The 111,133-nt window shown below is 66.1% G+C and carries 115 protein-coding genes and 1 other RNA gene (2 of these 116 cut by a window edge); 76 read left to right on the plus strand and 40 right to left on the minus strand.

What is annotated here, in order from left to right; translation table 11 throughout:
* Both EMQ25_RS01090 and EMQ25_RS01095 read right to left on the minus strand, forming a co-directional pair.
* On the minus strand, window positions 1–730 hold the 5' portion of the coding sequence (locus EMQ25_RS01090) for a polysaccharide deacetylase family protein (RefSeq protein ID WP_127186709.1). The gene continues 47 nt to the left of window position 1, outside the view; 730 of the gene's 777 nt are visible here — the first part of the coding sequence; the start codon lies at window positions 728–730; its stop codon lies off the left edge, out of view.
* Window positions 723–2,060 (minus strand): O-antigen ligase family protein, encoded by a 1,338-nt coding sequence (locus EMQ25_RS01095; protein WP_127186710.1) that lies wholly within the window; start codon window positions 2,058–2,060, stop codon window positions 723–725. The genes EMQ25_RS01090 and EMQ25_RS01095 overlap by 8 nt, the downstream gene beginning before the upstream one ends.
* A gap of 187 nt (window positions 2,061–2,247) precedes the next feature.
* Here EMQ25_RS01095 and EMQ25_RS01100 point away from each other — a divergent pair, with 187 nt between their 5' ends.
* Both EMQ25_RS01100 and EMQ25_RS01105 read left to right on the plus strand, forming a co-directional pair.
* The gene (locus tag EMQ25_RS01100) at window positions 2,248–3,534 is read left to right on the plus strand and encodes a lipopolysaccharide biosynthesis protein (RefSeq protein WP_244606424.1); all 1,287 of its coding nucleotides are present in this window, start codon (window positions 2,248–2,250) and stop codon (window positions 3,532–3,534) included.
* Window positions 3,531–4,685: a GNAT family N-acetyltransferase gene (locus EMQ25_RS01105; RefSeq protein ID WP_127186711.1), complete on the plus strand. Its 1,155-nt coding sequence runs from the start codon at window positions 3,531–3,533 to the stop codon at window positions 4,683–4,685. Before EMQ25_RS01100 ends, EMQ25_RS01105 begins: the two co-directional genes overlap by 4 nt.
* Here the strand turns inward: EMQ25_RS01105 and EMQ25_RS01110 are convergent.
* The 6 genes from EMQ25_RS01110 to EMQ25_RS01135 form a co-directional block, all read right to left on the minus strand.
* Window positions 4,675–5,385, minus strand: coding sequence for a GNAT family N-acetyltransferase (locus tag EMQ25_RS01110; RefSeq protein ID WP_127186712.1), 711 nt, complete (start codon window positions 5,383–5,385; stop codon window positions 4,675–4,677). The genes EMQ25_RS01105 and EMQ25_RS01110 overlap by 11 nt on opposite strands.
* A gap of 83 nt (window positions 5,386–5,468) precedes the next feature.
* Window positions 5,469–6,437: a glycosyltransferase family 2 protein gene (locus EMQ25_RS01115; RefSeq protein WP_127186713.1), complete on the minus strand. Its 969-nt coding sequence runs from the start codon at window positions 6,435–6,437 to the stop codon at window positions 5,469–5,471.
* Between the two features lie 9 nt (window positions 6,438–6,446).
* Window positions 6,447–7,388, minus strand: coding sequence for a glycosyltransferase (locus EMQ25_RS01120; RefSeq protein WP_127186714.1), 942 nt, complete (start codon window positions 7,386–7,388; stop codon window positions 6,447–6,449).
* Window positions 7,378–8,892, minus strand: a complete 1,515-nt coding sequence (locus tag EMQ25_RS01125) for an exopolysaccharide biosynthesis polyprenyl glycosylphosphotransferase (RefSeq protein WP_158625904.1) — start codon at window positions 8,890–8,892, stop codon at window positions 7,378–7,380. The genes EMQ25_RS01120 and EMQ25_RS01125 overlap by 11 nt, the downstream gene beginning before the upstream one ends.
* Entirely contained in the window at window positions 8,879–9,382 is a 504-nt protein-coding gene (locus tag EMQ25_RS01130) for a hypothetical protein (protein WP_127186716.1), read from the minus strand. Before EMQ25_RS01130 ends, EMQ25_RS01125 begins: the two co-directional genes overlap by 14 nt.
* Window positions 9,379–9,837 (minus strand): glycosyltransferase family protein, encoded by a 459-nt coding sequence (locus EMQ25_RS01135; RefSeq protein ID WP_158625905.1) that lies wholly within the window; start codon window positions 9,835–9,837, stop codon window positions 9,379–9,381. The genes EMQ25_RS01130 and EMQ25_RS01135 overlap by 4 nt, the downstream gene beginning before the upstream one ends.
* 514 nt (window positions 9,838–10,351) lie before the next feature.
* On the opposite strand from EMQ25_RS01135, the gene EMQ25_RS01140 reads away from it, so the two are divergent.
* From EMQ25_RS01140 to EMQ25_RS01175, 8 genes are all read left to right on the plus strand, one after another.
* The gene (locus EMQ25_RS01140; protein ID WP_127186718.1) at window positions 10,352–11,950 is read left to right on the plus strand and encodes a peptide chain release factor 3; all 1,599 of its coding nucleotides are present in this window, start codon (window positions 10,352–10,354) and stop codon (window positions 11,948–11,950) included.
* 146 nt (window positions 11,951–12,096) lie between these two features.
* Window positions 12,097–15,003, plus strand: a complete 2,907-nt coding sequence (locus tag EMQ25_RS01145) for an insulinase family protein (RefSeq protein WP_127186719.1) — start codon at window positions 12,097–12,099, stop codon at window positions 15,001–15,003.
* A gap of 59 nt (window positions 15,004–15,062) precedes the next feature.
* The gene (locus EMQ25_RS01150; protein WP_127186720.1) at window positions 15,063–15,365 is read left to right on the plus strand and encodes a putative quinol monooxygenase; all 303 of its coding nucleotides are present in this window, start codon (window positions 15,063–15,065) and stop codon (window positions 15,363–15,365) included.
* A 46-nt stretch (window positions 15,366–15,411) separates the two neighbouring features.
* On the plus strand, window positions 15,412–16,413 hold the full coding sequence (locus tag EMQ25_RS01155) for a ligase-associated DNA damage response exonuclease (RefSeq protein WP_127186721.1): 1,002 nt from the start codon (window positions 15,412–15,414) through the stop codon (window positions 16,411–16,413).
* Window positions 16,410–17,987 (plus strand): cisplatin damage response ATP-dependent DNA ligase, encoded by a 1,578-nt coding sequence (locus EMQ25_RS01160; RefSeq protein WP_127186722.1) that lies wholly within the window; start codon window positions 16,410–16,412, stop codon window positions 17,985–17,987. The genes EMQ25_RS01155 and EMQ25_RS01160 overlap by 4 nt, the downstream gene beginning before the upstream one ends.
* Window positions 17,988–18,021: 34 nt before the next feature.
* Window positions 18,022–18,300: a UvrB/UvrC motif-containing protein gene (locus tag EMQ25_RS01165; protein ID WP_127186723.1), complete on the plus strand. Its 279-nt coding sequence runs from the start codon at window positions 18,022–18,024 to the stop codon at window positions 18,298–18,300.
* Window positions 18,301–18,533: 233 nt separating this feature from the next.
* Entirely contained in the window at window positions 18,534–18,659 is a 126-nt protein-coding gene (gene ykgO, locus EMQ25_RS01170) for a type B 50S ribosomal protein L36 (protein WP_127186724.1), read from the plus strand.
* A 151-nt stretch (window positions 18,660–18,810) separates the two neighbouring features.
* Window positions 18,811–19,251 carry an SRPBCC family protein gene (locus tag EMQ25_RS01175; RefSeq protein ID WP_127186725.1) on the plus strand — a complete coding sequence of 147 codons (441 nt, stop codon included), beginning with the start codon at window positions 18,811–18,813 and terminating at the stop codon, window positions 19,249–19,251.
* Between the two features lie 3 nt (window positions 19,252–19,254).
* Here the strand turns inward: EMQ25_RS01175 and pyk are convergent, their stop codons facing one another.
* Both pyk and EMQ25_RS01185 read right to left on the minus strand, forming a co-directional pair.
* On the minus strand, window positions 19,255–20,691 hold the full coding sequence (pyk, locus tag EMQ25_RS01180) for a pyruvate kinase (protein WP_127186726.1): 1,437 nt from the start codon (window positions 20,689–20,691) through the stop codon (window positions 19,255–19,257).
* The gene (locus EMQ25_RS01185; RefSeq protein WP_127186727.1) at window positions 20,688–21,233 is read right to left on the minus strand and encodes a DUF1036 domain-containing protein; all 546 of its coding nucleotides are present in this window, start codon (window positions 21,231–21,233) and stop codon (window positions 20,688–20,690) included. The genes pyk and EMQ25_RS01185 overlap by 4 nt, the downstream gene beginning before the upstream one ends.
* Window positions 21,234–21,402: 169 nt before the next feature.
* On the opposite strand from EMQ25_RS01185, the gene EMQ25_RS01190 reads away from it, so the two are divergent.
* Window positions 21,403–21,669, plus strand: coding sequence for a DUF2312 domain-containing protein (locus EMQ25_RS01190; protein WP_127186728.1), 267 nt, complete (start codon window positions 21,403–21,405; stop codon window positions 21,667–21,669).
* 207 nt (window positions 21,670–21,876) lie between these two features.
* Window positions 21,877–22,170 (plus strand): GIY-YIG nuclease family protein, encoded by a 294-nt coding sequence (locus EMQ25_RS01195; protein ID WP_127186729.1) that lies wholly within the window; start codon window positions 21,877–21,879, stop codon window positions 22,168–22,170.
* A gap of 397 nt (window positions 22,171–22,567) precedes the next feature.
* Here EMQ25_RS01195 and dxs read toward each other — a convergent pair whose 3' ends face one another.
* From dxs to EMQ25_RS01215, 4 genes are all read right to left on the minus strand, one after another.
* The gene (gene dxs, locus EMQ25_RS01200; protein WP_127186730.1) at window positions 22,568–24,505 is read right to left on the minus strand and encodes a 1-deoxy-D-xylulose-5-phosphate synthase; all 1,938 of its coding nucleotides are present in this window, start codon (window positions 24,503–24,505) and stop codon (window positions 22,568–22,570) included.
* Between the two features lie 76 nt (window positions 24,506–24,581).
* Complete coding sequence (locus EMQ25_RS18300) at window positions 24,582–26,369, minus strand: peptidoglycan L,D-endopeptidase MepK (protein ID WP_127186731.1); 1,788 nt, start codon at window positions 26,367–26,369, stop codon at window positions 24,582–24,584.
* A 315-nt stretch (window positions 26,370–26,684) separates the two neighbouring features.
* Window positions 26,685–28,322, minus strand: coding sequence for a L,D-transpeptidase family protein (locus EMQ25_RS01210; protein WP_158625906.1), 1,638 nt, complete (start codon window positions 28,320–28,322; stop codon window positions 26,685–26,687).
* A gap of 160 nt (window positions 28,323–28,482) precedes the next feature.
* Window positions 28,483–29,940, minus strand: coding sequence for a sigma-54-dependent transcriptional regulator (locus EMQ25_RS01215; protein WP_127186733.1), 1,458 nt, complete (start codon window positions 29,938–29,940; stop codon window positions 28,483–28,485).
* Window positions 29,941–30,116: 176 nt separating this feature from the next.
* On the opposite strand from EMQ25_RS01215, the gene EMQ25_RS01220 reads away from it, so the two are divergent.
* The 11 genes from EMQ25_RS01220 to EMQ25_RS01270 all read left to right on the plus strand — a co-directional run bounded on the left by EMQ25_RS01220 (window position 30,117) and on the right by EMQ25_RS01270 (window position 38,860).
* Complete coding sequence (locus tag EMQ25_RS01220; protein ID WP_127186734.1) at window positions 30,117–31,949, plus strand: M3 family oligoendopeptidase; 1,833 nt, start codon at window positions 30,117–30,119, stop codon at window positions 31,947–31,949.
* Window positions 31,950–31,975: 26 nt separating this feature from the next.
* Window positions 31,976–32,146, plus strand: coding sequence for an aa3-type cytochrome c oxidase subunit IV (locus EMQ25_RS01225; protein ID WP_244606425.1), 171 nt, complete (start codon window positions 31,976–31,978; stop codon window positions 32,144–32,146).
* A gap of 73 nt (window positions 32,147–32,219) precedes the next feature.
* Window positions 32,220–33,761, plus strand: a complete 1,542-nt coding sequence (locus EMQ25_RS01230) for a Re/Si-specific NAD(P)(+) transhydrogenase subunit alpha (RefSeq protein WP_425290220.1) — start codon at window positions 32,220–32,222, stop codon at window positions 33,759–33,761.
* Window positions 33,761–34,123, plus strand: a complete 363-nt coding sequence (locus EMQ25_RS01235; RefSeq protein WP_127186736.1) for a proton-translocating transhydrogenase family protein — start codon at window positions 33,761–33,763, stop codon at window positions 34,121–34,123. Before EMQ25_RS01230 ends, EMQ25_RS01235 begins: the two co-directional genes overlap by 1 nt.
* 3 nt (window positions 34,124–34,126) lie before the next feature.
* Window positions 34,127–34,414, plus strand: a complete 288-nt coding sequence (locus EMQ25_RS01240) for a hypothetical protein (RefSeq protein ID WP_127186737.1) — start codon at window positions 34,127–34,129, stop codon at window positions 34,412–34,414.
* On the plus strand, window positions 34,411–34,773 hold the full coding sequence (locus EMQ25_RS01245; protein WP_127186738.1) for a colicin immunity domain-containing protein: 363 nt from the start codon (window positions 34,411–34,413) through the stop codon (window positions 34,771–34,773). The genes EMQ25_RS01240 and EMQ25_RS01245 overlap by 4 nt, the downstream gene beginning before the upstream one ends.
* A 4-nt stretch (window positions 34,774–34,777) precedes the next feature.
* On the plus strand, window positions 34,778–36,181 hold the full coding sequence (locus EMQ25_RS01250) for an NAD(P)(+) transhydrogenase (Re/Si-specific) subunit beta (protein ID WP_127187300.1): 1,404 nt from the start codon (window positions 34,778–34,780) through the stop codon (window positions 36,179–36,181).
* A 163-nt stretch (window positions 36,182–36,344) separates the two neighbouring features.
* Window positions 36,345–36,896 (plus strand): tryptophan-rich sensory protein, encoded by a 552-nt coding sequence (locus EMQ25_RS01255; RefSeq protein ID WP_158625907.1) that lies wholly within the window; start codon window positions 36,345–36,347, stop codon window positions 36,894–36,896.
* A gap of 79 nt (window positions 36,897–36,975) precedes the next feature.
* Window positions 36,976–37,632, plus strand: coding sequence for a DsbA family oxidoreductase (locus EMQ25_RS01260; protein WP_158625908.1), 657 nt, complete (start codon window positions 36,976–36,978; stop codon window positions 37,630–37,632).
* 75 nt (window positions 37,633–37,707) lie between these two features.
* Complete coding sequence (locus EMQ25_RS01265) at window positions 37,708–38,520, plus strand: alpha/beta hydrolase (RefSeq protein WP_127186741.1); 813 nt, start codon at window positions 37,708–37,710, stop codon at window positions 38,518–38,520.
* A 1-nt stretch (window position 38,521) separates the two neighbouring features.
* Window positions 38,522–38,860 carry a hypothetical protein gene (locus EMQ25_RS01270; protein ID WP_127186742.1) on the plus strand — a complete coding sequence of 113 codons (339 nt, stop codon included), beginning with the start codon at window positions 38,522–38,524 and terminating at the stop codon, window positions 38,858–38,860.
* 10 nt (window positions 38,861–38,870) lie between these two features.
* Here EMQ25_RS01270 and EMQ25_RS01275 read toward each other — a convergent pair whose 3' ends face one another.
* The 5 genes from EMQ25_RS01275 to EMQ25_RS01295 all read right to left on the minus strand — a co-directional run bounded on the left by EMQ25_RS01275 (window position 38,871) and on the right by EMQ25_RS01295 (window position 41,730).
* Window positions 38,871–39,344: a DUF992 domain-containing protein gene (locus tag EMQ25_RS01275; RefSeq protein WP_127186743.1), complete on the minus strand. Its 474-nt coding sequence runs from the start codon at window positions 39,342–39,344 to the stop codon at window positions 38,871–38,873.
* Between the two features lie 130 nt (window positions 39,345–39,474).
* A complete protein-coding gene (gene rpsU / locus EMQ25_RS01280; RefSeq protein ID WP_127186744.1) occupies window positions 39,475–39,705 on the minus strand; it encodes a 30S ribosomal protein S21 in 231 nt (76 codons plus the stop codon).
* A 152-nt stretch (window positions 39,706–39,857) separates the two neighbouring features.
* Window positions 39,858–40,955 (minus strand): 5-(carboxyamino)imidazole ribonucleotide synthase, encoded by a 1,098-nt coding sequence (locus tag EMQ25_RS01285; protein ID WP_127186745.1) that lies wholly within the window; start codon window positions 40,953–40,955, stop codon window positions 39,858–39,860.
* Window positions 40,948–41,442 (minus strand): 5-(carboxyamino)imidazole ribonucleotide mutase, encoded by a 495-nt coding sequence (purE, locus tag EMQ25_RS01290; RefSeq protein ID WP_127186746.1) that lies wholly within the window; start codon window positions 41,440–41,442, stop codon window positions 40,948–40,950. Before purE ends, EMQ25_RS01285 begins: the two co-directional genes overlap by 8 nt.
* Window positions 41,443–41,514: 72 nt before the next feature.
* Entirely contained in the window at window positions 41,515–41,730 is a 216-nt protein-coding gene (locus EMQ25_RS01295; RefSeq protein ID WP_127186747.1) for a YdcH family protein, read from the minus strand.
* A 163-nt stretch (window positions 41,731–41,893) separates the two neighbouring features.
* Here EMQ25_RS01295 and EMQ25_RS01300 point away from each other — a divergent pair, with 163 nt between their 5' ends.
* The gene (locus EMQ25_RS01300) at window positions 41,894–42,064 is read left to right on the plus strand and encodes a YdcH family protein (protein WP_127186748.1); all 171 of its coding nucleotides are present in this window, start codon (window positions 41,894–41,896) and stop codon (window positions 42,062–42,064) included.
* A gap of 66 nt (window positions 42,065–42,130) precedes the next feature.
* Here the strand turns inward: EMQ25_RS01300 and EMQ25_RS01305 are convergent, their stop codons facing one another.
* Window positions 42,131–42,889, minus strand: a complete 759-nt coding sequence (locus EMQ25_RS01305) for a sulfite exporter TauE/SafE family protein (protein ID WP_127186749.1) — start codon at window positions 42,887–42,889, stop codon at window positions 42,131–42,133.
* Window positions 42,890–43,021: 132 nt separating this feature from the next.
* Here EMQ25_RS01305 and map point away from each other — a divergent pair, with 132 nt between their 5' ends.
* The gene (gene map, locus EMQ25_RS01310) at window positions 43,022–43,771 is read left to right on the plus strand and encodes a type I methionyl aminopeptidase (protein WP_127186750.1); all 750 of its coding nucleotides are present in this window, start codon (window positions 43,022–43,024) and stop codon (window positions 43,769–43,771) included.
* 32 nt (window positions 43,772–43,803) lie between these two features.
* Here map and EMQ25_RS01315 read toward each other — a convergent pair whose 3' ends face one another.
* Both EMQ25_RS01315 and EMQ25_RS01320 read right to left on the minus strand, forming a co-directional pair.
* Window positions 43,804–44,517 (minus strand): DUF1013 domain-containing protein, encoded by a 714-nt coding sequence (locus tag EMQ25_RS01315; RefSeq protein ID WP_127186751.1) that lies wholly within the window; start codon window positions 44,515–44,517, stop codon window positions 43,804–43,806.
* Window positions 44,518–44,660: 143 nt separating this feature from the next.
* Complete coding sequence (locus EMQ25_RS01320; protein WP_244606426.1) at window positions 44,661–45,701, minus strand: NAD(P)H-quinone oxidoreductase; 1,041 nt, start codon at window positions 45,699–45,701, stop codon at window positions 44,661–44,663.
* 74 nt (window positions 45,702–45,775) lie between these two features.
* On the opposite strand from EMQ25_RS01320, the gene EMQ25_RS01325 reads away from it, so the two are divergent.
* Window positions 45,776–45,961: a DUF1192 domain-containing protein gene (locus EMQ25_RS01325; RefSeq protein ID WP_127186752.1), complete on the plus strand. Its 186-nt coding sequence runs from the start codon at window positions 45,776–45,778 to the stop codon at window positions 45,959–45,961.
* A 304-nt stretch (window positions 45,962–46,265) separates the two neighbouring features.
* Window positions 46,266–46,793: a protease adaptor protein RcdA gene (gene rcdA, locus EMQ25_RS01330; protein WP_244606427.1), complete on the plus strand. Its 528-nt coding sequence runs from the start codon at window positions 46,266–46,268 to the stop codon at window positions 46,791–46,793.
* Between the two features lie 63 nt (window positions 46,794–46,856).
* Here the strand turns inward: rcdA and rpmE are convergent, their stop codons facing one another.
* On the minus strand, window positions 46,857–47,081 hold the full coding sequence (rpmE, locus tag EMQ25_RS01335) for a 50S ribosomal protein L31 (RefSeq protein WP_127186753.1): 225 nt from the start codon (window positions 47,079–47,081) through the stop codon (window positions 46,857–46,859).
* A 170-nt stretch (window positions 47,082–47,251) separates the two neighbouring features.
* Between rpmE and EMQ25_RS01340 the strand changes: the two genes are divergently transcribed.
* Entirely contained in the window at window positions 47,252–49,096 is a 1,845-nt protein-coding gene (locus EMQ25_RS01340) for an ABC transporter ATP-binding protein (protein ID WP_244606428.1), read from the plus strand.
* Between the two features lie 21 nt (window positions 49,097–49,117).
* Here EMQ25_RS01340 and EMQ25_RS01345 read toward each other — a convergent pair whose 3' ends face one another.
* The 11 genes from EMQ25_RS01345 to tkt all read right to left on the minus strand — a co-directional run bounded on the left by EMQ25_RS01345 (window position 49,118) and on the right by tkt (window position 60,714).
* A complete protein-coding gene (locus EMQ25_RS01345) occupies window positions 49,118–50,143 on the minus strand; it encodes a peptidoglycan -binding protein (protein WP_127186754.1) in 1,026 nt (341 codons plus the stop codon).
* 22 nt (window positions 50,144–50,165) lie between these two features.
* Entirely contained in the window at window positions 50,166–51,167 is a 1,002-nt protein-coding gene (locus EMQ25_RS01350; protein WP_127186755.1) for a flagellar motor protein MotA, read from the minus strand.
* A gap of 105 nt (window positions 51,168–51,272) precedes the next feature.
* Window positions 51,273–52,067, minus strand: coding sequence for an inositol monophosphatase family protein (locus tag EMQ25_RS01355; protein ID WP_127186756.1), 795 nt, complete (start codon window positions 52,065–52,067; stop codon window positions 51,273–51,275).
* A 5-nt stretch (window positions 52,068–52,072) separates the two neighbouring features.
* Window positions 52,073–52,639 carry an elongation factor P gene (gene efp, locus EMQ25_RS01360; protein ID WP_127186757.1) on the minus strand — a complete coding sequence of 189 codons (567 nt, stop codon included), beginning with the start codon at window positions 52,637–52,639 and terminating at the stop codon, window positions 52,073–52,075.
* Between the two features lie 113 nt (window positions 52,640–52,752).
* A complete protein-coding gene (locus tag EMQ25_RS01365) occupies window positions 52,753–54,000 on the minus strand; it encodes a tetratricopeptide repeat protein (RefSeq protein WP_127186758.1) in 1,248 nt (415 codons plus the stop codon).
* Complete coding sequence (locus tag EMQ25_RS01370; protein ID WP_127186759.1) at window positions 54,000–54,602, minus strand: thiamine phosphate synthase; 603 nt, start codon at window positions 54,600–54,602, stop codon at window positions 54,000–54,002. Before EMQ25_RS01370 ends, EMQ25_RS01365 begins: the two co-directional genes overlap by 1 nt.
* Before the next feature lie 136 nt (window positions 54,603–54,738).
* Window positions 54,739–55,764: a class I fructose-bisphosphate aldolase gene (locus EMQ25_RS01375; RefSeq protein ID WP_127186760.1), complete on the minus strand. Its 1,026-nt coding sequence runs from the start codon at window positions 55,762–55,764 to the stop codon at window positions 54,739–54,741.
* A gap of 98 nt (window positions 55,765–55,862) precedes the next feature.
* Window positions 55,863–57,071 (minus strand): phosphoglycerate kinase, encoded by a 1,209-nt coding sequence (locus EMQ25_RS01380; protein ID WP_127186761.1) that lies wholly within the window; start codon window positions 57,069–57,071, stop codon window positions 55,863–55,865.
* 51 nt (window positions 57,072–57,122) lie between these two features.
* Window positions 57,123–57,671 carry a putative glycolipid-binding domain-containing protein gene (locus tag EMQ25_RS01385; RefSeq protein ID WP_127186762.1) on the minus strand — a complete coding sequence of 183 codons (549 nt, stop codon included), beginning with the start codon at window positions 57,669–57,671 and terminating at the stop codon, window positions 57,123–57,125.
* Window positions 57,672–57,676: 5 nt separating this feature from the next.
* Window positions 57,677–58,684, minus strand: a complete 1,008-nt coding sequence (gene gap / locus EMQ25_RS01390; protein WP_127186763.1) for a type I glyceraldehyde-3-phosphate dehydrogenase — start codon at window positions 58,682–58,684, stop codon at window positions 57,677–57,679.
* Window positions 58,685–58,734: 50 nt separating this feature from the next.
* Window positions 58,735–60,714, minus strand: coding sequence for a transketolase (tkt, locus tag EMQ25_RS01395; protein WP_127186764.1), 1,980 nt, complete (start codon window positions 60,712–60,714; stop codon window positions 58,735–58,737).
* A 221-nt stretch (window positions 60,715–60,935) separates the two neighbouring features.
* Here tkt and EMQ25_RS01400 point away from each other — a divergent pair, with 221 nt between their 5' ends.
* The 8 genes from EMQ25_RS01400 (at window position 60,936) to EMQ25_RS01435 (ending at window position 64,680) form a co-directional block, all read left to right on the plus strand.
* On the plus strand, window positions 60,936–61,217 hold the full coding sequence (locus EMQ25_RS01400) for a DUF4164 family protein (protein ID WP_127186765.1): 282 nt from the start codon (window positions 60,936–60,938) through the stop codon (window positions 61,215–61,217).
* Window positions 61,218–61,235: 18 nt separating this feature from the next.
* Window positions 61,236–61,625, plus strand: coding sequence for a cell division protein ZapA (locus EMQ25_RS01405; protein WP_244606472.1), 390 nt, complete (start codon window positions 61,236–61,238; stop codon window positions 61,623–61,625).
* Between the two features lie 51 nt (window positions 61,626–61,676).
* On the plus strand, window positions 61,677–61,937 hold the full coding sequence (locus EMQ25_RS01410) for a type II toxin-antitoxin system ParD family antitoxin (RefSeq protein WP_127186767.1): 261 nt from the start codon (window positions 61,677–61,679) through the stop codon (window positions 61,935–61,937).
* The gene (locus EMQ25_RS01415) at window positions 61,927–62,214 is read left to right on the plus strand and encodes a type II toxin-antitoxin system RelE/ParE family toxin (RefSeq protein ID WP_127186768.1); all 288 of its coding nucleotides are present in this window, start codon (window positions 61,927–61,929) and stop codon (window positions 62,212–62,214) included. Before EMQ25_RS01410 ends, EMQ25_RS01415 begins: the two co-directional genes overlap by 11 nt.
* A 40-nt stretch (window positions 62,215–62,254) precedes the next feature.
* Window positions 62,255–62,413: non-coding RNA, 6S RNA (gene ssrS, locus EMQ25_RS01420), on the plus strand.
* A gap of 24 nt (window positions 62,414–62,437) precedes the next feature.
* Complete coding sequence (locus tag EMQ25_RS01425) at window positions 62,438–63,049, plus strand: 5-formyltetrahydrofolate cyclo-ligase (protein ID WP_204569801.1); 612 nt, start codon at window positions 62,438–62,440, stop codon at window positions 63,047–63,049.
* Window positions 63,046–63,861, plus strand: coding sequence for a TIGR00282 family metallophosphoesterase (locus tag EMQ25_RS01430; protein WP_127186770.1), 816 nt, complete (start codon window positions 63,046–63,048; stop codon window positions 63,859–63,861). Before EMQ25_RS01425 ends, EMQ25_RS01430 begins: the two co-directional genes overlap by 4 nt.
* A 72-nt stretch (window positions 63,862–63,933) precedes the next feature.
* Window positions 63,934–64,680, plus strand: a complete 747-nt coding sequence (locus EMQ25_RS01435; RefSeq protein ID WP_127186771.1) for a YebC/PmpR family DNA-binding transcriptional regulator — start codon at window positions 63,934–63,936, stop codon at window positions 64,678–64,680.
* A gap of 9 nt (window positions 64,681–64,689) precedes the next feature.
* On the opposite strand, the gene EMQ25_RS01440 is transcribed toward EMQ25_RS01435, so the two are convergent.
* Window positions 64,690–65,475 (minus strand): GGDEF domain-containing protein, encoded by a 786-nt coding sequence (locus EMQ25_RS01440; RefSeq protein WP_127186772.1) that lies wholly within the window; start codon window positions 65,473–65,475, stop codon window positions 64,690–64,692.
* A gap of 149 nt (window positions 65,476–65,624) precedes the next feature.
* On the opposite strand from EMQ25_RS01440, the gene ruvC reads away from it, so the two are divergent.
* The 16 genes from ruvC to EMQ25_RS01520 all read left to right on the plus strand — a co-directional run bounded on the left by ruvC (window position 65,625) and on the right by EMQ25_RS01520 (window position 81,046).
* Window positions 65,625–66,128: a crossover junction endodeoxyribonuclease RuvC gene (gene ruvC, locus EMQ25_RS01445; RefSeq protein ID WP_127186773.1), complete on the plus strand. Its 504-nt coding sequence runs from the start codon at window positions 65,625–65,627 to the stop codon at window positions 66,126–66,128.
* Entirely contained in the window at window positions 66,125–66,742 is a 618-nt protein-coding gene (ruvA, locus tag EMQ25_RS01450) for a Holliday junction branch migration protein RuvA (protein ID WP_127186774.1), read from the plus strand. Before ruvC ends, ruvA begins: the two co-directional genes overlap by 4 nt.
* Before the next feature lie 22 nt (window positions 66,743–66,764).
* Complete coding sequence (gene ruvB / locus EMQ25_RS01455) at window positions 66,765–67,811, plus strand: Holliday junction branch migration DNA helicase RuvB (RefSeq protein WP_127186775.1); 1,047 nt, start codon at window positions 66,765–66,767, stop codon at window positions 67,809–67,811.
* Window positions 67,808–68,203 (plus strand): tol-pal system-associated acyl-CoA thioesterase, encoded by a 396-nt coding sequence (gene ybgC / locus EMQ25_RS01460; RefSeq protein WP_127186776.1) that lies wholly within the window; start codon window positions 67,808–67,810, stop codon window positions 68,201–68,203. The genes ruvB and ybgC overlap by 4 nt, the downstream gene beginning before the upstream one ends.
* 196 nt (window positions 68,204–68,399) lie before the next feature.
* Window positions 68,400–69,104, plus strand: coding sequence for a protein TolQ (tolQ, locus tag EMQ25_RS01465; protein WP_127187304.1), 705 nt, complete (start codon window positions 68,400–68,402; stop codon window positions 69,102–69,104).
* On the plus strand, window positions 69,104–69,553 hold the full coding sequence (gene tolR / locus EMQ25_RS01470) for a protein TolR (protein ID WP_127186777.1): 450 nt from the start codon (window positions 69,104–69,106) through the stop codon (window positions 69,551–69,553). Before tolQ ends, tolR begins: the two co-directional genes overlap by 1 nt.
* Window positions 69,554–69,560: 7 nt before the next feature.
* Window positions 69,561–70,682: a hypothetical protein gene (locus tag EMQ25_RS01475; RefSeq protein ID WP_127186778.1), complete on the plus strand. Its 1,122-nt coding sequence runs from the start codon at window positions 69,561–69,563 to the stop codon at window positions 70,680–70,682.
* A gap of 21 nt (window positions 70,683–70,703) precedes the next feature.
* On the plus strand, window positions 70,704–72,014 hold the full coding sequence (gene tolB, locus EMQ25_RS01480) for a Tol-Pal system beta propeller repeat protein TolB (protein WP_127186779.1): 1,311 nt from the start codon (window positions 70,704–70,706) through the stop codon (window positions 72,012–72,014).
* Window positions 72,015–72,240: 226 nt separating this feature from the next.
* Window positions 72,241–72,726: a peptidoglycan-associated lipoprotein Pal gene (gene pal / locus EMQ25_RS01485; RefSeq protein WP_127186780.1), complete on the plus strand. Its 486-nt coding sequence runs from the start codon at window positions 72,241–72,243 to the stop codon at window positions 72,724–72,726.
* Window positions 72,727–72,917: 191 nt separating this feature from the next.
* Window positions 72,918–73,946 (plus strand): tol-pal system protein YbgF, encoded by a 1,029-nt coding sequence (gene ybgF, locus EMQ25_RS01490; protein WP_127186781.1) that lies wholly within the window; start codon window positions 72,918–72,920, stop codon window positions 73,944–73,946.
* On the plus strand, window positions 73,934–74,935 hold the full coding sequence (gene tilS / locus EMQ25_RS01495) for a tRNA lysidine(34) synthetase TilS (RefSeq protein WP_127186782.1): 1,002 nt from the start codon (window positions 73,934–73,936) through the stop codon (window positions 74,933–74,935). Before ybgF ends, tilS begins: the two co-directional genes overlap by 13 nt.
* Before the next feature lie 106 nt (window positions 74,936–75,041).
* Entirely contained in the window at window positions 75,042–76,973 is a 1,932-nt protein-coding gene (gene ftsH, locus EMQ25_RS01500) for an ATP-dependent zinc metalloprotease FtsH (RefSeq protein ID WP_127186783.1), read from the plus strand.
* 120 nt (window positions 76,974–77,093) lie between these two features.
* Window positions 77,094–78,437, plus strand: coding sequence for a phosphoglucosamine mutase (gene glmM / locus EMQ25_RS01505; RefSeq protein ID WP_127186784.1), 1,344 nt, complete (start codon window positions 77,094–77,096; stop codon window positions 78,435–78,437).
* A gap of 173 nt (window positions 78,438–78,610) precedes the next feature.
* A complete protein-coding gene (locus EMQ25_RS01510; RefSeq protein ID WP_127186785.1) occupies window positions 78,611–79,342 on the plus strand; it encodes a hypothetical protein in 732 nt (243 codons plus the stop codon).
* A gap of 115 nt (window positions 79,343–79,457) precedes the next feature.
* Window positions 79,458–80,471 carry an XdhC family protein gene (locus EMQ25_RS01515; RefSeq protein ID WP_158625909.1) on the plus strand — a complete coding sequence of 338 codons (1,014 nt, stop codon included), beginning with the start codon at window positions 79,458–79,460 and terminating at the stop codon, window positions 80,469–80,471.
* Entirely contained in the window at window positions 80,468–81,046 is a 579-nt protein-coding gene (locus EMQ25_RS01520) for a nucleotidyltransferase family protein (protein ID WP_127186787.1), read from the plus strand. Before EMQ25_RS01515 ends, EMQ25_RS01520 begins: the two co-directional genes overlap by 4 nt.
* A gap of 2 nt (window positions 81,047–81,048) precedes the next feature.
* On the opposite strand, the gene EMQ25_RS01525 is transcribed toward EMQ25_RS01520, so the two are convergent.
* Window positions 81,049–82,422 (minus strand): aminotransferase-like domain-containing protein, encoded by a 1,374-nt coding sequence (locus EMQ25_RS01525; protein ID WP_127186788.1) that lies wholly within the window; start codon window positions 82,420–82,422, stop codon window positions 81,049–81,051.
* A 280-nt stretch (window positions 82,423–82,702) separates the two neighbouring features.
* On the opposite strand from EMQ25_RS01525, the gene EMQ25_RS01530 reads away from it, so the two are divergent.
* From EMQ25_RS01530 to EMQ25_RS01610, 17 genes are all read left to right on the plus strand, one after another.
* Entirely contained in the window at window positions 82,703–83,023 is a 321-nt protein-coding gene (locus tag EMQ25_RS01530; RefSeq protein ID WP_127186789.1) for an NIPSNAP family protein, read from the plus strand.
* A gap of 35 nt (window positions 83,024–83,058) precedes the next feature.
* Window positions 83,059–83,952: an FAD binding domain-containing protein gene (locus tag EMQ25_RS01535; protein ID WP_158625910.1), complete on the plus strand. Its 894-nt coding sequence runs from the start codon at window positions 83,059–83,061 to the stop codon at window positions 83,950–83,952.
* Complete coding sequence (locus EMQ25_RS01540; RefSeq protein ID WP_127186791.1) at window positions 83,942–84,457, plus strand: (2Fe-2S)-binding protein; 516 nt, start codon at window positions 83,942–83,944, stop codon at window positions 84,455–84,457. Before EMQ25_RS01535 ends, EMQ25_RS01540 begins: the two co-directional genes overlap by 11 nt.
* Window positions 84,454–86,859 (plus strand): xanthine dehydrogenase family protein molybdopterin-binding subunit, encoded by a 2,406-nt coding sequence (locus EMQ25_RS01545; protein ID WP_127186792.1) that lies wholly within the window; start codon window positions 84,454–84,456, stop codon window positions 86,857–86,859. Before EMQ25_RS01540 ends, EMQ25_RS01545 begins: the two co-directional genes overlap by 4 nt.
* Before the next feature lie 5 nt (window positions 86,860–86,864).
* A complete protein-coding gene (locus EMQ25_RS01550) occupies window positions 86,865–87,842 on the plus strand; it encodes an amidohydrolase family protein (protein ID WP_127186793.1) in 978 nt (325 codons plus the stop codon).
* Between the two features lie 20 nt (window positions 87,843–87,862).
* Complete coding sequence (locus EMQ25_RS01555) at window positions 87,863–88,333, plus strand: SRPBCC family protein (RefSeq protein WP_127186794.1); 471 nt, start codon at window positions 87,863–87,865, stop codon at window positions 88,331–88,333.
* Entirely contained in the window at window positions 88,333–89,139 is an 807-nt protein-coding gene (gene pcaD / locus EMQ25_RS01560) for a 3-oxoadipate enol-lactonase (RefSeq protein WP_158625911.1), read from the plus strand. The genes EMQ25_RS01555 and pcaD overlap by 1 nt, the downstream gene beginning before the upstream one ends.
* A gap of 100 nt (window positions 89,140–89,239) precedes the next feature.
* The gene (locus tag EMQ25_RS01565) at window positions 89,240–89,848 is read left to right on the plus strand and encodes a UbiX family flavin prenyltransferase (protein ID WP_127186796.1); all 609 of its coding nucleotides are present in this window, start codon (window positions 89,240–89,242) and stop codon (window positions 89,846–89,848) included.
* The gene (locus EMQ25_RS01570; protein ID WP_244606429.1) at window positions 89,841–91,538 is read left to right on the plus strand and encodes a UbiD family decarboxylase; all 1,698 of its coding nucleotides are present in this window, start codon (window positions 89,841–89,843) and stop codon (window positions 91,536–91,538) included. Before EMQ25_RS01565 ends, EMQ25_RS01570 begins: the two co-directional genes overlap by 8 nt.
* Window positions 91,539–91,621: 83 nt before the next feature.
* Window positions 91,622–91,987 carry a Rieske (2Fe-2S) protein gene (locus EMQ25_RS17950; RefSeq protein ID WP_158625912.1) on the plus strand — a complete coding sequence of 122 codons (366 nt, stop codon included), beginning with the start codon at window positions 91,622–91,624 and terminating at the stop codon, window positions 91,985–91,987.
* Window positions 91,974–92,336: a hypothetical protein gene (locus tag EMQ25_RS01580; RefSeq protein WP_127186798.1), complete on the plus strand. Its 363-nt coding sequence runs from the start codon at window positions 91,974–91,976 to the stop codon at window positions 92,334–92,336. The genes EMQ25_RS17950 and EMQ25_RS01580 overlap by 14 nt, the downstream gene beginning before the upstream one ends.
* Before the next feature lie 13 nt (window positions 92,337–92,349).
* The gene (locus tag EMQ25_RS01585) at window positions 92,350–93,600 is read left to right on the plus strand and encodes an amidohydrolase family protein (protein ID WP_127186799.1); all 1,251 of its coding nucleotides are present in this window, start codon (window positions 92,350–92,352) and stop codon (window positions 93,598–93,600) included.
* A gap of 142 nt (window positions 93,601–93,742) precedes the next feature.
* Entirely contained in the window at window positions 93,743–94,702 is a 960-nt protein-coding gene (locus tag EMQ25_RS01590; RefSeq protein WP_127186800.1) for a Bug family tripartite tricarboxylate transporter substrate binding protein, read from the plus strand.
* Window positions 94,703–94,771: 69 nt separating this feature from the next.
* The gene (locus tag EMQ25_RS01595) at window positions 94,772–95,212 is read left to right on the plus strand and encodes a tripartite tricarboxylate transporter TctB family protein (protein WP_127186801.1); all 441 of its coding nucleotides are present in this window, start codon (window positions 94,772–94,774) and stop codon (window positions 95,210–95,212) included.
* Window positions 95,203–96,720 (plus strand): tripartite tricarboxylate transporter permease, encoded by a 1,518-nt coding sequence (locus tag EMQ25_RS01600; protein ID WP_127186802.1) that lies wholly within the window; start codon window positions 95,203–95,205, stop codon window positions 96,718–96,720. The genes EMQ25_RS01595 and EMQ25_RS01600 overlap by 10 nt, the downstream gene beginning before the upstream one ends.
* Before the next feature lie 77 nt (window positions 96,721–96,797).
* On the plus strand, window positions 96,798–98,537 hold the full coding sequence (locus EMQ25_RS01605; RefSeq protein ID WP_127186803.1) for a thiamine pyrophosphate-requiring protein: 1,740 nt from the start codon (window positions 96,798–96,800) through the stop codon (window positions 98,535–98,537).
* Between the two features lie 10 nt (window positions 98,538–98,547).
* Window positions 98,548–99,999 carry an NAD-dependent succinate-semialdehyde dehydrogenase gene (locus tag EMQ25_RS01610; protein ID WP_127186804.1) on the plus strand — a complete coding sequence of 484 codons (1,452 nt, stop codon included), beginning with the start codon at window positions 98,548–98,550 and terminating at the stop codon, window positions 99,997–99,999.
* On the opposite strand, the gene EMQ25_RS01615 is transcribed toward EMQ25_RS01610, so the two are convergent.
* From EMQ25_RS01615 to EMQ25_RS01625, 3 genes are read right to left on the minus strand one after another with little or no spacing between them, the layout of a single operon-like run.
* On the minus strand, window positions 99,994–100,494 hold the full coding sequence (locus tag EMQ25_RS01615) for a TIGR02444 family protein (protein ID WP_158625913.1): 501 nt from the start codon (window positions 100,492–100,494) through the stop codon (window positions 99,994–99,996). The two genes, EMQ25_RS01610 and EMQ25_RS01615, sit on opposite strands and share 6 nt — an antisense overlap.
* The gene (locus tag EMQ25_RS01620; protein WP_127186806.1) at window positions 100,487–101,209 is read right to left on the minus strand and encodes a GntR family transcriptional regulator; all 723 of its coding nucleotides are present in this window, start codon (window positions 101,207–101,209) and stop codon (window positions 100,487–100,489) included. The genes EMQ25_RS01615 and EMQ25_RS01620 overlap by 8 nt, the downstream gene beginning before the upstream one ends.
* Before the next feature lie 20 nt (window positions 101,210–101,229).
* Window positions 101,230–103,005: a thiamine pyrophosphate-binding protein gene (locus tag EMQ25_RS01625; RefSeq protein ID WP_127186807.1), complete on the minus strand. Its 1,776-nt coding sequence runs from the start codon at window positions 103,003–103,005 to the stop codon at window positions 101,230–101,232.
* Window positions 103,006–103,114: 109 nt separating this feature from the next.
* Between EMQ25_RS01625 and EMQ25_RS01630 the strand changes: the two genes are divergently transcribed.
* The 5 genes from EMQ25_RS01630 to EMQ25_RS01650 all read left to right on the plus strand — a co-directional run bounded on the left by EMQ25_RS01630 (window position 103,115) and on the right by EMQ25_RS01650 (window position 108,353).
* Window positions 103,115–104,545 carry an aldehyde dehydrogenase family protein gene (locus EMQ25_RS01630; protein WP_127186808.1) on the plus strand — a complete coding sequence of 477 codons (1,431 nt, stop codon included), beginning with the start codon at window positions 103,115–103,117 and terminating at the stop codon, window positions 104,543–104,545.
* A gap of 78 nt (window positions 104,546–104,623) precedes the next feature.
* Window positions 104,624–105,097, plus strand: a complete 474-nt coding sequence (locus EMQ25_RS01635) for a MarR family winged helix-turn-helix transcriptional regulator (RefSeq protein WP_127186809.1) — start codon at window positions 104,624–104,626, stop codon at window positions 105,095–105,097.
* A 98-nt stretch (window positions 105,098–105,195) separates the two neighbouring features.
* Complete coding sequence (locus EMQ25_RS01640; RefSeq protein ID WP_127186810.1) at window positions 105,196–106,377, plus strand: phosphoserine transaminase; 1,182 nt, start codon at window positions 105,196–105,198, stop codon at window positions 106,375–106,377.
* Between the two features lie 129 nt (window positions 106,378–106,506).
* On the plus strand, window positions 106,507–108,090 hold the full coding sequence (gene serA, locus EMQ25_RS01645; RefSeq protein ID WP_127186811.1) for a phosphoglycerate dehydrogenase: 1,584 nt from the start codon (window positions 106,507–106,509) through the stop codon (window positions 108,088–108,090).
* Window positions 108,091–108,104: 14 nt separating this feature from the next.
* Window positions 108,105–108,353, plus strand: a complete 249-nt coding sequence (locus tag EMQ25_RS01650; RefSeq protein ID WP_127186812.1) for a hypothetical protein — start codon at window positions 108,105–108,107, stop codon at window positions 108,351–108,353.
* Window positions 108,354–108,365: 12 nt separating this feature from the next.
* On the opposite strand, the gene EMQ25_RS01655 is transcribed toward EMQ25_RS01650, so the two are convergent.
* Window positions 108,366–109,307, minus strand: coding sequence for a DMT family transporter (locus EMQ25_RS01655; RefSeq protein WP_127186813.1), 942 nt, complete (start codon window positions 109,305–109,307; stop codon window positions 108,366–108,368).
* A 154-nt stretch (window positions 109,308–109,461) separates the two neighbouring features.
* On the opposite strand from EMQ25_RS01655, the gene EMQ25_RS01660 reads away from it, so the two are divergent.
* Window positions 109,462–110,751 (plus strand): adenylosuccinate synthase, encoded by a 1,290-nt coding sequence (locus EMQ25_RS01660; protein WP_127186814.1) that lies wholly within the window; start codon window positions 109,462–109,464, stop codon window positions 110,749–110,751.
* A 46-nt stretch (window positions 110,752–110,797) separates the two neighbouring features.
* Window positions 110,798–111,133, plus strand: partial view of a hypothetical protein gene (locus EMQ25_RS01665; protein ID WP_127186815.1) — the start only. Its footprint extends 1,812 nt past the window's final position; only the first 336 of its 2,148 coding nucleotides appear in the window; its start codon is at window positions 110,798–110,800; its stop codon lies off the right edge, out of view.

Raw genomic sequence — 111,133 nt, forward strand, 5'->3', positions numbered from 1 at the left:
GGGTGAGGACCTCGCAGCCCTTTTCGAGGGCGTGGCCGACGAGCATGTCGAGCGTATCGGGCATGCAGCCGAACGGGGTGGGGGTATCGGAAATGTCGTGGGTGAAGAAGATCAGCCAGCCCGGCTCTGCTGCGACGTCGTCGATCCAGCGCGTCAACGTGCGCGCATAGGCGTCGGGCGGGCGGATTTCGATGGAGCGCAGAAAGGCGGGATCGGTCTTGCCGCGATTGATGGCGGGCACGCCGCCCCGGCAGGTGCGGTAGCGGGCCATCATCTCGCCGCGGATGCCGAGCTTGGGGGCGTTGTAGGGATAGGCGAAATTCTTGAGCGTAACCCCGGGGGCGTGCTCGGCGTGGAAGGCGGCGTTGCGGTCGAGATCGGCAAAGAGCGTGGGCTTGTCGAGCCGGCGCACCCAGGGGTGGGAGAAGGTGTGGCAGCCGAGCTCGTGGCCGCGGTCGGCGAGCTCGCCAACCTGATCGGCCCCGATGAGACGGCGCCCGGGCTCGGTGGTGCCCGCAAGGCCGCCGGCGATATAGAAGGTGCCGCGCACGCCATGGCGTTCGAGAATGGTGGCGCCGGCGGTGAGCGCTGTATCGGGGACGTCGTCGAAGGTGAAGGTGACGATGGGGCGCGCCGGCCGCACATCGATGCGCGGGCCGGGGGAGTGCCAGATCAGCCGGTGGGTCACCTTGCGGGCGAGGGCGTCGAGGGAGGAGTGGAGTTCAGGCAAGGCGTGACCTTTTGGAAGGGTCGGGCGCGTCGGCAAGGCGCGTCCGGGCGAGGTGCCCGAGCCCGAAGATCGCAACGAGCATCGCGAACCAGACGGGGCCGGAATTGGTGAAGAAGCTGCTTTCGAGCACGGCCGAGAAGATGCAATAGAGCCAGATGCGCAAGAAGAGCCGGGTCATCGCCGGATCGGTGCGGCGCGAAAAGGCGCGGCCAGCATCCATCATGGGCTGCCAGAGCAGGAAGGCGAGGGCGAGCAGGAGGGCGGGCAGGCCGGCGGCGAGCCAGATCTCGATATAGCCATTGTGCGCGTGGGAGGCGTTGATCGCCCAGGTCTCGATGTCGCCGCCCGAATAGACGAGGGATTCGGTCTGCCAGAAGCTCTGGAAGCCATAGCCGGTCCATGGCCGCTCGGAGATTGCCGAGAGCGCGAGGCCCCAGATGTCGCGGCGGTCGGTGAAGGTCGCGTCGATCCCGAGGCTCGCGACGAACTGGGTGAGCGGGCGATAGAGCGCCGCGCCGACGACGATGCCGTTGAAGGCGAGGACGCCCCCGAAGACGATGGGGAACCGCAGGACGCGGATGCGCTCGAAGACGAAGGCGATGAGAAGGATGAGGGGCAGGAGCCCCAGCGTCGTCTTGGAGCCGGCCTCGAACAGAAAGAGCGCCGCGCCCGCGACGATCACCCCGCCCCAGAAGCGCGACCAGCGCCCCATGCAGAAGAGGCCGGCGAAGATCGCGATGATCATCGCCGACGAGGCGTCGTTCTTGTGGAGGAAGTGGCCGCGCCAGGCGCCGGCGAGAGCCTGTTCTGAAACGTCCGCCATCTGGTGGATGGCGAGGTGCGGCAGCGCGATGACGCCGAAATAGCAGAGCCCCAATATGGCGAGCATGAAGAGGCCGAGAAGCCGCGCGAACTCCCCCTGGGTGCGGGGCAGGAGAAGGAAGGCGCTGGCGGTGCCGAGCGTCATCGTGATCAGCACCACGCGCCGGAAGGCGAGGGCCGGATAGTCGGCGACGAGCGCGGTGACAAGGAACCAGGCGATGAGGAGCCCGAGGAGGACGCGCGGCCGCAGGAGGCTCGAGCGCGCTTCGCTGCGGAGCGCGGTCAGCATGACGAGGCCGAAAAGCCCGATGCCGAGGAGCTGGTTGAGGAGGTTCGACGCGCCCGCGGAAGGGTCGCCAAAGCTCGCCGCAGCGCGATCCATGAAGGGTTCGGTGGTGATCCAGTAATAGCTGAAGGCGAGCAGGAAGAGCAGCGGACCGACGATGCCGATCCCCGCCCGCGAGGCGGGCAGGGCGGCGTGCGGCGCTCCAAGAGTGGTCTCGCTCATCCCGAGGGTGCCCAAAGGTTAACTGGTCCTTACCCATAGCATCGGGGACGCGGCGGTGTCGTGGCAAACGCAGGTTTTGGTTAAGGCCGGGGCGCGCGTTAACCGCTCGGTAAGCAAGGGCGGGCGCGGCGGGCCGAAGCATGCGAAAAGGAGGGCAGCGGTTTTCGTACAAGGTTCGGGAGACGACGTGGCAGGACGAGTGGCGGGCGTGCGCGGGCTCGTGCCGCTCGGGATCAGCTACATGGCGTCGGGGGGGAGCCTGCTCGCGGCGGCGGCGGCGCAGCTCGTGACGTTCGCGACCCTCGCGAGCCAGCTCGGGCCCGACCAGTTCGGGCTTTATGTGGTGATCACCGCGATCACGACGATCGCGGTGCCGATCGTGGGGCTCGGCGCGCAGGAGTGCCTCGTGCGGCGCGTCGCGCGGGACCGGTCGATCTACCCGGCCATGCTGGGGCACAATCTGATCCTGATCGGGGGCACGGGCCTGCCGCTCCTGCTCATCGGTCTCGTCGTCCTGCCGATCGTGCTGCCGCTCTCGGCGGACCCGCTCGTCAATCATGGCGGATACCTTCTGCTGCTCGCGTCCAACCTCATCCTGCACAAGGTGATCTTCATCGCGACACAGGCCTTCATCGCTCATTCGCGCTTTGCGCCGGCGAATGGGCTCGAGGTCTTCTACGCGTTTGCGCGGACGGCTGCGGCGCTTCTCGCCTGTCTCGTCTTCGGGGTGGAGCGGGTGGCGGACTGGGCGGTCTGGTATTTCGCCTGCCATGTGCTCGTGACCCTCGTTGCGCTCTTCGCGCTCCGGCAGCTCGGCGCGCCGCAATGGCGGATCGTGCGCGACGAGATCTGGACGGGGATCCTGTTTGCGACGCAGTTCATCTTCCGCACGCTCCGGCAGAACACCGATCTGCTGGTCATCGCCATGGTGACGAGCCCGGAGGTCACCGGCAGCTACGGCATTGCGCGGCGCATCCTCGACAGCTCGTATCTTTCGGTCGAGGCGCTCAACAGGCTGATCTATCCGGGATCGGCGGCGGCGAGCGTGGCGGGGCTGCACAAGATCAGCAGGCGGGCGCGAAACGTGCTCCTTGCCGCAGTCGGGATCGCGGTGCTGGCGGCCCTAGCCATCTTCATCTGCGCGCCGATCCTGCCGCTGCTCTTTGGCGCCGAGTACGTTTCGCTGGTTTCGATCGTTCGGGTGCTCTGCTGGGGGGTGATCCTGTTCGCGGCCTATGCGGTTGCCCTCGACACGCTCGGCGCCTCGGGCAATCAAAGAGTAAGGGCGTGGATCCTGAATTCCGCCAATATGATCGGCGCGGGGCTGATCGCGGTCCTGACCTGGCAGTTTGGGCTCGCCGGCGCGTTCGGGGCCTTCTACGCCACCGAGGTGGCGCTGGTGGTCGCCTCGCTGGTCGTGCTGGTTTTTCTGACAAAGGCCGATCGCGCGCGGGCCCAAGAAGGTGCGACATGAATGCGATCGGCCCAGCGGAACGCTTCGACGTCTCAATTGTCTCCGATACGGCAGAACTGCCAGCGGACTGGCCGCGCCGGGCCGGGGAGGCGGATTGCCACGTCTTTCAGCTCGCGCCCTATCTCGCGCTCCTTGCGCGCACCATGGGGCGGGTGGACGGGCGACGCCTCCATTTCGTGTCGGTGCGGGACGAGAGCGGCGCGCCGCTCCTCTTTCTCGCGCTTGCCAGCTGGCCGGTGGGGCCGTTCAGGGTCCTCGGCTTCGCCGATTTCGACGTTTCGGACTATAATGGCCCAGCGCTCGATGCACGTGCCGGCGCGTGGAGCCCGGAGCGGGCGCGCGCGCTCTGGCAGGCGATTGCGGCCCGATTGCCGCCCCATGATTTCGTGACGCTCGAGAAGATGCCCGAGACGATCAACGGGCGGATCAATCCGCTCTGCCTGCTCGGCGCCGTGCGCGACGAGGAGGACGGGCACGGCAATGACCTGAGGGCAGGACGGGCGGCGGTGATGGCGCGCCAGAGCCAGGTCAAGACCACCCAACGCGTCATTCGCAAGCTCGAGCGTGAGGCCGGATTGCGGCTCGTCATCGCCGAGACGGAGGCGGAGCGGACGCGGTTCATAAAAGCTGCGATTGCGCACAAGCAGCGCCGTTTCGATGAGACCAAGCTCGGCGGGTTTCACGCCGAACCCGAAAAGCGGGCCTTCTTCGAGGAGGGGACCGAGGCGCTGGCGGAAGCGGGGCTCCTCCATTTCGCAGCGCTCGAGATCGGTGGGGAGATCGCCGCCACCTCCTGGAACCTCGTTCTTGGCCGCAGGCTCTATGCGATGATGCTCGGGTTTGATGACGGACAATGGTCGCGCTTCGGCCCGAGCCGGCTGCTCAACTTTCTGCTGCTCGAGAGGCTCCTCGAGGAGGGCTTCGACTTCTACGATCTTGGGGTTGGGGACGAGGCCTATAAGGTGGGCCAGTGCGAGACGGCGATCGCGCTCTATCGGGTGCGGTTCGCGACGACGGCGCGAGGACGGATCTATCAGACGCTCGCCGAGACGCGGGAGCGCCTGCGCCGTACGCGAGCCTGGCAGCGGCTGCGCGAGGCCAAATGGCATGTGAAGACGGCGCTCAGGCGCCGCGGCGCGCTCAGAAGTTGAATTCGCGCCGCGGATCGTCCGCCGCGAGCGGGGTGAAGCGGACGGCGCGGAACGTACCGAAGCCGAAACTCGTCTGCTCGCGCAGGAGATAGGGGGCAAAGCCTGCCTTCCGGCATCCCTTCATCGAGGGCATGTTCTCCTCGCCCACGAAGGTGATGACACGGCTGGCGCCGAAATCGCGCGCGCGCTCGGCGATCATGGCCATGGCGGCCGGCATGATGCCCTTGGCGCGGTAGGCGATGGGGGTATAGGCGTTTTCGAGCAGGGCCTCATTGCGCCCGAGGGCGGGGAACTGCTTGAGCGGAGCGAGGCGGTCGTTTTCGGCAGCGCCGAGAAGCCATTGGAAGTAGCAGGGCGTGCCCGCGCGCTCGTCGATCGCGACGAAGCAGCCCGGGAAGCCGCTTTCGAGGAATTTCTGCCGCCAGATGATCTCGAGCCGCTCCTTCTGGTCGAGGCCGGGCTGGTCGAGCGAGAAGAGCACCGGGATGTCGGCGGGCTCGAGGGGGCGGATCGAGATGGGAATGCGCGCGCGCGGGGTTTCGAGCGGTATGTCGAGATCGCGCACGAGCCCATAGGCGCGGTGGCGCGCATGGAGCCCGGCCGAGAGCCTGTTGGCGATGGCGCTCCTGATGCGGGCGATGCCGCCCGAACCAGACGGTGTGGCGGGACCGGTTTGGACCGATGTCGTGCCTGTGCTCATGGCGGGCCTGCGATGGTTAAGGGGCGGTAAATCCGAGCCTAACTCAGGGGGAAGAAGCCCGCATCCTTCGGCTCCGGAGAGGGTTAATGGGCCGGCGAGGCGGCGGGAGCCGGGCTCGCCTTGTAGGCGGCCGGCCGGAAGCCGAAGGCGGCGAGGAAACGCCCGAAAGCAACGAGGACAGGGTGGCTCGCAACGAGCGGCTCGCGCGTGCGCACAAGCGCGACCGCACCACGCCAGAGCCCGAGCGGCAGGACGGCGAGGGCCTTGCCGAGGAGCGCCGCCCGGGCGAGCGGGCCGTCGGCGTGTTTCAAGTCGGCGGTATGGTTGATCGCCCCGATATGGAGGCTGCGGCGCATCAGCCAGCGATCCTGCATGCGGGCGGCGGGAACGGTTTCGTAGACGATGGCGGCGCTGTCCCAGTAAAAGCTGAAGCCGGCCTGCCGGCAGCGACGGAAGAATTCCATGTCGCCACCCCCCATGAAGTTGAACAGGAGATCGAAATCGGCGCTGTCGAGGCCCTCGAAGACGCGGCGGCGGACGAGGAAATTGCCCGAGCCGTAGATGACCGGAACTGGCCCGGTCTCCCCCGCGAGCGAAAGGAAGACCGGGTGGATTTGGAAGCGCCGGGGCGGAACCGGGGCGCCTTCGAAGACGCGAAGGACCGGGCCGCCGACGAGGTCGGCGCCACTACGCTCGGCGGTTTTTACGATCGAGGCGAGCCAGCCGGGTTCTGCGATCTCGTCATCGTCGAGCATCACGAAATGCTCGGCCGCTGGGTAGCGGCTACGGGCGAAGCCGAAGACGGTGTTGACGGCGTGGCAATGGCCCTGGCGCGGCTCGACGAGGGCTTCGCCCGTAAGCGGGCCATTGGCAAGAACGTCGCGGGTGAGGGCGGCGCCTTCGGCACGCTCGGCATCGTTGTCGACGACGACGACGGCGAAGGGAAACGCAGCGGTCTGGCGCTCGAGCGAGGCGAGGGTGAGGGCGAGGTGATCGGGCCGCCGGAAGGTGGGGAGGCAGACGACGACGCGGATGGCGGGTTCGCTTTGCATCGGCAGCTCCTAAAGGCCGAAGGCCGCGGCGGCCGAGACCGCAAGAATGCGCGGAGCGCGGCGGGGATGGGCGCCGATCGCCTCGGAGAGGAGGCGCAGGGCATCGGCGGGGCGCCGGGCGCGGACGGCCTGGCAGGCGATATAGGTGCGCAATTGCGCTTCGGCGTCGCGGCGCAGGGCCGCGCGGGTGTCGCTGTCGAAGCGTTCCATCAGCAGCGGATCGGCGTGGATGGCCTCGAGCGCCGGGGCGAAATCGGAGAGCGCCATGGCCTTCTGCATCGTGACCGAGGCCGGATGGATGCGGTATTCGAGCACGGTGAGGCCGGTGCCGTAATGGATGGGGCCGGTGGCGGCGAGCCGGCACCAGGCATGCCAGTCCTCGGCATGGCGGAGGCCGAGCCGGAAGCCGCCGAGGGCCTTCATCGTTTCGGTGCGGATCAGCATGATGCCGCCATTTACAAAGAAGTTGCCTGCCATCAGGCGCGGGAGGATGTCCCCGCTCGGCTTGGTGCGGGCACGCAGGAGACCGCGGCGGCCGAGGGGGCGCCCGTCGGGATCGATGCGGGTGTAGTCGCCATAGACCGCGACGGCGTCGGGCCGGCGGGCGGCGAGGGCGAGGAGGCTTTCGAGGGCGCCGGGCACGAGCCGGTCGTCGGCGTCGAAAAAGAGGATCCATTCTCCCGTCGCGGCGGCGAGGCCCGAATTGCGGGCCGCCGCGACCCCGCTGCCCAGCGCCGGATCGGTTGCCATGACGATGAGGCGCGGATCGGCAAGGCCTTCGAGGATGGCGGGGGTCTCGTCGGTCGAGCCGTCGTCGACGACGATCAACTCGCCCAGATAGCTGCCCTGGGCGAGGGCGCTCCGGACGGCTTCGGCGATATGGCGGGCGCCGTTGCGGACGGGCATGACGACCGAGATCGGCGCTGCGGGAGCCCGCGCATCAATAGGCATTTGCGAAGGCCTTTCGCGAGAAGACGGTCAGCAGGATGATCTTGACGTCGAGCCAGAGCGACCAGTTGTTGATGTAGTGCAGGTCATGGGCGACGCGCATGGCCATCTTGGCCTCGGTGTCGGCGGCGCCGCGCAGGCCGTTGACCTGCGCCCAGCCGGTGATGCCGGGCTTGACGTGGTGGCGCCGGGCATAGCTCGCGATCTCGGCCATGAAGGCGTCGTTGTGCTCGAGCGCGTGGGGGCGGGGGCCGACGAGGCTCATATGTCCGAGGATGACGTTGAAGAGCTGTGGCAGCTCGTCGAGATTGGATCGCCTCAGGAAGCCGCCGAGCCGGGTGATGCGCGCGTCGCCCACCGCGGTCTGGCGGAAGGGCCCCGCTTCGTGCGCAGTCGTCATCGAGCGGAACTTGAAGATGCGGAAGGGGCGCTCGTTGAAGCCGTGGCGGTCCTGCCGGAAGAAGGCGGGGCCCGGACTTTCGAGCCGGATCGCGATGGCGATCACGATGAAGAGCGGGGAGAGCAGCAGGACGCCGGTGCCGGCGGCGAGGAGGTCGAAGCTGCGCTTGACGAGCCGCTTGGCGGGCGAGAGAGGACGGCGGATGACCTGGATGCCCGAGAGGCCGGTCTCGCGGTCGACCATTGCCTGGCTGAGGCTGGTCTGCCCGAGGAAATTGGATTCGATGTGGCTCAGCGCCGGATCGGGCGAGAGGTAGATGGCCGCGGGTAGCGGGCTGAACTGGTGGAGCAGCGCGTCGATGGCGTCTGACGCCGACCAGGGGAGGGCGAGCAGGATATCGTCGGGCTCCATCTGGCGCAGATGGCGCAGGATGGCATCGGGGCGGTCGAGCGGGATCTCGCGCTGCTCCTCGGCGTCCCAGAAGCCGAGGCCGACATCGGGACGGCCGAGGTCGACGAACATGGCGCCGGCAATCGAGATGCCTTTGCGCCAGAGCTTCTGGCGCATGTAGTAGTGCTCGAGTTCTCCCGGATCCCCCACGAGCACGATCCGGCGCGTCTCGAAGCGGCGGGTCTTGACCGCCTGGGCGAGGAGCAGCACGATCACCGGGCGGGCGCCCACCAGCATCAGCCAGCCAAGGCCCGCAAAGACGATCAGCGCCCCGCGCGAGAGCTCGGAGGTGTCCTGGGCAAGAAAGCTCGCGATGAGGACGATCGCCATCGTGGCGAGCCAGTCGCGCGAGAGGTTCGATTGCGCCGGCGCGCGCCCGAGCACCCAGGAGGCGGCATACTGCCCGCCCACGGCCTGGAGGAGGCTGAAGATCAGCGCCGCGCTCAGCGCATTGCGCAGGCCGTGGAGCGAGAGCGCATAGCCATGCACGACGAGGTGCCAGAGCATGTCGGCCACGAGCCCGGCCAGGAGCACGATGCAGAAATCGGCCGCAAGGAGCATGAGGCTCGCAACCAGATTACCGTCCTCGAGGCGGCGGAAGCCGCGCCGGCCGGCGCGCAGGCGCGTGGCGCCGGCAAGCGGCTCACTCTGCTGCATGGCGGCGCGCGATATTGGTGTTGGCGATGTCGCCCATGGCGTGCTGGAGCTCGACAGCGGGCGACAGGGCGTTGCTGCGGCCGGCCGCCTGGGGCAGGGGCGCATCGAGCATCTCGGTCAGATGGGCCTCGTTGCGTGCGACGCGCACGAGGTCATACCCCATCAGCCGTTCGGCGAGCGCGCCCTGCACCGCACCCCGATCCTCCCCGAGGATGGGGAGGCGCGGCAGGACGATGACCGGCACGGCCCGGGCCAGTGCGGTCAAAAGGAAGTCGATCTCGACATGGGTGACGAGGAGGCGCGCGGAAGCGATCCTCGCATCGAGCTCGGCTTTGGTGAGGCGGCGGGTGAAGGCCATATGCGCGGGCTCTGCCCCGTCCGGGCCGATCTGCGCGAAGAGCTCGGCTTCCGGATGTCGGGCGGCCCAGAGGTCGACGGCCCGCACCAGGCGGTTGAAGGGCGCACGATTGCCGATGGCAAGGACGATCACAGCACCGCTCCCTTGTAATGGGGCCCGCGCGGCCGGGAGAGATGAGGCCATTGGGTCAGCCAGTCATTGGCGAAGAACCCGGCGAGCTTGCCCGAAAGGCTGAGGTCATCGACCGAGGTGAGGCTCTCCACCCAGATGCAGCGGGCGCCAACCAGCCGGCCGACGATCATTGCGATGAGCCCGGGTGCGGCGCCGGTGGAAACCACGATATCGGGGCGCATGGAAAGGGCGGTGCCGATGAGCTGGGCGGCGCAGACGGGCAGGTTCCAGAGGCTGTAGAGCGAGAAATCGCGGAAGCGGCGATAGCGCGCGGTGACCCCGAGGATTTCTGGGGTTCCGGCTGAGGCAAAGCAGATCTCGGCATTTTCGAAGCCCGCGGCGACGACCTGCAGTTCCGCCCAGCGCGTGCCGGGCGAAGCAACGGCGAGAATGCGGAGCGGGCGGGCCGGATGCATGGCGTCAGCTGCTCCTTGCAGGATCGCCCTCCCCGAAGCCTCGGGGGGCAGAGGGTTTCGATATGCGGGGCGAGGAGGCCATGGGCCGACGCTTCTCCGGGATCGTTCAGATCCCACTGCTAGACGATCGGCAAGCAGGCGCAATGTTTGCCGTTCATTAACCTTAAGATCGGGAAATGTCCGGCGCGAAACACACATTTGCGTGACTTCGATGTGGCTTGCCAAATCGCCGAAAGCGCGCCAGCATCTTGCCAACGTCAACAGCTGAGAGGAGGTGATCCAATGTCTTTCAAGAAATCGTCGATTTCCCGGGGTTTTGGGTCCTGTCGCCTCGTGACGGAGCAGCCTTCGTCATAGGGTCGAAGCGCCCGGGGCTTGCCCCGGTCCCGCGGAGATCGCGAAATCTGGGAAAGGCCGCCCGCAGGGGCGGCCTTTTCTTTTTGCTGTTGATCGGCGGCGCTTGCGGTGAAACAACCCCGGCTGTTTCCCCGCCTGCCCCGGAAGACCGCCCCTAATGACCGAACTCGCCCCCGCGACCACGAAATCCGCAAAGACGCTGCCCTATCAGTCGCGCCGGACCTTTGCGATCATCTCGCACCCGGACGCGGGCAAGACGACGCTGACCGAGCGGCTGCTGGCCGCTTCGGGCGCGATCCAGGAGGCCGGACAGGTGCGCGGGCGCTCCAACAAGCGCGCCACGCGCTCGGACTGGATGGAGATCGAGCAGAAGCGCGGCATCTCGATCACCTCTTCGGTGATGACGTTCGAGCATTCGGGGCTCACCTTCAACCTGCTGGACACGCCGGGGCACTCTGACTTTTCCGAGGACACCTATCGCACGCTGACGGCGGTGGACGCGGCGGTGATGGTGATCGACCTTGCCAAGGGCATCGAAAGCCAGACGCTGAAACTCTTCGAGGTTTGCCGGCTGCGCGACATCCCGATCGTCACCTTCGTCAACAAGGTGGACCGGGAGGGCCAGGAGCCGCTCGACATTCTCGATGAAATCGCCTCGACCCTGGCGCTCGACGTGACGCCGATCGTCTGGCCGCTGGGGCAGGGGGTGGATTTCCGCGGGACGGTCGATCTGGTCGCCGGCGAGGTGCTTTCGCCCTCGGGCGAGGTGATGCGCGAATTCGAGGACGTCGACGAATTGCTGCTCGACGAAAAGCTGAACGCGGATCCGGTCATCCGCAATTCGCTCGAGACGCTCGACCTGGCGCGGGCGGGCCTGCCCGAATTCGACCTTGAGACGTTCCGCGCGGGCCATCTGACGCCGGTGGTGTTCGGCTCGGCGCTCAAGGGCATTTCGGTGCCGGAACTGCTCGCGGCGCTCGGGGACTGGGCGCCCGAGCCGCGCCCGCAGCCGGCCGAGCCAACCCCGATCCTGCCGTCCGAGCCCAAGGTTTCGGGGTTCGTCTTCAAGGTGCAGGCCAATATGGATGCCAATCATCGCGACCGCGTGGCGTTCGTGCGTCTCTGCTCGGGCACGTTCCGGCGCGGCATGAAGCTGCGCAATGTGCGCACCGGCAAGGACCTCGCGATCGCCAATCCGATGTTCTTTTTCGGCGCGACGCGCGAAACCGCCGACGAGGCGGTGGCCGGGGACATCGTGGGCATTCCCAATCACGGCTCGCTCAGCGTTGGCGACACGCTGACCGAGGGCGCGAGCTTCAAGGTGACGGGCATTCCCAATTTTGCCCCCGAAATCCTGCGGCGGGTGCGGCTGACCGATCCGATCAAGGCCAAGCAGCTGGGCAAGGCCCTGAGCGATCTGGCCGAAGAGGGCGTGGCACAGGTGTTCCGCCGCATGGTGGGCGCGGACTGGCTGGTGGGCGTCGTCGGGCCGCTGCAGCTCGAAGTGCTCGCCGCCCGCATCGCCAAGGAATACAACGTGCCCATCACCTTCGAGGATGTGGGCTTCGAGATGGCCCGCTGGGTGGAAGCCGAGGACAAGGACGAGCTGAAGCGGTTCATCACCGCCAACAAGCTCGAACTGGCCGAGGACAAGGCGGGCGATCCGATCTTCCTCGCGCAGAACTCCTGGTGGCTGGCGCGGGCCGAGCGGGACTGGCCGGGCATTCGCTTCTTTGCCACCAAGGAACGGAACTGACCCCCTCCTCCCATCCTCCCCCACGAGGGGGGAGGTGCCCGATTGTGCGTGTGATGGGGTCCTGGTTTGACGGCATCATTGTCGCGCACTGGCGGATCGGCGGCCGGGTTCCTAGATTAGCGGGCAAAGCCCGATAAGGAATTCCGATGTCCCATCCCGCCTTCGACCTCTTGCGCGAGCAGTCCGTTCCCGAAGTCAATTCGACCGCCCGCTTCTACCGGCACAGGAAAACCGGGGCCGAAGTGCTCTCGCTCGCCAATGACGACGAGAACAAGGTGTTCGGCATCACCTTCAAGACGCCGCCCGCCGACTCGACCGGCGTGGCCCATATTCTGGAACATTCGGTGCTGTGCGGGAGCCGGAAATATCCGGTCAAGAAGCCGTTCGTGGAGATGCTGAAGGGCTCGCTGCAGACCTTCCTCAACGCGATGACCTTCCCCGAAAAGACCGCCTATCCGGTGGCGAGCCAGAACCTGCAGGACTTCTACAATCTGGTGGACGTCTATCTCGACGCGGTCTTCTTCCCGCTGATCTCGGAGGACACTTTCCGCCAGGAAGGGTGGCATTACGAGCTCGAGGCGAGCCAGGCGCCGCTGAAGTTCAAGGGCGTCGTCTTCAACGAGATGAAGGGCGCCTATTCCTCCCCGAGCGCGGTCCTGTCCAAGGCGAGCCAGCTCTCGCTCTATCCCGACACGACCTATGGGGTGAATTCGGGCGGCGATCCCACGGCGATCCCGGACCTCAGCTATGAGGCGTTCCGCGATTTTCACGAGCGGTTCTACCATCCTTCCAATGCAAGGATCGTCTTTTACGGGGACGATCCGGAGGCGGGGCGGCTCGAGATGCTCGAAGCCTATCTGGGGCAGTTCGAGGCTCGCGAAGTGGATGCCGCGATTGCGCCGCAGCCGCGCTTTGCCGAGCCGCGCCGGATCGAGCAGACCTACGCGGCAAGCGAGGCGGAGGCCGGCCGCAAGACAGGCATGGTGACGGTCAACTGGATGCTCGACCGGTTCGAAAATGCCGAGGAGGCTTTGGCGCTCAGCGTGCTCGAACAGGCGCTGGTGGGCAATTCCGCCGCGCCGCTGCGCAAGGCGCTGACCGATTCCGGGCTCGGGGAGGGGCTGACGGGCAGCGGGCTCGTCGCCGATTTCTACCAGCCCATGTTCACCGTCGGGCTCAAGGGGATCGCCGAGGGCGATGCCGAAAAGGTCGAGGCGCTGATCCTTTCGACCCTCGAGCGGCTTGCGGCGGACGGTATCGACGAGGGAACGGTGGCCTCGGCGCTCAATACGCTCGAATTCGCGCTCCGGGAAAACAATACCGGATCCTATCCGCGCGGCCTCTCGATCATGTTCCGGACCATGCGGACGTGGCTGCATGGTGAGGATCCGCTCGAGCCGCTGGCCTTCGAAGCGCCGCTTCAGGCGCTCAAGGAGAGGCTTGCCGCGGGGGCGCCGATCTTTTCGGACCTGATCAGGCGGCATCTGCTCACCAACACCCATCGGACGACCGTGTCGCTGAAGGCCGATCCCGGGCAGGGGGCGCGCGAAGCGGCCGAAGAGCGGGCCCGGCTCGACGCGGCCAAGGCGGCGATGGACGAACGGGCGCTCGCGGAGATCCGCGAGGTCGAAGCACGGCTCAAGACGCTGCAGGCGACCCCGGACAGGCCAGAGGACCTGGCGCGGATCCCGACCCTGCAGCTCGGCGATCTGCCTGCCGAGAACAAGGAAATCCCGATTTCGGTCAGCGCGCTTGCAGGCGTGCAGTACTTCCGCCACGAACAGCCGACCAATGGCATCGTCTATCTCGATCTCGGTTTCGACCTCAGGACGCTGGCGCCCGAGCGGCTCGCCTATATCCCGATCTTCAGCCGGGCGCTGCTGCAGACGGGCACGGCGAAGGCCGATTTCGTGGCGCTGAGCCAGCGGATCGGACGGTCGACGGGCGGCATCTATCCCTCGCGCTGGCATTCGGCCAAGGCCGCGGGCGGCACGGCGAGCTGGCTCTTTCTTCGCGCAAAGGCGACGGCGGACAAGGGCGCAGAGCTGCTCGATATCTTGAGCGAAGTGGTGCTGACCGCCCGGCTCGACAATCGCGAGCGCATCAAGCAGATGGTGCTCGAGGAGAAGGCAGGCTTCGAAAGCCGCCTTGCGCCGGCGGGCAACGGCATCGTCAGCACGCGGCTGCGCGCATCGCTGCACGCTTCGGACTGGGTGGCCGAGCAGATGGGCGGGGTGAGCTATCTCTTTTTCCTGCGCAGTCTTGCCGAAAGGATCGAAACCGATTGGGGCGGGGTCGCGGCCGATCTCGAGGCGATCCGCACTGTGCTCGTCGACCGGGCGCGCATGGTGGTCAATGTGACGGCCGAGGACCGGTTGATCGCCGATTTCGAGCCGGGGCTGAGGGGCATGCTCGAGACCCTGCCCGAACGCGGCGGGGACCATCTCGACTGGCCGGTGAGCCCGAGGACGAATGAGGGGCTGAGCTTTCCCGGGCAGGTCAATTATGTGGGCAAGGGCGGGGACCTCTACGGGCTCGGCTACACCCGCACGGCGGCGACCTCGGTGGTGCTGCGGCACCTGCAGACGACCTATCTCTGGGACAAGGTGCGGGTAGAGGGCGGAGCCTATGGCGGGTCGGCCGGGTTCGACCCCTTCACCGGCGGGTTCGTCTTCGTCTCCTATCGCGACCCCAATCTGCTCGAGACCCTCGACGTCTATGACGGGGCGGCGGCGTTCCTGCGCGAGCCGATCGGGGAGGCCGAGCTCAAGAGCTCGATCATCGGGGCGATCGGGCAGATCGACCGCTACATGCTGCCCGACGCCAAGGGTTTTACCTCGATGGCGCGCTATCTGATGGAAGACACCGTGCATGCGCGGCAGGAACGGCGCGAGGAGGTGCTGGGCGCAAGCGTGGCCGATTTCCATCGGCTCGCCGATGCGCTCGATGCGTTGAAATCGAGCGGGCGGGTGGTGGTGCTCGGCTCGGAGACGGCTTTGCAGGAGGCCAATGCGGCACGCGCCGGCTTGCTCTCGCTCACAAAGGTGCTCTGAGGCGGGGAACCCCGGCAGCGGCGCGGGGTTCCTCCTCCATCATCTTAAGGAGACGCGAAATGGTGCAGAAAGCTCTCTATGTCCGCCTCAAGCCCAAGCCCGGCAAGGCGGAGGCGCTCGAGGCCTTTCTCGCCGCCGCACAGCCGCTCGTCGAGGCCGAGCCGGACACGACCGTCTGGTTCGCGCTGCGCGAGGACGATGGCAGCTATTCGATCTTCGACGGCTTTCCCTCCGAGGAGGGGCGGGCGGCCCATCTTGCGGGCATGGTCGCCGAGGCGCTCGGCGCAAAATCGGACGAACTGCTCAGCGCCCCGCCCGAAATCCACAAGATCGACGTGCTCGCCTTCAAGGTGCCGAAATAGCGGTCGGGCCTGAACCGGCGCGGGATTGACGGCGTTACCGATCACCATGGCCAGCCCGCTCCTCGACCGTCATCTTCATCTCAAGGCGATCGATACCTTCATCGATCCGGTACAGCCCCGCGAGCGGGCGATCATCACCCATGGCCATGCCGACCATGCCCGCTCGGGGCATGGAGCGGTGCTGGCGACCCCCGACACCATCGCGATCATGAAGACGCGCTACGGCGAAGCGTGCGCGGGCAGTTTCCAGCCGGTGGAGTATGGCGAGCCCGTCAGCATCGACGATGTACGGATCACGCTCCATCCGGCCGGCCATGTGCTCGGCAGCGCGCAGGTGCTGATCGAGCACAGGGGGCAGCGCGTGGTGGTGACGGGCGACTACAAGCGCCTGCCCGACCGCACTGCGGCGCCCTTTGAACTGGTGCCCTGCGACCTGCTGGTCACCGAGGCAACCTTCGGATTGCCGGTCTTCCAGCACCCGGCGCCGAGCGACGAGATCGCCCGGCTTGTCCGCTCGCTCGAGGCGAACCCCGATCGAGCCCATCTCATCGGCGCCTATGCGCTGGGGAAAGCGCAGCGGGTGATCAGCCTTCTGCGCGAAGGCGGGCACGATGCGCCGATCTATCTGCACGGCGCCCTTCTGAGGCTCTGCGCGCTCTATGAGGAGCGGGGCATCCCGCTCGGGGATCTGCGACCGGCGACGGGGGTGGCCAAGCCCGAGCTTGCGGGCCGGGTGGTGATCGCGCCGCCCTCGGCGCTCAAGGATCGCTGGAGCCGGCGCCTGCCCGATCCGGTGCTCGCCATGGCTTCGGGCTGGATGAGCGTCAAGCAGCGGGCCCGGCAGCGCGGCGTCGAGCTGCCGCTGATCATTTCTGACCACGCGGACTGGAACGAGCTGCGTGAAACTATTGCCGATACGGGCGCCGAAACGATCTGGGTGACCCATGGGCGCGAAGATGCGCTCGTCTATCACTGCCGCCAGCAGGGGCTCGTTGCCGAACCGCTCAACATCCAGGGCTATGAAGAGGGGGAGGAGGACGAGAGGTGAAGGCCTTCGCCCAATTGCTCGAACTGCTCGCCCTGACCCCGTCGCGCAACCGCAAGATTGCCGCGCTCGCCGAATATTTCGCCAAGACGCCCGACCCCGATCGCGGCTATGCGCTGGCGGTGCTGACCGGGGCGCTGAGCTTCCGGAACGTGAAGCCCGCCAAGCTCAAGGAGATCGTTCTTGGGGAAGTCGACCCCCATCTCTTCGCGCTCTCCTACGATTATGTGGGGGATCTGGGGGAAACCATCGCGCTCATCTGGCCCCATCACGGGGGCACCGAGGAGCTGCCGTCGCTCACCGATCTCATCGAACTCTTCAACACGACATCGAAGGGGGAATTGCCCCGGCTGATCTCGTCGCTCCTGACCCGGGCGGAGATCAACGAGCGCTGGGCGGTGGTGAAACTGGCAACCGGGGCCTTGCGCATCGGCGTGTCGGCGCGGCTCGCCAAAACGGCGCTCGCCGAGATGAGCGGCAAGGATCTGCAGGCCATCGAAGAGGTTTGGCACGGTCTCAGAATCCCTTACGCCGAACTCTTCACATGGCTTGAGGATCGGGGAGAGCGGCCCGACATCGACCATGCGGCGCGCTTCCATCCGATGATGCTCTCGAACCCGATCGACGAGGCGCGAGATCTTGAAAAGCTCGACCCCGCCGATTTCTCGGCCGAATGGAAGTGGGACGGCATAAGGGTGCAGCTCGTCGCGGCGCGGGGAAACGTGTCGCTCTTTTCGCGGACGGGAGACGATATCGGTCCGGCCTTCCCCGACGTCGTCGAGGCGATGATGGGCGACGCGGTGCTCGATGGCGAGCTTCTGGTGGGCGCCGATTTCGCGCCCGGCCCGTTCAACGACCTGCAGCAGCGTCTCAACCGCAAGGTTGCGAGCCCCAAGCACCTCAAGGACCTGCCGGCCTTCGTGCGTGTCTACGACATGCTGTTCGATGGCAGCGAGGACATCCGCGCGCTCGAATGGACCGAAAGGCGCGCGCGGCTCGAAGCGTTCTTTACCCGCCACAGGCAGACCCGGCTCGATCTCTCCGAGGTGCTGGACTTTGGGGACTGGCCGACGCTTGCCGAGCACAGGCGGCGCGGGGCCGACGAGCACGGGCATGAGGGTGTCATGGTCAAGCTCCGGACCTCGCCCTATGTGCCGGGGCGGCCCAAAGGCCTATGGTACAAATGGAAGCGCGACCCCAATCTGGTCGATGCGATCCTGATGTATGCCCAGCGCGGGCACGGCAAGCGCAGCTCGTTTTATTCGGACTTCACCTTCGGGGTCTGGAAGGGCAATGAGATCGTGCCGATCGGCAAGGCCTATTTCGGGTTCACCGATGCGGAGCTGAAGCAGCTCGACAAATGGGTGCGTACCCATACGCTGCAGGCGTTCGGGCCGGTGCGGGAAGTCGAGAAGTCGCTGGTGTTCGAGGTGGCGTTCGACAGCGCGCAGGAATCGGCGCGGCACAAATCGGGCGTGGCGCTGCGCTTTCCGCGCATCAACCGGATCCGCTGGGACAAGCCCGCGGGGGAAGCAGCAACCCTCGAGGAGATGCAGGTGTTCATCGGCGCGACCTAGCGCACCGATCGTCCGACAGGGAAAGGGATGGCTCATGTCCTCCACTTCGATCAACAGACGTATAGAAGAGCTCGAGCGCCGCATGCAGGCGGCGGCCGAGGCCGAGGATTTCGAACTGGCCGCGCGCCTGCGCGATGAGCTGCAGCGCTGGAAGGGCGAGGCCGAAGCCGGCACGCCCGAAGTGCGCCAGCCGCCCCCGGGGCAGATGGGGCTCGGCACGCACGTGCCGGTGGTCGCCCCGCCGACGGGCTGGACCCGGCCGAAAAAGCCGGATCCAATGACGGCAGGCCACAAGCCGCGCGGCAAGCGCTGAGGGGGAGGGACGCCCGCTCCCGGATGTCGGGGCGGTTTACCATGGCTCTGGAGGGGGGCTCGGGCAGGCCATCAGAGGCGGCCTCGAAGGCTTAACCCCCAGGATTTCCGGGGGTTTTCGAGGGGTGTCATCTTTGTCATGGAGGTCGTTGACAGGGGCAGGATTTGCCCCTATTTTCCGCGCCAATTGGTGGGCGCGCGGCGCCTCTTTTTATTTCTGATCGAGGTCCGACGATGAAGATCCGCAATTCCCTCAAGGCCCTGATGGGCCGGCACCGTGCCAACAAGCTGGTCCGCCGCCGCGGCCGCATCTACATCATCAACAAGGTCGACAAGCGCTTCAAGGCCCGCCAGGGCTGAGGCGTAGGCCCCAATGGGGCCTGGCGATCGCGTGGCTTAGAAGGGTCCGCCGAGAGGCGGGCCCTTTTGCTTTTGGCGACCCGATGAGACCATGGTCGGTCTTGTTTCGGACCGATTGGCAGGCTCTGCTGCAGAAAAAAGGAGCACGCAGGTGTTCAATTCGAGGAGTATCGGCATCAGGATCGGGCGGCCTTTCGGCGAGGTTTACGCCTTTTTGAGCGAGCCACGGAATTTCCCGAGCTGGGGCCCGATGCATGGCGACCATTTCGAGCATCTGGGCGGGCGGGACTATCTGGTCGACCTGCCGGGCGGGCGGGCCGTCATGACGTTTGCCGCGCCAAATAGCCATGGGGTGCTCGACTTCACGGTGACCCATGCCGATCGTCCGCCATTGAAGACGCCGGCGCGGCTGCACCCCAATGACGAGGGGTGCGAGCTGACGATGCTCCTGCAGCAGCGGCGGGGCGTGACCGACGCGCAATTTGCGTCCGAGGTCGAATGGATGTCCACCGACCTCGAAACGCTCAAGAGCCTGCTCGAGAGCCGTGCCCCGGCGGAACCGGTCCGCCGCGAGCGCCAGACCGAGCCCTGAGCCTTACGACGAGCCGGCGCCGTCCTGGCGGACGAAGGCGATGCGCAGCATGTTGGTGGCCCCGGGGGTGCCCAGCGGCACGCCGGCGGTGATGGCGATGCGGTCGCCCGGACGGGCAAAGCCCTCCTGATAGGCGATGACGCAGGCGCGATCGACCATGTCCTCGAGGCTGATCGCATCCTCGGTCTGGACGCAATGGACGCCCCAGACGAGCGACAGCCGGCGAATGGTGCGCTGGTTCGGCGAGAGCGCGAGGATGGGCTTGGAGGGTCGCTCGCGCGCCGCGCGGATGGCCGTGGAGCCCGACGAGGTGTAGGTGACGATGGCGGCCAGATCGAGCGTCTCGGCGACCTGGCGCGTCGCGGCCGAGATGGCGTCGGCGGCCGTCGCCTCGGGCTCGGTCGCCTGGGAGCGGATGATGGTGCGGTAGTTGACGTCGTTCTCGACGGCGACCGCGACCTTGTTCATGGTCGCAACGGCTTCGATCGGATACTGGCCCGACGCCGACTCTGCCGAGAGCATGATGGCGTCGGCCCCTTCGAAGACCGCGATCGACACGTCCGAGACCTCGGCGCGGGTCGGGACCGGGGCGCTGATCATCGATTCGAGCATCTGGGTGGCGACGACCACCGGCTTGCCATAGCGCCGGGCCACGCGGATCATGCGCTTTTGCAGGCCCGGGACGGTTTCGAGCGGCAGCTCGACCCCGAGGTCGCCACGCGCGATCATGAAGGCGTCGCAGAGCTTGATGATTTCCTCGAGCCGCTCGATGGCCTGGGGCTTTTCGATCTTGGCCATGACGCCGGCCCGGCCCTGAACGATCTTGCGGACGTCGATGATGTCCTCGGGGCGCTGCACGAAGCTGAGCGCAATCCAGTCGGCATCGTTCTCGAGGGCCTTCAAAAGGTCGGCGCTGTCCTTTTCGGTCAGCGCGCCGACCGGCAGCAGGGTATCGGGCAGCGACACGCCCTTCTTGTCGGAAAGCTTGCCGCCATGCACCACGCTCGTCTCGATGGCGCCGCCGCCGACGCGGGTGGCGCGCAGCTCGATCTTGCCGTCGTCGAGCAGCAGCCGATCGCCGACATTGACCGCCTCGATGATCTCGGGATGGGGCAGGTGGACGCGGGTGAGCCCGCCCGGGGTGCGCTCTGAATCGAGGGTGAAGGTCTCCCCCGAGGTCAGCTGGACCGCGCCGCCCTCGAAGGTGCCGACGCGCAGCTTGGGGCCCTGAAGGTCGACCAGAACGCCGAGGGGATGGCCGAGACTGGCCTCGACCCGGCGGATGCGCCGGACGGTCTCGGCGAGGAGCTCGTGGCTCGCATGGCTCATATTGATGCGGAACACATCGGCGCCGGCGCGGGCCAGCTCCTCGATGGTCTTCTCGTCATGGGAGGCGGGGCCCAGCGTGGCGAGGATCTTGACGCGGCGCATGCGTTTCATGGGCTATCGGCACTTTCGGCTTCTTGGGATTGGGGATCGTCCGGATCGAGGGGCTCGCCATCGAGGATGTCGGCCTCGAGCCCATCCGGCTCGGCTGGCGTTGCGTTCGCTTCGGTCAGCTGCAGGGTCCAGTCGGTGCGGTTCTGAGTGTCGACCTCGAAGAAGCCGGTCCGCTCATAACCGCGCGCCAGACAGTCCTCCACCCCGAAGATGGTGAAGGTTTCGTCGCGCGTGCACATGAAGACAGAGCCGTCCCAGGCGCCGCCCCCGATGTCGTCGGCCACGAAGAGATAGAAAAAGCGCGAATTGAGATCACCCTGGAACACGGTGGCGCACTGGGTGGGCGGGGCGACCCACCAGCCCTCGGACTGCCAGCCGCGCTCGGCGCGGTAGCCCAGTGCGATCGAGACCGGGTTTGGCGTTTCGTTGCACACGCGCAAATCGGCCATGGCGGGGGTCGCGCCGGCGAACAGCCCTGCGGCCAGCATGCCGGCCAGGATCAAACCATGACGCGAAATGAGCAAAGCCCTGCCAGAGATCATGAGAAATACGGTCCTCGTTGTGCGCATAGGGTTGGAGTGTGTCAACCGCTAAACACCGGATTTGGCGGAAATGCGCTGAGGGGCGGGCGGGCGTGTGGATTGGCCCGATTCGGGCTTGAACGGCAGCGCCCCTTGGGCTTGAACGGGGCACGAGAATCCGGAGACGTAAATGGTAGATTCAGACAGCGTAGCGCAGGACCAGCTTCGCGCCTTCATCGAGCGCATCGAGCGCATGGAGGAGGAGAAGAAGGCGATCAGCGACGACATCAAGGAAATCTATGCCGAGGCCAAGGGCAATGGCTTCGACATCAAGGTGCTGCGCCAGATCGTGCGGATCCGCAAGCAGGACCACAATGAGCGCATGGAGCAGGAAGCCCTGCTCGAACTCTACATGTCCGCCCTGGGCATGGTCGCAGCGCCCCCCGACGAGGATTGAGCGGGGCTCCCTGGCTTCGGACAGAGAGGGGCGAAGGCTGAAAGATGGATTGCCGGGACGGGCCCGGCAATCAAGGGGGGAGGGCGTGGAGGTTTGACCCCCGGATGTTGCGAAGGCTGAGGCCACTGGCTTCGTCGATGCGCTGTCTCTTCGATCCCCGTCACCACCGGGCTTGTCCGGGTGGTCGAGCCGGGGCACGCTGGTGCCATGAAGGGCTATGTCTACATCCTCGCGTCGGGTCGCAACGGGACGCTCTATGTGGGTGTCACGACCAATCCTTCACGGCGATGGTTCGAGCATCGTCATGCCCTGACCCCCGGCTTCACCAGCCGCTACGGCGTTCACCGGCTGGTCTGGCTGGAGGAGCATGACCTCGTCGTGTCGGCGATCCAGCGGGAAAAGACGATCAAGCACTATCCGCGGCAGTGGAAGATCAATCTGATCGAGGCGGTAAACCCCGACTGGTCGGATTTGCGCGGATGGCTGATGGATGCCGATTAGCGCCGGCGCGGGTGATGGGGCGATGATCCTGCGCGGGAAGAGGTGGATTGCCGGGACGAGCCCGGCAATGACGGGGGGACGGGCGGAGGTCTGGCGGTGAGGTGGTGCTGGGGTGAGCTTGGTGCGGCCCTGCTTTGGGTCGGGCCGTCTTTGCGCCTGCGTTCGTCGTCAGGCGCGTCCTTGCACCAGTTTCTCGATACCAAGCCCCAAGTCCCGCAAGTCCGTCACCACCGGGCCTGTCCCGGTGGTCCAGCGGTAGGGCACGGAGGGGGCGATGGTTCTGAGCGGAGGAGAGGTGGATTGCCGGGACGAGCCCGGCAATGACGGGGGGAGAGTGTGGTGGTTTGACGGTGAGGTAGTCCGGGAGCGGGGGCCCGACCCTTCGTGGCCGGCTAGCTCAGGTCGCGTCGCGGCTGGCGTTGAGGAGGCGCATGGCTTCGGCGTCGGTGCCGAGGGCGGAAAGGACCGTCGAGACGATGCCGGCGGGGTCGAGGCCCGCGGCGGCGTACATGTCGGCCTGGCTCGCCTGCTCGGTGAAGGTGTCGGGCATCATCAGCGGGCGGAAGCGGAGCTTGCCGTCGAGCAGCCCGTTGCGCGCAAGGAACACCGCGACATGGCTGCCGAAGCCGCCGATGCCGCCTTCTTCAACGGTCAGGAGAACCTCGTGCTCGCGCGCCAGCCGCGCGATCAACGCCTCGTCGAGCGGCTTCATGAAGCGCGCATCGGCGATGGTGGGGCTGAGCCCGAAGGCGGCAAGCTTTTCGGCGGCTGCGATCACGTCGCCGAGCCGGGTGCCATAGGAGAGGATGGCGACCGAGGAGCCCTCGCGCAGGATGCGGCCGCGGCCGATCTCGAGGGGCAGGCCCCGTTCGGGCATCTCGACGCCAAGCCCGTCGCCGCGCGGATAGCGGAAGGCGATCGGGCCTTCGTCATAGGCGGTGGCGGTGGCGACCATGTGCTTGAGCTCGGCCTCGTCGCCCGCAGCCATCAGCACCATGTTCGGGATGGCCCCGAGATAGGCCGCATCGTAGTTGCCGGCATGGGTGGGGCCATCGGCGCCGACATAGCCGGCGCGGTCAATCGCGAAGCGGACCGGCAGGTTCTGAATGGCGACGTCGTGCACGACCTGGTCGTAGGCGCGCTGCAGGAAGGTCGAGTAGATCGCGCAGAAGGGGCGCATGCCCTCGCAGGCGAGGCCCGCCGCAAAGGTGACCGCGTGCTGCTCGGCGATGCCGACATCGAAGATGCGGTTCGGGAAAAGCTCGCCGAACTTGTCGAGCCCGGTGCCGGACGGCATGGCGGCGGTGACGGCAACGACGCGCTCGTCCTCGCGGGCCTCCTGGATCAGGCTCGAGGCGAAGACCGACGTGTAGGAGGGCGCGTTGGACGGTGCCTTGGCCTGGGCGCCGGTGATGACGTTGAACTTGGAGACGCCGTGATATTTGTCGGCGGAATCCTCGGCGGGCGCGTAGCCCTTGCCCTTCTTGGTGATGACGTGGACGAGGATCGGACCGGTCTCGGCATCGCGCACGTTTTCGAGCACGGGCAGGAGATGATCCAGATTATGCCCGTCGATCGGGCCCACATAGTAGAAGCCGAGCTCTTCAAAGAGCGTGCCGCCCGTCCACCAGCCGCGGGCGAACTCCTCGGTCTTGCGCGCCTTGTCCTTGAGGAAGGGCGGCAGGAGGTCGGCGAGCTGCTTGGCGGTTTCGCGGATGCCGCGATAGGCGGGGCCGGAGACGAGCCGGGCGAGATAGGCGCTCATTGCGCCCGTGGGCGGGGCGATGGACATGTCGTTGTCGTTGAGGATGACGATGAGGCGCGCATTCATGGCGCCCGCATTGTTCATCGCCTCATAGGCCATGCCGGCGGACATGGCCCCATCGCCGATGACGGCGACGACATTGCGGCGCTTGCCCTGGAGATCGGAGCCGACCGCCATGCCGAGGCCGGCCGAAATGGAGGTGGAGGAGTGGCCCGCTCCGAACGGGTCGTAATCGCTCTCGGCGCGGCGGGTGAAGCCGGAAAGGCCATCGCGCTGGCGAAGGGTCCGGATGCGGGCGCGCCGACCGGTGAGGATCTTATGGGGATAGGCCTGGTGGCCGACATCCCAGATCAGCCGATCCCGGGGCGTATCGAAGACGGCGTGGATGGCAACGGAGAGCTCGACGACGCCGAGGCCGGCGCCCAGATGGCCGCCCGTGCAGGAGACGGCATCGATGACTTCGACGCGAAGCTCATCGGCGAGCTGGCGGAGCTGGGCGCGGTCGAGCGTCTTGAGATCCGCTGGGGTGCTCACCGTATCGAGCAGTGGGGTCGACGGCTTGTCTGTCAAGAGCCGGTCCTTTGCCGAGCAGTTACCTGAACCCTCAGATTTAGAGGGGCCCGCCCGGCTTTGCAACCGCGCCGCCTCAACGGGCGGCGAGGATCATCGGAGTGTTGCGCTCGAACCGGTCGTAGACGGGGGCATTTGCCTCGGGTTCGAAATCGATCCGACCGGCGAGGGCGCCGAGTTCGGCATCCCGGTCGACATAGCCTTCGGCGTCATAGCTGCCGGCATAGCGGGCGTCGGTCAGCGGCACGGGGCTGAAGAGGCTCTGCGCACCCGCATCGAGATCGGGGGCGACGAGATCGCCCTGGCGCTTGCCGAGGCGGGGTTCGGCGCTGCGGCTCGCGGCGACGGCGTTGAGCGCGGTCGTCATGCCGGCGGAGGCCGTGGCAGCGCCGGTGACGGCATTCCAGGTGGATTCAAAGAGGCCGCGAATGGTGTCGAGCGCGCCTTGGGCACCGCCTAGAGAGGCGGTCTCGATGGTCGCGTCCTCGGCGATGACTGCGGCCGCAGGGCTTTCGGCAGGGGCCGGGAAGCTTGCGGTGAAGGTCGCGGGCATGGAGGGCGCGCGTTTGGTTTCTGGAATGCTGGCGGTGGTGTCGCGGGAGAGGATCATCTCGAGGGCGCGACGGGCGCCGGGCTCGGATTCGATCTGCGGGACATAGGCGGTGACGAGCTGGGGCTCGGCGCGCGGGGTCATGTGGACGCGGGGCGCGGGGATCGGCGCCTGGTCGAGCGCGGCGATGGCGGAGATCGCGGTCTCGGTGGTTTCGGCGGCGGCAGGACGCGGCGCGGTGGCGAGCATCAGGCCCGCCGACTTGATCGCAGGGCGGGGCGCGGCGGGAAGGGCGGGCGCCTCGAGAGGCGCGCTCGGCTCGGTGCCGAAGGGCAGTTCGGCAGCGGCGGCGGTCGGCTCGGGCGCGCGGGCGGCGGGGCGGGCCATGGGGATCGGCGCATCGAGCGCGGCGACGGCGATGGTTGCGGTTTCGGGCTCGATATCGCGCGGAGCGGCGGGCACCGGGGGTGCTGCGGGGACGGCGGGAGCCGTGGCAATGGCAGCGGGAGCGGCGGGTGCGGCGGGCGCAGGCGAGCCGGAAGCGCGGGCAGCCGCGGTGGTCTGGGACTGATCCTGCCCACCGCCCGAGAAGAGATCCATCAGCGTGCGGCGGCCCGAAGCGGGCGCTTCGGCCATAAGGGTGCGCTGGCCACCGGAGGCGGCGGCGCCGCAGGGGACCATGCGGCACTTTTCCCATTCGGCCTGGGCGTAGCGGCGGCCCTGCTCGGAGAGCACCTTGCCGTCGGAGGGCAGGTGCAGGGTGCGCCCATCGGGGAAGATCTTTTCGAGCTGGGCGCGCGTCATGCGCGGCCAGGCGCGCACATTGCCGGTATCGAGGTGCACGAACGGGCTGCCTGAATTCGGATAATAGCCGACGCCGCCTACCTGGTAGCGCATGGCGACTTCGCGCAGTCGGGGCAGCGGCACGCCGGGAATAAAGAAATCCATGGCCTGGCCACGGGTGTGCTGCGAGTTCTCGGCAACGCCCGAGGAGGAGGCGCGCAGCATGGCGTTGGTCGCAGGGGAACGATAGGCGGAGACGATGTGGACGGGCTGGGTGGCGCCCACTTCATTGTAGACCGCCCAGATCAGGTCAAAGAGGGCAGGGTCCATCTTGGCGGGCTCGTTGCGCCGCCAGTCACGAAGGAAATAATTGAGTTCGCCCAGCACTTTCTGGTCGAACCGGCCATTGCGCTTATAGGTGAAACGGGCCGTTTCCTTGGTGTGGGTGTAGTGGAGATAGAGGGTGCGATCGCCCGAATTGGCGCTTGCAGGGACCATCATTGCCGGGAGCAGGACGGTCAGACTGATCATGGCGGCTACGACGTGCCGCAAGAAGCGCTGCAACTGCAAAACAAGTTCCCCACTACGCAAAACAAAGCCCGGAACGACGGGACGGGAGTAGAGGCTAGCGCCAAGTCCGGTAGAAATTGTTAACGCTAAAGCTCCATCCCCAGCCGCTTGCGGGCCTGCCCTCTGCCGACAAGAACTATGAAAAAAATCGGGCTGAACCAAGGCCGAAATATTAAGCGCCCGTAAACGCTGCTCTTCCTTCAGGCGGCGCGGCACGAAAAAGCCCGCTCCACCGGAGTGAAGCGGGCCCTTGAGGCGTGGCCGCGAATCGGAGGGCTAGACGCCCATCAGTTCGATCAGCCGGGCATTGTGGCCGTAGACGTCGCCATAGGAGCGGATGGTGCCGTCCTCATCGACGCGCAGGGTGAAATAGGTGAGGTGCACCGGGATGCGCGTCTCTGGGTTCACCCAGCGCTCGGAGGGGCCGAACATGCCCTGCAGCGACGCGCCGCTGATCCTGGGCTCATTGGCCATCAGCGCATCGGCGAAGGCGAACGGGTCCTGAACGCGCACGCAGCCATGGCTGTAGGCGCGGAAGGAGCGCGAGAAGAGCGCCTTGGAGGGCGTGTCGTGGAGGTACACGTCATGCTTGTTGGGGAAGAGGAACTTGATCTGCCCCAGGGCATTGCCGGCGCCGGGACGCTGGCGGATGCGGAAGGTGTTGATGCTGGTCGCGGACCAGTTGACCGAGCTGGCGTTGATCACCTGGCTGCCATAGAGCAGCTCCATGTTCTGGCTTGCGAGATAGCCCGGATTGGAAATCAGGCGCGGCCCGATCTCGTCGCGAGCGATCGAGGTCGGCACATTCCAGTAGGGATTGACGACGAGGTGCCGGATCATGTCCGAGAAGACCGGCGTCTGGTTCTTGGGCGTGCCGACGACGACGCGGGTCTCGTAGGTCACCTCGTCGCCCGAGCGGATGGCGAGGCGGAACTCGGGGATATTGACCTGGACATGGAAGTCGCCGAATTCGCCCGGCGCCCAGCGCCAACGTTCGATATTGGCAAGAATGTCTTCCTTGCGGGTCGCGGTGCCGCCATTCAACGCAGCGACGGTCGCGGGGCCGGTGACGCCATCGGGCTGGAGCCCGAGGCTCTCCTGGAAGGCGAGGACGGCGTCCGAAAGCGCCTGATCGTAGAGGGTGTCGGAGGCCGCCGGCAGCGAGAGGCGCTCGCGCAGGGCCGGCACGCGCGGATCACTCATGCCGACGCGCAGGAGCGGGCCTTCGGGAATGGTAACCTGCCGATCCATGCTGCCATCGAGATAGCGGGCGAGCGCATCCTTGAGCTGGCGATATTCGCGATGGGTGGGCTCGACCGAAGCGAAGACGGTCTCGGGATCTTCCCCCGAGGAGATGCGCGAGAGCACATCGGCGGCATCGATCCGGCGCGGCTGCAGGTCGAAATAGCCCGAGACGCTGGTCGGATCGATGCGACCGCCATGCAGGTGCTGGGCGTAGCGCACGACGGCAGCCGAGAACGCGGTCTCGAACGCAGCGAGCGCATCGGCATCGGCGCCTGCGGGCGGGGTGGCGATGGCGTCGGTCAGATAGTCCGAGGGGCGGAGGCCCTGGCGGTCCGCGGCGCGGAAAGCCGCGACCACGGCCTCGGCGGTGGGGGAGAAGACGGGTGCGCCTGTCGGGCTCTCGGTCAGCCAGAGCGGCTCGAAGCCACGTTCGCCATAGGAGAAATAGAGCTTCTGGGCTTCGCGCCAGGCGCGGGTGTCGCGCGGGGCGGCGTTGTAGTCCTCCGCGAGCGCGGTGCGGATGATGCCGGCGAGATCGCTCTTGGGTGGAGCGATGACGACGCGCGTGACCTCCGTGCCGTCGATCATGGCGACCTGCTGGGCGGATGCGGCCTGGGGCAGGGCGAGAATGGCGAAACCGGCGAGCAGGCAGGCGGAGAGCGTTTTCATGGAGGCTCCAACGACGACGTTTCGCGGCGCAGCGGGGGCAGGAACGCGGCGCAAATGCGGATTGATTTCGATTAACGCACAAATCTTAACGCTGACAATTGCTCGCGTTTTTGTGAGCAGGGCTTGTGACGTTCCTGCAACGGGGCGCGCGGGCGCGGGGTCAGGCCGCATCGGATTTGTCCTCGGCTTCGAGCCCGAATTCCCGGAGTTTCCGGTAGAGGGTCGACCGGCCGATGCCGAGGGCGCGGGCGACGCGCGACATGCGGTTGCCGTGCTGGGCCAAGGCGAAGACGATGAGTTGCCGCTCGATTTCGGCAAGGCTCGTCACCTCCCCGTCTGGCTTCAAGAACCGGTCGGGCCGGTGGCCTTCGGGCTTGCGTCGCCTCAGGACCGCATCATCGATATGAAGGGGCGCGGCGGGCGCCTTCAGCGGCGCCTCGGCGAGTTCGGCCGCGCGGCCGGCAAAGGCGAGAAGATGAGGCAGGTCATGAGGTTCGATGCGGCCATCGGTGGCCGAGACCGCCGCGCGGAAAAGCGCGGTTTCGAACTCGGCGAGATTGCCCGGCCAGGGATGGGCGGAAAGGAGCGATTCGGCATCCGGGGTGAGCGAGAGCCCACGCCGGCCGAACTCGGCACCGAGCCGATCGAGCATGCGCCGGGCGAGGGGGAGGATGTCCTCGGTGCGCTCGCGAAGCGGTGGCATGTAGATCGGCATGACGTTGAGCCGGTAGTAGAGATCCTCCCGCATCAGCCCGGCGCGGGCGAGGTTGAGGAGGCGCACGCGGCTCGTGGCAATGAGCCGTAGGTTGACGCGCTCGGCCCGCGTCGCGCCCTGGGGCCGGATTTCCCCGTCGCGGATGAGGGCGAGGAGCGCCTCCTGGGCGGGCTCGGGAAGGGCGCCGATCTCGGTGAGGAGCAGCGTGCCGCCCTGGGCGGACTGGACGGCGCCCGGCTCGAGCAGCGTGCCGCGCCGACGCCCGAAGAGGCGTCCAAAAAGCTCGGCGGGATCTTCGGCCGCGCAATCGAAGCGGATGAGCGGCTTGCCCGCGCGGTCCCCGCCACCGCGAATCGCTTCGGCGAGCAGATGCTTTCCGGTGCCGGTCTCGCCTTCGATGAGCACGGGGTGGGCGGTGCGGGCGGCTTTGCGGACGAGCCCGGCCATGCGCTCGGTTGCCGGCGCACGGGCGACGAGATCGGCCGCGGTGAGGAGCCCGGCGCGCCGCCTCCGCTCGAAGCCGAGCTCGGCCTCGAGCCGGACAAGACGCCGCGCATTGGCCAGGGCGACCGACAGCCGTTCGGCCGAGACCGGCTTGATGATGAAATCGACGGCCCCCTGCCGCAGCGCCGAGCCGACGGCATCGAGCCCCGCCGGCGTGACGGCCGCGATGACGGGCACGGCGATCCGTTCGCGCGCAAGCGTCGAGAGAAGCGCAAGCCCATCGAGATCGGGCATTGTGAGATCGAGCACCATGGCGGCGATGCCCGGCGTTTCGCGCAGGATTGTGAGGGCGGCTTCCCCGGACGGGGCGGTGCGGACGGCGAGCCCGGTGCGGGCCGCCATGTCGGCGGTCTGGCGCAGGTCGATGGGGTTGTCGTCGACAACGAGAACGGTGGTCATGGGCTTCCGGCGGAGTGGTGACGCGAATCGGCTGTGCCGTTTTGGGCCAGACTGACCGCCGGCTCTTAACAGCCGATTAAGTGGCGAGGTGACGCGGGGCCGCAGCCTTGGCAGGGGTGACGGGGGTGGCTAAGCTTGCCTGAAACACGTTTTGCCAAAACCAGTTCGAGAGCCAGATGACCGATAGCAAGAGCCTTGCCGCAGCGCCCGCAAAAGAGGGGCACAACCGGTTCGGCACGCTGCCCGAATGGGATCTGACCGATCTCTATGCGAGCCCAGATGCGCCCGAGCTCAAGGCGGACCTGAAGCGGGCGGCCGAGGAGGCCAAGGCCTTTGCTTCGGATTACAAGGGGCGGTTGGAGACGCTGGCGCGCGAAGGCGGGCTCATCGAAGCGATCCGCCGCACCGAAGCCCTGGGCGACCTCACGGGCCGGATCGCGTCCTTCGCCTATCTCAACTATGCACAGAACACGGTCGATCCGGCGCGCGCGAAGTTTCTTGGCGATGTGAGCCAGGCGCTGACCGACATGTCGACCGGGCTCATCTTCTTCGAACTCGAACTCAACCGCATCGAGGACGGGGTGCTCGACGCGGCGCTCGAAGCGGATCCGGACCTCGCCCGCTACCGCCCCTGGTTCGCCGAATTGCGCAAGGCCAAGCCCTACCAGCTCGAGGACAGGGTCGAGCAGCTCTTCAACGAGAAGTCGGTGAGCGGGGCGCAGGCATGGAACCGGCTCTTCGACGAGACGATGGCCAGCCTCGAATTCGACGTGGACGGGGAGACGCTGGGGCTCGAGGCGACGCTCAACCTCATGTCCGACCGGAACGAGAAGAAGCGCGCGGCGGCCTTCAAGGGGCTGTCGACGACCCTGCAGCAGAACGGTCGGCTCTTCACCCACATCACCAATGTGCTCGCCAAGGACAAGGAAATCTCGGATCGCTGGCGCGGCTACGCCGATATTGCGGACAGCCGGCACATGGCCAATTCGGTGGAGCGGGAAGTGGTCGACGCGCTCGAGACGGCGGTGCGCTCGGCCTATCCGCGGCTTTCGCACCGCTATTATGCGATGAAGGCGAAATGGTTCGGCAAGGACCAGCTCGACGCCTGGGACCGCAATGCGCCGCTGCCCACGAGCGACGAGCGGATCTTCGACTGGGAGACCGCCAAATCGACGGTGCTCGAGGCCTATGGCCGGTTTTCGCCCGAGCTCGCCGAAGTGGCGCAGCCCTTTTTCGAGGGCGGGTGGATCGATGCGCCGGTGAAGCCGGGCAAGTCGCCGGGGGCCTTTGCGCACCCCACGGTGCCGAGCGCCCATCCCTACCTGATGCTCAATTACCTCGGGAAGGCGCGCGACGTGATGACGCTCGCCCACGAGCTCGGCCATGGAGTGCACCAGAGGCTCGCCGCCCCGCAGGGGCCGCTGATGGCGCCGACCCCACTGACGCTGGCCGAAACCGCAAGCGTCTTCGGGGAGATGCTGACCTTCCGCTCGCTGCTCGAGAAGACGACGGACCCAAAGCAGCGCTTCGCGCTCCTGTCCTCCAAGGTCGAGGACATGCTCAACACCGTGGTGCGCCAGATCGCGTTCTACAGCTTCGAGCGCCGGGTGCACACCGAGCGGCGGCAGGGGGAGCTGACGCGCGAGCAGCTCAACGCGATCTGGATGGAAATCTCAGCCGAAAGTCTGGGTCCCGCCATCCGGCTCAATGATGGATATGAGGTGTTCTGGTCCTACATCCCGCACTTCATCCATTCGCCCTTCTATGTCTATGCCTACGCCTTCGGGGATTGCCTTGTGAACTCCCTGTACGCACAGTATGAGAAATCCAGCGCGGGGTTCGCGGAGCGCTATTTCGAGCTCTTGAAGGCCGGGGGGTCCAAGCATCATTCCGAACTGCTGGCGCCGTTCGGACTGGACGCCAAGGATCCGCAATTCTGGTCGCTCGGGCTCTCGATGATCGAGAGGCTGATCGGCGAGCTCGAAGCCACCGCCCCGCAGGCAAACTGAAGAACACCAGATCCAAGGACTGACGCATGGCCAATCCGAAGCCCAAGACGACCGAGCCCGATACCGATTACCTGCCGCCGGCGATGGACTATCGCATGCATGAGGGGACCTATGAGCGGTTCCTCGTGATGGTGAAGTGGGGCACGATCTCGGTCGCGATCCTCATGGTGATCCTCTACTTCCTGATCATAGCCTAAGCCCTCTCCCGACGCCCTCGCGGGAGAGGGCGAAACCGCCGGATGACCGGCCCGCCCCCGAGTTGACGAGGAGTTGTCGATGAAGATTGCAGTCCTGGCCGAGCGGGCCGAGGGGGAGACCCGGGTCGCGGTTTCTCCCGAGACCGTGGGCAAGCTCAAGGCGCTCGGCGCGGACGTGGTGATCGAAGCGGGAGCGGGCGCTCGGTCCCGCTTTACCGACGAGGCCTTTGCCGCCGCGGGCGCCGAAATGCTCGCGGACCGCGTTGCGGTGGTGGCGGGGGCGGAGGTGGTGCTCGGCGTGCGGCGGCCCGAGGCGGCGGCGCTTGCCGGTGCTGCGCCGGGGGCTCTCGTCATCGGGGCGATGGACCCCTATGGCAACGAACCGGCCATCAAGGCGCTGGCGGATGCGGGCGTCACCGCGATCGCCATGGAATTTATGCCGCGCATCACGCGCGCGCAGGTGATGGACATCCTCTCGAGCCAGGCCAACCTTGCCGGCTATCAGGGCGTGATCGAGGCGGCGGCCGCCTTCGGGCGCGCGTTCCCGATGATGATGACGGCGGCGGGCACGGTGCGCCCGGCAAAGGTCTTTGTGATGGGCGCGGGCGTTGCGGGCCTGCAGGCGATCGCGACCGCGCGGCGGCTCGGTGGCGTCGTCACCGCCAATGACGTCCGCCCCGCAGCCAAGGAACAGGTCGAAAGCCTCGGCGGCAAGTTCATCGCGGTCGAGGACGACGAATTCAGGCAGGCCGAGACCTCTGGCGGCTATGCCAAGGAAATGTCCGCCGAATACAAGCAGAAGCAGGCGGCGCTGACCGCAAGCCATATCGCCAAGCAGGACATCGTGATCACGACCGCGCTGATCCCGGGCCGGCCCGCGCCGCGGCTGATCTCGGCGCAAATGGTGGAGACGATGGCGCCCGGTTCGGTGATCGTCGACCTTGCGGCCGAGCGCGGCGGCAATTGCGAGCTGACCGTGCCTGGCGAGATCATCGAGCATCGGGGCGTGACGATCATCGGGCACCGGAATTTTCCGGGGCGGCTGCCGACAAGCGCAAGCCAGCTCTATGCGCGCAATCTGCTGGCGTTTCTCGAAACGCTGATCGGCAAGGAGACCCGGGCGCTTGCGGTCAACTGGGATGATGAGCTGGTCAAGGCGACCGTGCTGACGCGGGACGGGGCGATCGTCCATCCCAATATCAGGCTCGAGCCTGCCCCGATGCCGACCGAGGTGCCGGCAATGGCCGACACGCCCCGTCCGCCCGAAGCGGCGGTGATCGAGGAGCGGCCGGCCGAAGCCTCCACCGCATCGACGACTGAAGCCGCTCCGGCGCCGGCCGCCATTGCCAAGCCGCGGGCGCGCAAGGCGGCGACGCCGAAGACTGCCGCTCCCAAGACTGATGCCTCCAAGATTGCCGCGCCCAAGACCGCTGCGTCCAAGACCGCTGCGCCCAAGACGGCTGCGTCCAGAACGCGGGCGGCGGCGACACGCGCCGATGCGACGAAGCCTGCTGCAGCCGGGGCGAAGGCCAAGCCCGCGCGGCCCGCAAAGACCGGGGCCGCGGCCAAGCCGCGTGTGCCCCGCAAGCCCGAAACCCCAAGGGATGACCAGTGATGGAAACGACCGCCGAGCACAGTGCCGACGCCATCAGCCTCGCCGTCAGCACGGCGACGGGCGGGGCAATCGACCCCTTCACCTTCCGCCTCGCCATCTTCGTTCTGGCGATCTTCGTGGGCTATTACGTCGTGTGGAGCGTGACGCCGGCGCTGCACACCCCGCTGATGAGCGTCACCAATGCGATCTCCTCGGTGATCGTGGTGGGCGCGCTGCTTGCGGTCGGGGTGTCGCTGGCGGGCGAGAGCAGCTGGGTGTCGAAACTCTTCGGGTTCATCGCGCTCATCTTTGCGAGCGTCAACATCTTCGGCGGCTTTCTCGTCACCCAGCGCATGCTGGCGATGTACAAGAAAAAGAGCTGAACGATGCGGGAGATGCTGCCGCCGCTCTTTTCCATCGCCACGGGGCTGGGCTTTCTGATGGTGCTGCTGGTGGGCACGCTGGCGCGCCCGGCGATCCGCACTGCGGCAGGCCGGCTCGTTGCCTTCGGGCTTCTGGCGGTGACGGGGGCGTGCTTTTTCCTCATGCAGGGGACGGGCGCGAGCAGCATCGGGGCAGGGGGCGACATGTTCCTCATGGCGGGCGCCTGCCTCTTTGTTGCGGCGACGCTGATTACGGCGGGCCTCTTCATGCAGGCGAGGGGCGCCCGGTGACGCGCGCCGCCCCCGACCGCGAGCCCTGGGCAAGCCTCATGGCCGACTTCATCGACGGGGCGATGGATGGGGTCGCTTTCGAGCGCGCCTATCTTGAAGCTTCGCGGGCGGCGGTGGAGGCGGGCGATCGCGTGCCCTATGCCGCCGACCTCATGTTCTACGAAGTCGATGCCTTCTGCGCCGACCCCGCGCTGCGCGGCGAGGGCGACCTCGACGAAGCCGGCCTGCGCCAGGCGGCGCGGGAATTGGTCAGGCGCCTCGACGAGCCCTGGCCTGCCGTGCCGGGTGCGCCGACAGACCAACAGACATTCGAGACGTTCCGCGAGGCCGCCCAACGCCTCGGACGCAAGGGGAATTGAGATGATCTCCGCCGATATCGCCGCACTGCTCTACCTCGTGTCGGGCGTCCTGTTCATCCTCGCGCTGAGGGGGCTGTCGAGCCCCGCCTCGGCGCGGCAGGGCAACCGCTTCGGCATGATCGGCATGGGCATCGCGATCCTCACGACGCTTGCCGTGGCGGGGCCCTCGGACTTCGTCTCCTGGGCGCTGATCGTGGGCGGGCTCGCCATCGGCGGCGGGTTCGGCGCGGTGCTGGCGCGCAAGGTCAAGATGACCGACATGCCGCAGCTGGTCGCGGCCTTCCACTCGCTGGTGGGCCTTGCGGCAGTGTTCGTCGCGGCGGCGGCGCTCTATGCGCCCGAGGCGTTCGGCATCGGGGTGCCCGGGCACATCCACACTCAGGCGATCATCGAAATGAGCCTCGGGGTGGCGATCGGTGCCTTCACCTTCACCGGCTCGGTGATCGCCTTTCTCAAGCTCGACGGGCGGATGTCGGGCAAGCCGATCCTGCTGCCGGGCCGGCACCTCATTCATCTGGGGCTCGGCGCGGTCCTCGTCTTCCTCATCGTCATGTTCGCGATCACCGCGGACCCGGTCTGGTTCTGGCTCATCACCATCGTGGCGCTGGTGCTGGGCGGGCTGATGATCATTCCGATCGGCGGGGCGGACATGCCGGTGGTGGTCTCGATGCTCAACTCCTATTCGGGCTGGGCGGCGGCGGGCATCGGGTTCACGCTGGGCAATACCGCGCTCATCATCACCGGCGCGCTGGTGGGGTCCTCGGGCGCGATCCTCTCCTACATCATGTGCAAGGCGATGAACCGCAGCTTCATCTCGGTGATCCTGGGGGGCTTTGGCGGGGACAGCGCGGCGGCGGCGAGCGGGGAGGTCGACGACCGGCCCGTCAAGCAGGGCTCGGCGGATGACGCGGCCTTCATGATGAAGAATGCGGGCAAGGTGATCATCGTGCCCGGCTATGGCATGGCGGTGGCGCAGGCCCAGCACGCGCTGCGCGAGATGGCCGACGTGCTGAAGGCCGAGGGGGTGGAGGTCAAATATGCGATCCATCCGGTGGCCGGGCGCATGCCGGGGCACATGAACGTGCTGCTTGCCGAAGCCAACGTGCCCTATGACGAGGTGTTCGAGCTCGAGGACATCAATTCCGAGTTCGGGACCGCCGACATCGCCTTCGTGATCGGGGCGAACGACGTGACCAATCCGGCGGCCAAGACCGACAAGACCTCGCCCATCTACGGCATGCCGGTGCTCAACGTCGAGGATGCGGGGACGGTGCTCTTCATCAAGCGCGGCATGGCGGCAGGCTATGCGGGGGTGCAGAACGAGCTCTTTTTCCGCGACAACACCATGATGCTGTTCGGGGACGCCAAGAAGGTGACCGAGGACATCGTCAAGGGTCTCGCCCACTAGGACGAGCGGCTTCCAAGGCTCGCGAGGGCGCGTCCACACCGGCTGCAACAGGCTGCCAGGGGCGTCAATCACGACGGCGTGTTGACGTTAACGGAACCTGACCGCTGTGATTCCAGTTTCTTAGGCAAAGTCAAGCCCAAAAGAAACAGGGATGGCAGGAAAAATGGCCAGCCTCAGCATCCACCAGACGGACGATTTCGCGGTCACCGAGCGCCGCTCGGACCTTGCCGGGCTCGCCATGAGCGCGGTCCTGCCGCTTGCGGCGGTGATGGTGCTGAATGGAATGGCGATCGCCACCGGCACCATGCTGCCCGAACTCGGTACGCGCCTGCCGAACTGGATGCCGGGCTGGGCAGCCGCCCTCGGATTCCTCGTCATCTATCCGATGTGGGGCATTGCGCACTGGCTGGTGGCGCGCGAAGGCGAAAAGGGGCGCGTGGCTTCGCGCTGGCTTCTCGGGCTCATCACCGCCGGGCTCGCCTATCCCTTCGTCATCGGCGCTCTCGATCCGTTCATGGCGGTCTGGGCCAATGTGGGGATGGTGCTGCTGGTGGTTGCGGCGATCGCCAATGCGGGCCGGGCCGCACCGCGCGCGGTCTACTGGATTGCCCCGTCGCTCTTTTTCATGGGCGGTCTTGCCCTCAGCGGTTTTGCGGCCATTGCTGCAGGCTGGAGCCCCGGATTCTTCACCAATCAGAACCAGGCTGCGCTTTAACGGCCGGTCACCCGCATGTGCCTGCTTGTGCCCGCCATCATGGCGGGCACAATGGCATTTGAGAGCAGGAGTTGATGCGATGACCCGGACGCTGAAGATCGATCTCTTTACCGATGTGAGCTGCCCGTGGTGCCTGATCGGGACGGCGCGGCTCGATGCGGCGATCGAGCGGTTGCCCGATGACGTCACGGTGGAGATCGCGCGGCACCCCTTCCAGCTTGCGCCGGATACGCCCAAGGGCGGCGTGGTCGTCGCAGACATGTTGCGAGAGAAATACGGGCGCGACCCCGAGCCGATGTGGGCGCAGGTAGAGGCTGCCGCCGCCGATGCCGGCGTGCCGCTCAGGATGGCCGTGCAGCCCATGGCCTATGACACGGCCGCGGCCCATACGCTGGTGCGGCTCGCGCCCATCGAGCGCCAGCACAGGCTCGGCAATGCCATTGCGAACGCCTATTTCCTCGAGGGACGGAACACGTCGGACCCAGATGTCCTGGCCGAGATCGCGGGTAGCGAGGGGCTCGATCCGGAGACCTCGCGCGCGACCGTGCTCGACCCCGAAGCGCTCGAGGATACGCGGCGCATGGCGCGGGACGCGGCGGCACACGGGATTAACGGCGTGCCCTATTTCATCCTCAACGGTGCATTGGCCTTTTCGGGGGCGCAGCCGGACGCCATTTTCGACCAGGCCATCGAGATGGCGCTCGATCCCGAAAAGCTGAAGGCTGCGCGCGGCTGAACTCGGCGCGAGGCCTCTTTGCCGAAGGCTGCGTATCGCCTAGAGACGGGGTGACAGCAGCCGGATCCCGATTTGATGACAGTCCTCAAACGCCTTGCCGCCATTCTCATCGGCCTTATCGCCATTCTCTATCTGGGCGCGACGGGGCTGCTCTTTTTCCTGCAGCGCGATTTCCAGTACGCCCCGGCAGGGGAGGTGTTCGAGCCCCAGGCCGTGGGCTTTTCGGGCGAGGTCGTAACCATTCCGACCGGTGGCGACGAGATCGTCACCGGCTGGTATGCGCCCCCGCGCGACGGGATGCCGGTGATCCTCTATTTCAAGGGCAATGCCGGGAGCTTTTCGGCCGAGCATGTGCGCTACCGGGCGTTCAGCGAGGCGGGCTATGGGGTGCTTGCCTTCGACTATCGGGGCTTTCCCGCGTCCCCCGGGGTCTTGAGCGAAGAGAACATCCTCGCCGATGCGCTTTCCGCCTATGACTGGCTCGCCCGGGAGGGCCATCCGATCCTCATCTGGGGGCGGTCGCTGGGGTCGGGGCCGGCGAGCTATGTGGCGAGCGTTCGGGAGGCCGAAGCGCTGCTGCTCGAGACGCCGTTCTATTCGGCGGTGTCGGTGGCTGGCGAGCGCTACGGTTTCCTGCCGGTAGGCTGGCTCATGCACGACCAGTTCCGCGTCGACCAATGGATCGGCGAGGTTGCCGAGCCGGTCTTCGTTGCCCATGGCACGGCCGATGAGGTGATCTCGGTGGGCAATGGCGAGCGGGTGTTCGCGGCGGCGCCGAACGCGGTCGAGCTCTGGATCGAGCCGGGCGGAACGCATGGGGATCTCTGGGCGCGCGGGATCTGGGAGCGCGCTCGCGCGTTCTTCGAATCGGTCAATCGAGGAGGCTAGAATGCCGAGATTTCTCGCGATCTTCACCGGGACCGCGGATGTGGCCCGGCGCGCCGAAGCCGAAGGGCGTGTCAACGAGGCCGAGGGCATGCGGGCCTGGGGCGCGTGGATGGAGGAGCACAAGGACCGCATCGTCGATGCCGGCGGACCATTGGGCAAGACCAAGGCCATCTCGCCCCAGGGCATAGCGGACATCACCAATACGGCCGCCGCCTATGTGGTGGTCGAGGCCGAAAGCCATGAGGCGGCCGCAGAGATGTTCCGCGGCCACGCCCATTTCACCCATTTCCCGGGCGATTCGGTCGAAGTGATGCCGATCCTGCCAATGCCCGGGCAATAGCGCGCGCCTCTCAGTAGAGGGTGAGGCCGGCGAGCGCGAGGGAGAGATTGAGCCCGGTCTGGGCCTGGATGGAGAAGGGCTGCAGAGCGAAGCCGCGACGCGAGCCGCCGATCAGCCAGTTCGACCCCAGCCCGACCCCGATCGTGGCTTCGCCTGAGCCCCCGACATAGCTGCCCGCAAGCGAGCGCGGTCCGACGCGGACATCGGAACCCGAAAAGACGAGCCACTCGATCTGGGTGCGCTCGGTGATGCCGATATCGAGGCCGACCTTGGTGATGGTGCCCTCGTAGATCTCGGTGCGGTGGCCCTGGCGGAGGAACCGGCAGGTCATGTCCTTGGAGGACACGAAGACGAGCCCGATGCCCGGATCGACCGTGCAGGAGAGGCGGCCGACCTCGATGCGCGTTTCGGCCCGTGCGGCGCCGGCCATCAGGCCGGACGCGAGAATGGCGGCAAGGACCGCCGCAATGATGGTTCTGATCATGACATGCCCCCGATTGCGGCCCGCCGGCCGACCCGACCGGAACGGGCACCCTGAAACCGGCGCCGGAAAACCGGAGCCTTTACGCAAAACGCCGCCCCGAGGGGCGGCGCTTTGAATTCTGTCGCTCTGCTTAGCGGCCCGCGCGGGCCGGCATGGGCAGGCTGCCTTCGCGCTGAGCGCGCTTGCGCGCGAGCTTGCGGGCGCGACGCACGGCCTCGGCCTTCTGGCGCGCCTTCTTCTCCGAGGGCTTCTCGTAGTAGTTGCGCAGCTTCATTTCACGGAAGACGCCTTCGCGCTGAAGCTTCTTCTTCAGCGCCCGCAGCGCCTGATCGACATTGTTATCGCGAACAACTACTTGCAAGCGCAACCGCCCTTTCGAAACATACTGATCTGGTTGGAACTGAGCGCCAGGGCCGTAAACCCGGGCACCGACCGGCAAAGCCAGTCACCGTTGGGCCGCGTATATAGCGCAAGCCCGGGTGGCTGTCCACTGCGGCAAAGGGCAAAAAATGCCTAAAGAGCGCCGGTTTTCACCACGATCCGGTTGATGTGGCCCATCTTGCGGCCTTCCCGGGCTTCGGCCTTGCCGTAGAAATGGGGCCGCGTGGCGGCAGCGAGGTTGGTTGCATCGGCGAAGACCTCGTCGCCGATTAGATTTTCCATCACGACATCTGCAAGGCGAGTCGGATCCCCCAGCGGCCAGTCGCAGACGGCGCGAATGTGCTGCTCGAACTGGTCGGTGACGCAGACCGCCTCGGTCCAGTGGCCTGAATTGTGCACGCGCGGGGCGATCTCGTTGACCAGAAGGGTCGGGCGGGGGGCGCCGGGCACGACGAAGAACTCGACCCCGAGCACCCCGACATAATCGAGCGCGATGACGATGGCGCGCGCCGCCCGGCTCGCATGGAGCGCCAGGGCGGGCGGAATATCGGCGGGCACCGTGCTGGTCTTGAGGATATGGTGGCGGTGGACGTTCTCGGCGGGGGCGAAATCGCGGACCTCGCCGCGACGGTTGCGCGCGACGACGACGGAGATTTCCTTTTCGAAGGGCACGAAGGCCTCAAGCACGAGCGGCTTGGGGGACAGGGCCTCGAACGCGGCCTCGGCGTCCCCGGGCGCATCGATGCGCACCTGGCCCTTGCCATCATAGCCCATGCGGGTGGTCTTGAGGACCGACGGCGTGCCGAGCTCGGCGATGGCGGCGTGCAGATCGGCAAGCGTATCGACCGGACGGAAGGGCGCGACGGCGATGTTGCGTTTTTGCAGGAACGTCTTTTCGGCAAGCCGGTCCTGCGCAATCGCGAGGGGTTCGGCGCCGGGACGGAGCGGCTTGCGGGTCGCAAGGAAACGTGCCGTCGCGGCGGGGACGTTCTCGAACTCATAGGTGACGACGTCGACCGCGTCCGCGAATCGGGCGAGGGCTTCCTCATCCTCATAGGCCGCGACCGTCTTGTGGGGGGTAACCTCGAAGGCGGGGCTCTGCGGATCGGGGCAGTAGATATGGGTGCGCATGCCCAGCCGGCTTGCCGCGAGCGAGAGCATGCGGCCGAGCTGCCCGCCGCCCAATATGCCGATCATGCTGCCCTGGCGCAGGGGTGTGGGCTCAGTCATCATCCACCGGGAAGAGGGGCACGGCTTCGGCCTGCTCGCGCCGGAAGGCTTCAAGCGCGACGTCGATCTCGGGGTCTGAAAGCGCGAGCACGGCTGCAGCAAGGAGCGCGGCATTGGTGGCGCCGGCCTCGCCGATGGCAAGGGTGCCGACCGGAATGCCGGCCGGCATCTGCACGATGGAAAGCAGGCTGTCCTGCCCCGAAAGGGCCTTGGAGCGTGCCGGCACCCCGAAGACCGGCAGCGTGGTCATCGACGCGATCATGCCGGGGAGATGGGCTGCGCCCCCGGCCCCGGCGATGATCACCTTGAAGCCGTCCGCCTTGGCGCGGGTGGCAAAATCGATCAGCCGTTCGGGCGTCCTGTGCGCCGAGACGATGCGGGCCTCATACTCGATCTTCAGCGTGTCGAGCGTTTCGGCGGCGTGGCGCATGGTTGGCCAGTCGGACTGGCTGCCCATGACGATGGCCACGGGTGGAGACGTCAGCATCGCGACCAGACCCCCGAGCAGGTGCAAAGCGCGCGTTTAGCCCAAATTCCGCCACGCTTCAACCCGGGGCGGTCACGCGATGATGTCGGGCAGGAGGAAGGATTCGAGCTTCACGATCCTGTCCTTGAGCGTGAGCTTTCGCTTCTTGAGCCGCTGCAGGAGCATCGGATCGGCAAGGCCGGAGGCCGAAAGGGTGTGGATGGCGGCATCGAGATCGGCGTGTTCCTGCCGCTTGGCGGCCAGTTCGAGCCCGAATGCGGCCTCCTGCTCCTTGGTGAGGGTAAACATGACGGCCGCTTCCGGGAGGTTTGTGATGGATCGGAGCACGGGCCCATTGGGTTGGTCATGAGGCGGGCCGGCTGGGGTTCATTCAAGCCGCTGCGAGGCCCGTCGACAAGTTGCGAAATATTTGTGACGATCACTTCGTCCACAATGCTTGAAAGGAGTTGTCATGACGACTGAAGGCCACATCGCTGCCCTGGAGCGGCGTCACCAGGAACTGGAGCGGCAGATCGAGCAGGAACGCGGACATCTTACCCCCGACGACCTGAAGATCGCTGCCCTCAAGCGTAAGAAGCTCGAAGTCAAAGACGAACTCACAAGGATAACGGCCCCAGCCTGAGATTGATGCGCCTTCCGGCGCAGGGACAGGCCACGGCAGACGCCGTGGCCTTCTTGCATTTCAGGGTCAGGCGAGGAACGTGCCCATCACCCCGTCATAGATGAGCTTGAGGGCGAGAAGGAAGACGAGCCAGTAGGCGAGCCGGTAAAAGAGCGCCGCGGAAATCCGCCGCACCAGCCATACCCCGAAGAGCGTCGCGACGACGCCGACCGGCGCCAGGATCGCCGAGACCTGGAGATTGGCGACCGAGAGCTGGCCCAGCGAGTAGTAGGGCAGGAGCTTGGCCGCGTTGACGATGGCAAAGAAGAAGGCCGCAGTGCCCGCGAAGACTGCTGGGGTGAGCTTCTGGGGAAGGACATAGATCTGGTAGGGCGGGCTGCCGGCATGGCTGATGAAGCTGGTGAAGCCGGCGACCGCGCCCCAGAACCAGCCCCAGGGCCGAGAGGGGGGAAGCCCCTCTAGCTTCTTGCGCAGGGGCAACCACGCATCAAGGATGAAGACGAGCGTGATGACGCCGATGGCGAGCCGGACGGCGGGCTCGCTGACGGTCGCCGAGAGCGCCCAGCCGATCACCGTGCCGACGGCTGCGCCGGGCAGGAGAATCCAGAGGATGTGCCAGTTGACGTCGCGCCGGTAGGACCAGACGGCGATCGCGTCCATGGCGAGCAGTACCGGCAGCATCATGCCAGCGGCCTCGCGGGCGGGCATGACGAGGGTGAGCAGCGGGACCCCGATGACGCCTAGACTGCCGAGGAGCCCGGCCTTGCTGAGCCCGACGATGATCACCGCCGCGATGGCGACGGACCAGAAGACCGGATCGTGCATTGGATTGGCCGAAAAAAGGAAGGTGCGCCAGTGGCACCCGGCCGCGTGCTGCTGTCAAGCCCCGGGCGCGCGGTTGCGGGACGCGCCGATCGCGGGTATTGCCCGAGCCGGCGGAGCGGCAAAGGGATTGGCATGACCATTTCGAACGAAGAGGAATTGCGGCTTCTGCGCGAGATCGGGCGGATCGTCGCCAATGTGCTGGCGGCGATGGGCAAGGCGATCGAGCCGGGGATGACGACGGGAGAACTTGATGCCATTGGGCGCAGGCTGCTCGAGGCGGAGGGCGCGCGTTCGGCGCCCGAGCTCATCTATGCCTTTCCCGGGGCGACCTGCATCAGCGTCAACGAGGAAATCGCCCATGGCGTGCCCGGGCGGCGCCGGCTGATGCGCGGCGATCTCGTCAATATCGACGTCTCGGCGGAAAAGGACGGGTTCTTCGCCGATACCGGCGCCTCGTTCTTCGTGCCGCCGGCGAGCAAGGCAACCGAGCGGCTCTGCCGGGACGGGCGGCGCGCCATGTGGGCGGGGATAGGCGCGGTCGGCGCGGAACGCCCGCTTTCAGGTATCGGGCAAGCCATCGGCGCCTTCGCGCGCAAGAACCGCTATACGCTGGTGAGGAATCTTGCGAGCCACGGGGTCGGCCGCTCGCTGCATGAGGCGCCGACGGAAATCGCGACCTGGCCGGACCGGTCGGAACGTCGGGTGATGAAGGAGGGGATGGTGTTTACCATCGAGCCCTTCCTCTCGACCGGAGCGGAATGGGCCGAGGATGGCGATGCGCCCTGGACGCTCTTGAGCGAGCCGCGTGCGCCGACGGTCCAATACGAGCATACGCTCGTGGTCACGCGCACCGGCGCGCTGGTCGTGACGCTGGCGGACTGAGGGGCCGGCGGGCGTGCCGCCGGCCAACAGGCCTATTGATCGTCGTCCGACTTCAGCGACTTGAGCTTGGCGAAGACGGATTCGGCGTCGATGGCTTCCTCGCGCTCGGCGCGACCACCATCATGCTCGTCCGAGCCCGGCTGGTTGCGGGCGTTCGAGCTTGCGAGTGCCTCCTCGGCGGTAAGGAGCATCGTGCCCTGATCGGCTTCGTCGGGGCCGGCAGCGCCCTTGGACGCGCGCTTGACCTCGAGGTCGAGATCGATCTGGCTGCAGAGGCCGAGGGTGACCGGATCCATCGCGGCGAGGTTCGCGGTATTCCAGTGCGTACCCTCGCGAACAGAATCGATGGTCGACTTGGTCGTGCCCACGAGACGCATGATCTGCGCGTCCTTGAGCTCGGGATGGTTCCGGATCAGCCATTTGATGGCGTTCGGACGCTCGTTGCGGCGCGAGATCGGGGTGTAACGCGGACCCTTGCGCTTGGCGGCGGCCACGCGAACCTTCGGCTCTGACATCTTCATGCGATAATTGGGATCGGCCTCGGCCTTGGCGATCTCCTCACGCGTCAGCTGACCGTTCTGGATCGGGTTCACGCCCATGATGCCGCCAGCGACGTCGCCATCGGCGACGCCCTGCACCTCGAGCGGATGCAGCGAGCAGAAGGCCGCGATCTGCTCGAAGGAGAGCGCGGTGTTGTCGACGAGCCAGACAGCAGTCGCCTTGGGCATCAAGAGGGGCGTGGCCATGAATATATCTCTCTGTCAGTGCGGCCCGGGATCTTCCGGTCCGCCCGCCTCTTGCTTCATTGCTGAGGGGAACAGGGTGAATATATGGTTTTCACGCCCCAACTGCAACGGCTTTGTCCCCGCCCGGGCCCGACCGGTCGGGTTCAAGCGGTTGTCTCGAGGCTTTCACCCCAGGGGGTAACGAGGACCAGCTTGCCGTGATTGCTGCGGGTTTCCATGCGGCGATGGGCTTCGGCAGCTTCAGCGAGCGGCAGGATGGCGATGCGGGGGGCATTGATGCGGCCCTCGGCGAAGCCGGGCCAGATGCGGTGGACGAGGCTTGCGGCGATCTCGGCCTTGAGCGCGCTCGATTGCGGGCGCAGGGTGGACCCGAAGATGGTCGCCTGGCGGCCGAGGAGCCGGCCGATGTCGAGCTCGGAGCGTGCCCCGTCGAGGCCCGCGAGCTGGATGATGGTGCCGAAGCGGGCAAGGGCGCGAAGGTTCTTGTCGAGCATGTCTCCGCCCGCGATTGAGATGATCCGGCCGACACCCTCCCCGCCGGTGAGGGCCTTCGCGGCTTCCGGAAAATCCTTGCGCGTATGGATGATGACGTCCGATGCCCCGAGGCTGCGGGCGTAGTCGGCCTTTTCCTCGCTCGAGACGACCGCGATCGGGCGCGCACCGAGCCAGCGGGAAATCTGGATGGCGGCGCCGCCGATGCCGCCCGCGGCGCCATGGATCAGGACGCTCATGCCCGCCTGCAGCCCCGAGCGCATGACGAGGGTCTGCTGGACGGTGAAGAAGGTCTCCGGGATCGCCGCGCCGGAGAGCAGGTCGAGGCCCGGGGGGAGCGGAACGACCTGGCCGGAAGGTATGGTGACGAATTCGGCATAGCCCCCGCCATTGCAGAGCGCGACGACGCGGGCGCCGATCTCATGCCCCGAGACGCCCTCGCCAAGGCTTGCGATTTCCCCCGAAACCTCGAGCCCGGGGAGCGGGGACGCCCCCGGAGGCGGGTCGTAGCGGCCGAGCCGCTGCATGACGTCGGGATAGTTGATGCCCGCGGCGGCGACGCGCACCAGCACCTCCCCGGGGCCGGGCTCGGGCAGGGGCACCGTGCGGGGCTGCAGACTTTCGGGGCCGCCGGGCGTGGCGACAGCGATCGCGGTCATGGTCATCGGCGCGGCGGTGGGAGTGGGGTGCATGGTCGGGCTCTCGGCTGCTGGCTCTTGCCCTGGGGGCAGGAGCGGTCTTCAATGGTGCGCCAAAGGAGAATGCGATGGAAGAGGAAGAGGTTCGCCGCAAGCTGACGCGGCATGAGGTGGGCATGGGGCTCGATGCCATGTCGGTGGAGGAACTGGAGGCGCGGATATTAATGCTCGAGGCCGAGATCGTCCGCCTCAAGGAGGCGATCGCGGCGCGGGCTGAAACGCGCTCGGCCGCCGAGGCGCTGTTCCGGCTCTGATCGGCAGGTGGCAGATCGGGGTAAGGTTAAGAAAGAGATGCCCATTAACGCGCAATTAAGGTTCAATTGCTTATGGTGAGGGTGTCCGGATCTTCTGGATGTGCAGAGTGGTTCTCCCTCTGTTTGACGCCTCCCTGTTAACTTTTGAGAGCCGTTTCGACGGCTCTTTTTTCTTTTCAGGGGCAATTTTTGCAGATCGCAAGGCGCGTTAAGCCTCTCTTATGCCTCGATCGGTCGTTCTGGTGACGGCGCTATGGTTTTTCCGTAGACTTGCATTTTAGCTTTCCGATTCAGGGTTGTGCGCGTGAGCGAACGTCAGGACATAGCGCAGGCGGTGGCCATCGGGCCGCGCATCGTCGCCTCGGGGGGCTTCGAGCTTCTCTATCGTGACGGCATGGCGCTGATCGAGGATGTCGCCGCCTATCTCGACGGGGACGGACGGGGGGAAAGCCGGCAGTTGCCGCGCGAGGCCTCTTTCGTCTACGCCACCGAATCGATGCGCCTCACGACCCGGCTAATGCAGCTCGCTTCCTGGCTCCTCTTGCAGAGGGCGGTGAACGAGGGCGAACTCACCGCCGAAAGTGCGCGCTCCGAAAAGGAGAAGGTGCGTTTTTCCGCGACGCCTTCGGAGCGCGGCGGGCCAGGTTTCGAGCAATTGCCGACAAGGCTGCGCGACTATATCGCCAAGGGCGACCGGCTCTTCGACCGCGTTGTGCAGTTCGACAAGCTCGAGCGCGGGCTTCTGCCGCAAATGCCCCCCGAGGGCGGTGCGAACGGGGTGGCGGACCAGCTGGCCCGGCTCAAGGCCGCTTTCGGCCGGCTCCGCGACTGACGGGCAGCCAAAGAAAAACCCGGCGCGAGGGCCGGGCTTTCCAGATTTTCGATAAGGGTCGGCTCAGTTGCCGAGCATGCCCTTGAAACGCTCCTTGAAGCGCGAGACGCGGCCGCCACGATCCATGAGCTGGCCCGTGCCGCCGGTCCATGCGGGATGGGTGGTCGGATCGATGTCGAGCTGGAGGGTGTCCCCTTCCTTGCCGTAGGTCGAACGCGTCTGGTAGGTGGTGCCATCGGTCATCACGACGTTGATCGTGTGATAATCGGGATGGATTTCTTTCTTCATGGCGGGAGCCTCTAATCAAAGGGGCGCCAGAAGCGCCCGCGATGCCTGAACCTTGGTTTGGCCGGGTTCATATAGAAAGTCCGGTCCCTTCGCAAGGGCATACCCCCTGCCGCAGCGCGGCATAGCGCGCGCTTGCGGGGGGAGGGCATCGTGCCTATTAAGGAGCCATCTTGAGAACCGGACCACGCATCATCGGGCAGGCCCGCGGGCATCGCGCCGGCCAGACCGCAAATGAGCAGGGCGGGGCGAAGACGTCGCTCCAGCCCTTGCGCCGGCTCATGCCCTTCGTTCTGGCCTATCCGCTCCGGCTGACGCTGACGCTCGGCTTCCTGCTAATTGCCGCGATCACGTCTCTCGCCATACCGGCGCTGGCGGGTCAGGTGATCGACCAGGGCTTCGTGCAGGAAAATCTCGACATGGTCACCCGCTATGGCGGGATCATCATCGCCATCGCCGCGGTGATGGCGATCGCGAGCGGGGCGCGGTTCTATTTCGTCTCGGTTCTGGGCGAACGGGTGCTGACCGATCTGCGGCGGGCGGTGTTCGATCACCTGATGACGCTCGACGCGCGCTTTTTCGACACCCACAGGGTGGGTGAGCTGACCTCGCGGCTCAATGGCGATGTCGCGACCATTCGCGGCGCCATCGGCTCGAGCCTGTCCATGGCGCTGCGCGGGATCGTTACGATTGTCGGGGCGGTGGTGATGATGTTCCTCACCAGCCCCTATCTCGCCATCGGCGTCGTCATCGTCATGCCGGCACTCATCATCCCGATGATCCTGCTGGCGCGGCGGCTGCGGCGGATGTCGCGGCGCACCCAGGATGCGCTGGCCGATCTCTCGGCGATGGCAACCGAGTCGCTGGGTGCAACCAAGACCATCAAATCCTTCGTGCAGGAGGCCAACCAGTCGCGCATCTATGCCGAGCACGCGGAGCTGAGCTATGGCGCCGAGGTGACGCGGCTTTTCGCGCGCGCCTTCCTCGTTGCAGCGATGATGTTCCTTGCGACCGCTGCGGTGGTGGTGCTCGTCTGGTGGGGCGCACGGTCGGTCTTCGATGGGGTGGTGACGGCCGGCCAGCTCACCCAGTTCATGATCTATGCGCTGATGGCGTCGAATGCGCTCGCGGCGATTTCGGAGATCATGGGGATGCTGCAGACCGTGGCGGGCGCCACCGAGCGGCTGATCGAGATCCTCGACACCGAGCCGGCCGTGGCGCTTGTGGGGCCGGCCCTGGCGCTGCCCGTGCCGCCGCGGGGCGAGGTGACGTTCGACCGCGTCGATTTCAGCTATGGGGTGCGTGACGACGAACCGGTGCTGCGCGACATCAGCTTCACCGTGCGCCAGGGCGAGACCGTGGCGCTGGTGGGACCTTCGGGCGCGGGCAAGTCGACGATCTTCGCCATGCTGCAGCGGTTCTACGACGTAACGGCGGGCCAGGTGCGGGTCGATGGCGTCGATATCAGGCGGGTCGATCCGGGCGCGCTCAGGCATCGCTTCGCCTATGTCGAGCAGGAGCCGGTGATGTTCGCCGGCACCGTCGCCGACAACATTCGCTTCGGCAAGCCCGATGCGAGTGACGCCGAGGTGGAAGCAGCGGCCCGCGCGGCCTTGGTGCACGACTTCGTCATGGAGCTCGACCAGGGCTATGACGCGATCGTCGGGGAGCGCGGAGTGATGCTGTCCGGCGGGCAGAAGCAGCGGGTCGCGATTGCCCGGGCGCTGCTCAAGGACGCTCCGATCCTGCTCCTCGACGAAGCAACGAGCGCGCTCGACGCGCAGAGCGAGCAATTGGTGCAGATCGCGCTCGAGCGGCTGATGGAAGGGCGCACCACGCTCGTCATCGCCCACCGGCTTGCGACGATCCGCGACGCGGACCGCATCCTCGTGCTCGAGGGCGGCCGGCTGATCGACGAAGGAACCCATGAGGAGCTGGTCAGAAAGGGCGGGCGGTACGCCGAACTCGCCCGGCTGCAGTTCCGCCTCGACCAGCCACAGACGGCGGTGGCGGAGTAGCCAGCCCGGCTGCCCAGGCTGCTATTCGGTCAGCTTGAACTCGATGCGGCGGTTGCGGCGGAAGGCTTCCTCGGTCGTGCCCGGATCGATGGGGGTGAATTCACCAAAGCCTGCCGGGACCAGATGATTGGGCGAAACGCCCTGGTCGATGAGGTATTTCGCAACCGAAATGGCCCGGGCCGCGGACAATTCCCAGTTGGAGGGAAATTGCGGGGTATTGATCGGGCGGCTGTCGGTATGCCCGTCAATGCGCAGCACCCAGTTGATCTCGGGGGGAATCTCGGCCTCGAGCTCGATGATGGCCTGCGCAAGCTGGGCAAGTTCGCCCGTGCCGGCATCGGAGATTTCGGCCTGGCCGGCGTCGAACAGGATCTCTGACTGAAAGACGAACCGGTCCCCGACGACGCGCACATCGGCGCGGCCTTCAAGGATTTCGCGCAGGCGCCCGAAGAAATCCGAGCGATAGCGCGAGAGGTCCTGCACGCGCTGGGCGAGGGCGAGGTTGAGCCGGCGTCCGAGATCGGCAATGGCGGTGCGCGATTCGCTGTCGCGGAGCTCTGAGGCCTCGAGCGCCTGCTCGAGCGCGCCGATCTGGGCGCGAAGCGCGGCCAGCTGCTGGTTGAGAAGGGCGACCTGGGCCTGGGCCTCGCTCGAAAGCTCCTGCTGGGATTCGAGGTCGGCGGTGAGCCCGGCGATGATGCGGTCGGCCTCGCCCTGTTCGCCACCGAGCCCGGCGAGTTGCGAGGCGAGGGTGTCGCGTTCGCCCTCGACGCCGGCAAGGGTCGCCGAGAGGGTGGCAATGCTGCTTTCGAGGTCGTCGGAATTGGCGCGTTCGAGCTGCAGAAGCTCGGTCAGCTCTGCGATCTGGGTGTTGAGGCGCGACAGGGCGGTGTCGCGACCGAGAATCTCCTGGCCGAGGAAGAACTGGGCCAGCATGAACAGCGAGAGTAGGAAGATGATGACGAGCAGCAGGCTCGACAGGGCGTCGACGAACCCCGGCCAGTAATTGGTGACCTGGCTGCGGCGCGAGCGTGTCGATGCGGCCATGTGCGGATCCTCTCGGGCCGGCTCAGTGCCGGCGCTCGTTCTCGCGTTCGTTTTCGCGCAGCATGGCTTCGATCAGTTCGCGCAGCTTGCGATTGGTTTCGCCCTGCTCTTCGATGTGGACGCGCAGATCGGCCTGTTCGGCGCGGATGTGCTTGACCAGCCCGTCAATGCCGCGGGCGAGTTCGGCCATGGCGCGGATGGCGTTCTGGGAGGAGTTCGAGCTCTGCATTGTGGAGCCCAGACGCTCGAACATCATCTGCATCTCGTCGCCCGAGACGCCGAGGCCGGACGCCTGCATCTGCGTCATGGGGTGGTCGAGCTCGGTCATCGAGGTCATCCAGTCCTCGAGATCGGTATAGAAGGCGTTCTGCGCCTGGCTGGTCTGAAGATCGAGGAAGCCCAGGATCAGGGAGCCCGAAAGCCCGAAGAGCGAGGACGAGAAGGCCGTGCCCATGCCGCTCAGCGGCGCAGAGAGGCCGTCGCGCAGATTGCCGAAGATCGACGTCGTGTCCCCGGCCGTGACATCGAGCGACTGGATCACCGAGGCGACGGCCGTCACGGTCTCGAGCAGGCCGTAGAAGGTGCCGAGCAGCCCGAGGAAGACGAGGAGCCCGGTGAGGTAGCGGGAGGTGTCCTTGGCCTCGTCGAGCCGATTACCAACGGAATCGAGGATCGAGCGCATCGAGGAGGGCGTGATCACCGCTTCGCCGAGCCGGTCGCGCAGGATGCCCGCGACGGGCGCAAGCAGCACGGGCTGGCGGGAGGTGGTTAGCGCCCCGTCCTGCAGCGAGTTCACCCATTTGATTTCCGGGAAGAGCCGGATGACCTGCCGGAAACTCAGCAGGATGCCGATGAACAGGGTGAAGAAGATCAGCCCATTGATGAACGGGTTGGCCCAGAAGAAGACGATGATGGTGTTGAACAGGATCGCTCCGACCAGCGCCACGAGGACGAGGAAGATGACGATTTTGACCAGATAGATCGTGGGACTGGCCAGATGATAGGGGTCGTATGTCTGCGACATGGCCTCGTCCAAATTGACCGAATTCGGCGCAAGCTTAGTCACAGCTTCAAGGCGTGACAATGGCTTAGGGCGGAAGGCCGGATAGGCTCCCGCCAATGGCGCCGATCAGCGGATTGTGCGCAACACCTTGAGGAGCTGGGCCTGCACCAGCTCGTTGCCCGCTACGACCTGACCGTTCCAGATGCTGCCGGTGCTGCCGGCATAATCGGTGATCGTGCCGCCGGCCTCGCGCACCAAGAGCTGGCCGGGCGCGACGTCCCAGGGGGCGAGGCCCGCTTCCCAGTAGAGGTCGAGCCGCCCGGCGGCGAGCCAGGCGAGATCGGTGGACGCACTGCCGGTGCGGCGGATGCCCGCAACGGCGGGATTGACTGCGCCCACCTGGCGCAGCGTCAGCGCGTCATTGTCGGTTCCGGTGAGGCGGATGCCCATCGAAGCGACGCAATCGGCGAGGTGGCGGCGACCCGCGACGCGCAGGCGCTTGCGATCGTTGAGCCAGGCGCCACCGCCCTTTTCGGCGGTGAAAAGTTCGTCCATCACCGGGTTGTAGATGACCGAGGCGACGATCTCGCCGGCCCGTTCAAGCGCGATGGCAACCGCAAAGAGCGGGAGGGCGTGAAGGAAATTGGTCGTTCCGTCGAGCGGATCGACGATCCAGCGGTGCTGGCCGTCGGTGCCTTCGATCTCGCCGCGCTCTTCCATCAGCAGGGCATAGGTCGGGCGGGCCTTGCGCAGCTCGTCATGGACGATCTGCTCGGCACGCCGATCGGCATTGGAGACGAAATCGGCCGGCCCCTTGCGGGAAACCTGCAGATTTTCGATCTCGCCGAAATCCTTGGTGAGCGACCGGCCGGCCTTGAGGGCCGCATTGACCATGACGTTGAGAAGCGCGGAACGGGCCATGGGGATCAGTCGGCCCGACGCAGATAGGTGACTTCCTCGGTATCGACGACGATGCGCTCGCCGGTGCCGACGAAGGGCGGGACCATGACGCGGACGCCGTTGGAGAGGGTCGCGGGCTTGAAGGAGTTGGCCGCGGTCTGGCCCTTCACGACAGGCTCGGTGTCGGTGATTTCGAGGGTGACCTGCTGGGGCAGCTTGATGCCGAGCGGGGTATCTTCATACATCTCGACGGTCACCATCATCCCGTCCTGAAGGAACGCTGCGCGTTCGCCCACGAACTCGGTGGGGAGCTCGATCTGGTCGTAGCTCTCCATGTTCATGAACACGAGCTTGTCGTCCTGTGGGTAGAGGAACTGGAAATCGCGCTGCTCGAGGCTGACGCGCTCGACGGTTTCGGCGGAGCGGAAGCGCTCGTTCAGCTTGGTGCCCCCGAGGATGGCCTTGAGCTCCACCTGGGCGTAGGCGCCGCCCTTGCCGGGCTTGACGTGATCGACCTTGACCGCGACCCAGAGGCGGTCCTGGTGCATGATGACGTTGCCGGGACGGATTTCGTTGCCGTTGATCTTGGGCATGTGCTGAACTTCTTGGGGTTGGCGGCCCGGGCAGGGGCCGGACGGGCATGATTGGCCGGCTTCTTGCCCCAGAACGGGACGCGGTTCAAGGGACTTTCGGGCGAAAGCCGGCCTTAGCGGATGGGCCGGCCGGCCGGAATCGGCGCCGTGACCGGGGGGGTGGCGGTGCGGATCGGGGCGCTTGCGGCCGGGGTGGGCGCCGGGAGAGGCTGGGTGGGAGCGGTGCTGGTGCCCTCGGCGGGTGATGCCGCATCCTCTCCTTCCGGCACCTCGGGCCCAGCCGCAGGCACGGCCTCCGGCGCGAGCCCGGCGATGGCTGCAGGCGGCCGGTTGGGCCAGTAGCGGGCCCGCTCTTCGGCGCGGTTGAGCTCTTCTCCCGAAAGCGAGGCGAGCATGCGGTCGAGGACGGGATCGGTAAGGCCCTGCCGGCGCGAGAGCGCACGCCAGAGCGCCGCTTCCTCGAGATCGATCTCGACCCCCTCGCCGGCGGCGAGAAGCTTGGCATAGCGGTTCTGCGCGACCGGATTGCCGCCATCGGCAGCCCGCCGGTACCATTCGACGGCCGCCTCGAGATCGCGGTCGACCCCGCGTCCGAGATAGAGCAGGGTCGCATATTCGACCTGGGCGCTCGCGAGCCCGTCCTCGGCGGCGAGCAGGATCTGGCGGGCCCCTTCGCGCGGGTTGGGGGCGGTGCCTGCCCCTTCGATCAGCATCACGCCGTAATCGTACTGGGCCTCGGGAAGCCCGGCATCCGCGGCGTCCTTGAGGAGGGTCGCGGCGGCGACGAGGTTGGGCTCGGCATAGACCCCTTCGATGTGCAGAAGGGCCAGATTGTACTTGGCGGGCATGTAGCCGGCGGCCGCGGACTTGCGAAAGAGCTCTGCGGCGCGCCGCCGGTCGCGCGGCACGCCTGCCCCGTCCTGATAGAGCATGGCGAGTTCGAAAGTGGCGAGCCGGTCGCCATTTTCGCTCGCGCGGGTGTACCAGCGGGCCGCTTCGGCGACATCGGTCGCAACGCCCAGCCCCTTGGCATAGATTTCGGCGATGAGCGTCTGGGCGGCGGCGTCATTGCCCTCGGCGCGCGGCATGGCGAGCTGCATGGCGGTGAGGTAATAACCGCGCTGGAAGGCGCCGAAGGCCTCGTCCACCCGTGCGCGGGTGCCGAAGACCTGCTGGCTGATCGAGAGGGCATCCTCGCGCGGGAGCTCGGTGGGCACCAAATCGATCGGCAGGTCGACGATCCCGAGATTGTCGAAGCGGAATTCTTCGGGCCTCAGATCCTCGATGGCGATTTCGGGTGCCTGGGCAAACGCAGTGGTCGCAGTCAGCACAAGGGCGAGCGCGAAAAGGCCGGCCCGCATCAGGAGGCGCGCTCCAGCGCTGCGGCGAGGGCTTTGAGCGCCGCTGCTGGATCGGGCGCGACCCAGACGCTTTCGCCCAACGCCACGAATTCGCAGCTCAGATCCTCGAGGCTCGCCGGATCGGCGGCCGGATCGGAGAGTACGCTCGGGATTTCCATCGTTTCAGCCCACCATTGCGCAAGATCCTGCTGTTCGGGATCGATAGCGCCGGAAAGCGGCCCAAAAATGATGTAGTCGGCGCCCAGTTCGCCGCGCGTCATCGCATCGTGCCTCGTGCCGTCGAAGGCGGAGCCGACGATGAAATCCGGCTTGAGCGCCGAGAGGGCCGCGCGAAGGTCGCGCTCGGTGCCAGTGACGTGCAGGCCGTCCGCGCCGAGGCTGCGGACGAGGTCAGGCTCGCCCTCGATCAGAAGCGCGACGTCCGCGCCCTGGGTCAGCGGGCGCAGGGCCGCGACGCGGCTGGCATAGGCTTCCGCCGAGAGGCTGCGCCGGGGCAGGAGGAGCGCTGCGACCGGCGCGGCGGCGAGGGCAGTGCGGACCAGCCCCGGGAGGGCGGCTGCATCTTCGGGCTCGGGGGCGATGAGATAGATCTGGGCGGACATGGGCCCACTTATATCCGGCGCGCGGCGATTGTGGAGTGGGGTTCGCTCACTTTGTCGTCGGGCAGGCCGGCAAGAGAAAGGGGGCGCATTGGGATGCGCCCCCCCGAGAGGTCAGTCAGAACAAGCGCAGAGGCTGTCAGGCCGCGAGGTCGATGTCGCGGCGCCACTGGCCGAGCGAGGCCAGCGAATTCATGCGCGCGCGATGGGCGAAGGCTTCCTGCGCAGGCGCGAAATTCTCGCGCTTTCCGTTCCAGGTGCGCAGCGCGACGTTCTGCAGCGCCCGACCATAGGAGAAGGTGAGGTGCCAGGGCATGTTGCCGATCTCGTTCATGGCCGAGAGGTGGGCGGTCGCCTCCTCGTCGGTCTGGCCGCCGGACAGGAACGCGATGCCGGGGACGGCGGCGGGCACGAACTGCAGGAGCGTCTCGCGCGTCTTGCGGGCGACTTCGTCGACGCTGGGCTTGTCCCCGGCGCGATGACCGGCGAGCACCATGTTGGGCTTCAAAAGCATGCCCGAGAGATCAACGCCCGCGAGGCGCAACTCCTTGAACACGGTCTCGAGCGTTTCGCCGGTGACGTCCTGGCAGCGCTGGATCGAGTGGTCGCCCGGCTCGCCATCGGCAAGCACCTCGGGCTCGACCACCGGCACGATGCCTGCTTCCTGGCAGAGGCTGGCATAGCGGGCGAGTGCATGGGCATTGGCGCGGATGTTATTGCGGGTCGGCGCGGTCTCGTTGATCGTGATGACGCCACGCCATTTGGCAAAGCCAGCGCCAAGGGACGCGTAATGGGCGAGGCGCTGGCGCAGGCCATCGAGTCCCTCGGTGATCTTCTCGCCATCCGAGCCCGGCATGGGGAAGGCGCCGCGATCGACCTTGATGCCGGGAACCACATCGGCTTCGGCGAGCAGGGTGCGGAAGGGCGTGCCGTCCATTGCGGACTGCTCGAGGGTCTCCTCGGTGAGGATGACGCCGGAGATATAGTTGGTCATCGCGTCGGTCGCGCGGAACAGCATTTCGCGATAGTCGCGACGCAACTCGAGGTTCGAATCGAGCCCGATGGATGCGAAGCGCTTGGCGATCGTGGGTTCGGACTCGTCGGCGGCAAGGATGCCCTTGCCCGGCGCGACGAGCTTTTGTGCGATAGCGTTCAGTGACGCCATAAGTCGGTCTCCCACATGTCTTGGCACTAATCTGGATTTGGTGCCGGAGAATAGGTACTTGAATGGTACAATGCGATTAGACGTTCGGCGGATGTTGGTTAGGGGTTAGCCCTCAGCGCCTCGACGCCGGGCAGCGCCTTGCCTTCCATCCATTCGAGGAACGCGCCGCCGGCAGTGGAGACGTAGGTGAACTGGTCCTTGACCCCGGCATGGGCAAGGGCGGAGACGGTGTCGCCGCCCCCCGCGACCGAAACCAGCTTCCCCGCCTTGGTGCGGCGCGCGACATGCCGGGCGATCTCGACGGTGCCGGTGTCGAACGGGGTGAGCTCGAAGGCGCCGAGCGGGCCGTTCCAGACGATGGTGGCCGCTTCGTCGATGGCGCCCTTGATGCGCTCGATCGAAGCGGGGCCGACATCGAGGATCATGCCGTCCGGGTCCATGGCGTCGAGCCCGTAATGGCGATGCGGCGCATTGGCTTCGAAATGCCAGGCGACCGTGGCATCGACCGGCAGGATGATCGTGCAGCGCGCGGCCTCGGCCTTTTCCATGATGCGGTTGGCGGTTTCGGCGAGGTCCTTTTCGGCGAGCGACTTGCCGATGGAAAGGCCCAGCGCATGGATGAAGGTGTTGGCCATGCCCCCGCCGATGACGAGCGCCTCGACCTTGCTCACGAGATTTTCGAGCAGATCGATCTTGGAGGAGACCTTGGCGCCGCCGACGAGAGCGATCACGGGCTTTTTGGGCTTGCCGAGCCCGGCCTCGAGCGCCTCGAGCTCAGCCTGCATGGCGAGGCCCGCGGCGCTGGGGAGCAGGTGGGCGATCGCTTCGGTCGAGGCATGGGCGCGATGGGCGGCGGAGAAGGCGTCATTGACGAACACGTCGCCAAGGCTCGCCATGCGCTCGGCAAGCGCCCGATCATTGGCTTCTTCGCCAGGGTGGAAGCGGGTGTTCTCGAGAATGAGGATGGAGCCTTCGGGCGCGGAGGCGATCGCCGCATCGGCACGAGACACGTCGGTCCAGTCGGTCTCGATGAAGCCGACCTGGTGGCCGGTGACTTCGGCAACCGCCGAGGCGACCTGTTCGAGCGAGAAGGCCGGGTCGACCTTGCCCTTGGGGCGGCCGAAATGGGAGAGGAGGATCGCCTTGCCGCCGGTCTTGGTGATCTCACGGATGGTCGGCACGGCACGCTCGATGCGCGTGGTGTCGGTGACCTTGCCATCCTGGACCGGAACGTTGAGATCGACCCGCAGCAGGACGCGCTTGCCCGAGAGGTCGAGATCACCGAGGGTCTTGAAATGCGTGCTCATAAACTGCTCCCGCCAAATCGCTCGTCGCGCTCATGCAAGCCTATAGAGGGATCAGGAGCGAGTGAAAAGCGGCGGATAGTCGAGAACAAGCCCATCGGGATCGAAGGCGATCTCGGCGGCGAAGTCGCCATCTCCCGACTCATAGCGAAACAGCGTGTCCGAAAGCCTGGTGTAAATCTGGACGTCGCGCCGGACGCCGAGATCGGGCAGATCGATATAGGCCATCTCCAGGCGCCGGGGCTCGCCGATGACCCAATCGGAGATGCGGCGGACGGGCAGGGTGTTGGTGAAGGGTGAGCCCGAAAGATCGATGTCGACGCACCCGGCAAGTTCGGGCAGGCCGGTGCTAGATTGGTACCACGCGCCGTCCCGGTCGCGCGACAGGATCAGCATCACGCCGCTATCGGTCTGGATCACCGCGGTTTCGAAGGTCCAGTCGGGCGTGAGGTTGATTTCGTAGCTGAGGGCAAACTGCCGGCCTGCATCCTCGCCGATGAGATTGCCGCGCGCCTTGATGACGTGACCCCAATCGCTCAGCCGCAAATGCTCGAGGCCGCCCGATGCGAGCGGCCTCCAGCGTATAGTGCGGTTAAGGGGCATGCCCCTTAGAGGGTCTTAGCGAACGCCACTGCCGTGTCGCTCATCCGGTTCGAGAAGCCCCACTCATTGTCGTACCAGGACAGGATGCGCACGAAGGTGCCTTCCATGACCTTGGTCTGGTCCATGTGGAAGACCGAAGAATGCGGATCGTGGTTGAAGTCCGTCGAAACGAGCTTCTCGGTCGTATAGCCGAGGACGTTCTTGAGCCGGCCATCGGCTGCCGAACGGATCGCCTCGTTGATCTCTTCGACCGAAGTGGACTTCTTGGCGATGAACTTGAAGTCGACAACCGAAACGTTCGGGGTCGGCACGCGGATCGAGGTGCCATCGAGCTTGCCGTTGAGCTCGGGCAGAACGAGCCCGACGGCCTTGGCGGCGCCGGTGGTCGTCGGGATCATCGAGAGCGCAGCGGCGCGGGCCCGATAGAGATCCTTGTGCATGGTATCGAGCGTCGGCTGGTCGCCGGTATAGGAGTGGATGGTCGTCATGAAGCCCTTTTCGATGCCGACGGCCTCGTTGAGGACGTAGGCGACCGGAGCAAGGCAATTGGTGGTGCAGGACGCGTTCGAGATGACGACGTGATCGGAATTCAGCTTGTCGTGGTTGACCCCGTAGACGACCGTAAGGTCGGCGCCGTCGGCGGGGGCGGAGACGATCACCTTCTTGGCGCCGGCTGCAAGGTGCGCCGAGGCCTTTTCCTTGCTGGTGAAGATGCCGGTGCATTCGAGGACGATCTCGACGCCCATAGCGGCATGCGGAAGGTCGGCCGGATTGCGCTCTGCAGTCACCTTGATCGGGCCGCGGCCGACATCGATGGTGTCGCCATCGACCTTGACCGTGCCGGGGAACCTGCCATGCACACTGTCATAGCGGATGAGGTGCGCATTGGTCTCGACCGGGCCGAGATCGTTGATGGCGACGACCTCGATATCCGTGCGGCCGGATTCAATGATGGCGCGCAGGACGTTGCGGCCGATGCGGCCGAACCCATTGATCGCGACGCGAACAGCCATGGATTGCTCCTTGAGGGCAGGGGAAGGGAAAAGGCGGAAACGCCGCTCTCTTACAACTGTGCGTGGACGGCTTCAACAATCGCTTTGCCGGTGATGCCGAAGAACGCGTAGAGGTCCTCGGCCTTGCCGCTGGCGCCGAACCCGGTCATGCCGACGAACCGTCCGCGATCCCCGAGCAGCTTGCCCCACGAGAGGCCGATGCCCGCTTCGATCGCGACGCGCGCCTTGGCGTTGCCGATGAGATCGGTGCGATAGGCATCGGATTGCTCGGCGAGCAGTTCGAGCGAGGGCACCGAGACGACGCGGGCCGATATGCCTTCGGCCTCGAGCAGTTCGCGGCCTTCGAGCGCGATGGCGACTTCGGAGCCCGTGGCAAAGATCACCGCATCCGCATCGGCCGGGCCGGCGAGGGAATAGGCGCCGCGGGCGCTCTTGTTTTCCATCACATATTCGGTGCGCACGGTGGGCAGGTTCTGCCGGCTGAGCGCGAGGACGGACGGGCGGGTGGTCTGCTCGAGCGCGATCTGCCAGCACTCGAGCGCCTCGACGGCGTCGGCGGGGCGCATAACGAGCAGGTTCGGAATGGCGCGGAGCGCAGCGAGGTGCTCGACCGGCTGGTGGGTCGGGCCGTCTTCGCCCAGCCCGATGGAATCATGGGTCATCACATAGACGACGCGCTGGCCCATGAGCGCGGAAAGCCGGATCGAGGGGCGCGCATAGTCGGTGAAGACGAGGAAGGTGCCGCCATAGGGGATGAGCCCGCCATGGAGCGCGACGCCGTTCATCGCAGCGGCCATGCCGTGCTCGCGAATGCCGTAGTGCATGTAGCGGCCGGTGCGGTCGGTGGCGGTGAAGGGCTTGGTCTGGGAGGTGTTGGTGTTGTTGGAGCCGGTCAGGTCGGCCGAGCCGCCCAGCGTCTCGGGCACGACGCCGTTGATCACCTCGAGGGCGTTCTGGCTCGACTTGCGGGTCGCGACCTTGGGCTTTTCCTCGGCGAGCTTGCGCTTGAAGGCATCGATGGCCTCGGGGAAAGCGGCGGGCAGTTCGCCCAGCATCCTGCGGGTGAATTCGTCGCGCAGTTCCGGGGCAGCGCCGGCGAGCCTGTCGGCCCATTCGGCGTGGGTCTGCTTGTGGCGCGCGCCGGCGGTGCGCCAGGCGCCGACGATTTCGGTCGGAACCTCGAAGGCCGGGTAGTCGATGCCGAGCGCCTGCTTGGCGCCGGCCAGTTCCTCGGCCCCGAGGGGGGAGCCATGGACACCGGCGGTCCCCGCCTTTTTGGGGGCGCCATAGCCGATGGTGGTCTTGGCTGCGACGAGGGTCGGGCGGTCGCTCGCCTTGGCAGCGAGCAGCGCCTCCTCGATGGCGACGGGATCATGGCCGTCGATCTCGATCGTGTTCCAGCCGGAGGCCTTGAAGCGCGTGATCTGGTCGGTGGAATCGGCGTTCGAAACCTTGCCGTCGATGGTGATGCCGTTGTTGTCCCAGATGACGACGAGCTTGTTGAGGCCGAAATGGCCCGCCATCGAGATCGACTCCTGGGAAATGCCTTCCATCAGGCACCCGTCGCCCGCGAGCACCCAGGTATGGTGGTCGACGAGCTCGGTGCCGAACTCGGCCGCGAGCTTGGCTTCAGCGAGCGCCATGCCGACGGCATTGCCGAGCCCCTGGCCGAGTGGGCCGGTGGTGGTCTCGATGCCATGGGCGAAGTGAAACTCGGGATGGCCGGCGGTCTTGGAGTTCAGCTGGCGGAAGCGCTTGACCTGGTCGAGCGTCATGTCCTCGTAGCCGAGGAGGTAGAGGCTCGCATAGAGCAGCATTGAACCATGACCGGCCGAGAGCACGAAGCGGTCGCGATCGGCCCATTTGTGATCGGCCGGATCGAACTTCATGACCTTGGTGAAGAGTACCGTCGCGATGTCCGCGCAGCCCATGGGCAGGCCCGGATGGCCCGAATTGGCGGCTTCCACCGCATCCATGGCGAGGGAACGGATGGCGTTGGCCATGTCGGCGTGGGTCACTTGCTCGGTCATCTGTTGCTCTTTCTGGCGGTCTCGTCGGCGGCCGGAGCGCCTCGGAACAGGCGGAAAAGCCGGCTTTGCGCCTCCTCCGGAGGCCGGGACGAGCCATAACAGTTTCCGCCCTGCTGTCAATGTTGGCGGGTCCGGACGCCCGGGCGACGCGGTTGCCTCACCAAGGGGCGGCGGCCTATGATCAAGGACCGGATTCGGCCGGTGCGCATCGAGGGCGATAAGTGAGCGAGCAGAGCAGCGAGGAAAGCTTCGAGGCCGCCGCGCAGCGGTTCGAGCGGGCGATGAGCCGGCTCGAGGCCAGCGTGCGCAGCCTCAATGGACGCATGCGCGCCCATGCCAGGATCGAGGCGGATACCCAGAAGCTCGTCGCCGAGCGCGCCAAGTTCGCGAACGAACTGGAAAAGGTGAGCGCCAAGGCGCGCCGGCTCGACGACAGCGCTCATGAAGTGTCGCGCCGGCTCGTCGATGCAATGGAGCAGGTCCGCGAGGTCCTTGCCAAATAGGAGACGGCCTTGCCCGAGGTGAATGTCGAGATCAATGGCCGGAAATATCGCATGGCCTGCGAGGACGGACAGGAAGAGCACCTGCTCGCGCTCGCGGGACGGTTCAATGCGAGCATCGAGGCGCTCAAGGGCAGTTTCGGCGAGATCGGCGACAACCGGCTGACGGTGATGGCGGGAATTGCCGTGCTCGACGAGCTGCAGGAGGCGGAAAGGCGCATCGCACGGCTTCAGCACGACATTGCAGAGCTGACCGAGGCGGGGGAGGCGCTCGCCAATGAGGCGGGCGAGCTCGAACATAAATTCGGTAAGCGCATGGCCGAGGCGGCCCGGAAGATCGAGGCGATCGCGAGCGCCATCGACGAAGCAGGCGCAGGGGCCGCGCCGACCCAGGAGAATGGCAGGCTTTGACAAGGTTTGTCATGGCGGGATAGGCTCGGGCCTCGAACCGAGGAGGCCAGTATGGCGACGATGAACGTCTCGCTGCCCGATGCGATGAAGCAATGGGTGGAGGAGCAAGCAGCGACCGGCCGCTATTCCAACGCCAGTGACTATGTCCGCGACCTTATCCGGCGCGACCAGGAACGCGGCGCCGCAATCGCGGAGATGCGGGCGCTTATCGATGAAGGTCTAGCCAGCGGGATGAGCGACAAGACCATCGCCGATATCAAGCGCGACGTACGCAAAGAACTTGGCATCGACGACACCTCGGATGCGGCCTAGATATTCCGCGACCGCTGCGCGAGACCTCGCGCGGATCTATCGCCAGAGCATACTGGAGTACGGGCTGGCGCAGGCTGACCGCTATCTGGCTGGGCTGGAGGAGGCGGTGGCAGGACTGTGCCAGCATCCCGAGTCAGCGCCGCTACGGCCCGAGCTTCGGAGCGGAGTGCGGCTGCGTCCGTACGGCGTGCATCTGATTGCCTATAAGGCGATCGATAGCACGCTGCTGGTTGTCAGGGTGATCCATCAGCGTCAGGATTTGATGAAGCGCCTTTAGCGTTTCGCCTTTGCACCTGCCTCCGTGGCGCACTATATTGGTCGGGCTGCCCGGTGCGTGATGGACCATCATTTCCCCGGGGCCTTATCGATCCTTAAGGGAGCTGTCCCTGACCGGACCCGTGGGTCCGGACACACGGCGCCCACCTACTTGTGTAGGTTCCCGGGATCGCATGTCCCACGGCCGTGGCGGCACCTGTTTTTCCTTGATGCAAAGCTCCTTCTTGACCGACATCGCATTCGAAGCCGAGAAGGCCCTGCTGCGCGACCGGGCGCGCGCGCAGCGGGCCCGGATCTCCACAGGCGACCGGGCCGCCGCAGCCCGCGCCGCTGCCAGCCATTTCGGCGAGGGCGTCGAGGTTCCGCCCGATGCGGTGGTCGCGCTCTACTGGCCGATCCGCGACGAGATCGACTGTCGGCCCCTGCTTGCCAGGCTGATGGATGGGGGGCAGGCGGTGTGCCTGCCGGTCGTGGAAGGCGATGACGCACCCCTGTTGCTGCGATTGTGGGAGGCGGGGACGCCGCTCTATCCCTCTGGCTTTGGCACGCTCGCGCCGGTCGAGACCGCGCCCGTCGCAGTGCCCGACATCATGGTCATCCCGCTTCTCGGCTTTGATCGCATGGGCACCCGGCTCGGCTATGGGCGCGGCTATTACGACCGCACGATCGCGAACCTGCCGCGCCGCCCGCTGCTCGTGGGATATGCGTTTGCCGCCCAGGAAGTGCCCGCCATTCCCCGCGCGCCCCATGACGTGCCGCTCGATCTTATCGTCACCGAGCATGGCGTGCGGCGCTTTGCGAGGCCGGCGGACGCGGAACCGGAGCCTTCCTCATGAGACTGCTCTTTCTCGGCGATGTCGTCGGCCGGTCAGGCCGCGACGCGATCACGGCACGGCTCCCCGGACTGATCGAGCGCCATCGGTTCGATTTCGTCGTCGTCAATGGCGAGAATGCGAGCCATGGCCGCGGGCTGACCGAGAGCCATTTCGCGGACCTGCGCGCTGCGGGCGCCGATGTCGTGACGCTCGGCGATCACGCCTTCGACCAGCGCGATACGCTGTCCTACATTGCCCGCGAGGATACGCTGGTGCGTCCGATCAACATGGCCGAGGGCACGCCGGGCCGTGGCGCCAGCTTCATCGAGAGCCGGGGCGGGCATCGCGTGCTCGTCGTCAACGCGCTCGGGCGGGTATTCATGGGGCCGATCGACGATCCGTTCCGGGCGGTGGAGGCGGCGGTTGCGGCCTGCCCGCTCGGGGAGCAGGCCGATGCGATCATCGTCGATTTCCATACCGAGGCGACCTCGGAAATCCAGGCCATGGGCCATTTCCTCGATGGACGGGTCAGCCTTGTCGTCGGCACGCACACCCATATCCCGACCGCCGACCATCGCATCCTGCGCGGGGGCACGGGACTGATGGCGGATGCCGGCATGTGCGGGGATTTCGACAGCGTGATCGGGGTCGAGACCGACGAGCCACTCAACCGGTTCCTCACCGGTGTCCCGCAGGGCCGGTTCACGCCTGCCGAGGGCGAGGCGACGCTTTGCGGGGTGGCGATCGAGACCGATCCTCGCACCGGGCTCCTGGTCAATCTGGCCCCGCTCCGTGTCGGCGGGACGCTCGCCGAGGCGCTGCCGGGCTTCTGACATCTTCACATCGGGTCGGGCTTTGCCTATAACCCGCGACCGACCCCCACAAATCATGACAAGGGACGATAAATGGCCGGCCACAGCCAATTCAAGAACATCATGCACCGCAAGGGCCGGCAGGATGCGGCACGGTCCAAGCTGTTTTCCAAGCTGGCGCGCGAGATCACCGTGGCCGCGAAGGCCGGCGTGCCCGACCCCTCGATGAACGCGCGCCTGAGGCTGGCGGTGACCAATGCGCGCTCGCAGTCCATGCCCAAGGAAAACATCGACCGGGCGATCAAGAAGGCCTCCGGGGCCGATGGCGAGAGCTATGACGAGATCCGCTATGAAGGGTATGGCCCGGGCGGGGTGGCGGTGATCGTCGAAGCGCTGACCGATAATCGCAACCGCACGGCCTCCAACGTCCGCTCGACCTTCTCCAAGAATGGCGGGGCGCTCGGGGAAACCAATTCGGTCGCCTTCATGTTCGACCGGGTGGGCGAGATCGTCTACCCCGCCAGCGTCGGGGATGCCGATACGGTCATGGAAGCCGCGATCGAGGCAGGCGCCGACGACGTCGTCAGCGACAAGGACGGTCACACCATCTACTGCGCCTTCGAGGCGATGAACGAGGTTTCGAGCGCGCTCGAGACGGCGCTCGGGGAAGCGGAATCGGTCAAGGCGATCTGGAAGCCGCAGAACAACGTGCCGGTCGACGCCGAAAAGGGCGCAACGCTGATGAAGCTGATCGGCATTCTCGACGAGGATGACGACGTGCAGAACGTCTATGCCAATTTCGAGATGAGCGAAGAGGACATGGCCAAGCTGGCCGAGTGATCTCTCGCGTCAGGCCGCGTTCAGTATGGGCGAGACCGCGATGCGGTTTCGCCCTTTCTGTTTGGCCTCGTAGAGCCGCCGATCAGCCTCGCGGAAGAGGTCCTGAAAACTGATCGGGCGATCAAAGATCGCGCCGCCGACGCTGACCGAAAGCCGGAGCGCCGTGCCATGGGGCTCGAACTCGGTGGTGTTGACGCTCTGGCGGATGCGCTCGGCCACCGCCTCGGCATTGAGGGCGCTCGAACCGGGCAGGAATATCCCGAACTCCTCGCCGCCGATCCGCCCCACAATGTCGGCCCCGCGCAACGTGCCCTTGATCGACTGGGCGATGAGCTTGAGCGCCTCGTCCCCGCAATCATGGCCGTAATTGTCGTTGATGACCTTGAAGTTGTCGGCATCGACGACGAGCAGCGCGCCGCGGGCGCGGCTCTCTTCATTGCGCACATCTTCGAGATAGGCATCGACCAGCGTCGTGAAGGCACCCCGGTTCAGTACCGAAGTCAGGCTGTCGGTCGAAGCGTAGATTTCCATCTGATGATGGGCGATCGCAAGGTCGCGCATACGGCTCGAGAAGAAGTAGAAAAGGGGCCCCGCAATCAGCAGCGGCACGACGATGTCGAAGACGATGGCCCGATTGCGGGCTTCCTCATCGAGCAGCACAAAGTTGAAGCTGTCGAGATAGAGAGCCGCAAGAATGCACCCGATGGTGCCCCCGACCGTCCACAGGACGACGCGGCCATGGCCGCGGGCGGAGAAATCGATCCTGCCGAAAAAACCGGTGCGCTCTGCTTTCATGCCGGCTCTATAACCGGCAAGGGTTGACGATCGGTCAATCAGGCCTCGGATTTTGAGACGATCGAGGCAAAAGTGATCGGGATGGAAGGAGTTGCCGGTTTGTTCACTTTTCGCTGTCTAGGGTCCGGCGGCTCGACTAGGGTGCGCACATGACCGAAACCACGCGAATCATCGGGATCGATCCCGGCCTCAGGCGTTGCGGCTGGGGGGTGATCGAAAGTACGGGCAACCGGCTCGCCTTCATCGCCTGCGGCACGGTGACCCCGCCGATCGACCTGCCGCTCGCCGAGCGACTTTCGCTGCTCAATGCGGGGCTGCGCGACCTCATCGACGAGTATGGCCCGGACGAGGCGGCGGTCGAGGAGACCTTCGTCAACAAGGGCGCGCGCTCGGCGCTGACGCTGGGGCAGGCGCGCGGCGTGGCGCTGATGACGCCGGCGTCGATGGGGGTGCGGGTGGAAGAATATGCGGCCAACCTGGTCAAGAAATCGGTGGTGGGGACCGGGCATGCCGACAAGGCGCAGATTCAGATGATGATCGGGATCCTGCTGCCCTCCGCAAAGGTGGCCGGTGCCGATGCGGCCGATGCGCTTGCCATCGCCATCTGCCACGCCCACCATCGGGTGCACCGGCAGCGCCTGGTGCAGGCATGATCGGCAAGCTCAAGGGGCTGATCGACGGCTTCGGCGACGATCACGTGCATGTCGACGTCAATGGCGTCGTCTACGAAGCCTTCTGCTCGGGACGCACGCTTTCGGGCCTGCCGCGGGTGGGCGAGGCGGCCGTGCTCCATATCGAGATGATCGTGCGCGAGGACATGATCCGGCTCTATGGCTTTGCCAGTCCCGCCGAGAAAGCCTGGTTCAACATATTGATGGATGTGCAGGGGGTGGGCGCACGCGTGGCGCTCGCCATTCTCTCGACCCTGTCGCCGGCCGAACTTTCGAGCGCCATCGCGCTCGGCGACAAGGCCATGGTCGGGCGCGCTTCGGGCGTCGGCCCCAAGCTCGCGACGCGTATCGTGACCGAGCTCAAGGGCAAGGTGCCCGACACCGGCGTCGTGGAGCCGGGCGTGCTCGGCCTGCAGACGGCGCTGGGGGAGGGCGTCGCCCGCTCGGCGATCGCCGATGCGGTTTCGGCGCTCGTCAATCTGGGGTATTCGAGCGCGCAGGCCTCCGCCGCCATGGCGCGGATCGTCGCCCGCGAGGGCGAGGATCTGCCGACCGACAAGCTGATCCGGCTGGGCCTGCGCGAGCTCAGCGCCTGAGTTGCAAACGCAAGGACATTCCGTGGCCGAAAGCCTGACTTCCGCATCCGCAGACCGCGATGGCGAACTCGATGTGAGCCTGCGCCCGTCCGGCTTTTCGGAGTTCATCGGGCAGGCGGCCGCCAGGGCCAATCTCGAAGTGTTCATCAAGGCCGCCCGGCAGCGGGGCGCGGCGCTCGACCATGTGCTCTTCGTGGGGCCGCCGGGGCTTGGCAAGACGACGCTGGCGCAGATCATCGCGCGCGAACTCGGGGTCGGGTTTAGGGCCACGTCGGGCCCGGTGATTGCCAAGGCGGGGGACCTCGCCGCGCTGCTCACCAATCTCGAGGATCGAGACGTTCTCTTTATCGACGAGATCCACCGGCTCAATCCGGCGATCGAGGAGGTGCTCTACCCGGCGATGGAGGATTTCCAGCTCGATCTCATCATCGGGGAGGGGCCGGCGGCGCGCAGCGTCAGGATCGATCTGGCCAAATTCACGCTCGTCGGGGCGACGACGCGCGCGGGGCTGCTGACGACGCCGCTGCGCGATCGCTTCGGCATACCGGTGCGGCTCAATTTCTATACCCCCGAGGAGCTCGTGATGATCGTCGAGCGCGGTGCGCGGCTGATGGGGGTGGGGATGACCGCTGACGGCGCGATGGAGGTGGCGCGCCGCTCGCGGGGCACACCCCGCATTGCCGGCCGGCTGCTGCGGCGGGTGACCGATTTCGCCCTTGTCGACGGGGCGGCGGAGATCACAAGGACGATCGCCGACAAGGCCTTGCTGCGGCTCGATGTGGATGCGCGCGGGCTCGACCAGCTCGACAGGCGCTACCTCAAGCAGATCGCCGAGCATTATGGCGGCGGCCCCGTGGGGATCGAGACGATTGCCGCGGCGCTCTCGGAACCCCGGGACGCGATCGAGGAGATCGTCGAGCCCTATCTCATCCAGCAGGGCTTCATCCAGCGCACGCCGCGCGGCCGCATGCTGACCGCGGCCGCTTTCCAGCACATGGGCTATGCGGTGCCACAGGGGTTTTCGGGGGTTCAGGCGACACTGTTCGAAGATCCCGAGGGCGAGCCGTGAGCGAAGAGCACCGGTTCCCCGTCCGCGTCTATTTCGAGGACACGGATTTTTCCGGAAACGTCTATCACGCCGCCTATCTCAAATTCTGCGAGCGCGGGCGGACCGAGTGGCTGCGGTCGCTCGGCATGCATCATTCCGAGCTTCTGAAGACCGGCATCGTCTTTGCGGTGCGGGCAATGACCATCGATTTTCTCGCCCCGGCACGGATCGATGACCGGCTCGAGATCGCCACCCGGCTCGAGACGCTGGGCGGAGCGCGGATCGGGCTCATTCAGGAGGTGCGGCGCGAGGACGCCGTCCTCACGCAGGCGTCGGTGACGGTGGTTGCGATGCGCATGGGAGACGGGCGGCCGGTGCGCATTCCCGAAGTCTTGCGGTCGCGGCTCGGCTAGGGCTCACTTCTGCGCGATCATTCTGGCTTGAGTCATTTCTTAACCTTGCGTTGACCATAATCGGCCCATAGCGAAAAGCCGGGAGCCGAAGCGCCGGAATTCCGGGACTTTTCTCTTAAATTTGACGTATTTCGCCCCCATCGCAGCCCGCTTGCGGGCAGAGGTGGCGAACCGAAAGGACGGGTGCATGGAAGCCGTGGAGACTGTGGCGCAGGTCGCGCCGCATGCGGATCTGTCGATCTGGGGATTGTTCTGGGCCGCCGACTGGGTGGTGAAATCGGTCATGCTGGGCCTGGTCGGCGCCTCGGTCTGGTGCTGGGCGATCATCGTGGACAAATCCATGCATTACGGCCGCATGCAGCGCGAGATGAACCGCTTCGAGCGCGTCTTCTGGTCCGGCCAGTCGCTCGAGGAACTCTACCAGCAGATGTCCGAGCGCCCCTCGATGGGTCTCGGCGCGGTGTTCGTTGCGGCCATGAAGGAGTGGAAGCGCAGCCATGAGCAGAACGCTTCGAGCTTCATCGGCATTCAGGCGCGCCTCGAAAAGGTGCTGGACGTGGCGATCGCGCGCGAGAGCGAGGGGCTCGAGCGGCGGCTCGGCTTCCTCGCGACGGTGGGGTCGGCGGCGCCATTCATCGGCCTCTTTGGCACGGTATGGGGCATCATGAACGCCTTCACCGCCATCGCCGCATCCTCGAGCACCAATCTCGCCGTCGTCGCGGGCCCGATCGCCGAAGCGCTGTTTGCGACGGCCATCGGCCTCGTCGCAGCTATCCCGGCGGTCATCGCCTACAACAAGCTCTCGGGCGACGCCAACAAGATGATCGGGCGGCTCGAAGGCTTCGCCGATGAGTTCTCCACGATCCTCTCGCGTCAGCTCGAAGCCCGGGGGCGCCAGTAATGGGCATGTCGGTCGGAGGCGGAGGCGGCGGCAATCGCCGCCGTGGCCGCAGGCGCGGCGGCAACGCCATCATGAGCGAGATCAACGTCACGCCGCTCGTCGACGTGATGCTCGTGCTGCTGATCGTCTTCATGGTCGCGGCGCCGATGATGACGGTGGGCGTACCCATCGACCTGCCCCAGAGCCAGGCCAGGCAGATGAACACCGAAGCCCAGCCGATCACGGTTTCGGTCACCCCGGACGGTCAGGTCTGGATCGGCGAGGACGTGGTGCCGATCGAGCAACTGGTCGCGCAGGTCAATACGCTGACCACGAACGGCACCGAGGACCGCATCTATGTGCGCGGCGATACATCGGCCGATTACGGATCGGTCATGCGGGTGATGGGCCTGCTGTCTGGCGCCGGATATTCACGCATCGGGCTCATCACCCAGCAGGAACAGCAGTAGGAGCCCAATGAAACTCGGGCTGACGGTATCGACGACGGCGCATGTGGCGCTTCTGGCTCTTGGGCTCGTCAGCCTGGGCTGGACGCAGCCGTTCGAGCCGACGCAGGTCGATTCCATTGCGGTCGACCTCGTGCCCATCGAGGAGTTCTCCAACATCCGCATGGGTTCGCTGCAGAGTGAAATCGTAGAGACCCAGACGCCGTCGCTCGTCGAATCCGAGGTTCCGGCCGAGCTCGCCGAACCCACCGGCAATACCGAGCAGGACCAGGTGACGCCCGAGGAAACGGCGACGCCCACGCCGGCGCCGACCGTCAACACCGCGCCCGAGCCGATCCCGGAGCCCGAACCCGAACCGGTCCCCGCGCCGCCTACGCCGCCGCAGCCCGCGACGCGCCCGACGCCGCCCCCGCCGGCACCCGAGCCAGAGCCCGCACCGGCCCCCGAGCCGGCTCCGGCGCCTGAACCCGAACCCGAGCCGGCGCCCGAGCCCGAACCGGATCCGACGCCCGAACTGGCGTCCCCCGAGCCATCGCCCGAGCCGGCCGTCGCCGCCCCGAGACCGGTGCAGCGCACCGCCGCCCTCGACCAGCGCCGGCAGGAATTCCAGCGCCGCCAGCAGCAGGAAGCCGAGAACCGGCAGCAGGCCGAGGCGCAGGAGCGCGAGGCCGCCGAGCGACGTCGGCGCGAGGAAGAGGAACGCAGGCGTGCCGAAGCGCAGCGCCAGGCCGATGCCGCGCGCGAGGCCGACCGCATTTCCGACATCATAAACAACGAAACATCGCGCGGTGCGACCACCGGGCAGGGCGGAACGCCGACGCTCGGCCGGGCGGATGGGCGGTCGGCGCGGCTCACCCAGTCCGAACTGGACGGGCTGATCGGGCAGATCAAGCAATGCTGGAACCTGCTGCCCAGCGAGATGGATAGCGGGCTCAGCGTGCGGCTGCTGGTCAATCTCGGGCAGGATGGCAGCGTGGTGGGCACACCGCAGGTGACCCAGCAGGATGCGTCCCCTGCGGGCGGCTCGATGGCGCGGGCGGCGCAGCGGGCTGTGATGCAGTGCGGGCCCTATCGCCTTGCGGCGGAAAAATATGAAGAATGGCGGCAGATCGATGTGCTTCTGCGGCCCTGATGGAATTGATGGAGAGTGACCATGAACCTGCTTACGCGCAGAAACGCGCTCAAACTGGGTCTGGCCGGTTCGGCGCTGCTCGCGACCGGCAGCCAGGCCCTGGCGCAATTGCAGATCATCGTGGAGGGCGCGAACTTCCAGCCGCTCCCGATCGCCATTCCCGACTTCGCCTCCGCCGATCCGGCGTTCGGGGCCGAGATCGCGGACATCGTGCGCAACAATCTGCGCCGCTCGGGTCTTTTCGTGCCGCTCGATCCGGCGAGCCTGCCCAGCCGCGTCGGTGACGTCCAGTCGACGCCCGATTTTGCGACTTATCGCGCCGCCAATATCGATGCGCTGGTGATGGGGCAGGTGGAGCGTGGGGCGCAGATCCAGTCCTCGGTAAGGGTGTGGGACACCCAGCAGGCCCTGCAGGTGGTCGGTCGCTCCTATGGCACCGATGCGCAGGCCTACCGGCGCGTCGCGCACATCATTTCGGACGCGATCTACGAAGCGCTGGCCGGCGAGACCGGGTATTTCGACAGCCGCGTCGTCTATGTCTCGGAAACCGGCCCCAAGGCCAACCGCACCAAGCGCCTCGCCATCATGGACCAGGACGGCGCGAACGTGCAGTACATCACCTCGGGCCGGAGCCTCGTTCTGACGCCGCGCTTCTCCCCGACGAGCCAGCAGCTCACTTATCTCAACTACGAGAGCGGCAATCCGCAGGTCTATCTGCTGGACCTCGCCTCGGGCAACCAGCAGCGGCTTGGCAGCTTCGGCCAGATGAGCTTTGCGCCCCGTTTCTCCCCGGATGGCCGCACGGTGGCCTTCTCGGTGGAACAGGGCGGTTCGACCAACATCTATGCGCTGCCGATCGGAGCGAGCCAGCCGGCCCAGCTGACGAGCGGGGCGGCGATCGACACCGGTCCCTCCTATTCGCCCGATGGCAGCCGGATCGTCTTTGAATCGGACCGCGGCGGCAATCCGCAGCTTTATGTGATGAGTGCCAGCGGCGGCGGCGCGCAGCGCATCAGCTATGGGCAGGGGAGCTATTCGACGCCGGTCTGGTCACCCAAGGGCGACAACATCGCGTTCACCCGCATGTCGGGCGGGCAGTTCCAGATCGGCATCATGAAGCCGGACGGGTCGGGCGAGCGCGTGCTGGTTTCGAGCTTCCACGCGGAGGGGCCGACCTGGGCACCCAATGGCCGTGTCATCATGTTCTTCCGCGATCCGGGCGGGGATGCCGGGCCGCAGCTTCATTCGGTCGATATCTGGGGCCGCAACGAGCAGCGCATTCCCACCGAGAGCTTCGCGTCCGATCCGGCATGGTCGCCGCTGCGGACCTGATCGGCAGGGCGTGACGGGCGGGCAAGAGGCCCGTCCGCCCGCCCGATCTTTACCATGGCCAGAGGCCGATTGGCGGAGTTGCCAAAGTGCAACAGCGCCGAACCACCCGGATTCCAGCCACATTTGGGCCAGAGTTGCGAATAATTAACCGTGCTGGACAACGCGGCCTTAAGGTAACGCGCGGTAAAAACATCCTTAGATTTAGTTCCTTGGGAGAAAGATCCTGATGCGTTCCCTGACGCCAATCTTCGGCTTTCTGCGCGGGCTCGCGCTGATCGTCCTCGTCGTCGCCGTGGCGGCCTGTTCGCGTACGCCGGCGACCGGCGTCGGCAATCTCGGCCCCGGTGGCGGTGCACCCGGCAGCCAGCAGGAGTTCCTGGTCTCCGTCGGCGACCGCGTGTTCTTCGAGACCGACTCGTCCTCGCTCACCGCGACGGCGCAGGACACGCTGAACAAGCAGGCCGCCTGGCTCAACCAGTACACCAATTACCGCATCCTCATCGAAGGCCATGCCGACGAGCGCGGCACGCGCGAATACAACATCGCCCTGGGTGCACGCCGCGCCTCGGTGGTGGTGAATTACCTTGTCTCGCGCGGGGTCCAGGCCAACCGGATCACCTCGCAGTCCTTCGGCAAGGAGCGCCCGGTGGCCATCTGTAACGACATCTCGTGCTGGTCGCAGAACCGGCGCGCGGTGACCGTGGTCCAGTAAGGTCAAGCCGGGGCGGGGGCCCCGGACCCGATGCGAAGCGCGGCAGCCCTGCAGCGCTTCGGATACTGGAGGCATAAGGCGCCGGCGACCCTGCAAATGGTCGCCGGCGCTTTGTTTTCACCAAATTTACTTCCTAATGAGAACCGGCCGATTTTACTGTGGCCGGCGTTCGTGGTTGACGGAGACCCCAAGTGACCCATCCCCCAATTCCCATCCGCAAGAGCGGGCCCGTGCTGGCGCTGGCCGCCATGCTCATGATGAGCACAGGCGCGATGGCCGCGACCGGCCAGTCGCCCTTTGGCGAGGCTCCGGCCGCTGCGGCCGCGCCGCGCATTCATGTGGCCCAGAGCGCCGAGGCCGCCCAGCTCGCGCTCCGGATCCAGCAGCTCGAAGAGCAGATCCGCAATCTCACCGGCCAGATCGACGGGCTGCAATTCCAGCTGACGCAGATGCAGACGCTGATCGAGCGCCAGACCGAAGACAACGAGTTCCGCTTCCAGCAGCTGGAAGGCGGTGCGGCGGGAAAAACTGAGGCGGCAACCCAGTCCGGCGGCGCGATGCCGTCCGGGGCGTTGCCGCAGGACCAAAATGGCGAAACCACGCTCGATATCCCCGAGGAGGGCGTGCTGCCGCTCCCCGGGGAGATGGAGTTCGATCCCAATTTCGACGGGCCGGGCGGTGGACCGATCGAAGATGATCTGGGCGAATCGCGCGACCCGATGCTCAACGGTGGTCCGGAGCGGCCGCTGGGCGTGATGACCGAGGGGGCGCTCGATGCCTTCGGTCCGGGCCCGCTCGATCTGACGCTTCGCGAAGGCGGTGCGTCGGATCCCGATGCCGACGCGCAGTATCAGGCAGGCTATGACGCGATCGTGCGCGGCGATTACGATTTCGCCGAGGAGCAGTTCCGGCAGTTCGTGGCGCTCTATCCCCGCGATCCGCAGGCGCCCGACGCCACCAACTGGCTCGGCGAGGCCCTGCTTGCCCGCCAGGCCTATGGGGAGGCGGCCGACGTGCTGTTGACCGGGTTCCAGAATTATCAGGACACCCCTCGCGCGCCCGATCTGCTGCTCAAGCTGGGCGTGGCGCTGATCGGTGCGGGCGAGAACGAGGCGGCCTGCCGCACGCTCGCCGAAGTGCCGCGGCGCTTCAGCGCCCTGTCGCCGGCATTCCAGACGCGGCTGGCCCAGGAGCAGGCGCGCGCGCAGTGCCCGCTCTAGAGAGCGTCGAGCCCGATTTTTCGGCGCTCGAGACCGAACGCTGCATCGGCCTCGCCGTGTCGGGCGGGGCCGACAGCCTCGCGCTGATGATCCTTGCGCAGCGCTGGGCGGATGCGCAGCCCGATGGGCCGCGGCTCGTCGTCTACTCGGTCGATCACGGCCTTCGCGCGGAAGCTGCGGGCGAGGTGCGGGCGGTGTGCGAAATGGCCGCCCGTCTTGGTCTTTCCGCAAGGGCTCTGCGGTGGGATGAGCCGAAACCCTCCAGCGGCATACAGGCGGCGGCGCGGCGCGCGCGCTACCGGCTGATCGGCGCGGCGATGAAGGCCGATGGCGTCACTTGGCTCGCGACCGGGCATCATCTCGAGGACCAGGCAGAAACGGTGCTGATGCGGCTCGCCCATGGCAGCGGGCTCGAAGGGCTCCGCGGCATGGACGCGCTTACGGTGGTAGAGGACGTCCAGGTCGTCCGGCCGCTGCTGGGGGTGCCGCGGGAGCGGCTGCGGGCGGTGGTGGACGCGGCGGGCTTTACGCCATTCGAGGATCCTTCGAACGCGGACACGCGCTTTGAGCGCGTGCGGTGGCGCGAGGCGATGCCTGCGCTTTCAGCCCTCGGGCTCGATCCGGGGACGCTGGCGCGGTTCTCCCGTCGGGCCGGGGAAGCCGATCTTGCGCTCCGCCACTGCGCCGAGGAGGCCTTCAAGGCGCATGTGGCGCGGGAGGAAGCCGGGCTTTCCATCGCACGGGACTCGTATGCGGCTCTGCCGCGCGCGATTGCGGTCCGTCTGCTCGGGGCAATGCTCGCCGAACTCGGCGACCCGCACAAAGTCCGGCTTCTCGCGCCGGTCGAACGGCTGGCGACGAAACTGCAGGACGAGGGCGACTTTCCGGCGGTGACCCTTCACGGATGTCGTATCGCGATCCGGAAGGGGCGCATCCACGTAGCGAGAGAAGCCGGCCGGCTCCGACCCGAGCGCGTCCAAAGCCGTTAAGGGTGCGGTCGGGTCGCAGGGCGTTGCCCTTGTAACGCCTCAAAGCCGGCCTTACATTCCCGCCAAACCGGCGTTCTCCTTCGCGCCGCCTTCCAGGACAGGATTGATGAACGTCAATTTTCGCAATTTCGCCATCTGGCTGGTCGTGCTGTTCATGCTCATGGGCCTGTTCCAGGTGTTCCAGTCGTCCACCCGGTCCATCTCAGTCGCCGACAAGAGCTACAGCCAGTTCGTTTCCGATGTCGATGCGGGGCGCGTGACCAGCGTCACCATCACCGAGAACGTCGTTACCGGCACGCTCAATGACGGCACGCGTTTCGAGACCGTGCTGCCCCAGGGCGCCGACATCGTCAATCGCCTCGAGGAGCGCGGCATCTCGATCACGGCGCGTGCGCCCGAATCGAGCCCCTTCTGGTCGATCCTGCTTTCGAGCTGGCTGCCCTTCCTCGTCATCATCGGCGTCTGGTTCTTCTTCATTCGCCAGATGCAGGGCGGGGGCCGCGGCGGCGCGATGGGCTTTGGCAAGTCGCGTGCGAAGCTCCTGACCGAAACGCACGGCAAGGTAACCTTCGAGGACGTAGCGGGCGTCGACGAGGCCAAGCAGGATCTCGAGGAGATCGTGGAATTCCTGCGTGACCCCGGCAAGTTCCAGCGGCTCGGCGGGCGCATCCCGCGTGGCGTGCTTCTCGTCGGCCCTCCGGGCACCGGCAAGACGCTGCTCGCGCGGTCTGTCGCGGGCGAGGCCAATGTTCCGTTCTTCACCATTTCGGGCTCTGACTTCGTCGAGATGTTCGTCGGCGTCGGCGCGAGCCGCGTGCGCGACATGTTCGAGCAGGCGAAGAAAAATGCCCCTTGCATCATCTTCATCGACGAAATTGACGCCGTCGGCCGGCATCGTGGTGCGGGTCTGGGTGGCGGCAATGACGAGCGCGAGCAGACGCTGAACCAGCTGCTCGTGGAGATGGATGGCTTCGAGGCCAATGAGGGGATCATCCTCATCGCCGCGACCAACCGTCCCGACGTGCTCGATCCGGCGCTGCTGCGTCCGGGCCGCTTCGACCGCCAAGTCGTCGTCCCCAATCCCGACGTCATGGGCCGCGAGCGCATCCTCAAAGTGCATATCCGCAAGGTGCCGCTGGCGCCCGACGTCGACCTCAAGGTTCTGGCACGCGGCACACCGGGCTTTTCGGGCGCGGACCTCATGAACCTCGTCAACGAGGGCGCGCTTCTGGCGGCGCGGCGCAACAAGCGCTTCGTGACCATGGCGGAGTTCGAGGACGCCAAGGACAAGCTGATGATGGGTGCCGAGCGGCGCACGCTGTCGCTCACCGAAGAGGACAAGAAGCTCACCGCCTATCACGAGGCCGGCCATGCGCTGCTCGCGATCAAGATGGACGCCTCCGACCCGATCCATAAGGCCACCATCATTCCGCGCGGACGTGCGCTCGGCATGGTCATGCGCCTGCCCGAGCGGGATGCGGTTTCGCTGACGCGGCGGAAGTGCTTTGCCGACCTTGCCGTCGCCATGGGTGGCCGCGTGGCCGAAGAGGAGATCTTCGGCTATGACAAGGTGACCTCCGGTGCTTCGGCGGACATCAAGATGGCAACGGGCCTGGCTCGGGCCATGGCGACCGAGTTCGGCATGTCCGATCGGCTTGGGCCGCTGCTTTATGGCGATGCGCAGGACGAGGTGTTTCTCGGGCGCTCGATGATGCAGCGCAACACCAATCTCTCGGATGAAACCCAGAAGCTGGTCGATGCCGAGGTGAAGCGCTTTGTCGAAGAGGGCTACCAGACCGCGCAGACGGTGATCCGCGAGAACATCGATGATCTGCACCGGATCGCCCAGGCGCTCATCGAATACGAGACCCTGACCGGCGACGAGATCCGGGGCCTCATGGACGGCAAGACGCCGGTTCGCGAGACCGAGGCGGACGCCGCGCCCAAGGGCACCGGCGTGCCGAGTGCCGGCAAGGCGCCGCGCAAGCGCTCCGGGGACGCGCCCGATACCGGGCTCGAGCCGCAGCCGGAGAGCTGAGATCATCGAAACGACCAGGGCCGCCCTTCGGGGCGGCCTTTTCGTATCTGACGACGCTCACCGTTTTTTAGCCCCGATGTGGCAGTATCGCGGATCTGTGAACGAGCATCGGGGACATCCATGGCGCGGAAATATTTCGGAACCGACGGGATCCGGGGACTTGCCAATGGCGAGAAGCTGACGCCGGAACTGGCGCTCAAGGTCGGCATGGCGACGGGGCTCGCCTTCCAGCGCGGCAATTACCGGCACCGTGTGGTGATCGGGAAGGACACGCGGCGCTCGGGCTATATGCTCGAAAGCGCGCTCACCGCGGGCTTTACCGCCGTTGGTATGGACGTCTTTCTTCTTGGGCCGATGCCGACGCCGGCGGTGGCGATGTTGACGCGGTCGCTGCGCGCGGATCTCGGTGTGATGATCTCCGCTTCGCACAACCCCTTCGATGACAACGGGATCAAGCTTTTCCGGCCCGATGGCTACAAGCTCTCCGATAGTGTCGAGGCCGATATCGAGAAGCTGGTGGGGACCGACCTGTCGAACCGCCTTGCCCAGGGCCGGCAGATCGGCCGGGCTTATCGCGATGAGGAAGCGCGCACCCGCTATATCGAATATGCCAAGCGCACCCTGCCGCGGAATGCCGATCTGGCAGGTCTTCGCGTCGTGCTCGATTGCGCCAATGGCGCGGCCTACAAGGTGGCCCCGCTCGCCCTCTGGGAGCTTGGCGCGGAGGTCTTCACCATCGGGGTCGAGCCTGACGGCTTCAACATCAACGACAAGGTAGGTTCGACCGCGCCCGACGCGGTCGCGGCCAAGGTCCGGGAGTTGCGCGCCGATGTCGGTATCGCACTCGATGGCGATGCGGACCGCGTCATCATCGTGGACGAGAAGGGCAATGTGGTCGACGGCGACCAGTTCATGGCGGTGATCGCCCAGTCCTGGATGAAGCGCGGGCAATTGCTGGGCGGCGGGATCGTCGCGACCGTGATGTCGAACCTCGGGCTCGAGCGCTATCTGACCTCGATGGGCCTCAATCTCGAGCGCACCCAGGTCGGGGACCGGTATGTGCTAGAAGCGATGCGTGCCAAGGGCTTCAACGTCGGCGGCGAGCAATCGGGGCACATCATCCTTTCCGATTTCACGACCACCGGCGACGGGCTCGTGGCGGCGCTGCAGCTGCTCGCCGTGCTCAAGGAAGAGGATCGGCCGGTATCCGAGATCTGTCGGCGCTTCGAGAAGGTGCCGCAGCTGCTCCAGAGCGTACGCTACAAGCAGGGCAAGCCGCTCGACCACAAGCTGGTGGTGCAGGTGATCGCCGAGGGTCGGGCCCGGCTCGGCGATGGCGGGCGGCTGGTCATCCGCGAATCGGGGACCGAGCCGGTCATCCGGGTCATGGCCGAGAGCGACGACGCGGCACTTGTTTCTTCAGTCGTCAGCGACATCACCAAAGCCATCCGCGACGTCGCCTGAAAGACGGGATCGGAAATGCCGGGGGCGCTTCGCAAGGGGCGCCCTTCGTATTGTCACCAGCTGTCCGTTTAGGGCGCCATTAGGGTTAAATCTTTAGGTTAAGCGGGCTTTAAGGAGTTTCGCGCATCATTGGCCCAATCGACTGGGGTCGGTCTGGAACAACGGGGACTTGTATGATGCGTAAACTTCTGGGGGCGGCGCTTGCCGCGGCGGTCGCTTTGAGCGTGATGCCGGTATCGGCGGCCGATCTTTTCTATCCCGAACCCGAATACGACGTTCCGGACGTCGATTACGGGCTTGGCGGGTCGTTCTACCTGCGCGGCAGCGTCGGGCTCAATGGCTGGTGGGCGAGGGACTTCCGCTTCCGTGACTGCCCCGACACCTGCGGTGAACCTTTCGAGGTGGTGACGAGCGAAGTCACCGAAAGCGGCTTTGGCTACAGCTTCGGCGCCGGCTTTGGCTATGAGACCGGCGACGGGCTGCGTGCCGACGTCACCATCGATCGTCTCCACATCGATGGCATCACCGATGGCGACTACGAGGTCTCGCTTCGCTCCACGCTGGCGCTTGCCAACGCCTATCTCGATTTCCCGCTTTCGGCGGGTGCCGCCGGCGGCTTTGGCGCCTATGTCGGCGCGGGCTTCGGCGCGGCCTATAACGATCTCTCCTCGACCGGGCCGAACCCCGGCCCCGATGGCGGCAGCTGGACGGCTGCCGGCGCCGTGATGGCCGGCGTCACCTACGACATGGGTGCGCTCGTTGCCGATCTCGGCTATCGCGGCATCTACATGCCGCAGCTGACCAATGGCGATGCCGCGCTCGAAGGCCCGGCGCTTTCGCCCTACTACATCGACAACAACTTCATCCACGAAGTGCGCGGCACCATGCGCTACCGCATGCAGTAACGCTTTCGGACCGGTCCGACCCTTGCGGCGCCCCAGCGGGCGCCGCTTTCGTTTGCGCATGGGCCCAAATGCCTACTGCGCGCGGCGGCAGGCTGGTGTAACAGGAAGCACGGCCGTGCGCCGCCAAGCCCCCAATGCCGGCTCCATCGCCATGTACGAGCTCCTGGGCCAGACCGGCCTCGTCGATTTTCCACCTCTTCTCGCGCTCGATCGCTGGCGGGCGGCGGGGCAGCGCGTCTGCCTGCTGACCATTGTCGAGATCGACGGCAAAAGCCCCCGGACGGTCGGGGCGCAGATGGCCGTCAGCGCCGAGGGACAGTTCTGCGGCTATCTGACCGGAGGGTGCCTCGAGGCCGAGCTCTGTGCCAAGTCAGTCGTAGCGATGGGCGAGGGCCGCAACGTGCTCGTGCGTTACGGCAAGGGCTCGCCCTATATCGATCTCAAACTGCCCTGTGGCTCGGGGATCGACGTCTATTTTGACCAGGGGGTTGCGGACGATGTCTTGCGGGGCGCCCTCGAGATGCGTGCGCGCCGCGTGCCCTTCGCGTGGGAAACCGATCTCGCCAGCGGCAGGTCTCATCTTCGGGCGTTCGGGGGGGATGATCGGCTGCCCCAACAGGCGGGCCAGAACGAGGGCGTTTTCACCCGCATCCATCAGCCGCCGCTGCAGGTCAACATCATCGGGGCCGGGCTTGCCAGCGTCCAGCTTGCGACGCTGCTCCGGGCTGCCGGCATCGGCTTTTCGCTGCTCGCGACGGACGGGCTGACCGAAAGGGCCGCGGCCGAACTCGGTATCCCGGCACTGCCGGCTTCTCTTGAAACGCTTAATGCATGCCCTGCCGATCCCTGGACGGCCTGGGTGATCCTCTCGCACGATCATGAGCGCGAGACGCCGCTGCTCGTCGACATCCTCAACCGCGACGGCTTCTATATCGGCGCCATGGGCAGCCAGACGACCAATCGCAACCGGCTGGCCATGCTCGCCGAAGCCGGGTTCGCAGAGGAGGCTCTGGCCCGAATCACCGCGCCCGCGGGGGCCGTGCGCATGGCCAAGAGCGCGACCGAAATGGCCATCGGGGTGATGGCGGAAATTCTCGACCGGGCGCGTGGCGGCGGGCTCGTGACGTGACGAGGCTTGCCGACTACGCGGCAATCGTGCTCGCGGCCGGACAATCACGCCGCTTCGGGTCCGAAGACAAGCTGATGGCGACGCTGAAGGGGCGCCCGCTGGTCGCCCATGGCCTTGATGCGCTCGGGCAGGCGGGAATAGGGGAGGTGATTGTGGTCACTGGGCCTGACGAAGGGCCGCAGCGCGAGGCCCTGACCGCCGGATTTCCGATCGTCGTCAATTCCGAGCCCGAGCGGGGCATGGGACGTTCGATCGGGCTGGGCGCGGCGTGTCTCAAGCCGGGGCGGGCGGGGATCTTCGTCGTCCCCGCCGACATGCCGGACATAGCGGCGCAAGATTACCTCGCCCTTGCCGAGGCGCTCGCGGGGCATGATGCGGTTCGCTTCGTCCATGAGGGCGTGCCCGGCCACCCGGTGCTTTTTGCCGGGGCGCTGAGGGATCGGCTTTGCGGGCTTGATGGCGAGGAGGGCGGTCGCATGCTGCTCCGATCACTGGGATCCCGCCTCAGGCTCGTGCCGACCACCTCGCCCGGTATCGTCCGGGATGTCGACCGGCCGGCCGATCTCACGCGATAGCTTCAGACCAGCGAGATGGCCTCGACATTGTCGAGAATGGTCGCAATCACGCCCAGCGCATGCTCGAGCTCGGCTTCGGTTCCCGGGGCGCCGAGGCAGAGGCGGATGCCGTTGCTCATCGGATCGAAAGGGTGGAGCGCCAGGGGCGCTGCGATGGTGACCCCGGCCTGGGCGGCCTGGGTAACCATGGCGGTGGTGGTGCGGCCAGCCGGCATCTGCATCCAGACGTGAAAGGCGGGAATGTCGGTGCGCGGCATGATCCGCTGGCCGAGAACGCGGCGTGCGATGGCGCAGCGGCGCCGCGCAGTTTCGCGCTTGCGGATGATCTGGTCCTCGAGCCGGCCGCTCTGGATGAGGCGGGTGACCACTTCGGCCATGATGGGCGTCGCCATCCAGCCGGTCGAGCGGATGGCGTTGATGCAGCGGTCCCGGAAGCTCGAGGGCACGTGCATTGCGCCCATGCGCAGCCCCGGCGAGAGGCATTTGGCAAAGCTCATCACATAAAAGCTGCGTTCGGGAATGCGCGAGGAGAGGGGCGCGACCGGCGGGTCGCAGAGGAAGCCATAGGCGTCGTCCTCGATGAGATAGGCGTCATGGCGCTCGATGATCTCGACGATTTCGGCGCGCCGCGCATCCGACATTACCGCGCCCGTCGGGGTCTGCAGCGTCGGCATCGCGTAGAGGACGCGTGCTCCGGTTTCCGAAAATGCGCGGTCAAGCTGCGCGGGCAGCAGACCCTCGCGATCCATGAGGACCCCGCGCAGGGTGTAGCCGGTCTGCCCGGCAAGGGCGAGCATGCCCGAATAGGTGAGGCTTTCGGCGAGCACCGTGTCGCCCGATCGCGCAAGCATGCCGAGCGCCAGGGAAATGGCGTGCTGGGCGCCATGGGTGATGAAGACCGAATCGGGGGTCGTCGGCATGCCATGGGCATTGAGGAAGGCGCTCATCGCGGTGCGATGTTCCTGCCGGCCCTGATGGGGCAGGTAACTCAGAAACCCGGCAAGCCCGGGATCGGCCATGATCTCGCCGAGCGCGCCCGCGATGACGGCATCTTCGCCGGTCGCCGGTGGCGCGTTGAGCGCCATGTTGACGCGCCAGCCGCCGGGCTGGCTGGGCTGTGCCATTGCATTGCTCGAGCGCAGAACGAAGGTGCCGCGCCCCACTTCGCCGGCGATCAGACCGCGCTTGATCGCTTCGGCGTAGGCTTTGGACACGGTTCCGACGCTGACACCCAGCTGCTCGGCCATGTCCCGGTGCGGCAGGAGCCGATGGCCGGGGGGCAGAACGCCGGAGGCGATGTCGCTCTCCATGGCATTGACGATGTCGAGATAGCGCGGTCCGCCGCGTCCCGTCCGGCCCGGGATCCAGTCTTTCATGCAATCACCTTCAGCAATGCAGCATGGAATAGGACAATTTCTGGATTGTCGCAAGTCTGGCGAGCGCCTTGTGCGGACATGGGGGACAAACCTTAGGCAATACGGGCATTTACGCGGCTGATTATGAGACAACTGACACGATAGGACTCCGCTTTAGACCAATGACCTATGGATTGATCCAAGATTGACCCAGCCATCGCATTGACATTGATCAAGTTGGATCACTATTGTCCCTGAAAACCACGGGCAATGCCCTGAACGTTCAGAGGAGGCCGGGACAATGATCTACGAATTGCGTGTCTATGAGCATGTCGAGGGGCGCGCGGACGCGGTTCGCCAGCGCTTCGAGGCTGAAGTCGTGCCGCGCTTTCCCAAGCATGGCATCGAGCTCGTCGGCGCATTCGTCGATCAGGACACCAACCGGCTGACCTATCTCACCCGCTTCGAGAACGCCGAGGCGTCCAAGGCGGCATGGGCCTCCTTCGGGGCCGATCCCGAATGGAAGGCGGCGAAGGCTGCGTCCGAGACCGATGGGCCGCTGATCGCGCGGCAGGTCGCCACGACGCTGACGCCCGCCATTGCCGGACTGCCCCTCGCCTGAGTGGCCAACCCGTCGTTCACCCAGTCGGAAGTGTGATGAAACCTGCGTCCTTCAGATATGTCCGGCCGAACTCGGTCGCGGAAGTCTGCGAAGTGCTCGCCGCCGAACCGGATGCGCGCATCATCGCGGGCGGGCAGACGCTGACCCCGATGCTGGCCATGCGGCTCGCGCGGCCCAGCGTTCTGGTCGACATCCATCGTATCGGCGAACTCATCGGCATCTCGCGCGTCGACGGCGCCGTGGTGATCCGCTCGGCGACGCGCCAGGTCGATGCGCTGCATAGCGCCATCATCGATGAGGACCTGCCTCTCCTCGCCAAGGCGCTGCCCTGGGTCGGCCATCCGCCGACCCGCACCCGTGGCACCGTGGGCGGCTCGATCGCCAATGCCGATCCGTCGGCGGAGATCGGGCTCGTCGCCGTGACGCTCGACGCGGAGATCGTGCTCGCCGACGGCGAGGACGAAGAGGTGGTGCTGGCCGAGGATTTCTTCATCGGCCCGATGCTGACGGTGGCCTCGCCTTCGGCGTGCCTTACCGAGGTGCGCTTTCCGCGCCGTCCGGACGGGCGTCTTGGCGTGGGCTTCCAGGAAATCTCGAGCCGCAAGAGCGATTTCGCCTTCGCATCGGCGGCGGCGCAGCTCGTGCTCGATGCTGATGGCGCGTGCTCCGAACTGCGCGTGGGCGTCGGCGGCGTCGGCGACGTGCCGCTCAAACTCGATGCCGAGGCCCTTTGCGGGACCCGGCTAGCAGACGCCGAGATCCGTGACTTCGCCGTCGCGGCGATGGCGGATGTCGAGACCGTCGGCGACCTGCATGCGAGCGAGGCCTACCGGCGCAGAGCCGGGGCGGCGCTCATTGCCAAGGCGATCATCGAAGCGCGGCAGGGCGCGCTCAATACCGGATCGAGCGGAGGGCGCAATGTCGGTTGAACTCAAGGTCAATGGCCGGGCCGTCACGGTCGATGTCGAGCCGCGGACGACCCTGCTCGACTGCGTGCGGGACGAACTTGGCCTCAAGGGCACCCATGCCGGATGCGAGCATGGCGTCTGCGGAGCGTGCACGGTGCTGCTCGACGGGCAGCCCACGCGCTCCTGCCTCATGTTCGCGGTGCAGGCCGACGGTTATGAAATCACCACGATCGAGGGCGTCGCGCCGCAGGCGGGCGAACTCGACGTGATCCAGGACGCCTTCTGCGAGGCCCATGGGCTGCAGTGCGGGTTCTGCACGTCGGGCATGATCCTAGCCGCCCGCTCGCTGCTCGAGCGCGAGGCGAGCCCGACCGTGGAGGATATCCGCGAGGCGATCTCGGGGAATATCTGCCGCTGCACCGGCTATGGCCAGATCATCGAGGCCATCCAGCTCGCCGCCGAGCGCATGCGCGGGCAGAACGCGCCGGCTTCCCCGTCGCTTTCGCGTACGGAGGCAGTGCGATGAACGCTGTGGAGAGCAAGACCAAGTTCGTCTCGACCGACCGGCGCGTGCGCGAGGATCGGCGGTTCGTCGTCGGCCGCGGCCGCTATGTTGCCGACATCGACCTGCCCGGCATGCTGCATGTGGCGCTGGTCGCCGCGCAGCATCCCGCGGCGCGGATCGTGTCGATCGATGCCAGCCGCGCGCTCGCTTTGCCGGGCGTGCACAAGGTGCTCACGGGTGCCGAGCTGGTCGAGGCGGTCAATCCGCTGATGAACGGGCTCGAGACGCCGCAGGTGCGACGCTTCCCGCTTGCGGTGGGGCAGGTGCGCTATGCAGGCGAGTGGGTTGCGGCAGTTGTCGCCGATACGCGCGCGCTCGCCGAGGACGCAGCAGAGCGCGTCAAGGTCGAGTATGAAAAGCTCGGCTTCGTGATCGACGCGGAGGAGGCCTATACGCCCCAGAGCACGCCGGTCCATCCTGAGCATGGCTCGAACGTGCTGCTCGACAAGACTTTCGTGTGGGGCGAGGTCGAGCGTCATTTCGCCGAAGCCGACCAGCAATTGTCCTTCCGCGTCGTCTGGGGTCGCAATTCGACCGTGCCGATCGAGACCTTCGGCGTCGTCGCGTCCTGGGACCCCTGGCAGGAGGTGCTGGACGTCTGGGCATCGATCCAGATGCCGAAATATTCCGACCAGATCGCGCGTTCGCTGCGGCTGCCGGGCAACTCGATCCGGGTCCATCAGGACGTCGATGTGGGTGGCAGCTATGGGGTGAAACGCGGCATCAAGCACTCGGTGCTCGTGGGGCATCTCGCCCGTGCACTCGGGCGGCCGGTGCGGCTGATCGAGGACCGGCTCGAGAACATGCGTGCGGGCGACGCGCATGGCCCTGAGCGGATCTTCGATGTGGACGTCGCGTTCAACGCGGACGGCATCGTGCGCTCGATGAAGATGCGCGCGCTCGACAATGTCGGGGCCTATGCGGGCCGGGCGCCCTTCCAGCTCGGCAAGCCGATCGGCGCGATCGTCGGGCCCTACAAGATCGAAAGCGTGCAGTACCAGGCGATCTCGGTCACGACCAACAAGACCGTGCAGGAGGCCGTGCGCGGCTTCGGGCAGGCCCCGACCAATTACGCCATCGAGACGGCGATCGACCGTGTGGCCGAAACCCTCGGGCTCGACCGGATCGAGATCCGGCGGCGCAATTTCATCCGGCACGACGAGTTCCCCTATCTGATCCCGTCGGGCTCGACCTATGACAGCGGGGACTATCATACCGTCGTCGACAAGGTCCTCGCCCATGCCGGCTATGACGATCTCGTCGCCGAGCGCGACCGGCTGCGCGCCGAGGGCATGCTTGCTGGCATCGGCATCGCCGCATGCCTCGAGCCGAGCGGAGGCAATTCTTCGTTCGAGCCGCTGCTCAACGACAAGAACACGACTTCTACCTGGATGGATTCCTGCCGCATCATGGTGGATGCGCTGGGGACGGTGACGGCGACGGTGCACACCACCTCCTCGGGGCAGGGGCACGAGACGCTCGTTGCGACCGTGGTCGGGGAAGTGCTGCAGATCGATCCCGACCTCATCCGGATCGTGCGGCCCGACACGCTGTCGAGCCTGCCCTCCAACTCTCCGGTGGGCAGCCGCATGGCGATCATGCTGGGTGGAGCCGCGTTCAAGGCGGCCGAGAAGGTGAAGGCCAAGATGGTCGCCATCGCCGCCCATGCCATGGGCGTGCCCATCGAGACCGCGAACTATGTCGATGGCACGGTCCGGACAGCCGATGGGCGCGAGATGGCCTGGGAAGCGATCGTCAACATGGCGCATCGTCAGTTCCACGCGCTTCCCGAGGGCATGGATCCCGGGCTCGCGAGCGACCACATCATGCAGGTGCCGACCGGGGTGCAACTGCCCAAGGACGACAAGGTGCAGATGTACCCCTGTCATTCCTTCGAGTTCCACCTGATCCTCGTTGCGATCGACCCGCTGCTCGGCAAGCCCGAAATACGGCGCTACGTCATCGGCCATGACTGCGGCACGGTGATCAATCCGCACATCGTGCGCGGCATGACGCTCGGAGGCATTGCCCACGGACTGGGGGCGGCCCTGCTCGAGGAGTTCGCCTATGACGCCGAGGGCCAGCTGCTGACGCAGAGCTTCATGGATTATCTGCTGCCTTCGTCCCACGAGGTGCCGGACGTCGAGATCGTCCATCACTGCACGCCCTCTCCGCTGACGGTCCTAGGGCAGAAGGGCTCGGGCGAGAGCGGCTATCTGGGCTCGCCGGCGGCGATCTCGGGGGCGATCAACGATGCGGTCCGCCCGCTCGGCATCCATTTCACCCGGCTTCCCATGCGCATCAGCGCCATCAGCGACGCGATCGCCGAGGCCGGGCCCACCATGACGCAAGAAGAGATTTGAGAACGATGATCATCGATTGCCACGCCCATCTGGTTCCCCCTTCGCTGCTTGCAGCGCTCAAGGAGAAGAAGGCCGAGTTTCCGTCCGTCAAAATGATCGAGGACGGCGCAAGCCTCGCCTTCTCGTTTGCCGGCCGCAAGGCGACACGACCGGTGAGCAAGCCGCTCTCGGATATCGATGGGCGGCTCGCCTGGATGGATCGCGAAGGGATCGACAAGCAGGTCGTGGGCGGATGGCTCGACATGTTCGGCTATGAGCTGCCTGTCGATGAAGGGGCGGCGTGGAGCCGGCTGATCAATGCGCATCTGCTCGACGCGGCAGCCCGGCAGGACCGGTTCATTCCGCTTGCGACGGTGCCCCTTCAGGATGGCGCCCGCGCCGCCGAAGTGCTGCGTGAGGCCCATGCGGCAGGAATGAAGGGCACGATGATCGGCACCCAGCCCAAGGGCGTCGGCGGCGTGCTCGACGACCCGAGCCTCGATCCTTTCTGGCAGGCCGCAGACGAACTCGGTTCGATCGTCTTCATCCACCCCGTATTCGAAAGCGGGGACGACCGGGTTCATGATTACGGCATGGCCAATGCGGTCGGCCGGATCACGGACACGCTGATCGCGGTGTCGCGCATCATCTATTCGGGCCATGTGACGCGCTATGGCAACGCCAAGATCGTCATCGGCATCGGCGGCTCCGCGCTGCCCTTCGTGCTCGGACGGCTGCGCCGGAATTACTCGCTCCACACCGACACCCTCGCCGATCCCGATGCGGCGATGGCCAAGCTCTGGTTCGACACCATCCTCCAGGATGCGGACGCGCTCGACCTGCTGGTCAAATGCGTCGGCACCGAGCGCGTGATGATGGGCTCGGACATGCCCTTCCCGATCGGCGATCCGACCCCCCGGGCAATCCTTTCGGATGCGGCGCTCGATGATGCGCAGCGCAATGCGCTCGACGGCGGCAACGCCCGACGCCTGCTCGGGCTCTGAGCAGAAGGGGAGGAGACACGATGAAACTCGATCTTTCCGGCAAGGAAGTCATCAATACGAGCCCCGAACGGCTCTGGGAGGCACTGAACTCCCCCGACGTGCTGACGCGCTGCATTCCCGGCTGCAAGAGCATGACCGAGACTGCGCCCGACCATTACGACGTGCTGATGGAGCTCAAGGTCGCGGCCGTTGGCGGAACCTTCGAGGGCAAGGTGGCGCTTACCGAAAAGCAGCCGCCCAGCACCTGCAACATCACCGTTTCTGGCGAGGGCTCGCTCGGGAATGGCACGGGGAAAGCGAGCTTCACCATAACGCCCGAGCCGGATGGCGCGTCGCTCCTCACCTATGAGGGCGAGGGCGAGATCGGCGGCCTCGTCGCCGGCGTCGGCCAGCGGATCCTGAAATCGGTGTCCAAGCACCTGACCGGCCAGTTCTTCAAGGCGCTGCGCAAGGAATGCGAGGCCTCCGAAGCCGAGCGGAAGGCGGGCTGATGGATATCTCGCCGCTCACCCGCCATACCGTTGCCGGGCCCGAGGGCAATGCCCTTGCCGCCTCGAGCATGGGAAGCCGGCAGGGCCTGCCGATCCTGTTCGGAAACTCGCTCGCTGCCGATATGAGCATGTGGGACGAAGTGGCCGAGCGGCTTCAGGCCGAACGGCTGATCGTCCGCTACGACATGCGCGGGCACGGCGCTTCCGAGATCGTTGCCGAAGGCACGACGCTGGAGGGCCTGGGGCGCGACGCGCTAGCCGTGATGGATGCTCTCGGGCTCGAGCGCGTCGTCTATTGCGGGCTGTCGCTCGGTGGTCTGGTCGGCATGTGGCTCGCGCTGAACGCGCCCGAGCGGCTCGCCGGGCTGGTGCTCGCCAATACGGCGGCGAGCTTTCCGCCCGCGAGCATGTGGGAAGACCGGGCGGCGGCCGCGCGGCGTGACGGCGTCTCGTCCCTCGTCGCCCCGACGCTCGAGCGCTGGCTGACCCCGGCCTTCCGCGAAGCCAACCCGGAGAGAAGCGAAGACATTGCCCGGATGATCGGTGCGACGCCGGGTGCTGGTTATGCCGCGTGCTGCGGCGTGCTGGCGAGCGCGGATGTCAGCGGCAGGCTCGGCGAGATCGCGCTGCCGGTCCTCGTCATTGCAGGCGACACCGATCCTTCGACGCCGCCCGCACGGGCCGAAGAACTGCATCGGGCGATCGCCGGCAGCGAGCTCGTCACGCTTTCGGCGGCCCATCTTTCCGCGGTGGAGGCTGCGGACGACATGGCCGATGCGTTGAGGCGGTTCGCCGCGCGCATCTGAGGCTGAGCAGGGGCGCTGGGGAGCGCCTGGAGAGGTCGGGGCTGGGCCCCGGCATATCGGAAGGCCGCCGACAGGACGGCCACAGGGAGGAGCAGCGTCGGTGAAGCGCGTCATCGTGGGCATAACGGGTGCTTCGGGCACCATTCTGGGCGTCAGGGCGCTCGAGATCCTCAAGGGGATCGAGGGCGTCGAATCCCATCTCGTGATGTCGCCCTCTGCCGTGCGCACGCTGGGGCTCGAGACCGAATACTCCTATTCCGACGTCACGGCGCTGGCCGACGTCACGCACAATTTCCGCGATATCGGCTCGTCGGTGGCGAGCGGCTCGTTTCGCAATGAGGGGATGATCGTCGCGCCCTGCTCGGTCAAGACGCTGAGCGCAGTGGCCCATTGCAACAGCGGAGACCTGCTGTCGCGAGCGGCGGATGTCTGCCTCAAGGAGCGTCGGCGGCTGGTGCTGATGTTCCGCGAGACGCCGCTGCATGCAGGGCATATCGCGCTGATGGACCAGGCGACGCGCAATGGCGCGATCGTCATGCCGACCGTGATCGGCCTCTACTACAAGCCCAAGACCGTCGACGACATCATCAATCACCTTGTGGGGCGTGCTCTCGACCTCATGGGGATCGACAGCGGCAGCCTCGTGCGTCGCTGGGGCGAAGACGACACACCAGACGAATACGACGAGGGGGAAAGCCGCGATGACTGATCGCGCCGCCACCAACCCCCACGCACGAACCGAGGACCACGCCATGACCCAATCCAAGCCCCCCTATAACGATCTGCACGACCATCTGGCCGAGCTCGAGCGGCGGGGGCTCCTGACCCGCGTCGATCGCCAGATCGACAAGGACAGCGAGATGCATCCGCTGGTGCGCTGGCAGTTCGTGGGCGGCATCCAGGAGAAGGATCGCAAGGCGTTCCTCTTCACCAACATCGTGGACGGCAAGGGCCGCAAATACGACATTCCCGTGGTGGTCGGCGGCATGGCGGCCAACCGCGAGGTCTATGGCACGGGCATGGGCTGCTCGGTCGATGCGATCCAGGCCAAATGGGACCACGCGATCGCCAATCCGATCGACCCGGTCGAGGTGACCGACGCGCCCTGCCACGAAATCATCGAAGACGGCGAGATCCTTTCCCAGGAGGGCCACGGGCTCGATCTGTTGCCGATCCCCGTCTCGACGCCGGGCTTCGACAGTGCGCCGACGCTGAGCGCAACCAACGTCATTACCAAGGATCCCGTTACGGGCGTTCAGAACATGGGCACTTACCGGTGCGCGCTGAAGGCGTCCGACCGGCTCGTGGTGCGCATGGCGACCCGCGTCGGCGGGGCCGGGGGCTACCAGCACTATCTCTCGCACAAGGAGCGTGGCGACAACGAGATGCCGGTGGCGATCGTGCTCGGTTGCCCGCCCTATGTCGCCTTCATGGGGCCCCAGAAGCTGCCGATCGGGGTCGACGAGTTCACCGTTGCGGGCGGGCTTGCCGGCGCGCCGATCAACGTGGTGAAGGCCAAGACCGTCGACCTCATGGTGCCGGCGGAAGCCGAGGTCGTGATCGAGGGCTATGTCGACACGACCAAGGTCGAGCCCGAGGGCCCGTTCGGGGAATCGCATGGGCACGTGGCGCTCGAAGAATACAACATGCCCATGCGCATCACGGCGGTGACCCGCCGGCGCGATGCGGTGATCCCCTCCTATATCAGCCAGGTGGCGCCGAGCGAATCCAGCGTCATCAAGCGGGTGGCCTACGAGCCGCTTTTCCTGCGCCATCTCCGCGACACGATGAGCATCAAGGGCGTCAAGAAGGTGTCGCTGCACGAGCCGCTTACCGGGCTCCTGCGCGTCACCGTCATCACCGTCGCGCCGAACACGCCACGCACCGAGATCTGGCGGGCGCTCTATGGGGCAGCCTTCTTCAAGGGCGACTGCGGCAAGATCTGCATCGCGGTCAATGAGGACATCGATCCCGACAGCCCCGACGGCATCCTCTGGGCGATGGCCTATCGCTCGAACCCGATCGCGGACGTGCAGACGCTGGCCCATCGCGGGCAGGGCCACGGGCCCAAGCGCGAGGCCGAAGGCGAAGAGGATTCCACCCTCCTGATCGACGCTACGATGAAGTCCCCGATGCCGCCGCTCGCCCTGCCGACCCAGGACTACATGGAGCGCGCGAAGGGCATCTGGGAGGAGATGGGCCTGCCCAAGCTCACCCCGCAATCGCCCTGGTTCGGCTACTCGCTGGGCGAGTGGCACAGCGAATGGGATGCCGCCGCAGCCCGCGCAGCACAGGGGGAGTATCTCGAAAACGGCAAGATCAGTCTTGGACGCCAGATCCCGTGGGTGAAGCCGGAAACGCGCTTTTCGCCCGACCAGGAGACTCCGCCCAAGCGCTGAGCTTGACCACGACCCGGACCAAACCTAAAACTCGTACGGAAGCATACAATATGCTTCATAACGGAAACGAACGAGGAATGAGGATGCAGGAAGTTCTGATCTGCAAGCATGGCGACATCGAAGATGGCACCGTGCGCATCGTCCGGGTCAACGAGTACGACATCGGCATCATCCGGCAGGGCGGGCGCTACTACGCCTACCGCAATCGCTGTCCGCACCAGGGCGGGCCGGCCTGCGAGGGCGTGCGCATGCCCGGCGTCTATGACGACATCGACGAGAACGGGCTCTTCCACGGGCAGAAGTTCGACGAGGACGACATCCACATCGTCTGCCCTTGGCATGGCTACGAATTTCACCTCAGCGACGGCACCAATGTCTGCGACCCGAAACTGCGCCTGCGCAAGTTCGACGTCATCGAAAGGGACGGCAATGTCTATGTCAGCGCTTAAGGCGGTACCGGCCCAGACGCCGGATGATGCCGAGAAGTTCGCAAGCCTTGCCAGCGACATCGCCGCGCTTTGCGACGATGCGATCGCCACTGGTGAGATCGAAGCGCTCTCCAACGAGGCGCTCGGCCAGGTGATGGCGAGCGTGGTGCGGCTCTACGCGGCCAAGGCCGAGAACGGTGCCAAGCTGATGCCTTTCGGGCGCAACAGCGTGCCCACCCCGACCGATGTCTGCATCACCAGCCTCGCGCTGCTCGATGCGGGCGGGATCGAGGTCTTCGAGCTCGGGCTCTGGGAAACCATGAGCAACATCCGTCCCGCCAAGGCCACCGGCCTTGCCGATGCCTCGTGAAGGAGCCCAAGCCATGAGCAATGCTGAAGCGGCCCCGATCCCCGATTTCCGGGACATGGCCACCGAACGGTTCGACACCTCGATGCACCTGGCCAATGCAGCCCGGCAGGCCGACGAGCGCGGCTATGAGGACTTCCTCATCGTCGACGTCGATTCCCATCATTACGAGAACGAGGCGTCCGCCGAGATCGCCGAATTCATCGACAACCCGATCCTGCGCCACGAGGTCAAGTACCAGGGCATCTCGCGCAAGGGCATCACGACGGGTTTCGGGCAGTATCAGGAACTGGGCGGACGGGTAACGCGCTATCCGCTGCGCAAATCCGAACACGTGCCCGAGACGCCGCACCGCGACATCACGCTGATGCGGCGCTGGATGGACGCCATGGGCGTCGACATCGCCTGCATGTTTCCGACGCCGCTGCTCAATCTCGGGCTCGTGCCCCGGGTCGATCTCGAGGTGGAACTCGCCGATGCCTACAATCGCTGGCTCTGCGAGACCATCCTGCAGGAGGACAGCCGGCTCAAGTCGATGCTCTATCTGCCGTTCAACGATCCCGAGGCGTGCCTCAAGACGATCGAGAAATACGGCGACCACAAGGGCGTCATCGGCTTCATGGTCACCTCGACGCGCTATCGCGGCGTCTATGACAATGCCTATGCCAAGACCTACAGGGCGCTCGAGGAGCGCAACCTGCCGCTCGGCTTCCATACCGGGCTCGGCGGGCAGGAGCCGGGGCTCTCTACCTGCAACCGGTTCCTGACGCTGCATGCGCTCGGCTTTGCCTGGCACAACATGCTGCACCTCTCGAACTGGGTGATCAACGGGCTGCCCGAGCGCTTCCCCAAGCTCAAGACGCTGTGGATCGAGGCGGGCCTCGCCTGGATTCCGTTCGTCATGCAGCGGCTCGATAACGAGTACATGATGCGCCCCTCGGACGCGCCGCTGCTCAAGAAGAAGCCCAGCGATTACATGCGCGACATGTTCTACACGTCGCAGCCCATGGAAATGGTGAACAATTCCAAGGCGTTGGAACTCACCTTCGAGATGATCGACGCGCCCAACCAGCTGCTCTACTCATCCGACTATCCCCATTGGGACATGGACCTGCCGAGCACGATCTACGACCTGCCGTTTCTCGACCAAGCCGCCAAGCGCAACATCCTGGGCGGCAACGCCCAGCGCCTGTTCAACCTCGAACCCATCCTTGCCGAGCACAAGCTTGCAAAGCAGGCCGCCAAACGACAGGCGGCGCCGGGATGACGCATACCGGTGCGGCGGTCCGGGGAGGCTGCCGTACCGGACCCCGGCGCCCCGGCAGGTCCGGGCACGCCACCGCTCCCCGGGGCGGCAAGAACGACACAGACGAATTCTGTCATCGACACACTTCAAGGAGGAACCAACAATGAAGCTGTCTTCACTCACTCTCGCTGCCATAGCGGTAGCCGCGGTCTCCGGCACCGCCATCGCTCAGGATTTCCCGACCCGGCCCATCCAGCTCGTCGTGCCCTTCGGGCAGGGCGGCGCGACCGACCAGGTCGCCCGCATGATCGTGCCGGCGCTCGAGGAAGAGCTCGGCCAGCCCGTGGTCATCATCAACCAGCCGGGCGCCGGCGGTGCGGTGGGCCTTGCCAACCTCGCGGTTGCGCGGCCCGACGGCTACACCATTGCTGTGGGCTCGGATTCGACGCTCGGCGCCCGCCCGATCATGGATTCCTCGAGCTATACGGCCGACAGCTTCGAGATGATCGCGACGCTCGTCGATATCCCGTCGGGTATCGCGGTTCGTGCCGACAGCCCCTACGAGACGCTCGATGATCTCGTCGAGGCGCTTCGCACCGAGCCGCTGACCTGGTCGGGATCGGGCATCGGCTCGGGTCCGCATCTGGCGGCAGCCGTGTTCCTTGGCCAGAACGATCTTCAGAACACCTATGTGAACAGCTCGAGCGGGCAGGAAGCCATGGTCAAGCTGCTTTCGGGCGAGATCGAGTTCCTCTCGGGTGGCGGCTCCAACTTCCCCCCGATGTTCGACGAGAACGGCAATAGCGACATCCGCGTGCTCGGCCTCGCCGCCGAGGAGCGCTGGGAGTACATGCCCGACGTCCCGACCTATCGCGAGCAGGGCTATGACTATCTGCGCTCGCAGTGGTTCGGCCTCGTTGCACCAGCCGGCACGCCCGAAGTGGCTGTGACCAAGATCACCCAGGCCGTCGAGAAGGCTCTGGCCGATCCCGAGTTCCAAGAGCGCCTCGCGAGCTTCTACTTCGCGCCCTACTACCTCAACCCCGAGGAGATGCGCGCGCAGGTTGCTGCCGAAGCCGAGGAATTCCGTCCGATCCTCGAAGAAGTGGGTCTTGCCGAGTAAGGCAGCATCACAGGCGGCCGGCCCATCGGGCCGGCTGCTCATCGCTGGTCAGCACGGGAGGGTGGAGCAATGGCCATCAAGCATGAGGATACGGTCAGCGGCGCGACGCTGGTCGGGATAGGCGGCATCGTGATCGCCCTGTCCGCAAATATGGGCCGGGGCGCAGCAGGCGCAACGCTGCCGCCCAACTTCTTTCCCCTGATGTGTGCCTTCGGGCTCATCGTGTGTGGGGTGATCCTGCTCGTGAAGGGTCTCCGCTCCGAAGCCGGCCCGCTGCCTGCGCTGGTCGATACCCGCATTCTCGTGGTCGGCGGGCTGCTTGCGATCTTCTACTGGTTCTTTGCCGATATCGACTTCCGCCTCGGCGCCTGGGCGCTCGCCCTGGTCACCATGCTGATGTTCGGCATCCGCAACGTGCTGCAACTCGTCCTCATCCCGCTCGGGCTCGCGATCCTGCTCTATCTCGCCTTCACGCGCGGCTTCAACGTGGTGCTTCCGACATGGATCTGATTGCTTTTGGAGACGTCGGCGGCGCCATCCAGGCGGTCGCCAATCCTTGGGTGCTGCTGGCGGTAACGGCCGGCGCCGTGATCGGCATGATCTTCGGGGCGGCGCCCGGGCTCACCGCAACTTCGGCCATCGCGCTCTTCCTGCCCCTGACCTATGTCATGGGCCCCACGACCTCGATGGCGCTCCTGCTCGGCATCTACTGCTCGGGCTATTTCGCCGGGTCGATACCGGCCATCCTGCTCAATACACCTGGCGCGCCGGGTTCGGCTGCAACCGCGCTCGACGGCTACACCATGGCCCAGCAAGGGCAGGGTGACCGAGCGATTGCGACAGCAGTCGTCGGCTCGTTCGTCGGCGGGATCTTCTCGCTTTTGCTGCTCGCGCTGGTCGCGCCGACGCTGGCGCGGGTGGCGCTGAGCTTCACCTCGGTCGAATATTTCGCGTTCGCCTTCGTCGGCATCGTGTGCGTGGCGGGTATCTCGCGCGGCTCGATGACCAAGGGCATCGCTGCGGCCTTCATCGGCATCCTCGTCAGCACAATCGGGCTCGATCCGGTGAGCGGGGTGGGCAGGTTCCTGATGGGCCAGCCCAACCTCATGGCCGGCATCCCGACCACAGCTGCGCTGATCGGGCTCTTTGCCATCGGGCAGATGCTGCTGCAGACGCGCAAGCGCGACATGACGCTCGAAATCCTGCCGGTGCAGGAGCGGACGTCGAACCGCGTCGTGCTGCTCGACTACTGGCGCAACAAATGGCTGGTCTTCAAATCGGCCTGTATCGGCGCGCTCATCGGCATCCTGCCTGGAACGGGTCCCTCGATCGCATCCTGGGTCAGCTATGGCGATGCGCTGCGGACTGCCAAGAAGGGCGACAAATACGGCAAGGGCGAACCCAAGGGCATCATTGCCTGCGAGGTGTCCAATAACGCGGTGACCGGTGGCGCACTCGTTCCGCTCCTGACGCTGGGCATTCCGGGCGATCCGGTGACGGCGGTGCTGATCGGGGCACTGATGATCCAGGGTATCCAGACCGGGCCCTTCCTCATCCCCAACAATCCATCGCTCTTCTTCTCGATCCTGCTGCTGCTGTTCATCTCGAACTGCCTCATGCTGGTCATGGGCCTGTCTGGCCGGAAACTCGCGGCCAAGGTGCTCCAGATCCCGATCGGGATCATGGTCCCCTCGATCTTCATCGTTGCAGGCGCAGGGGCGTTCTCGCTGGCATCGAACCCGTTCGACGTGAAGCTGATCCTCATCTTCGGGCTCATCGGCTATCTCATGAACCGCTTCAAATTCCCCACCTCGCCAGCGGTGCTGGGGATCGTTCTGGGTCCGATCCTCGAGCAGAATCTGCGCAATGCGCTGACGGCGAACAACATGGATTTCACCGTGTTCTTCACCCGGCCGATCAGCGCGGCGAGCCTCGCGATCACGGCGTTGCTGCTTTATGTGTGGCTGAAGCCGAACCGCGATGCGGACGTGGAAGAGGCAACCAAGCCCGCCAAGTGAATCGAGGGGCGCCGTCGAGGCGCCCTTTTTTCTCGCCGGCGGGAGGGCCGGCGTACCCTGACTGGAGGGAGGACAGGATGAACGCCTGGACCGAGATTGCGGCCGAGACGCTGAGCGCCGCGCATTTTCTGCTCGAAGGCCTGAAAGAGGTCGGCATCGAGTATCTTTTCGTCAACATGGGGACCGACCACGCCCCCCTGATCGAGGAGCTGGCGCGCTGGAAAGCCGAGGGGCTGGAGCCGCCGGCGCTGGTCATCTGTCCTCATGAGAGCACTGCAGCGCACATGGCGGGCGGCTTTGCGCTCGCAACAGGCCGCGGACAGGCGGCGCTGGTGCATGTCGATGTGGGGACGGCAAACGCCGCCATGGGCATGCACAACATGGCGCGCAGCCGGCTGCCCATGATGCTGCTGGCGGGCAAGGCCCCATACACCAGCCATGGCGAGCTTCTGGGGAGCCGCGACAATTACGTGCACTTCATCCAGGAGCCCGCCGATCAGGGCGCGCTCGTGCGGCCCTATGCAAAATGGGAATACACTCTGCAATCGGGGGTGACGGCCAAGGAGGTCGTGAGACGCGCCCATACCATCATGCAATCGGGCGCGCGCGGACCGGTCTACCTGATGCTGCCGCGTGAGGCGCTGACGCAGGAGGTTGAGGTGTCGGCCGTCGCGTCCTTCCCGACGCACAAGCATGGCCCGGCCGAGCCCTCGGGCATCGAGCAGATTGCCATCGCCGATCTCGCCGAGCGGCTGATGAAGGCCGAGCGGGGGATCATCCTGACGTCCTATGGCGGGCATACCGAAGGGACCTCCGAGGCCATCGACCGGCTCTCGCAGCTGGTGGGGATGCGCGTCTTCGAGCCCAATATGGTCAGCAATATTTCCCATGAGATGGCCTGCTTCAGCGGCTTTGCGGCCGGCAAGCATCTGGGTTCGGCCGATGTCGGGCTGATCGTCGACAGCGACGTGCCCTGGATGCCGTCCCAGCAGCGGCCCAATCCCGACACCTATTGGGCTCATATCGACGTCGATGTCCTCAAGCCCAGCTCGCCGATCTGGAGCTTTCCTGCGGACCGGCGCCTCGAAGGCAACAGCGCCCGCATTCTCGGCCAGCTCATCGATTACATCGAAGAACGCGCCGACGCGGGTCTGCGTGCCGCCGCGGCCGCGCGCGTCGAAACGATCCGTGCCGAGCGTTCAGCGATGAAGGCGAAGGCGCGCGAGGCCGCGGCCGATCCCGGCAGCAACGGGGCGATCAACCCGCGTTACTTTCTTTCCGAGCTGGGCAAAGCGCTGCGCGAAGACGACATGATCCTGCATGAAGCGGTGCGCAACCAGCCGGCAATGGTCCAGCAGATCGCGCGGAGCCGGGGCAACACCATGGTCCGGACCGGGGGCGGCGGGCTCGGCGCTTCGGGCGGCATGGCGCTCGGCTATAAGCTCGCGAAGCCCCAGGCGCTCGTCGTCCAGATCATCGGCGATGGCGGGTTCTTCTACAACAATCCTTCATCGGTCTACGCCGTCTCCCGCCAGTACGACCTGCCGATCCTGACCATTGTTCTCGACAATGCGGGCTGGTCGGCGGTCAAGGAATCGACGCTCCGGGTCTATCCGGACGGCCATGCGAAGTCCGCCGAAGATTTCGGCTCGCAGATCGAGCGGGGCACGCGCTTTGCGGTGATGGCGGAGATGTTCGGCTTTGCAGGCTTCACGCTCAGCGATCCTCTCGAGGTGAGCCGGGTGGTGGCCGAGGCGGTCGAGACCGTGCGTGGCGGACGGACGGCAATCGTCCATGTCCACGTGCCCGATCATTGAGGGCAGGCCGATGACAAAGACACATGATGCAGCGCTTCTCATCAACGGGGCGTGGATCGGGCCAGACGAGCGGGCGAGCGAGCCGATCGAGAATCCGGCAACAGGCCAGCCGATCGGCCGGGTGCCTCACGCGCGCCGGGACGATATCGAAGATGCTCTTGCCGCTGCCGATCGAGCCTTTCCCGGATGGAAGAACACTCCGCCCATCGAACGCAGCCGGATCATGCGGCGGGCCGCGGATCTCATCCGCGAACGGAGCGAAGAGATTGCTGCCGCCCTCGTACTTGAACAGGGCAAGCGTATCGCCGAGGCACGCATCGAGATCGCCGGTGCCGCCGAGCACATAGACTGGATGGCCGAGGAAGGCCGACGCACCTATGGCAGGATCGTGCCCGGTCGGGTGCAGGGCGTGCGGCAGAGCGTGCTCGTCGAGCCGATCGGGGTCGTGGCTGCCTTCGCGCCCTGGAATTTCCCCGCGACTACCCCGGCCAAGAAATTCGCGACGGCGCTTGCCGCGGGGTGCTGCTGCATCCTCAAGGGCGCCGAGGAGACGCCGCTGACGGCGGTTGCCTTTGCGCGGGCGTTCACCGATGCCGGTGTGCCCAAGGGCGTGATCGGGCTGCTCTTCGGCAATCCGCCCGAAATCTCCGAAACGCTGATCAGCTCTGAGATCGTGCGGAAGGTGAGCTTTACCGGCAGTCCCCGAGTGGGGCGCCAGCTTGCGGCGCTGGCGGCGTCCTTCGGCAAGCCCGCGACGATGGAGCTTGGCGGACATGCGCCGGTGCTCGTCTACGCGGATGCCGATCTCGACGACGCGGTCGCGCAGGCCGTGGCGGCGAAATTCCGCAATGCCGGCCAGGTCTGCGTGTCTCCTACCCGGTTCATCGTCCAGGAGCAGGTCTACGAGGCCTATCTCGAGCGCTTCGTCGCGCGGGCGAGCGCGTTGCGGCTCGGTCCGGGCGATAAAGGTGGGAGCGAGATGGGGCCGCTTGCCAACCGGCGGCGGCTCGGGGCGGTACAGGCCATTGTCGAGGATGCGCGGAAGGCCGGCGCGACGGTTAGGACCGGCGGCGAAACCTTCGGCAATGAGGGGTACTATTACCGCCCGACGGTGCTTACCGACATCCCGGAGACGGCGCGCGTGCTGCATGACGAGCCGTTCGGGCCGATTGCAGCCTTCATGCCGTTCTCGGACCACAGGGACGGGCTCGCCAAGGCGAACGCGACCGTCTACGGGCTCGCGGCCTATGCCTTCACCCAGAATGCGTCGCGCCAGATCGCGCTCAGCGAGGGCCTGCAGGCGGGGCTGATTGGGATCAACACGTTTGCCATCAACGGGCCGGAGACGCCCTGGGGTGGCGTGCGCGACAGCGGCTATGGCCGCGAATCGGCGATCGAAGGGCTCCAGAGCTGTCTCGTCAGCAAGTTTGCCGTGCAGAAGATCGATGCCGGGGCCCTATAGCCGGGCAATGAACCGGGCAAGGAGGCGCTCGCGCGCAGGCTCTGGCAGTGGCCGCGCGAGCCGAACTGCGTAGGCGTCGAGATTGGCGCTGGCGGCCTCCATCGGATCGCCAGTACGATCAGCAGGGGGTGCCTCGGCTTCGAGAGCGAACTGCTCGAGCTTTTCGGCGTCGAGTTCGGCCTTCTTGATGACGGCGCGCAGCCTTTCCTGCCCCGCCTTGTCGGGGCGGTAGCCGAGCGGCTTGAGCCGCGTCCGCAATTCTCGAAGAGGCACGATCGTCTCCTCGCGCCAGGGCGCTATGGCTGCGTCCAGCGCCGCAACCGCCTCGGACGAGAGCACTTCGCCCCGGCTCGCCCGGAAGAGCATGTAGAGCACGAGATTGACGTCGGCCCCCGCTTCGCCCTGGACGGCAAGGCAGGCTTTCTGTGTGTCTGCATCGTCGTAAAAGCCAAGCGAATAAGCCCAGAACGCGCCTTGAGGCGGAGCTTCAGTCATCGCGTCGACCCTCCAGATCGGCCTCCAGCCGGGCGAGCGCTCCGCGCGCCACCGAGCGCACGTGATGCTCGATCGCATGCTCTGCCGCTGCCACGTCGCGGCGCGCGACTGCATCGAGGACGTCTCCAAGCTCCTGGGAGCGGAGCGCAGTGTTCTTGGGCCGGGCAAGGGATCGCGCACGAAGGTAGCCGATGCGGTTGAAGAGCTGCTCGAAGACGGTCTGCATCGAGGCGTTGCGGGCCTCCCCGAACAGCGTCCGATAGAATTCGGACTTCAGCCTCAGAAGTTCGGTCAAATCTTCGGTGGCAAGGGCCTCGGCAAACCGCTCGCCCAGGGCGCGCAGATGCTCGAAAGCGGTCTCCGGCGCGCGTGCGATGAAAAGCGCGACCGCCGCCCGTTCGAGCACGATGCGGAACTCGTAGATCTCGCGCGCCTGATCGAGGGTCAGGCTCGCCACCTGCGGGCGGCCGCGCGGACCGACCGTAACCAATTGCTCGATCTCGAGCTGACGAAGGCTTTCGCGCACCGAGGTGCGGCTGACCCCCAGCGCGGCGCAGAGATCCTTTTCAAGGAGGCGCTGGCCGGGCAGGTAGACGCCATTGACGATGGCTTCGCGGATGCGGGCGAGGACGCGGTCGCGCAGGAGCTGGCTGGGCTGCTCGATATGCATCGAGAAGCCAGCATCGCCCTTTGAGCCCGTCAGTTCGTCCTGCATGCAGCGCCTTCTCCCGGGGCTCAGTCGAGCGACGTGATGACTTCGATGACGGCGAGGTGGCCGGCCTTCACGGCCGCGACGCCTTCGGCGAGCGCCGCATCGAGTTCCGCCGGATCGGTGACCACAGGCCGTGTCCAGGCGCCAAATGAGCGGGCGACGCCCACCAAGTCAACATCGGGGTGATGGGTGCGCTGGCCGACATGCGCGTTTTGTGCCGCGCGTCCACGAACATGCGCCACCTCGCGCTGGTGCAGTTCGTCATTGCCCCAGGAGCGGTTGTTCATGATCACCATGAGAAGCGGCGTTTCGTGGTGAACACCCGACCAGATGGCGCCCGGCGTCATCATGAAATCGCCATCGCCGATGATTGCAACGGGCAATACGCCCGTGCCCTTGAGGCCCATGGCCGCGCCGATCGCGGCGCCCGGTCCATAGCCGACGCCCCCGCCGCCATCGCCGCCCAGATAGTCTCCCGCACCGGAAAATTCCCAGTACCCATCTTTCCAGCTGCGGTGGTTGCGTACCACGAGCCGCCATTTCTCTCCGCGCACCGCGTCGAAGACCGACTGGGTGAGGCGCTCCATCGCGATCGGATTATCGGTCGAGCGCTTCGCCAGCGTGTCGCGGTGGGCCGCTGCGATGGTGTCGTGGCGTTTGGCGAGGGCATGGCGGCGGTCGGTGATGGCCCGGCTCTCCGCCCCCTGAGCGATCCGCGCCTCCACGGCGCTGACGATCAGTTTCAGCGACAGGAGCGGATCGGCGATCAATTGACGGTCGATCGGCGGGGTGGGGCCGCCGAAGCGCGACCAGGAATTGCCGAAATAGTCGTTGAGCGAAACATCGATCACCGTGGCGCCGGCAGCCCCTGCGCCCGTTCCCATGATCGCGGACCGTCCGGCCGAATAGCCGACCGTCGCGAGCGTCAGATCCTGCACGTCGAGCGCGAGGATCAGGTCTGCCTCCTTGCGGATGGCCTTGTCGCCGTTGAGGTTCTGGGGGTGCCGGGTGGGAAAGCAGACCGTCACCCGATCGTCGAGATAGGCGGCGCCGGTCAGTTCCACGAGGCGCACGAGTGGCGCGGTGACTTCCGGATTGATCCCGAAGCGCCCGCCCACAATGAGTGGCATTTCGGCTGAAAGCAGCGCCGCGGCGATCTCCTCGACCAGTGCGGGGTCGGGATGGATCGGCGCCGGTGCCTGATAGCGGGGGAGGGTGGCGCCGGTCTCCAATCCCGGCTCGACCACGATCTCCTGAAGGCCCGCGTCGAGCGAGACATAGGTGGGGCCCATCGGCGCGGTCATGGCCTTGCGATGGGCACGGAGCATGGAATCGAGCGCGCCTTCTAGCGTCACCGGCTCGTCGGTCCATTTCACGTAGGGGCGGACCAGATCTCCCTGGGTGTTGGCAGAATGCGCCCAGTCGATGAAGCGCCTGTCCTTGGGATCGGCCGGTCCGCTCCCCCCGATGATCACGAGCGGGGTCTGGTCGCAGAAGGCATTGAAGATGCTCATCGAGCCGTTCATGAGCCCGACGAGGTTATGGAGGATGACGAAGCCTGGCCGACCGGTCGCCTTGGCATAGCCATGGGCCATTGCGACTGCGATCATCTCATGGGTCACGAGGACGATCTCCGGTCGCTCATTGCCCAGATAATTGACCAGCGAATCATGGATGCCGCGGAAGCTCGAGCCGGGATTGATGAAGACGTATTCCGCGCCCAATTCCCGGAGCGCCGTGACCATCACATCCGATCCATAGAGCGCCTTGCCCGAATGCGCTTCGACCTGCCGTTCCATGATTCCGTGTCTCCCCCATCTGGCCCGTCGTCCGACCGGCACTTGCCTGCTTGCGTATTACGTAATACGTAATCTCAAGTGTGTAAACTTTGTCGTGAGGGTTGGGGCGATGGGCAATGCGCTGCGGTTTTACATTGATGGGTCCTGGGTCGACCCGGTGTCCCCTACAAGTCTCGAGGTCACCAACCCGGCGGACGAAACGCTGGCCGGCACGATCAGCCTCGGGTCCGGCGCCGATGTCGACAGGGCGGTGATCGCCGCGCGGCGGGCGTTCGAGCATTTCGGCTTCGGGCCGAAGGCCGAGCGCGTGTCGCTCCTGCGGCGGATCGTCGAGGTCTACGAACGCCGCTATGAGGAGATCGCGGAGGCGATCACCCTCGAAATGGGCTCGCCCATTAGCTTCTCGCGCTCCGTCCAGGCGCATTTCGGGCGGGAGCGCTTCAAGCAGGCAGCTGACCTGCTCGAAGCCTATGATCTCGAGCACATGGTCGCCTCATCGCGCATCATTCGCGAGCCAATCGGGGTCTGCGGCTTCATCACGCCCTGGAACTGGCCGATGAACCAGATCGCCTCCAAGGTTGCCTATGGTCTTGCCGCGGGGTGCACCATCGTCTGGAAGCCGAGCGAAATTTCGCCGCTGAGCGCCATCATCCTGACCGAAATCATCGAAGAGGCAGGGGCGCCGGCGGGGGTCTTCAACATGATCCAGGGCGACGGCCCGGGCGTCGGTGCGGCCCTTGCCAGCCATCCCGATATCGACATGATCTCGTTCACCGGATCGACCCGCGCGGGCGTGATGGTCGCGAAGGCCGCCGCGGATACTGTCAAGCGCGTCCATCAGGAACTTGGCGGCAAGTCCGCGAACATCATCCTGCCTGACGCGGATCTCGAAACTGCGGTGCGCGACGGTGTGCTCCGATGCTTCACCAATACCGGCCAGTCCTGTCAGGCGCCGACCCGGCTGCTCGTGCAGGAAGATCAGCTGGCCGCCGCGGTTGAGATTGCCCGCAAGGCTGCCCTTTCGGTGCGGATCGGCCATCCGTCCGATCCCGAAACCAAGATGGGGCCGCTGGTGTCGGCCATGCAGTTCGCCCGGGTGCAGGAGATGATCGAGGCCGGTATCGCCGAGGGGGCGACGCTCGTTGCGGGCGGGCCAGGGCGTCCGAAGGGGTTCGACAAGGGGTATTACGTGTCCCCGACCGTCTTTTCGGACGTCCGCAACGACATGCGTATCGCCCGGGAGGAGATTTTCGGTCCGGTTGTCGTCATCATCGCCTACCGCGACGAAGACGAGGCGATCGCGATCGCCAATGACAGTGAGTATGGGCTTGCCGGCTACATCGCGTCACGTGACGTGGAGCGGGCGCGGCGCATTGCGCGGCGCATCCGCGCCGGGCGGATCTACATCAATATGGCTCCGCCGCGCGGCGATGTACCATTCGGGGGATACAAGAAGTCCGGCAATGGCCGCGAGCAGGGCGTGTTCGGCTTCGAGGATTTCCTCGAAGTGAAGGCCGTGCTCGGGTACGAACCGGCCTGAGGGCGCTTGCGGCCTCCGGTATGGTCCTCCACCGCCTTGCGTGCTAACCGGCCTCAGATTGCGGTCGGAGGTGCAGGCATGGCGCAGGATGACATGAAAACGGGCTCCCCCGAGATTGGGCTCGGGGTGCTGCTGCGTCGGGCCAATCGAAGCTTTGCCGCGGTTATCAGCGCAAATCTCGCGAGGCACGGCATCACCCACAGCCAGTTCCACCATCTGAGGCGGCTCTGGGAGCAGGACGGGCTGAGTTCGAGCGCGCTGTCGGACCTCGTCGAGGTCAAGAAGGCGACCTCCACCAAGATCCTCGATGCCCTGGAAACGCAGGGCCTGATCCGACGCGAGCGCAGTGCTACCGACCGGCGCAAGGTGCATGTCTTTCTTACCGAAAAGGCGAGGGCGCTGGAGCCGGTGCTGAGCGAATGCGCTCGGGATGCCAATCGTCAGGCCGCGAGCCGGCTGAGCGGGCAAGAGCTGGTCGAGCTCTACCGCCTGCTCGGCCTGGCGGTGGAGGGGCTGGGCGCTGTCGTGCCGGGCGAGGAGGAAGACGAGTAAGCTCAACGATCGCTCTTGACGCCGCCTTTGGGCAGGCGTATCTGCGGCCTCAGGACACCTTGCCCTAACGCAAGGCAATCGACCTGGGAGGGTCGCTCATGACCGAGACTATGACCGCGCCGGCGGTGAAACCGGCTAATCCCAATTTTTCTTCGGGTCCCTGCGCGAAACGTCCTGGCTGGACGGTCGATGCGCTGGCCAATGCGCTCGTGGGGCGCTCGCACCGCTCCAAGCCGGCCAAGGCCCGCATCCAGGAAGCGATCGCGCTGACGCGCGAAGTGCTCGAAGTGCCCGCCGACTACCTCATCGGCATCGTTCCCGCCTCCGACACCGGGGCCGTCGAGATGTTCATGTGGTCCGCGCTCGGCGCGCGGGGCGTGGACATGCTGGCCTGGGAGAGCTTCGGGGAAGGCTGGGTCACCGACGTCGTCAAGCAGCTGAAGCTCGACGATGTGCGCACTCTGAAGGCGCCCTATGGCGAACTGCCCGACCTCAATGCGGTCGATTTCAGCCGCGACGTCGTCTTCACCTGGAACGGCACCACTTCGGGCGTACGGGTTCCTAATGGCGATTGGATCCCGGCCGACCGCGAAGGGCTCACCATCTGCGACGCGACTTCGGCTGCATTCGCGCAGAACCTCGACTTTTCCAAGCTAGACGTCGTCACCTTCTCCTGGCAGAAGGCGCTAGGCGGGGAGGCCGCACACGGCATCCTCATCCTCTCGCCACGTGCCGTGGAGCGGCTCGAGACCTTCAAGCCCGATCGGCCCCTGCCCAAGATCTTCCGCCTCACCAAGGGCGGCAAGCTGATCGCGGACATCTTTGAAGGCGCAACGATCAATACCGTCTCCATGCTCTGCATCGAGGATGCGGTCGATGCCATGCAATGGGGCAGGTCGATCGGCGGGCTTTCGGCCATGCAGGCCCGGGCCGACGCCAATTTCGCGGCGATCGACGCGTGGGTCGCCAAGACCGACTGGGTTGACTTCCTCGCCAAGGTCCCGGCCGAGCGCTCCAACACCTCGATCTGTCTCGTGATCACCGATCCCGAGATCACCGCGCTGCCCGAAGACAAGCAGGCGGCTCTCGCCAAGGCGATGGTCTCGCGGCTCGACAAAGCAGGCGTGGCTTACGACATTGGCGGCTATCGCGATGCGCCGACCGGGCTCCGGATCTGGGCTGGCTCGACCGTCGAGACCTCCGACATCGAAAAGCTGCTGCCGTGGCTCGACTGGGCGTTCGCTGCCGAAAAGGCTGCGATCCTCGAGGCTGCCGCCTAGCCTTCATTACCGCTCGACACGATCCCGGCCAGGGCCGGGATCTCTTTTCCGGATCGCACGACTGCCGCCGGCCGAAACCGGCCCGGCGCGGGCGATCGATATGACGTCACCCATTTCAAGGAGGGCGGAATGCCCAAGGTTCTGGTTTCCGACAAGCTCAGCCCGACCGCCGTGCAGATCTTCAAGGACAATGGCGTCGAGGTCGACTACCTGCCCGATCTCGGCAAGGACAAGGACAAGCTGCTCGAGGTGATCGGCCAGTATGACGGCCTCGCCATTCGTTCGGCCACCAAGGTCACCGAGAAGATTCTTTCGGCCGCAACCAACCTCAAGGTGATCGGGCGCGCCGGTATCGGTGTGGACAACGTCGACATCCCCGCCGCGACCGCCAAGGGCATCATCGTGATGAACACGCCCTTCGGCAATTCGATCACGACGGCCGAGCATGCCATTTCGATGATGCTCTCTCTTGCCCGGCAGATCCCCGAGGCCGATGCATCGACGCGCGCCAGCAAGTGGGAAAAGAACCGCTTCATGGGCGTCGAGGTCACCAACAAGACCCTCGGCATCGTCGGGGCCGGCAATATCGGTTCGATCGTCGCGGACCGTGCGCAGGGGCTCAAGATGAAGGTGATCGCGTTCGATCCCTTCCTCTCGCCCGAACGTGCGCTGGATCTGGGCGTCGAGAAGGTCGAACTCGAGGAACTCTTCGCCCGCGCCGATTTCATCACCTTGCACACCCCGCTCACCGAGCAGACGCGCAACATCATCTCGGCCGATGCATTCGAGACGATGAAAAAGGGCGTGCGCATCGTCAATTGTGCGCGCGGCGGGCTGATCGACGAGGCGGCGCTGGCCGAGGCGCTGAAGTCCGGCAAGGTTGCGGGCGCGGCGCTCGATGTGTTCCTCGAGGAGCCGGCGGTGGACAATCCACTCTTTGGGCTGCCCAACGTCATCTGCACCCCGCATCTGGGTGCTTCGACCACCGAAGCCCAGGAGAACGTGGCGCTGCAGGTGGCCGAACAGATCTCGGCCTATCTGATGACGGGCGAGATCACCAATGCGCTCAACTTCCCCTCAATTTCCGCCGAGGAAGCGCCGCGGCTGACGCCGTTCGTCAAGCTGGCCGAGATGCTGGGCAGCTTCGCCGGGCAGCTGACCGAAACCTCGATCAAGGGGATCCGCGTCGAATATGAAGGTGCGGTTGCCGCGCTCAACACCCGCCCGATGACCGCCGCTGCGCTCACCGGCGTGATGAAGCCGCTGCTTGCGGACGTGAACATGGTTTCGGCCCCTGCCATCGCCAAGGAGCGCGGCATCCAGGTCGAGACGGTCAATCGCGAGCAGCAGGGGGCCTACGAGAGCTACATCCGGCTCACCGTGATCACCGAGCGCCAGGAGCGCAGCGTTGCCGGTACGATCTTCGGGAATGGCAAGCCGCGCGTCATTCAGGTGAAGTCGATCAACATGGAGGCCGAACTCGCGCCGAACATGCTCTACATCACCAATGAGGACAAACCCGGCTTCATCGGCCGGCTCGGTACGCTGCTCGGCCAGCTTGGCATCAACATCGCCAACTTCAACCTGGGCCGGCTCGACGTTGGGTCGGATGCCATCGCGCTCGTCACGATCGACGGCGTGCTCGATGAGGATCAGCTCAAGCAGATCACCGCGCTCGAGGGCGTCAAGCAGGCCAAGTCCCTGCGGTTCTGAGACCGGCGGGCGGGATGAACCTCGAAGCGGTCGCGGCGGGCCTGGCATTCTTGCTGTCTGCGCCACTGGGGGTTCTGATCGGCTGGCAGGTCTGGCGCAACTGGCGCTCGGGCGAGATACCCGAGCGCAGCGGCAGCAGGATCCGGAGGCGGCGTACTCCGCGATCCTTCGCCTTCTGGTTCACCCTCGAGGCGTTCGGTTTTTTCGGCCTCGTCGCGGTCAGCCTGTATTCGCTCTATCGTTTCGTGGCCGCGCTCTTTTGAGCGCGGCCACATTCATTTGCGGGCTGCCCATTCGGCCAGCACGATACCGCAGAGGATGAGGATGCCGGCCACCATGTGGAAAGGCATCAAGGCCTCACCCAGGATGAGAATGGAGCCGAGCGCGCCGAAAAAGGGAATGAGATTGATGAAGAGGCTCGCCCGGTTGGTGCCGATGAGCTCGATGCTCCTCACATAGAACATCTGCGAGATGATCGAGGGGAAGATCATCGTGTAAAGGACGATGGCCCAGCCGGTGGGGGTAATGGTGGGCAGGGCGGCGATGAAGGCTCCGAACCCGCCCCCGAGAATGAACTGGAAGACGATCGAGGCAATGAGCGCGCCCAGGAAGGTGAAGACGAGGAAGCTCAGCCAGTTTGTCGCCGGCCTGAAGCGAAGCGTCAGCGAATAGACGGCGTAGCCGAAGCTCGCGATGATGACCAGCAGGTCCCCGAAATTGATGTCGAGTTCGAGAAGGCGCGAAAGCTCGCCATGGGTGGCGGTGATCGCGACACCGAGGATCGTCAACGCCACGCCGACAAGCTGGAGCGCCCGCACCCTGATCCGGAAGATGGCGAAGTTCAGAATCATGACGAAGATGTTGACCGCCACCTGATCGAGCGCGGTGTTGACCCCGGACGTGTAGTAGGCGGCGCCATAGACCAGGACGTTAAAGAGCGCGTATCCCAGCGCGCCGTAGAAGAAAAGCAGCCACCATTTCTCGCGCAGGACCGGCCAGTCCCGCCGGACCGGTCCGATGGCGAAGGGCAGGACGGCCAGCAGTGCGCCGCCCCAGCGCAGGATCATCAACGCGTAGGGGTCGATGTGCCCGACCGCCGCCTTGCCTGCGACGACATTGCCGCCCCAGAAGGCCGTGGTCAGCAGCAGCAGGAGATAGGGGCTGGAAAACAGGCCCTCGAGTGGGCTCTGCGGCTTAACAGGGCGGGGAATCGTCATCGAAGCTCTTGTGATCGTCGGGCTCCCGACTTATCAGCAATTGGCCATGGGGCAAACGCGCCCCTGGCTTTAGACGCGCGCCCGGAATTGCGGCGCGACGGACGCATCCGGCCTGGTTCCGGATGCCAATGCTGTCGTCCAGGGGATGAAATCAATGGCGAATGTGGTGGTCGTCGGCTCGCAATGGGGCGACGAGGGCAAGGGCAAGATCGTGGACTGGCTCTCGGAGCGCGCCGACGTCGTGGTGCGCTTCCATGGCGGACACAATGCCGGCCACACCCTGGTGATCGATGGGGTCAGCTACAAGCTCGCCCTGCTGCCCTCCGGGCTCGTGCAGGGCAAGTTCTCGGTGATCGGCAATGGCGTGGTCGTCGATCCGCACCATTTCGTCGCCGAACTGGAAAAACTGCGCGCGCAGGGCGTGACGATCACGCCCGAGGTGCTGCGCATTGCCGACAATGCGCCACTGATCCTCTCGCTGCACCGGGAGCTCGACGGTATTCGCGAAGACGCCACCGCGGGGCTGAAGATCGGGACGACGCGGCGCGGCATCGGGCCGGCCTATGAAGACAAAGTGGGCCGCCGCGCCATCCGGCTCGTCGATCTCAGCGAGCCCGAGACCCTGCTGCCCAAGATCGAGCGGCTCCTCACCCATCACAATGCGCTGCGGCGCGGCATGGGCCTGCCCGAGATCGAGGCCCAGGCGATCTATGATGAACTCACGACGATTTCCGACCAGATCCTGCCCTTCATGGACCAGGTCTGGCGGGTGCTGGACGACAAAAGGCGCGAGGGCGCGCGCATCCTCTTTGAGGGCGCCCAGGGCGCGCTCCTCGACAATGACCATGGGACCTATCCTTTCGTCACCTCGTCCAACACGGTTGCGGGACAGGCGGCTGCGGGCTCGGGCCTCGGGCCTACCGCCATCGGCTATGTGCTCGGCATCACCAAGGCCTATACGACCCGGGTCGGGGAAGGTCCATTCCCGTGCGAGCTCGATGACGACATCGGGCGGCACCTGGCGACTGTGGGGCGCGAAGTGGGCGTCAACACGGGCCGCGCGCGCCGCTGCGGCTGGTTCGACGCGGTACTCGTGCGCCAGACTGTTCGCACTTCGGGGATTACCGGCATTGCGCTGACCAAGCTCGATGTGCTCGACGGCCTCAAGCAGATCAAGGTCTGCGTGGGCTATGAGCTCGAAGGATCACGCATTGATTATTTGCCTGCCTCAATGGGGGCACAAGCCGCTGTTAAGCCGATCTACGAGACGCTTGAGGGCTGGTCGGAAACGACTGCAGGCGCGCGCAGCTGGGCAGACCTGCCCGCGCAGGCCGTCAAATATGTCCGCAGGATCGAAGAGCTGATCGGTGCGCCGGTGGCCATGCTTTCCACGAGCCCGGAGCGCAACGACACCATATTGGTGCATGACCCGTTCCAAGACTGAGTTTTTTTGCTAAAACAGCGCAGCACATTGTGAGTTTTCGTAGCGAATGGCGGATTACAAAGAGCTGCTGAGACGGGCAGTCGAAGCATTGCCCGAGAACAACGGCGCCGCGCGCCGCGCCGTCTACGAGAAGGCGCGTGCCGCCCTCGTGGGGCAATTGCGGGCGATCAACCCGCCGCTGGCGGCTCGTGACATCACGGCCCACCGGCTGCAACTCGAAGACTGCATCCGGCAGGTGGAGCAGGAAGCCAGCGAAGCGGTGATCGCCGGCATGGGCCAGGCCCATCAGGAACCCCGCCGCTCGGCGCCACCACCGCCGCCCGCCCCCGCCTTCGTCGATGCGCCAAAGGCCCGCGCGGCAGCCTCCCGGCCTGAACCCAAG

This window comes from Arsenicitalea aurantiaca, from assembly GCF_003994485.1.
GTDB lineage: Bacteria > Pseudomonadota > Alphaproteobacteria > Rhizobiales > Devosiaceae > Arsenicitalea > Arsenicitalea aurantiaca.

Coding starts and splice junctions, on each gene's coding strand:
- EMQ25_RS01525 (WP_127186788.1), bottom strand. CDS start 82,422: ATGAAAGACTGGATCCCGGGCCGGACGGGACGCGGCGGACCGCGCTAT.
- EMQ25_RS01265 (WP_127186741.1), top strand. CDS start 37,708: ATGACAGTCCTCAAACGCCTTGCCGCCATTCTCATCGGCCTTATCGCC.
- purE (WP_127186746.1), bottom strand. CDS start 41,442: ATGCTGACGTCTCCACCCGTGGCCATCGTCATGGGCAGCCAGTCCGAC.
- EMQ25_RS01655 (WP_127186813.1), bottom strand. CDS start 109,307: ATGACGATTCCCCGCCCTGTTAAGCCGCAGAGCCCACTCGAGGGCCTG.
- EMQ25_RS01600 (WP_127186802.1), top strand. CDS start 95,203: ATGGATCTGATTGCTTTTGGAGACGTCGGCGGCGCCATCCAGGCGGTC.
- EMQ25_RS01145 (WP_127186719.1), top strand. CDS start 12,097: ATGTCCCATCCCGCCTTCGACCTCTTGCGCGAGCAGTCCGTTCCCGAA.
- EMQ25_RS01220 (WP_127186734.1), top strand. CDS start 30,117: ATGACCGATAGCAAGAGCCTTGCCGCAGCGCCCGCAAAAGAGGGGCAC.
- EMQ25_RS01635 (WP_127186809.1), top strand. CDS start 104,624: ATGGCGCAGGATGACATGAAAACGGGCTCCCCCGAGATTGGGCTCGGG.
- EMQ25_RS01150 (WP_127186720.1), top strand. CDS start 15,063: ATGGTGCAGAAAGCTCTCTATGTCCGCCTCAAGCCCAAGCCCGGCAAG.
- EMQ25_RS01555 (WP_127186794.1), top strand. CDS start 87,863: ATGAAACTCGATCTTTCCGGCAAGGAAGTCATCAATACGAGCCCCGAA.
- EMQ25_RS01475 (WP_127186778.1), top strand. CDS start 69,561: ATGAAACTCGGGCTGACGGTATCGACGACGGCGCATGTGGCGCTTCTG.
- EMQ25_RS01110 (WP_127186712.1), bottom strand. CDS start 5,385: ATGAGCACAGGCACGACATCGGTCCAAACCGGTCCCGCCACACCGTCT.
- EMQ25_RS01380 (WP_127186761.1), bottom strand. CDS start 57,071: ATGAGCACGCATTTCAAGACCCTCGGTGATCTCGACCTCTCGGGCAAG.
- EMQ25_RS01640 (WP_127186810.1), top strand. CDS start 105,196: ATGACCGAGACTATGACCGCGCCGGCGGTGAAACCGGCTAATCCCAAT.
- pcaD (WP_158625911.1), top strand. CDS start 88,333: ATGGATATCTCGCCGCTCACCCGCCATACCGTTGCCGGGCCCGAGGGC.
- ruvC (WP_127186773.1), top strand. CDS start 65,625: ATGACCGAAACCACGCGAATCATCGGGATCGATCCCGGCCTCAGGCGT.
- EMQ25_RS01225 (WP_244606425.1), top strand. CDS start 31,976: ATGGCCAATCCGAAGCCCAAGACGACCGAGCCCGATACCGATTACCTG.
- EMQ25_RS01140 (WP_127186718.1), top strand. CDS start 10,352: ATGACCGAACTCGCCCCCGCGACCACGAAATCCGCAAAGACGCTGCCC.
- EMQ25_RS01580 (WP_127186798.1), top strand. CDS start 91,974: ATGTCAGCGCTTAAGGCGGTACCGGCCCAGACGCCGGATGATGCCGAG.
- EMQ25_RS01325 (WP_127186752.1), top strand. CDS start 45,776: ATGGAAGAGGAAGAGGTTCGCCGCAAGCTGACGCGGCATGAGGTGGGC.
- ykgO (WP_127186724.1), top strand. CDS start 18,534: ATGAAGATCCGCAATTCCCTCAAGGCCCTGATGGGCCGGCACCGTGCC.
- EMQ25_RS01120 (WP_127186714.1), bottom strand. CDS start 7,388: ATGCCTATTGATGCGCGGGCTCCCGCAGCGCCGATCTCGGTCGTCATG.
- EMQ25_RS01625 (WP_127186807.1), bottom strand. CDS start 103,005: ATGGAACGGCAGGTCGAAGCGCATTCGGGCAAGGCGCTCTATGGATCG.
- serA (WP_127186811.1), top strand. CDS start 106,507: ATGCCCAAGGTTCTGGTTTCCGACAAGCTCAGCCCGACCGCCGTGCAG.
- EMQ25_RS01620 (WP_127186806.1), bottom strand. CDS start 101,209: ATGCAGGACGAACTGACGGGCTCAAAGGGCGATGCTGGCTTCTCGATG.
- EMQ25_RS01370 (WP_127186759.1), bottom strand. CDS start 54,602: ATGTCCGCCCAGATCTATCTCATCGCCCCCGAGCCCGAAGATGCAGCC.
- EMQ25_RS01595 (WP_127186801.1), top strand. CDS start 94,772: ATGGCCATCAAGCATGAGGATACGGTCAGCGGCGCGACGCTGGTCGGG.
- EMQ25_RS01305 (WP_127186749.1), bottom strand. CDS start 42,889: ATGCACGATCCGGTCTTCTGGTCCGTCGCCATCGCGGCGGTGATCATC.
- EMQ25_RS18300 (WP_127186731.1), bottom strand. CDS start 26,369: ATGATCAGTCTGACCGTCCTGCTCCCGGCAATGATGGTCCCTGCAAGC.
- EMQ25_RS01260 (WP_158625908.1), top strand. CDS start 36,976: ATGACCCGGACGCTGAAGATCGATCTCTTTACCGATGTGAGCTGCCCG.
- gap (WP_127186763.1), bottom strand. CDS start 58,684: ATGGCTGTTCGCGTCGCGATCAATGGGTTCGGCCGCATCGGCCGCAAC.
- EMQ25_RS01295 (WP_127186747.1), bottom strand. CDS start 41,730: ATGTTTACCCTCACCAAGGAGCAGGAGGCCGCATTCGGGCTCGAACTG.
- EMQ25_RS01605 (WP_127186803.1), top strand. CDS start 96,798: ATGAACGCCTGGACCGAGATTGCGGCCGAGACGCTGAGCGCCGCGCAT.
- pal (WP_127186780.1), top strand. CDS start 72,241: ATGCGTTCCCTGACGCCAATCTTCGGCTTTCTGCGCGGGCTCGCGCTG.
- EMQ25_RS01660 (WP_127186814.1), top strand. CDS start 109,462: ATGGCGAATGTGGTGGTCGTCGGCTCGCAATGGGGCGACGAGGGCAAG.
- EMQ25_RS01320 (WP_244606426.1), bottom strand. CDS start 45,701: ATGCACCCCACTCCCACCGCCGCGCCGATGACCATGACCGCGATCGCT.
- EMQ25_RS01540 (WP_127186791.1), top strand. CDS start 83,942: ATGTCGGTTGAACTCAAGGTCAATGGCCGGGCCGTCACGGTCGATGTC.
- EMQ25_RS01430 (WP_127186770.1), top strand. CDS start 63,046: ATGAGACTGCTCTTTCTCGGCGATGTCGTCGGCCGGTCAGGCCGCGAC.
- EMQ25_RS01630 (WP_127186808.1), top strand. CDS start 103,115: ATGGGCAATGCGCTGCGGTTTTACATTGATGGGTCCTGGGTCGACCCG.
- EMQ25_RS01275 (WP_127186743.1), bottom strand. CDS start 39,344: ATGATCAGAACCATCATTGCGGCGGTCCTTGCCGCCATTCTCGCGTCC.
- EMQ25_RS01410 (WP_127186767.1), top strand. CDS start 61,677: ATGGCGACGATGAACGTCTCGCTGCCCGATGCGATGAAGCAATGGGTG.
- tolB (WP_127186779.1), top strand. CDS start 70,704: ATGAACCTGCTTACGCGCAGAAACGCGCTCAAACTGGGTCTGGCCGGT.
- EMQ25_RS01215 (WP_127186733.1), bottom strand. CDS start 29,940: ATGACCACCGTTCTCGTTGTCGACGACAACCCCATCGACCTGCGCCAG.
- EMQ25_RS01190 (WP_127186728.1), top strand. CDS start 21,403: ATGGTAGATTCAGACAGCGTAGCGCAGGACCAGCTTCGCGCCTTCATC.
- EMQ25_RS01570 (WP_244606429.1), top strand. CDS start 89,841: ATGACTGATCGCGCCGCCACCAACCCCCACGCACGAACCGAGGACCAC.
- EMQ25_RS01135 (WP_158625905.1), bottom strand. CDS start 9,837: ATGCATCCGGCCCGCCCGCTCCGCATTCTCGCCGTTGCTTCGCCCGGC.
- EMQ25_RS01610 (WP_127186804.1), top strand. CDS start 98,548: ATGACAAAGACACATGATGCAGCGCTTCTCATCAACGGGGCGTGGATC.
- EMQ25_RS01535 (WP_158625910.1), top strand. CDS start 83,059: ATGAAACCTGCGTCCTTCAGATATGTCCGGCCGAACTCGGTCGCGGAA.
- EMQ25_RS01155 (WP_127186721.1), top strand. CDS start 15,412: ATGGCCAGCCCGCTCCTCGACCGTCATCTTCATCTCAAGGCGATCGAT.
- EMQ25_RS01095 (WP_127186710.1), bottom strand. CDS start 2,060: ATGAGCGAGACCACTCTTGGAGCGCCGCACGCCGCCCTGCCCGCCTCG.
- EMQ25_RS01530 (WP_127186789.1), top strand. CDS start 82,703: ATGATCTACGAATTGCGTGTCTATGAGCATGTCGAGGGGCGCGCGGAC.
- EMQ25_RS01650 (WP_127186812.1), top strand. CDS start 108,105: ATGAACCTCGAAGCGGTCGCGGCGGGCCTGGCATTCTTGCTGTCTGCG.
- EMQ25_RS01240 (WP_127186737.1), top strand. CDS start 34,127: ATGCGGGAGATGCTGCCGCCGCTCTTTTCCATCGCCACGGGGCTGGGC.
- EMQ25_RS01440 (WP_127186772.1), bottom strand. CDS start 65,475: ATGAAAGCAGAGCGCACCGGTTTTTTCGGCAGGATCGATTTCTCCGCC.
- EMQ25_RS17950 (WP_158625912.1), top strand. CDS start 91,622: ATGCAGGAAGTTCTGATCTGCAAGCATGGCGACATCGAAGATGGCACC.
- EMQ25_RS01315 (WP_127186751.1), bottom strand. CDS start 44,517: ATGGCCACGCCCCTCTTGATGCCCAAGGCGACTGCTGTCTGGCTCGTC.
- EMQ25_RS01285 (WP_127186745.1), bottom strand. CDS start 40,955: ATGACTGAGCCCACACCCCTGCGCCAGGGCAGCATGATCGGCATATTG.
- EMQ25_RS01355 (WP_127186756.1), bottom strand. CDS start 52,067: ATGGCCCGTTCCGCGCTTCTCAACGTCATGGTCAATGCGGCCCTCAAG.
- ruvA (WP_127186774.1), top strand. CDS start 66,125: ATGATCGGCAAGCTCAAGGGGCTGATCGACGGCTTCGGCGACGATCAC.
- pyk (WP_127186726.1), bottom strand. CDS start 20,691: ATGAAACGCATGCGCCGCGTCAAGATCCTCGCCACGCTGGGCCCCGCC.
- efp (WP_127186757.1), bottom strand. CDS start 52,639: ATGCCCAAGATCAACGGCAACGAAATCCGTCCCGGCAACGTCATCATG.
- rpmE (WP_127186753.1), bottom strand. CDS start 47,081: ATGAAGAAAGAAATCCATCCCGATTATCACACGATCAACGTCGTGATG.
- EMQ25_RS01255 (WP_158625907.1), top strand. CDS start 36,345: ATGGCCAGCCTCAGCATCCACCAGACGGACGATTTCGCGGTCACCGAG.
- EMQ25_RS01125 (WP_158625904.1), bottom strand. CDS start 8,892: ATGCAGCAGAGTGAGCCGCTTGCCGGCGCCACGCGCCTGCGCGCCGGC.
- EMQ25_RS01415 (WP_127186768.1), top strand. CDS start 61,927: ATGCGGCCTAGATATTCCGCGACCGCTGCGCGAGACCTCGCGCGGATC.
- EMQ25_RS01615 (WP_158625913.1), bottom strand. CDS start 100,494: ATGACTGAAGCTCCGCCTCAAGGCGCGTTCTGGGCTTATTCGCTTGGC.
- map (WP_127186750.1), top strand. CDS start 43,022: ATGACCATTTCGAACGAAGAGGAATTGCGGCTTCTGCGCGAGATCGGG.
- EMQ25_RS01115 (WP_127186713.1), bottom strand. CDS start 6,437: ATGCAAAGCGAACCCGCCATCCGCGTCGTCGTCTGCCTCCCCACCTTC.
- EMQ25_RS01165 (WP_127186723.1), top strand. CDS start 18,022: ATGTCCTCCACTTCGATCAACAGACGTATAGAAGAGCTCGAGCGCCGC.
- EMQ25_RS01350 (WP_127186755.1), bottom strand. CDS start 51,167: ATGTCGCAGACATACGACCCCTATCATCTGGCCAGTCCCACGATCTAT.
- tkt (WP_127186764.1), bottom strand. CDS start 60,714: ATGACCGAGCAAGTGACCCACGCCGACATGGCCAACGCCATCCGTTCC.
- EMQ25_RS01105 (WP_127186711.1), top strand. CDS start 3,531: ATGAATGCGATCGGCCCAGCGGAACGCTTCGACGTCTCAATTGTCTCC.
- glmM (WP_127186784.1), top strand. CDS start 77,094: ATGGCGCGGAAATATTTCGGAACCGACGGGATCCGGGGACTTGCCAAT.
- EMQ25_RS01210 (WP_158625906.1), bottom strand. CDS start 28,322: ATGAAAACGCTCTCCGCCTGCCTGCTCGCCGGTTTCGCCATTCTCGCC.
- EMQ25_RS01300 (WP_127186748.1), top strand. CDS start 41,894: ATGACGACTGAAGGCCACATCGCTGCCCTGGAGCGGCGTCACCAGGAA.
- EMQ25_RS01195 (WP_127186729.1), top strand. CDS start 21,877: ATGAAGGGCTATGTCTACATCCTCGCGTCGGGTCGCAACGGGACGCTC.
- EMQ25_RS01270 (WP_127186742.1), top strand. CDS start 38,522: ATGCCGAGATTTCTCGCGATCTTCACCGGGACCGCGGATGTGGCCCGG.
- tolR (WP_127186777.1), top strand. CDS start 69,104: ATGGGCATGTCGGTCGGAGGCGGAGGCGGCGGCAATCGCCGCCGTGGC.
- EMQ25_RS01435 (WP_127186771.1), top strand. CDS start 63,934: ATGGCCGGCCACAGCCAATTCAAGAACATCATGCACCGCAAGGGCCGG.
- EMQ25_RS01375 (WP_127186760.1), bottom strand. CDS start 55,764: ATGGCGTCACTGAACGCTATCGCACAAAAGCTCGTCGCGCCGGGCAAG.
- EMQ25_RS01365 (WP_127186758.1), bottom strand. CDS start 54,000: ATGCGGGCCGGCCTTTTCGCGCTCGCCCTTGTGCTGACTGCGACCACT.
- EMQ25_RS01235 (WP_127186736.1), top strand. CDS start 33,761: ATGGAAACGACCGCCGAGCACAGTGCCGACGCCATCAGCCTCGCCGTC.
- EMQ25_RS01510 (WP_127186785.1), top strand. CDS start 78,611: ATGATGCGTAAACTTCTGGGGGCGGCGCTTGCCGCGGCGGTCGCTTTG.
- EMQ25_RS01590 (WP_127186800.1), top strand. CDS start 93,743: ATGAAGCTGTCTTCACTCACTCTCGCTGCCATAGCGGTAGCCGCGGTC.
- EMQ25_RS01345 (WP_127186754.1), bottom strand. CDS start 50,143: ATGGCCGCATCGACACGCTCGCGCCGCAGCCAGGTCACCAATTACTGG.
- EMQ25_RS01550 (WP_127186793.1), top strand. CDS start 86,865: ATGATCATCGATTGCCACGCCCATCTGGTTCCCCCTTCGCTGCTTGCA.
- EMQ25_RS01185 (WP_127186727.1), bottom strand. CDS start 21,233: ATGATCTCTGGCAGGGCTTTGCTCATTTCGCGTCATGGTTTGATCCTG.
- EMQ25_RS01385 (WP_127186762.1), bottom strand. CDS start 57,671: ATGCCCCTTAACCGCACTATACGCTGGAGGCCGCTCGCATCGGGCGGC.
- ftsH (WP_127186783.1), top strand. CDS start 75,042: ATGAACGTCAATTTTCGCAATTTCGCCATCTGGCTGGTCGTGCTGTTC.
- EMQ25_RS01545 (WP_127186792.1), top strand. CDS start 84,454: ATGAACGCTGTGGAGAGCAAGACCAAGTTCGTCTCGACCGACCGGCGC.
- EMQ25_RS01585 (WP_127186799.1), top strand. CDS start 92,350: ATGAGCAATGCTGAAGCGGCCCCGATCCCCGATTTCCGGGACATGGCC.